This window comes from Curtobacterium sp. MCPF17_003, from assembly GCF_003224385.1.
In the GTDB taxonomy this organism is placed as follows: domain Bacteria; phylum Actinomycetota; class Actinomycetes; order Actinomycetales; family Microbacteriaceae; genus Curtobacterium; species Curtobacterium flaccumfaciens.
Map to the genome: position 1 here is coordinate 57,672 of NZ_QKLC01000006.1, position 111,293 is coordinate 168,964.

General features: G+C 67.0%; 116 protein-coding genes (1 of these 116 only partly in view). 63 read left to right on the top strand and 53 right to left on the bottom strand.

The window, feature by feature from the left end:
- Both nrdR and DEJ30_RS07880 read left to right on the top strand, forming a co-directional pair.
- Positions 1-496, top strand: the 3' portion of a protein-coding gene (gene nrdR, locus DEJ30_RS07875; RefSeq protein WP_110860175.1) for a transcriptional regulator NrdR. The gene continues 5 nt to the left of window position 1, outside the view; only the last 496 of its 501 coding nucleotides appear in the window; its start codon lies off the left edge, out of view; it ends in the stop codon at positions 494-496.
- Positions 493-1,569: a quinone-dependent dihydroorotate dehydrogenase gene (locus DEJ30_RS07880; protein WP_110860177.1), complete on the top strand. Its 1,077-nt coding sequence runs from the start codon at positions 493-495 to the stop codon at positions 1,567-1,569. The genes nrdR and DEJ30_RS07880 overlap by 4 nt, the downstream gene beginning before the upstream one ends.
- 140 nt (positions 1,570-1,709) lie before the next feature.
- On the opposite strand, the gene DEJ30_RS07885 is transcribed toward DEJ30_RS07880, so the two are convergent.
- A complete protein-coding gene (locus tag DEJ30_RS07885) occupies positions 1,710-2,285 on the bottom strand; it encodes a DUF3043 domain-containing protein (RefSeq protein ID WP_110860179.1) in 576 nt (191 codons plus the stop codon).
- A 52-nt stretch (positions 2,286-2,337) separates the two neighbouring features.
- On the opposite strand from DEJ30_RS07885, the gene DEJ30_RS07890 reads away from it, so the two are divergent.
- The 6 genes from DEJ30_RS07890 (at position 2,338) to DEJ30_RS07915 (ending at position 8,976) form a co-directional block, all read left to right on the top strand.
- Complete coding sequence (locus DEJ30_RS07890) at positions 2,338-3,789, top strand: dipeptidase (protein ID WP_110860181.1); 1,452 nt, start codon at positions 2,338-2,340, stop codon at positions 3,787-3,789.
- Between the two features lie 58 nt (positions 3,790-3,847).
- A complete protein-coding gene (locus tag DEJ30_RS07895) occupies positions 3,848-4,216 on the top strand; it encodes an iron-sulfur cluster assembly accessory protein (protein ID WP_110860183.1) in 369 nt (122 codons plus the stop codon).
- A 156-nt stretch (positions 4,217-4,372) separates the two neighbouring features.
- A complete protein-coding gene (coxB, locus tag DEJ30_RS07900) occupies positions 4,373-5,275 on the top strand; it encodes a cytochrome c oxidase subunit II (protein WP_110860185.1) in 903 nt (300 codons plus the stop codon).
- A gap of 11 nt (positions 5,276-5,286) precedes the next feature.
- Entirely contained in the window at positions 5,287-7,023 is a 1,737-nt protein-coding gene (gene ctaD, locus DEJ30_RS07905; RefSeq protein ID WP_250893043.1) for a cytochrome c oxidase subunit I, read from the top strand.
- 4 nt (positions 7,024-7,027) lie between these two features.
- Positions 7,028-7,444 (top strand): cytochrome c oxidase subunit 4, encoded by a 417-nt coding sequence (locus tag DEJ30_RS07910; protein WP_110860187.1) that lies wholly within the window; start codon positions 7,028-7,030, stop codon positions 7,442-7,444.
- 158 nt (positions 7,445-7,602) lie between these two features.
- Positions 7,603-8,976 (top strand): glucose-6-phosphate dehydrogenase, encoded by a 1,374-nt coding sequence (locus DEJ30_RS07915; RefSeq protein ID WP_110860189.1) that lies wholly within the window; start codon positions 7,603-7,605, stop codon positions 8,974-8,976.
- Between the two features lie 210 nt (positions 8,977-9,186).
- Here DEJ30_RS07915 and DEJ30_RS07920 read toward each other — a convergent pair whose 3' ends face one another.
- The gene (locus tag DEJ30_RS07920) at positions 9,187-11,103 is read right to left on the bottom strand and encodes a glycoside hydrolase family 15 protein (RefSeq protein ID WP_110860191.1); all 1,917 of its coding nucleotides are present in this window, start codon (positions 11,101-11,103) and stop codon (positions 9,187-9,189) included.
- 78 nt (positions 11,104-11,181) lie between these two features.
- Positions 11,182-12,246 carry an App1 family protein gene (locus tag DEJ30_RS07925; protein WP_110860193.1) on the bottom strand — a complete coding sequence of 355 codons (1,065 nt, stop codon included), beginning with the start codon at positions 12,244-12,246 and terminating at the stop codon, positions 11,182-11,184.
- Between the two features lie 137 nt (positions 12,247-12,383).
- Here DEJ30_RS07925 and DEJ30_RS07930 point away from each other — a divergent pair, with 137 nt between their 5' ends.
- The 13 genes from DEJ30_RS07930 to DEJ30_RS07990 all read left to right on the top strand — a co-directional run bounded on the left by DEJ30_RS07930 (position 12,384) and on the right by DEJ30_RS07990 (position 28,628).
- Complete coding sequence (locus DEJ30_RS07930; protein WP_110860195.1) at positions 12,384-13,031, top strand: TetR/AcrR family transcriptional regulator; 648 nt, start codon at positions 12,384-12,386, stop codon at positions 13,029-13,031.
- A 228-nt stretch (positions 13,032-13,259) separates the two neighbouring features.
- Positions 13,260-14,186 carry an ABC transporter ATP-binding protein gene (locus DEJ30_RS07935; protein WP_071248155.1) on the top strand — a complete coding sequence of 309 codons (927 nt, stop codon included), beginning with the start codon at positions 13,260-13,262 and terminating at the stop codon, positions 14,184-14,186.
- Entirely contained in the window at positions 14,183-14,899 is a 717-nt protein-coding gene (locus tag DEJ30_RS07940) for an ABC transporter permease (protein WP_027465272.1), read from the top strand. The genes DEJ30_RS07935 and DEJ30_RS07940 overlap by 4 nt, the downstream gene beginning before the upstream one ends.
- Entirely contained in the window at positions 14,896-15,624 is a 729-nt protein-coding gene (locus DEJ30_RS07945) for an ABC transporter permease (RefSeq protein ID WP_027465273.1), read from the top strand. The genes DEJ30_RS07940 and DEJ30_RS07945 overlap by 4 nt, the downstream gene beginning before the upstream one ends.
- Positions 15,621-16,544 (top strand): ABC transporter substrate-binding protein, encoded by a 924-nt coding sequence (locus DEJ30_RS07950; protein ID WP_110860197.1) that lies wholly within the window; start codon positions 15,621-15,623, stop codon positions 16,542-16,544. The genes DEJ30_RS07945 and DEJ30_RS07950 overlap by 4 nt, the downstream gene beginning before the upstream one ends.
- A gap of 273 nt (positions 16,545-16,817) precedes the next feature.
- Complete coding sequence (locus DEJ30_RS07955; protein ID WP_027465275.1) at positions 16,818-18,230, top strand: cytochrome ubiquinol oxidase subunit I; 1,413 nt, start codon at positions 16,818-16,820, stop codon at positions 18,228-18,230.
- A 16-nt stretch (positions 18,231-18,246) separates the two neighbouring features.
- A complete protein-coding gene (cydB, locus tag DEJ30_RS07960; RefSeq protein WP_110860199.1) occupies positions 18,247-19,251 on the top strand; it encodes a cytochrome d ubiquinol oxidase subunit II in 1,005 nt (334 codons plus the stop codon).
- A 10-nt stretch (positions 19,252-19,261) separates the two neighbouring features.
- Positions 19,262-20,938, top strand: coding sequence for a thiol reductant ABC exporter subunit CydD (cydD, locus tag DEJ30_RS07965; protein ID WP_110860201.1), 1,677 nt, complete (start codon positions 19,262-19,264; stop codon positions 20,936-20,938).
- Positions 20,935-22,623: a thiol reductant ABC exporter subunit CydC gene (gene cydC / locus DEJ30_RS07970; RefSeq protein WP_110860203.1), complete on the top strand. Its 1,689-nt coding sequence runs from the start codon at positions 20,935-20,937 to the stop codon at positions 22,621-22,623. The genes cydD and cydC overlap by 4 nt, the downstream gene beginning before the upstream one ends.
- A gap of 50 nt (positions 22,624-22,673) precedes the next feature.
- Complete coding sequence (leuS, locus tag DEJ30_RS07975) at positions 22,674-25,229, top strand: leucine--tRNA ligase (RefSeq protein ID WP_110860205.1); 2,556 nt, start codon at positions 22,674-22,676, stop codon at positions 25,227-25,229.
- 108 nt (positions 25,230-25,337) lie between these two features.
- Positions 25,338-26,132, top strand: coding sequence for a ComEA family DNA-binding protein (locus DEJ30_RS07980; protein WP_110860207.1), 795 nt, complete (start codon positions 25,338-25,340; stop codon positions 26,130-26,132).
- A gap of 9 nt (positions 26,133-26,141) precedes the next feature.
- A complete protein-coding gene (locus DEJ30_RS07985) occupies positions 26,142-26,921 on the top strand; it encodes a hypothetical protein (protein WP_110860209.1) in 780 nt (259 codons plus the stop codon).
- Positions 26,922-27,182: 261 nt separating this feature from the next.
- Entirely contained in the window at positions 27,183-28,628 is a 1,446-nt protein-coding gene (locus tag DEJ30_RS07990) for a hypothetical protein (protein WP_146238521.1), read from the top strand.
- Between the two features lie 99 nt (positions 28,629-28,727).
- On the opposite strand, the gene DEJ30_RS07995 is transcribed toward DEJ30_RS07990, so the two are convergent.
- Genes DEJ30_RS07995 through DEJ30_RS08005 form a run of 3 tightly spaced genes read right to left on the bottom strand, consistent with a single transcriptional unit; the run spans position 28,728 to position 34,608 of the window.
- A complete protein-coding gene (locus tag DEJ30_RS07995; RefSeq protein WP_110860213.1) occupies positions 28,728-29,915 on the bottom strand; it encodes a GIY-YIG nuclease family protein in 1,188 nt (395 codons plus the stop codon).
- Complete coding sequence (locus tag DEJ30_RS08000; RefSeq protein ID WP_110860215.1) at positions 29,912-31,894, bottom strand: DEAD/DEAH box helicase; 1,983 nt, start codon at positions 31,892-31,894, stop codon at positions 29,912-29,914. Before DEJ30_RS08000 ends, DEJ30_RS07995 begins: the two co-directional genes overlap by 4 nt.
- Positions 31,891-34,608: a DNA methyltransferase gene (locus tag DEJ30_RS08005; RefSeq protein ID WP_110860218.1), complete on the bottom strand. Its 2,718-nt coding sequence runs from the start codon at positions 34,606-34,608 to the stop codon at positions 31,891-31,893. The genes DEJ30_RS08000 and DEJ30_RS08005 overlap by 4 nt, the downstream gene beginning before the upstream one ends.
- 259 nt (positions 34,609-34,867) lie before the next feature.
- On the opposite strand from DEJ30_RS08005, the gene DEJ30_RS17780 reads away from it, so the two are divergent.
- Positions 34,868-35,680 (top strand): hypothetical protein, encoded by an 813-nt coding sequence (locus DEJ30_RS17780; RefSeq protein ID WP_146238522.1) that lies wholly within the window; start codon positions 34,868-34,870, stop codon positions 35,678-35,680.
- Positions 35,681-36,140: 460 nt separating this feature from the next.
- On the opposite strand, the gene DEJ30_RS08015 is transcribed toward DEJ30_RS17780, so the two are convergent.
- From DEJ30_RS08015 to DEJ30_RS08025, 3 genes are all read right to left on the bottom strand, one after another.
- Positions 36,141-36,482, bottom strand: coding sequence for a hypothetical protein (locus tag DEJ30_RS08015; RefSeq protein ID WP_110860222.1), 342 nt, complete (start codon positions 36,480-36,482; stop codon positions 36,141-36,143).
- On the bottom strand, positions 36,479-37,627 hold the full coding sequence (locus tag DEJ30_RS08020; protein WP_110860224.1) for an ATP/GTP-binding protein: 1,149 nt from the start codon (positions 37,625-37,627) through the stop codon (positions 36,479-36,481). The genes DEJ30_RS08015 and DEJ30_RS08020 overlap by 4 nt, the downstream gene beginning before the upstream one ends.
- A gap of 90 nt (positions 37,628-37,717) precedes the next feature.
- Entirely contained in the window at positions 37,718-38,281 is a 564-nt protein-coding gene (locus tag DEJ30_RS08025) for a hypothetical protein (RefSeq protein ID WP_110860226.1), read from the bottom strand.
- Positions 38,282-38,786: 505 nt separating this feature from the next.
- Between DEJ30_RS08025 and DEJ30_RS08030 the strand changes: the two genes are divergently transcribed.
- The 4 genes from DEJ30_RS08030 to DEJ30_RS18110 all read left to right on the top strand — a co-directional run bounded on the left by DEJ30_RS08030 (position 38,787) and on the right by DEJ30_RS18110 (position 40,668).
- On the top strand, positions 38,787-39,137 hold the full coding sequence (locus tag DEJ30_RS08030) for a hypothetical protein (RefSeq protein WP_110860228.1): 351 nt from the start codon (positions 38,787-38,789) through the stop codon (positions 39,135-39,137).
- A 19-nt stretch (positions 39,138-39,156) separates the two neighbouring features.
- The gene (locus DEJ30_RS08035) at positions 39,157-39,750 is read left to right on the top strand and encodes a hypothetical protein (RefSeq protein ID WP_110860230.1); all 594 of its coding nucleotides are present in this window, start codon (positions 39,157-39,159) and stop codon (positions 39,748-39,750) included.
- Positions 39,747-39,929 carry a hypothetical protein gene (locus DEJ30_RS08040; protein ID WP_110860232.1) on the top strand — a complete coding sequence of 61 codons (183 nt, stop codon included), beginning with the start codon at positions 39,747-39,749 and terminating at the stop codon, positions 39,927-39,929. Before DEJ30_RS08035 ends, DEJ30_RS08040 begins: the two co-directional genes overlap by 4 nt.
- Before the next feature lie 469 nt (positions 39,930-40,398).
- Positions 40,399-40,668, top strand: a complete 270-nt coding sequence (locus DEJ30_RS18110; protein ID WP_181420047.1) for an HNH endonuclease — start codon at positions 40,399-40,401, stop codon at positions 40,666-40,668.
- 3 nt (positions 40,669-40,671) lie between these two features.
- Here the strand turns inward: DEJ30_RS18110 and DEJ30_RS17785 are convergent, their stop codons facing one another.
- The gene (locus DEJ30_RS17785) at positions 40,672-41,022 is read right to left on the bottom strand and encodes a hypothetical protein (protein WP_146238523.1); all 351 of its coding nucleotides are present in this window, start codon (positions 41,020-41,022) and stop codon (positions 40,672-40,674) included.
- A 193-nt stretch (positions 41,023-41,215) separates the two neighbouring features.
- Positions 41,216-41,707: a uracil-DNA glycosylase gene (locus tag DEJ30_RS08050; RefSeq protein ID WP_110860236.1), complete on the bottom strand. Its 492-nt coding sequence runs from the start codon at positions 41,705-41,707 to the stop codon at positions 41,216-41,218.
- 92 nt (positions 41,708-41,799) lie between these two features.
- Here DEJ30_RS08050 and DEJ30_RS08055 point away from each other — a divergent pair, with 92 nt between their 5' ends.
- Complete coding sequence (locus DEJ30_RS08055) at positions 41,800-42,102, top strand: hypothetical protein (protein WP_110860238.1); 303 nt, start codon at positions 41,800-41,802, stop codon at positions 42,100-42,102.
- Positions 42,103-42,432: 330 nt separating this feature from the next.
- Here DEJ30_RS08055 and DEJ30_RS08065 read toward each other — a convergent pair whose 3' ends face one another.
- A complete protein-coding gene (locus DEJ30_RS08065; protein ID WP_110860242.1) occupies positions 42,433-42,783 on the bottom strand; it encodes an Lsr2 family protein in 351 nt (116 codons plus the stop codon).
- A 693-nt stretch (positions 42,784-43,476) separates the two neighbouring features.
- Here DEJ30_RS08065 and DEJ30_RS18505 point away from each other — a divergent pair.
- Positions 43,477-43,611, top strand: coding sequence for a hypothetical protein (locus tag DEJ30_RS18505; RefSeq protein WP_258369874.1), 135 nt, complete (start codon positions 43,477-43,479; stop codon positions 43,609-43,611).
- A gap of 547 nt (positions 43,612-44,158) precedes the next feature.
- Here the strand turns inward: DEJ30_RS18505 and DEJ30_RS08080 are convergent.
- From DEJ30_RS08080 to DEJ30_RS08095, 4 genes are all read right to left on the bottom strand, one after another.
- Positions 44,159-44,617 carry a hypothetical protein gene (locus DEJ30_RS08080; RefSeq protein ID WP_110860248.1) on the bottom strand — a complete coding sequence of 153 codons (459 nt, stop codon included), beginning with the start codon at positions 44,615-44,617 and terminating at the stop codon, positions 44,159-44,161.
- A gap of 47 nt (positions 44,618-44,664) precedes the next feature.
- Positions 44,665-45,000: a hypothetical protein gene (locus tag DEJ30_RS08085; protein WP_110860250.1), complete on the bottom strand. Its 336-nt coding sequence runs from the start codon at positions 44,998-45,000 to the stop codon at positions 44,665-44,667.
- 81 nt (positions 45,001-45,081) lie between these two features.
- A complete protein-coding gene (locus DEJ30_RS08090; protein WP_110860252.1) occupies positions 45,082-45,414 on the bottom strand; it encodes a hypothetical protein in 333 nt (110 codons plus the stop codon).
- A gap of 119 nt (positions 45,415-45,533) precedes the next feature.
- Positions 45,534-46,241: a hypothetical protein gene (locus DEJ30_RS08095; RefSeq protein ID WP_110860254.1), complete on the bottom strand. Its 708-nt coding sequence runs from the start codon at positions 46,239-46,241 to the stop codon at positions 45,534-45,536.
- A 700-nt stretch (positions 46,242-46,941) separates the two neighbouring features.
- On the opposite strand from DEJ30_RS08095, the gene DEJ30_RS08100 reads away from it, so the two are divergent.
- Positions 46,942-48,093, top strand: a complete 1,152-nt coding sequence (locus DEJ30_RS08100) for a competence protein CoiA family protein (protein WP_110860256.1) — start codon at positions 46,942-46,944, stop codon at positions 48,091-48,093.
- 31 nt (positions 48,094-48,124) lie between these two features.
- On the top strand, positions 48,125-49,522 hold the full coding sequence (locus DEJ30_RS08105; protein ID WP_110860258.1) for a hypothetical protein: 1,398 nt from the start codon (positions 48,125-48,127) through the stop codon (positions 49,520-49,522).
- A 73-nt stretch (positions 49,523-49,595) separates the two neighbouring features.
- Here DEJ30_RS08105 and DEJ30_RS08110 read toward each other — a convergent pair whose 3' ends face one another.
- The 3 genes from DEJ30_RS08110 to DEJ30_RS17790 all read right to left on the bottom strand — a co-directional run bounded on the left by DEJ30_RS08110 (position 49,596) and on the right by DEJ30_RS17790 (position 51,568).
- Positions 49,596-50,105 (bottom strand): hypothetical protein, encoded by a 510-nt coding sequence (locus DEJ30_RS08110; protein ID WP_110860260.1) that lies wholly within the window; start codon positions 50,103-50,105, stop codon positions 49,596-49,598.
- 581 nt (positions 50,106-50,686) lie between these two features.
- A complete protein-coding gene (locus DEJ30_RS08115; RefSeq protein WP_110860262.1) occupies positions 50,687-51,349 on the bottom strand; it encodes a hypothetical protein in 663 nt (220 codons plus the stop codon).
- 30 nt (positions 51,350-51,379) lie between these two features.
- On the bottom strand, positions 51,380-51,568 hold the full coding sequence (locus DEJ30_RS17790; RefSeq protein ID WP_146238524.1) for a hypothetical protein: 189 nt from the start codon (positions 51,566-51,568) through the stop codon (positions 51,380-51,382).
- A gap of 90 nt (positions 51,569-51,658) precedes the next feature.
- Here DEJ30_RS17790 and DEJ30_RS08120 point away from each other — a divergent pair, with 90 nt between their 5' ends.
- A complete protein-coding gene (locus tag DEJ30_RS08120) occupies positions 51,659-52,678 on the top strand; it encodes a hypothetical protein (protein ID WP_110860265.1) in 1,020 nt (339 codons plus the stop codon).
- Between the two features lie 208 nt (positions 52,679-52,886).
- Here the strand turns inward: DEJ30_RS08120 and DEJ30_RS08125 are convergent, their stop codons facing one another.
- The 3 genes from DEJ30_RS08125 to DEJ30_RS08135 are packed head-to-tail and all read right to left on the bottom strand — an operon-like array spanning position 52,887 to position 54,701.
- Entirely contained in the window at positions 52,887-53,480 is a 594-nt protein-coding gene (locus DEJ30_RS08125; protein ID WP_110860267.1) for a ribonuclease HI, read from the bottom strand.
- Positions 53,464-54,045: a hypothetical protein gene (locus tag DEJ30_RS08130; RefSeq protein ID WP_110860269.1), complete on the bottom strand. Its 582-nt coding sequence runs from the start codon at positions 54,043-54,045 to the stop codon at positions 53,464-53,466. The genes DEJ30_RS08125 and DEJ30_RS08130 overlap by 17 nt, the downstream gene beginning before the upstream one ends.
- Positions 54,042-54,701, bottom strand: coding sequence for a hypothetical protein (locus DEJ30_RS08135; RefSeq protein ID WP_110860272.1), 660 nt, complete (start codon positions 54,699-54,701; stop codon positions 54,042-54,044). Before DEJ30_RS08135 ends, DEJ30_RS08130 begins: the two co-directional genes overlap by 4 nt.
- Positions 54,702-55,270: 569 nt before the next feature.
- Between DEJ30_RS08135 and DEJ30_RS08140 the strand changes: the two genes are divergently transcribed.
- Positions 55,271-55,504: an antitoxin VbhA family protein gene (locus DEJ30_RS08140; RefSeq protein WP_110860274.1), complete on the top strand. Its 234-nt coding sequence runs from the start codon at positions 55,271-55,273 to the stop codon at positions 55,502-55,504.
- A 181-nt stretch (positions 55,505-55,685) separates the two neighbouring features.
- On the top strand, positions 55,686-56,294 hold the full coding sequence (locus tag DEJ30_RS18510) for a Fic family protein (protein WP_110860276.1): 609 nt from the start codon (positions 55,686-55,688) through the stop codon (positions 56,292-56,294).
- A 253-nt stretch (positions 56,295-56,547) separates the two neighbouring features.
- Here the strand turns inward: DEJ30_RS18510 and DEJ30_RS08150 are convergent, their stop codons facing one another.
- Entirely contained in the window at positions 56,548-57,411 is an 864-nt protein-coding gene (locus DEJ30_RS08150) for a helix-turn-helix transcriptional regulator (protein WP_110860278.1), read from the bottom strand.
- A 141-nt stretch (positions 57,412-57,552) separates the two neighbouring features.
- Here DEJ30_RS08150 and DEJ30_RS08155 point away from each other — a divergent pair, with 141 nt between their 5' ends.
- The gene (locus DEJ30_RS08155; protein ID WP_110860280.1) at positions 57,553-58,473 is read left to right on the top strand and encodes an SDR family NAD(P)-dependent oxidoreductase; all 921 of its coding nucleotides are present in this window, start codon (positions 57,553-57,555) and stop codon (positions 58,471-58,473) included.
- A gap of 131 nt (positions 58,474-58,604) precedes the next feature.
- Here DEJ30_RS08155 and DEJ30_RS08160 read toward each other — a convergent pair whose 3' ends face one another.
- Positions 58,605-59,447: an SDR family oxidoreductase gene (locus DEJ30_RS08160; RefSeq protein WP_110860282.1), complete on the bottom strand. Its 843-nt coding sequence runs from the start codon at positions 59,445-59,447 to the stop codon at positions 58,605-58,607.
- A 123-nt stretch (positions 59,448-59,570) separates the two neighbouring features.
- On the opposite strand from DEJ30_RS08160, the gene DEJ30_RS08165 reads away from it, so the two are divergent.
- On the top strand, positions 59,571-60,470 hold the full coding sequence (locus DEJ30_RS08165) for a helix-turn-helix domain-containing protein (protein ID WP_110860284.1): 900 nt from the start codon (positions 59,571-59,573) through the stop codon (positions 60,468-60,470).
- 72 nt (positions 60,471-60,542) lie between these two features.
- On the top strand, positions 60,543-61,529 hold the full coding sequence (locus DEJ30_RS08170; protein ID WP_110860286.1) for an aldo/keto reductase: 987 nt from the start codon (positions 60,543-60,545) through the stop codon (positions 61,527-61,529).
- A 578-nt stretch (positions 61,530-62,107) separates the two neighbouring features.
- Here DEJ30_RS08170 and DEJ30_RS08180 read toward each other — a convergent pair.
- From DEJ30_RS08180 to DEJ30_RS08205, 6 genes are read right to left on the bottom strand one after another with little or no spacing between them, the layout of a single operon-like run.
- Entirely contained in the window at positions 62,108-62,956 is an 849-nt protein-coding gene (locus DEJ30_RS08180) for a DJ-1/PfpI family protein (protein ID WP_110860289.1), read from the bottom strand.
- Between the two features lie 41 nt (positions 62,957-62,997).
- The gene (locus DEJ30_RS08185) at positions 62,998-63,777 is read right to left on the bottom strand and encodes an ABC transporter ATP-binding protein (RefSeq protein ID WP_110860291.1); all 780 of its coding nucleotides are present in this window, start codon (positions 63,775-63,777) and stop codon (positions 62,998-63,000) included.
- Positions 63,774-64,841 (bottom strand): iron ABC transporter permease, encoded by a 1,068-nt coding sequence (locus DEJ30_RS08190; RefSeq protein WP_220032936.1) that lies wholly within the window; start codon positions 64,839-64,841, stop codon positions 63,774-63,776. The genes DEJ30_RS08185 and DEJ30_RS08190 overlap by 4 nt, the downstream gene beginning before the upstream one ends.
- Entirely contained in the window at positions 64,838-65,872 is a 1,035-nt protein-coding gene (locus tag DEJ30_RS08195) for an ABC transporter substrate-binding protein (protein WP_110860293.1), read from the bottom strand. The genes DEJ30_RS08190 and DEJ30_RS08195 overlap by 4 nt, the downstream gene beginning before the upstream one ends.
- Positions 65,873-65,926: 54 nt before the next feature.
- Positions 65,927-67,399 carry a PepSY domain-containing protein gene (locus DEJ30_RS08200; RefSeq protein ID WP_110860295.1) on the bottom strand — a complete coding sequence of 491 codons (1,473 nt, stop codon included), beginning with the start codon at positions 67,397-67,399 and terminating at the stop codon, positions 65,927-65,929.
- Positions 67,400-67,414: 15 nt separating this feature from the next.
- Positions 67,415-68,074, bottom strand: a complete 660-nt coding sequence (locus DEJ30_RS08205; RefSeq protein WP_146238525.1) for a DUF5134 domain-containing protein — start codon at positions 68,072-68,074, stop codon at positions 67,415-67,417.
- Between the two features lie 72 nt (positions 68,075-68,146).
- Here DEJ30_RS08205 and DEJ30_RS08210 point away from each other — a divergent pair, with 72 nt between their 5' ends.
- From DEJ30_RS08210 to DEJ30_RS08235, 6 genes are all read left to right on the top strand, one after another.
- On the top strand, positions 68,147-68,524 hold the full coding sequence (locus DEJ30_RS08210) for a BlaI/MecI/CopY family transcriptional regulator (RefSeq protein WP_110860299.1): 378 nt from the start codon (positions 68,147-68,149) through the stop codon (positions 68,522-68,524).
- 16 nt (positions 68,525-68,540) lie between these two features.
- A complete protein-coding gene (locus tag DEJ30_RS08215) occupies positions 68,541-69,353 on the top strand; it encodes a hypothetical protein (protein WP_110860301.1) in 813 nt (270 codons plus the stop codon).
- 41 nt (positions 69,354-69,394) lie between these two features.
- Complete coding sequence (locus tag DEJ30_RS08220; protein ID WP_110860303.1) at positions 69,395-69,604, top strand: heavy-metal-associated domain-containing protein; 210 nt, start codon at positions 69,395-69,397, stop codon at positions 69,602-69,604.
- Positions 69,597-71,702: a cytochrome c oxidase assembly protein gene (locus DEJ30_RS08225; protein WP_181420049.1), complete on the top strand. Its 2,106-nt coding sequence runs from the start codon at positions 69,597-69,599 to the stop codon at positions 71,700-71,702. Before DEJ30_RS08220 ends, DEJ30_RS08225 begins: the two co-directional genes overlap by 8 nt.
- Positions 71,699-73,954, top strand: coding sequence for a cation-translocating P-type ATPase (locus tag DEJ30_RS08230; protein WP_110860307.1), 2,256 nt, complete (start codon positions 71,699-71,701; stop codon positions 73,952-73,954). Before DEJ30_RS08225 ends, DEJ30_RS08230 begins: the two co-directional genes overlap by 4 nt.
- A 235-nt stretch (positions 73,955-74,189) precedes the next feature.
- A complete protein-coding gene (locus DEJ30_RS08235; RefSeq protein WP_110860309.1) occupies positions 74,190-74,660 on the top strand; it encodes a hypothetical protein in 471 nt (156 codons plus the stop codon).
- Between the two features lie 172 nt (positions 74,661-74,832).
- Here the strand turns inward: DEJ30_RS08235 and DEJ30_RS08240 are convergent, their stop codons facing one another.
- Entirely contained in the window at positions 74,833-75,366 is a 534-nt protein-coding gene (locus tag DEJ30_RS08240) for a hypothetical protein (protein ID WP_110860312.1), read from the bottom strand.
- 294 nt (positions 75,367-75,660) lie between these two features.
- On the opposite strand from DEJ30_RS08240, the gene DEJ30_RS08245 reads away from it, so the two are divergent.
- Entirely contained in the window at positions 75,661-76,518 is an 858-nt protein-coding gene (locus DEJ30_RS08245; RefSeq protein ID WP_110860314.1) for a DUF2510 domain-containing protein, read from the top strand.
- A gap of 263 nt (positions 76,519-76,781) precedes the next feature.
- Here the strand turns inward: DEJ30_RS08245 and DEJ30_RS08250 are convergent, their stop codons facing one another.
- Both DEJ30_RS08250 and DEJ30_RS08255 read right to left on the bottom strand, forming a co-directional pair.
- Positions 76,782-77,105, bottom strand: a complete 324-nt coding sequence (locus tag DEJ30_RS08250; protein ID WP_181420050.1) for an SdpI family protein — start codon at positions 77,103-77,105, stop codon at positions 76,782-76,784.
- A gap of 254 nt (positions 77,106-77,359) precedes the next feature.
- Complete coding sequence (locus tag DEJ30_RS08255; RefSeq protein WP_110860318.1) at positions 77,360-78,223, bottom strand: hypothetical protein; 864 nt, start codon at positions 78,221-78,223, stop codon at positions 77,360-77,362.
- A 23-nt stretch (positions 78,224-78,246) separates the two neighbouring features.
- Here DEJ30_RS08255 and DEJ30_RS17795 point away from each other — a divergent pair, with 23 nt between their 5' ends.
- Positions 78,247-79,065 carry a hypothetical protein gene (locus tag DEJ30_RS17795; protein WP_146238526.1) on the top strand — a complete coding sequence of 273 codons (819 nt, stop codon included), beginning with the start codon at positions 78,247-78,249 and terminating at the stop codon, positions 79,063-79,065.
- Between the two features lie 98 nt (positions 79,066-79,163).
- On the opposite strand, the gene DEJ30_RS08260 is transcribed toward DEJ30_RS17795, so the two are convergent.
- Positions 79,164-79,658 carry a GNAT family N-acetyltransferase gene (locus tag DEJ30_RS08260; RefSeq protein WP_110860320.1) on the bottom strand — a complete coding sequence of 165 codons (495 nt, stop codon included), beginning with the start codon at positions 79,656-79,658 and terminating at the stop codon, positions 79,164-79,166.
- Positions 79,659-79,834: 176 nt separating this feature from the next.
- Positions 79,835-80,470 (bottom strand): recombinase family protein, encoded by a 636-nt coding sequence (locus DEJ30_RS08265; RefSeq protein ID WP_258369877.1) that lies wholly within the window; start codon positions 80,468-80,470, stop codon positions 79,835-79,837.
- Between the two features lie 358 nt (positions 80,471-80,828).
- On the opposite strand from DEJ30_RS08265, the gene DEJ30_RS08270 reads away from it, so the two are divergent.
- The 4 genes from DEJ30_RS08270 to DEJ30_RS08285 are packed head-to-tail and all read left to right on the top strand — an operon-like array spanning position 80,829 to position 83,893.
- The gene (locus DEJ30_RS08270) at positions 80,829-81,338 is read left to right on the top strand and encodes a TIR domain-containing protein (protein WP_110860481.1); all 510 of its coding nucleotides are present in this window, start codon (positions 80,829-80,831) and stop codon (positions 81,336-81,338) included.
- A complete protein-coding gene (locus tag DEJ30_RS08275; protein ID WP_110860324.1) occupies positions 81,338-82,192 on the top strand; it encodes a macro domain-containing protein in 855 nt (284 codons plus the stop codon). Before DEJ30_RS08270 ends, DEJ30_RS08275 begins: the two co-directional genes overlap by 1 nt.
- Positions 82,189-82,737 carry an HIT family protein gene (locus DEJ30_RS08280; RefSeq protein WP_110860326.1) on the top strand — a complete coding sequence of 183 codons (549 nt, stop codon included), beginning with the start codon at positions 82,189-82,191 and terminating at the stop codon, positions 82,735-82,737. The genes DEJ30_RS08275 and DEJ30_RS08280 overlap by 4 nt, the downstream gene beginning before the upstream one ends.
- A complete protein-coding gene (locus DEJ30_RS08285; RefSeq protein WP_110860328.1) occupies positions 82,727-83,893 on the top strand; it encodes a DUF4062 domain-containing protein in 1,167 nt (388 codons plus the stop codon). The genes DEJ30_RS08280 and DEJ30_RS08285 overlap by 11 nt, the downstream gene beginning before the upstream one ends.
- Before the next feature lie 98 nt (positions 83,894-83,991).
- Here the strand turns inward: DEJ30_RS08285 and DEJ30_RS08290 are convergent, their stop codons facing one another.
- Positions 83,992-84,336 carry an Lsr2 family protein gene (locus tag DEJ30_RS08290; protein ID WP_110860483.1) on the bottom strand — a complete coding sequence of 115 codons (345 nt, stop codon included), beginning with the start codon at positions 84,334-84,336 and terminating at the stop codon, positions 83,992-83,994.
- A 109-nt stretch (positions 84,337-84,445) separates the two neighbouring features.
- On the opposite strand from DEJ30_RS08290, the gene DEJ30_RS08295 reads away from it, so the two are divergent.
- The 3 genes from DEJ30_RS08295 to DEJ30_RS17800 all read left to right on the top strand — a co-directional run bounded on the left by DEJ30_RS08295 (position 84,446) and on the right by DEJ30_RS17800 (position 89,197).
- Positions 84,446-85,486: a YhcG family protein gene (locus tag DEJ30_RS08295; protein WP_181420051.1), complete on the top strand. Its 1,041-nt coding sequence runs from the start codon at positions 84,446-84,448 to the stop codon at positions 85,484-85,486.
- A 389-nt stretch (positions 85,487-85,875) separates the two neighbouring features.
- Positions 85,876-88,791 carry an RHS repeat domain-containing protein gene (locus DEJ30_RS08300; RefSeq protein ID WP_146238527.1) on the top strand — a complete coding sequence of 972 codons (2,916 nt, stop codon included), beginning with the start codon at positions 85,876-85,878 and terminating at the stop codon, positions 88,789-88,791.
- A 178-nt stretch (positions 88,792-88,969) separates the two neighbouring features.
- Entirely contained in the window at positions 88,970-89,197 is a 228-nt protein-coding gene (locus DEJ30_RS17800; protein WP_146238528.1) for a hypothetical protein, read from the top strand.
- Here the strand turns inward: DEJ30_RS17800 and DEJ30_RS08305 are convergent.
- The 7 genes from DEJ30_RS08305 to DEJ30_RS08335 all read right to left on the bottom strand — a co-directional run bounded on the left by DEJ30_RS08305 (position 89,160) and on the right by DEJ30_RS08335 (position 94,585).
- Positions 89,160-89,399: an aldo/keto reductase gene (locus DEJ30_RS08305; RefSeq protein ID WP_110860332.1), complete on the bottom strand. Its 240-nt coding sequence runs from the start codon at positions 89,397-89,399 to the stop codon at positions 89,160-89,162. The two genes, DEJ30_RS17800 and DEJ30_RS08305, sit on opposite strands and share 38 nt — an antisense overlap.
- Before the next feature lie 105 nt (positions 89,400-89,504).
- A complete protein-coding gene (locus tag DEJ30_RS08310) occupies positions 89,505-90,257 on the bottom strand; it encodes an SDR family oxidoreductase (RefSeq protein ID WP_110860487.1) in 753 nt (250 codons plus the stop codon).
- Positions 90,258-90,268: 11 nt separating this feature from the next.
- Positions 90,269-90,814 (bottom strand): flavodoxin, encoded by a 546-nt coding sequence (locus tag DEJ30_RS08315; protein WP_220032937.1) that lies wholly within the window; start codon positions 90,812-90,814, stop codon positions 90,269-90,271.
- Between the two features lie 230 nt (positions 90,815-91,044).
- Positions 91,045-91,773 carry an SDR family oxidoreductase gene (locus DEJ30_RS08320; protein ID WP_110860334.1) on the bottom strand — a complete coding sequence of 243 codons (729 nt, stop codon included), beginning with the start codon at positions 91,771-91,773 and terminating at the stop codon, positions 91,045-91,047.
- 40 nt (positions 91,774-91,813) lie between these two features.
- Positions 91,814-92,215, bottom strand: coding sequence for a nuclear transport factor 2 family protein (locus DEJ30_RS08325; protein ID WP_220032938.1), 402 nt, complete (start codon positions 92,213-92,215; stop codon positions 91,814-91,816).
- Between the two features lie 82 nt (positions 92,216-92,297).
- Complete coding sequence (locus DEJ30_RS08330) at positions 92,298-93,146, bottom strand: aldo/keto reductase (protein ID WP_110860336.1); 849 nt, start codon at positions 93,144-93,146, stop codon at positions 92,298-92,300.
- A 23-nt stretch (positions 93,147-93,169) separates the two neighbouring features.
- On the bottom strand, positions 93,170-94,585 hold the full coding sequence (locus DEJ30_RS08335; RefSeq protein WP_110860338.1) for an MFS transporter: 1,416 nt from the start codon (positions 94,583-94,585) through the stop codon (positions 93,170-93,172).
- 101 nt (positions 94,586-94,686) lie between these two features.
- Here DEJ30_RS08335 and DEJ30_RS08340 point away from each other — a divergent pair, with 101 nt between their 5' ends.
- The 4 genes from DEJ30_RS08340 (at position 94,687) to DEJ30_RS18120 (ending at position 96,809) form a co-directional block, all read left to right on the top strand.
- The gene (locus DEJ30_RS08340) at positions 94,687-95,571 is read left to right on the top strand and encodes a helix-turn-helix transcriptional regulator (protein WP_110860492.1); all 885 of its coding nucleotides are present in this window, start codon (positions 94,687-94,689) and stop codon (positions 95,569-95,571) included.
- A 98-nt stretch (positions 95,572-95,669) separates the two neighbouring features.
- Positions 95,670-95,975: a cupin domain-containing protein gene (locus DEJ30_RS08345; protein WP_309146761.1), complete on the top strand. Its 306-nt coding sequence runs from the start codon at positions 95,670-95,672 to the stop codon at positions 95,973-95,975.
- Between the two features lie 64 nt (positions 95,976-96,039).
- The gene (locus DEJ30_RS08350) at positions 96,040-96,354 is read left to right on the top strand and encodes a carboxymuconolactone decarboxylase family protein (RefSeq protein ID WP_110860342.1); all 315 of its coding nucleotides are present in this window, start codon (positions 96,040-96,042) and stop codon (positions 96,352-96,354) included.
- A gap of 281 nt (positions 96,355-96,635) precedes the next feature.
- On the top strand, positions 96,636-96,809 hold the full coding sequence (locus DEJ30_RS18120; protein ID WP_181420052.1) for a hypothetical protein: 174 nt from the start codon (positions 96,636-96,638) through the stop codon (positions 96,807-96,809).
- 44 nt (positions 96,810-96,853) lie between these two features.
- Here the strand turns inward: DEJ30_RS18120 and DEJ30_RS08355 are convergent, their stop codons facing one another.
- From DEJ30_RS08355 to DEJ30_RS08365, 3 genes are all read right to left on the bottom strand, one after another.
- Positions 96,854-97,792, bottom strand: coding sequence for an ATP-dependent DNA ligase (locus DEJ30_RS08355; RefSeq protein WP_110860494.1), 939 nt, complete (start codon positions 97,790-97,792; stop codon positions 96,854-96,856).
- A gap of 62 nt (positions 97,793-97,854) precedes the next feature.
- Positions 97,855-98,076, bottom strand: coding sequence for a DUF2188 domain-containing protein (locus DEJ30_RS08360; RefSeq protein WP_110860344.1), 222 nt, complete (start codon positions 98,074-98,076; stop codon positions 97,855-97,857).
- A 239-nt stretch (positions 98,077-98,315) separates the two neighbouring features.
- Positions 98,316-99,215: an NAD(P)-dependent oxidoreductase gene (locus DEJ30_RS08365; protein ID WP_181420053.1), complete on the bottom strand. Its 900-nt coding sequence runs from the start codon at positions 99,213-99,215 to the stop codon at positions 98,316-98,318.
- Positions 99,216-99,404: 189 nt separating this feature from the next.
- Here DEJ30_RS08365 and DEJ30_RS08370 point away from each other — a divergent pair, with 189 nt between their 5' ends.
- Positions 99,405-100,499 carry an acyl-CoA desaturase gene (locus DEJ30_RS08370; protein ID WP_110860348.1) on the top strand — a complete coding sequence of 365 codons (1,095 nt, stop codon included), beginning with the start codon at positions 99,405-99,407 and terminating at the stop codon, positions 100,497-100,499.
- A 454-nt stretch (positions 100,500-100,953) separates the two neighbouring features.
- Positions 100,954-101,520, top strand: a complete 567-nt coding sequence (locus DEJ30_RS08380; protein WP_220032939.1) for a MarR family winged helix-turn-helix transcriptional regulator — start codon at positions 100,954-100,956, stop codon at positions 101,518-101,520.
- Positions 101,521-101,604: 84 nt separating this feature from the next.
- Here the strand turns inward: DEJ30_RS08380 and DEJ30_RS08385 are convergent, their stop codons facing one another.
- On the bottom strand, positions 101,605-101,928 hold the full coding sequence (locus DEJ30_RS08385; RefSeq protein ID WP_110860354.1) for a hypothetical protein: 324 nt from the start codon (positions 101,926-101,928) through the stop codon (positions 101,605-101,607).
- Positions 101,929-102,380: 452 nt separating this feature from the next.
- A complete protein-coding gene (locus DEJ30_RS08395) occupies positions 102,381-103,328 on the bottom strand; it encodes an AraC family transcriptional regulator (protein ID WP_146238529.1) in 948 nt (315 codons plus the stop codon).
- Between the two features lie 188 nt (positions 103,329-103,516).
- Here DEJ30_RS08395 and DEJ30_RS18125 point away from each other — a divergent pair, with 188 nt between their 5' ends.
- A complete protein-coding gene (locus tag DEJ30_RS18125; protein ID WP_181420054.1) occupies positions 103,517-103,672 on the top strand; it encodes a hypothetical protein in 156 nt (51 codons plus the stop codon).
- 59 nt (positions 103,673-103,731) lie between these two features.
- Here the strand turns inward: DEJ30_RS18125 and DEJ30_RS08400 are convergent, their stop codons facing one another.
- Both DEJ30_RS08400 and DEJ30_RS17805 read right to left on the bottom strand, forming a co-directional pair.
- The gene (locus DEJ30_RS08400; protein WP_110860361.1) at positions 103,732-103,920 is read right to left on the bottom strand and encodes a hypothetical protein; all 189 of its coding nucleotides are present in this window, start codon (positions 103,918-103,920) and stop codon (positions 103,732-103,734) included.
- Between the two features lie 170 nt (positions 103,921-104,090).
- Entirely contained in the window at positions 104,091-104,813 is a 723-nt protein-coding gene (locus tag DEJ30_RS17805; protein WP_146238530.1) for an ANTAR domain-containing protein, read from the bottom strand.
- A gap of 654 nt (positions 104,814-105,467) precedes the next feature.
- Here DEJ30_RS17805 and DEJ30_RS08415 point away from each other — a divergent pair.
- Both DEJ30_RS08415 and DEJ30_RS18130 read left to right on the top strand, forming a co-directional pair.
- Positions 105,468-105,680, top strand: coding sequence for a hypothetical protein (locus DEJ30_RS08415; RefSeq protein ID WP_110860368.1), 213 nt, complete (start codon positions 105,468-105,470; stop codon positions 105,678-105,680).
- 606 nt (positions 105,681-106,286) lie between these two features.
- Positions 106,287-106,430 carry a hypothetical protein gene (locus tag DEJ30_RS18130; RefSeq protein WP_181420055.1) on the top strand — a complete coding sequence of 48 codons (144 nt, stop codon included), beginning with the start codon at positions 106,287-106,289 and terminating at the stop codon, positions 106,428-106,430.
- A 7-nt stretch (positions 106,431-106,437) separates the two neighbouring features.
- On the opposite strand, the gene DEJ30_RS08420 is transcribed toward DEJ30_RS18130, so the two are convergent.
- Positions 106,438-107,172 (bottom strand): GAF and ANTAR domain-containing protein, encoded by a 735-nt coding sequence (locus DEJ30_RS08420; protein WP_110860370.1) that lies wholly within the window; start codon positions 107,170-107,172, stop codon positions 106,438-106,440.
- A gap of 318 nt (positions 107,173-107,490) precedes the next feature.
- On the opposite strand from DEJ30_RS08420, the gene DEJ30_RS08425 reads away from it, so the two are divergent.
- From DEJ30_RS08425 to DEJ30_RS08440, 3 genes are all read left to right on the top strand, one after another.
- Positions 107,491-107,901 carry a hypothetical protein gene (locus tag DEJ30_RS08425; RefSeq protein ID WP_110860372.1) on the top strand — a complete coding sequence of 137 codons (411 nt, stop codon included), beginning with the start codon at positions 107,491-107,493 and terminating at the stop codon, positions 107,899-107,901.
- 132 nt (positions 107,902-108,033) lie between these two features.
- A complete protein-coding gene (locus tag DEJ30_RS08430) occupies positions 108,034-108,435 on the top strand; it encodes an NUDIX domain-containing protein (RefSeq protein WP_110860375.1) in 402 nt (133 codons plus the stop codon).
- A 906-nt stretch (positions 108,436-109,341) separates the two neighbouring features.
- Positions 109,342-109,869 carry a hypothetical protein gene (locus DEJ30_RS08440; protein WP_146238531.1) on the top strand — a complete coding sequence of 176 codons (528 nt, stop codon included), beginning with the start codon at positions 109,342-109,344 and terminating at the stop codon, positions 109,867-109,869.
- 121 nt (positions 109,870-109,990) lie between these two features.
- Here DEJ30_RS08440 and DEJ30_RS08445 read toward each other — a convergent pair whose 3' ends face one another.
- Both DEJ30_RS08445 and DEJ30_RS08450 read right to left on the bottom strand, forming a co-directional pair.
- On the bottom strand, positions 109,991-110,530 hold the full coding sequence (locus DEJ30_RS08445) for a GNAT family N-acetyltransferase (RefSeq protein WP_110860381.1): 540 nt from the start codon (positions 110,528-110,530) through the stop codon (positions 109,991-109,993).
- A 66-nt stretch (positions 110,531-110,596) separates the two neighbouring features.
- A complete protein-coding gene (locus tag DEJ30_RS08450) occupies positions 110,597-111,040 on the bottom strand; it encodes a barstar family protein (RefSeq protein WP_110860383.1) in 444 nt (147 codons plus the stop codon).
- Between the last annotated feature and the right edge of the window lie 253 nt (positions 111,041-111,293).

Sequence of the window (111,293 nt, forward strand, 5' to 3'; positions counted from 1 at the left end):
CTGCCCCTTCTGCCGCCACCCGGACTCCCGCGTCGTCGACTCACGGACGAGCGACGACGGAACCTCCATCCGCCGCCGTCGTCAGTGCCCCAACTGCGGTCGACGGTTCTCGACCACCGAGACCGCATCGCTCAACGTGGTGAAGCGCAACGGTGTCACCGAGCCGTTCAGCCGCGACAAGATCGTCTCCGGCGTGCGCAAGGCGTGCCAGGGACGCCCGGTCACCGACGGCGACCTGGCCGTGCTCGCCCAGCGCGTCGAGGAGACCGTACGGTCCTCCGGATCCAGCCAGATCGACGCGAACGACATCGGCCTCGCGATCCTCGCGCCCCTGCGGGAGCTCGACGAGGTCGCCTACCTGCGGTTCGCGAGCGTCTACCAGGCGTTCGACTCGCTCGAGGACTTCGAGGACGCCATCGGCCAGCTCCGCCGCGACCACCACGGGGCATCCGACGCGGCCGCCGGGTCGTCCGCACCGTCCGGCACGCGCGCGTGAGCGGCATCGCCGAACGGATCGTGCGCGGCGGGTACCGCGTCGTGTTCCGCTCCGTGTTCGCGAACATGGACCCGGAGCGCGCCCACCACCTCGCGTTCGCCGTCATCGCGGGGCTGCCCCGCGTGCCGTTCCTGAGCGGCGTCGTCGAGCGGTACTGCCGTCCGGCGGCGGCCGACGGCGTCACCACGATGGGCATCCACTTCCCGTCGCGCTTCGGCCTGGCGGCCGGGTTCGACAAGGACGCCCGCGGCATCGCCGGTCTCGGCCTGCTCGGCTTCGGCCACGTCGAGGTCGGCACCATCACCGCCAAGCCGCAGCCCGGCAACGAGCGCCCGCGCCTGTTCCGGCTGATCGGCGACCGCGCCCTCATCAACCGCATGGGCTTCAACAACCACGGCGCCGCAGCGGCCGCCCGACGCCTCGAGCGCGCCCGCCGCAACCCCGGCCGACCGGTCATCGGCGTGAACATCGGCAAGAGCCGGGTCGTCGCCGTCGAGGACGCCATCGACGACTACCTCGAGTCCACCCGTCGGCTCGCCACGTTCGCGGACTACCTGGCGGTCAACGTCAGCTCGCCGAACACGCCCGGCCTGCGCGGACTGCAGGAACTCGACCAGCTCCGACCGCTGCTGTCCGCGGTGCGTGACGCCGCCGGCCGGACGCCGGTGCTCGTCAAGATCGCACCGGACCTGACCGACGAGCAGATCGACGCGATCGCGGGCCTCGCGGTCGAGCTCGGACTGTCCGGGGTGATCGCGAACAACACGACGATCTCCCGCGACGGCCTGACGGCCGATCCGTCCGACGTCGAGGCGATGGGTGCCGGGGGCCTCTCCGGTGCGCCGGTCGCCGTTCGCTCGCTCGAGGTCCTGCGACGCGTCCGCGCCGCGGTGCCCTCCGACTTCTGCGTCATCGCCGTCGGTGGTGTGACCACCGAGCAGGACGTGCAGGACCGCATCGACGCGGGAGCCACGCTCGTGCAGGGCTACACGGCGTTCCTCTACGAGGGACCGACCTGGGCCGCGCGCATCAACCGGCTGCGCCGCCGGCGGCTGCGTCTCGCCGCGCGGTAGATGCGACCACCTGACGGACTGGAGGCCCGTGGCGACACCGCCACGGGCCTCCAGTCCGTCGTGTGGGTGCGGGAACGACGGAGTGGAAACGACGAAGCGCCGCCCGGCATGCCGGGCGGCGCTTCGTCATGTGCGTGTGGCTAGAGCGTGGGGTACTGCCCACGCCGGACCTGGGGCTTCGGCAGCCGCAGGAAGCGCAGCTGCCACGCCCGCGTGAGGATGTAGAGGAACGTGCCGCGCTGGAACTCGCCGAACTTGGTGGTGAGCTTGCGGCGGAGCGACAGCCACAGCACGACGCAGTCGATGATGAACAGCGCCACGAACGCCCACACCAGCAGGAGTGAGTAGGACGCGATCACGGTCTGCGCGGCCGCGAACCCGACGATCAGGAACAGCACGAGCACGGGCATCATGACCTCGCCGACGTTCCAGCGGGCGTCGATCCAGTCTCGGACGAAGCGTCGCTGCTCACCGCGGTCCTTCGCCGGCAGGTAGCGCTCCTCGCCGTTGGCCATGCCGACCCGGGCACGCTCGCGCTCCGAGTTGAGACGAGCGCGGGCGGCCTTCTTGTCGACCGGCGTGTTGCCGACGAGGGGGCGGCGGTTCGCTGCCTCTCGCTCGCGGCGGGACGGCGTGGGGCGGCCCTTGCCCTGCTCGAGGAGCTCGGCCTCGGTCGGGTTGACGGTCGTGTTGGTCTTGGGGGCTGCCTTCGCCACGGTGCGTTCCTAACGGCGGTGTGCGTGCGGGATCTCCTCTAGATTACCGGGCATGACCGACAGCGAACAGCACAGCCCCGCGACCGACCCCGCGCTCCTCGACGCCCTGCGCGAACACGTGCAGGGGGCACTGCCCACGACGATCGCCGACCTGTCCGCGCTGGTGCGCCTGCCGTCGGTGTCCTGGTCGGCCTTCGACCCGGCGAAGGTGCGCGCGAGTGCCGAGGCCGTCGCGGACCTCGCCCGGTCGACCGGGGTGTTCGGCGCGGACGACGTCAGGATCGTGCGGTCCGCGGTGTCCGGCTCGACGGCCGACGTCGCCGAGGCCGACGCCGAGACCGAACTGGGCCAGCCCGCGGTGCTCGCGGTGCGCCCGGCGCGGAACGGCAAGCCGACGGTGATGCTCTACGCCCACCACGACGTGCAGCCGCAGGGCGACGAGGCCCTGTGGGAGACGCCGCCGTTCGAGCCGACCCTGCGCGGTGACCGCCTGTACGGCCGCGGGGCCTCGGACGACAAGGCGGGCGTGATGACGCACATCGCGTCGCTCCGCGCGGTGCACGCCCAGTTCGGTGACGACCTCGACCTCGGGATCGTGCTGTTCGTCGAGGGCGAGGAGGAGTTCGGCTCGCGCTCGTTCCGCACGTTCCTGCGCGAGCAGAAGGAGCACCTCGCCGCCGACGTCATCGTCGTGGCGGACAGTGACAACTGGTCGACCGAGGTGCCGTCGATCACGGTCTCACTGCGCGGCAACGTCACCTTCAAGCTCACCCTGACCACGCTCGAGCACGCCAGCCACAGCGGCATGTTCGGGGGAGCGGCCCCGGACGCGATGATCCCCATGGTGCAGCTGCTCGCCTCGCTGCACGACGCGGACGGTTCGGTCGCCGTCGACGGGCTGACCTCGTACGAGGCCGACGTGCCGGAGCGCACCGAGGACGAACTCGCCGTCGACGCCGCACTCGTCCCCGGTGTGCGCCCGATCGGCACCGGCGCCGTGCTGTCCCGCATGTGGTTCCAGCCGTCGATCACGGTGACCGGCATGGACGTGCCGAGCGTCGCGAACGCCTCGAACACCCTGCTGCCCACGGTCTCGGCACGGGTCTCGGTCCGCGTCGCCCCCGGCCAGGACGCCAGGCAGGCGTACGCGGCCGTCGAGCGGCACCTGCGCGAGCACGTCCCGTTCGGTGCACGGATGGAGATCACCGAGCCGGACAGCGGCGACGGGTTCCTCGTCGACACCGCTGGCTGGGCCGTCCAGGAGGCCCGCACGGCCATGCGCGAGGGGTGGGGTGCCGAGGCGGTCGAGCAGGGCATCGGCGGATCGATCCCGTTCGTGTCCGACCTCGCCGCGGAGTTCCCGGACGCGCAGATCCTGGTCACCGGCGTCGAGGACCCGGACACCCGTGCCCACAGCCCGAACGAGTCGCAGCACCTCGGTGTCCTGCACCGTGCCATCGCGTCGGAGACGATCCTGCTCGCCAGGCTCGCGACGCGCAGCTGAGGGTGCTTACAATCGACGCCAGGCGCGGTGACCAGCACCGCCCGGAGGGAGACGCGCGATGAGCGACACCATCACCGGAGCACCGGCGACTGAAACGCAGTCGCACGGCGTCCTCCTGAGCGACGCCGCTGCCGGCAAGGTGGCGAGCCTGCTCGAGCAGGAGGGCCGCGACGACCTGCGCCTGCGCCTCGCCGTCCAGCCCGGCGGCTGCTCGGGCCTGATCTACCAGCTGTACTTCGACGAGCGCCTGCTCGACGGCGACGTCACGGCCGAGTTCGACGGGGTCGAGGTCGTCGTCGACAAGATGAGCGTCCCGTACCTCGACGGCGCGACGATCGACTTCGAGGACACGATCCAGAAGCAGGGCTTCACGATCGACAACCCGAACGCGCAGGGCAGCTGCGCCTGTGGTGACAGCTTCCACTGATCATCAGCGATCCGACACGCGAGCGGTACCGAGCTGCGAGTAAGCTAGGAGTGTTCCAATCAAGCTGGGAGCCAGCCATGCGCCGCCTTCGTGCGGCTCGCCGTCGGACTCGACGGGCTGACCTCCTGAAGCTCACGTCTTTTGCGAGAGGTAACAGTGCGTTCGAATCGCCGTATACGTTGGGCGGCCGTCCCGGTGGCCGTCGGTCTGGTCATCGCACTGGCTGGCTGCACGCAGCAGCAGATGAACGGATGGCTCCCCGGCACGGAGGAGACGAAGAACGTCACCAACCACACGAGCCGCATCGTCGGCCTGTGGACCACCAGCTGGGTCGTTCTCCTCGCCGTCGGACTCATCGTCTGGGGCCTCGTCATCTGGGCAGCGATCGTCTACCGCCGCCGGAAGGGCCAGACCGGCCTGCCCGTGCAGATGCGGTACAACATGCCGCTCGAGATCTTCTACACGATCGTGCCGCTGATCCTCGTGCTCGGCTTCTTCGCCTTCACCGCGAAGGACCAGGCCGCGATCGAGAAGCCCTTCGCCGACCCCGACGCCACCGTGCACGTGTACGGCAAGCGCTGGGCGTGGGACTTCAACTACATCAACAAGGACAACCCCGAAGAGAGCGTCTACTACCAGGGCATCCAGGCCCAGGAAGAAGAGAACGCCAACGGGGCGATCGACGAGTCGCAGCTGCCGACCCTCTACCTGCCGAAGGGCAAGAAGGTCGCGATCGAGCTCTCATCGCGTGACGTCGACCACTCCTTCTGGGTCATCGACTTCCTCTACAAGAAGGACATGCTCCCGGGCAAGACCAACTGGGAGTACTTCATCCCGGAGAAGCTCGGCACGTACCAGGGCAAGTGCGCTGAGCTCTGCGGTGAGTACCACTCGCTGATGCTCTTCCAGGTGAAGGTCGTCACCCCGGCGCAGTACCAGGACTACCTCGACACCCTGAAGGACCAGGGCAAGGTCGGTCTGCTCGGTGACGAGTACAACACCAACTCCAACGAACCGAACAACAAGGCGCCGGTCGAGGCGTCCAGCGAGAACAAGTAGGGGCTCGTCAGATGACAACGTCACTCGTCGGCCAACCGACCCAGACCTCGTCGCCGGACTTCCAGGCGTCGAAGGTGGGTCGGAAGGGCAACATCGTCGTCCGGTGGATCACCTCCACCGACCACAAGACCATCGGGTACATGTACCTGATCGCGTCGTTCATCTTCTTCCTGCTCGCAGGTGTGATGGCGCTCGTGATCCGTGCCCAGCTCTTCGAACCCGGCCTGCACGTGGTCGCGACGAAGGAGCAGTACAACCAGCTGTTCACGATGCACGGCACGATCATGCTGCTGATGTTCGCGACGCCGCTGTTCTCCGGCTTCGCGAACGCGATCATGCCGCTGCAGATCGGTGCGCCCGACGTCGCCTTCCCGCGACTCAACGGCTTCGCCTTCTGGCTCTACCTGTTCGGCTCGCTCATCGCGGTCGGCGGCTTCCTCACCCCGCAGGGCGCAGCCTCGTTCGGGTGGTTCGCCTACGCGCCACTGAGTGACACGACGTTCACACCAGGGCTCGGCGGCACACTCTGGGTCTTCGGGCTCGGCATGACCGGCTTCTCGACGATCCTCGGCGCGGTGAACTTCATCACCACGATCATCACGATGCGTGCCCCGGGTCTGACCATGTTCCGCATGTCGATCTTCACGTGGAACACCCTCGTGACGGCGCTCCTCGTCCTGATGGCGTTCCCGGTCCTCGCGACGGCGCTCTTCGGCCTCGGGCTCGACCGCGTGTTCGACGCGCAGATCTTCAACCCGGCCAACGGCGGGGCCCTGCTCTGGCAGCACCTGTTCTGGTTCTTCGGGCACCCCGAGGTCTACATCATCGCGCTGCCGTTCTTCGGCATCGTCTCCGAGGTCTTCCCGGTGTTCAGCCGCAAGCCGATCTTCGGGTACAAGACCCTGGTCTACGCGACGATCTCCATCGCGGCCCTCTCGATCACGGTGTGGGCGCACCACATGTACGTCACCGGTGGCGTCCTGCTCCCGTGGTTCTCGCTCATGACGATGCTGATCGCGGTCCCGACCGGCGTGAAGATCTTCAACTGGGTCGGCACCATGTGGCGCGGTTCGGTCACGTTCGAGACCCCGCTCCTCTGGGCCCTCGGCTTCCTCATCACGTTCACCTTCGGTGGTCTCACCGGCGTGATCCTGGCGTCGCCGCCGCTCGACTTCCACGTGTCCGACTCGTACTTCGTCGTGGCGCACTTCCACTACGTGGTCTTCGGCACCGTCGTGTTCGCGATGTTCTCGGGCTTCTACTTCTGGTGGCCGAAGTGGACCGGCAAGATGCTCAACGAGCGACTCGGCAAGATCCACTTCTGGCTCCTGTTCATCGGGTTCCACACCACGTTCCTCATCCAGCACTGGCTGGGCGTCATCGGCATGCCGCGTCGTTACGCGACCTACCTGCCGAACGACGGTTTCACCTGGATGAACCAGCTGTCGACGATCGGCTCGATGATCCTCGCGATCTCGTTCCTGCCGTTCATCTTCAACGTCTACGTGACCGCCCGGAACGCACCGAAGGTCGCCGTGAACGACCCGTGGGGCTACGGCCGTTCGCTCGAGTGGGCGACCTCCTGCCCGCCGCCGCGCCACAACTTCACGTCGATCCCGCGCATCCGTTCGGAGTCCCCGGCCTTCGACCTGAACCACCCCGAGGCCGGTGTGCCGATCGGTGTCGGTCCCGCGAAGGACGCCCCCGATGCCCCGACCTACGACGCCGCGAAGGGCGAGGTGAAGTAAGGCCATGCGCGCGAACACCAACCTGTTCTGGATCCTCTTCGGGTTCTTCATCCTGGCGGACGCCGCCTACACGATCTGGGCGCTGATCTACTACGGCGAGCCCGAGTGGGTGGGCACCGTGGCGATCGGCCTCACCGGCCTGATGTCGGCGTTCATCGCCTTCTACCTCGGCAAGGTCATGTCGTCCCAGGGCGGGGTCCTGCCCGAGGACCGCCCCGACGCCAACATCGAGGACGGCGACGCCGAGCTTGGGCACTTCAGCCCGTGGTCCTGGTGGCCCATCCTGCTGGCCGCCGCGGTCGGCGTGTGCTTCCTCGGCGTGGCCGCCGGCCTGTGGATCGTCCCGATCGGGCTCGTCCTCGTGGCGATCACCCTGGTCGGTTGGGTCTACGAGTACTACCGCGGCAACTTCGGGCACTGACCCGGCGCTGCAGCGCACCTGACACTTCGGGCGGCACCAGAACGGTGCCGCCCGAAGTGCGTCCAGGAGACGAACTCCGGTCCCGATCCGGAACAAACGGGCCCGCCCGCGACTTGACTGGAGCGGACCTCCCACCACAGCGAAAGGAGTCACCTCAGGTGACCGACAAGCGCACCCTCATCATCTTCGGCGCGACGGGCGACCTCGCCTCCCGCCTGCTCCTGCCGGGCCTCGGCACGTTCCTGCAGAGCGGCCGTGCAGTCCCCGTGCAGCTGATCGGCACGGGCCGCAGCGAGCGCAGCCCCGAGAAGTGGAAGGACATCGTCACGCAGTCCTTCGCGTCGCAGGACGTCAAGGGGCCGGAGGTCGACGCGACCATCGAGTCGACGCAGTTCATCCAGGGCGACCCCACCGACCCGAAGCACCTCGAGGCGCTCCTGGCCGCGGCCGAATCCGAGCCGATCCTGTACTTCGCCCTCCCGCCGCAGATCGCCTCCGACATCTGCGAGGCGCTCGAGCACGTCGAGCTCCCCGAGGGCACGACCCTGGCCTTCGAGAAGCCCTTCGGCACCGACGTCGCCAGCGCCCAAGCCCTCAACGAGACCGTGCTCAAGCTCGTCCCCGAGGACCGCGTGCACCGCACCGACCATTTCCTCGGCCGCACCACCGTGCTGAACATCATCGGTCTGCGCTTCGCGAACCGCCTGTTCGAGCCCATCTGGAACGCCGAGAACATCGAGAAGGTCGACATCTTCTACGACGAGACCCTCGGTCTCGAGAACCGCGCCCAGTACTACGACGAGGCCGGCGCGATGGTCGACATGATCCAGTCGCACCTGCTGCAGATCCTCGGCCTGGTCACGATGGACGCCCCGGCCGCGATCGACGCGGTCGAGTTCCGCTCGTCGCTCGCCCGGGTCCTGCGCTCCACCCGCCTCAAGGGCGACGACGCGAAGATCGCCTCGCGCCGCGCGGTCTACACGGCCGGCACCATCGACGGCAAGGAACTGCCGTCGTACCAGGAAGAGGACGGCGTCGACCCGTCGCGCAAGACGGAGACCCTCGCCGAGATCTCGGTCGAGGTCGACACCGCCCGCTGGGCCGGCGTCCCCTTCACGCTGCGCTCCGGCAAGGCCCTCGGCGCCAGCCGGAAAGAGGTCCTGATCACCTTCAAGCCGGTCACGCGCCTGCCCTCCGGTCTGAGCGGTCGCCCGAAGACCGACACCCTGCGCATCGTCCTGAACCCGGACGAGATCGAGCTGTCGGTGTCGGCCAACGGCGGTGGCAACCCGTTCGAGATGGGACAGGTCACCCTGTCGTCGTCGTTCAGCGACGGCGAGCTCACCCCGTACGGCGAGGTCCTGAACGGCATCTTCCACGACGACCCGCTGCTCTCAATCCGCGGTGACGTGGCCGAGCGCTGCTGGGAGATCGTGGAGCCGGTCGTCGCCGCCTGGAAGGCGGACGAGGTCCCGCTCGAGGAGTACCGCGCCGGTTCGCGCGGCCCGGCGGACTGGGAGTCGTCGTCCTGACGGACGCGTTCCCGACGTCCTGAACGGACGCACGGACGGACGGGAGGCCCGGTGCCAGCTGGCACCGGGCCTCCCGTCCGTCGTGGGGTCGCCTTCAGGGCATCGCAAGACGCCGTCGTGTCATCGAGACGCCGCCGGATCCTGCGGCGTCTCGGCGGCTTCGAGGCGTCGCGCGGAGACGACGGCGTCTTCAGGGCGGAGAGCGGGACGTCAGGCGGGGGAGCCGGCGCGCTCACCCTCGCCGGTCCACGACCGCGTGCCGCCGTCGTGGACGGGCAACCGCGTGCGGTGCCCGACGGTCGCGCCACGTGCGCGCTCGATGGCGTCCGCTGCCGACACGAGCGTCAGGTGCGACAGCACCTGCGGGGTGTTGCCGATGTGGTGCCCGGTGGCGACGTCGATCTCCTCGGAGAGCATGCCGACGTCGTTCGCGTACCCGACGAGCACGTCCATCAGGCGTTCCGCGTCCTCGACCCGGCCCGAGGCGGCGTACTGCTCCACCAACCAGAACGAGCACGCCAGGAACGGGTGCTCGGCGCCGGACAGCCCGTCGAAGCCGGCCGTCGTGCGGTAGCGGAGCACGAGGCCGTCGTCCCCGACGCGCAGGTCCTCCTCGATGGCGCGCACGGTGCCCGTCATCCGGGGGTCGTCGGCGCGGCAGAACCCGACCTGCGGCAGGACGAGCAGGCTCGCGTCGACCTCGTCGGTGTCGTAGTGCTGGCGGAACGAACCGCGCGCGGCGTTCCAGCCGTGCTCCTCGATCTCGGCGCGGACGGTGTCGCGCAGGGTGCGCCAGCGGTCGACGGGGCCCGCGAGGCCGAACTCCTCGACCGCGGCGACCCCGCGGTCGAACGCGGCCCAGATCATCACCCGCGAGTGGGTGAAGCTGCGCCGCGGGCCGCGCATCTCCCAGATGCCGTTGTCCGGCTCCTGCCAGTGCTCCTCGACGTAGCCGAGCAGCGCCCGCTGCAGCGCCCAGGAGTCGGCGTTCTCCTCGACACCGAGCTCGCGGGCGTCGTGCAGTGCCGCGAGCACCTCGCCGAAGACGTCGCCCTGGTACTGCGTCGAGGCCCCGTTGCCGACGCGCACGGGCGTCGACCCGAGGTACCCGGGCAGCTCGGGCAGTTCCCGTTCGGGCAGCTCGCGTTCGCCGGCGATGCCGTACACGATCTGCACGTCGGCGGGGTCACCCGCGATCGCGCGCAGCAGCCAGCCACGCCAGTGCGTGGCCTCGTCGCGGTAGCCGTGGGCGATGAGCGACGCGAGCGCGAGGGAGGCGTCGCGCAGCCACACGTAGCGGTAGTCCCAGTTGCGTTCGCCGCCGGGGTCTTCCGGCAGGCCCGTGGTCGCGGCTGCGACGACGCCACCGGTCTCGCCGTGGGTCATCGCGCGGAGGAACACCAGCGACCGTCGTGCGGCGTCGGCGTACCGACCGGTGGTCTGCGCTGGGGCGGTCCACGCCGTCCACCACTCCACCGTGTGGGCGAGGGCCGCGTCGACGTCGAGCGGCTCCGGAGGTTCGCGATGCGAGGGGTACCACGTGAGCACCGTGTCGAGCACGTCGCCGTCGTGGACCGTCGTGACGGCGGTGTGCCGGTGGTCGTCGGCGCGGAACTGCGGCCCCCGGACGATCACCGAGCCCGGACCGGCCGTCGCGAGCAGCGCCGGTTCGTCGTCGTCTCCGATCTGCCGGATCCACGGCAGGGCCCGCGAGTAGTCGAACCGGATCCGGAGCGTCTGCCGGAGCTCGACGGTGCCGCGGAGCCCACGCACCCGCCGCACGATCGAGGGGCGGTGCGCTCCGACGGGCATGAACTCGGTGACCTCGACCACGCCGTCACGGGTGGTCCAGACGGTCGAGAGCACCAGGGTGTCGCCCTGGTACCGCCACTCGGCGGTGGCGTCACCGTCGACGGGCCGCAGCGTCCAGTGCCCGTGGTCCTCGGTGCCGAGCAGCGAGGCGAAGGTCGACGAGCTGTCGAAGCGCGGCAGGCACGCCCAGTCGATGGTCCCGTCGCGGCCGACCAGGGCAGCGGTGCCGGTGTCGCCGATCAGGGCGTGGTCCTCGATGCGGTTCGGCGGTGTGTGTGGTGCGGCTGGGGGTGGTGCGGCCGGCTCGGTGCTCATGGACCGATCGAACACCCGATGCCCGAGCACTGCGGTCGGCCGAAGGGACTCCGGGCCGAGATCGTGATGAAGGGTCGCTCAGGCCGGGTCGGAGGCGTCGGACTCGATGATGCCGACGCGCGCGAGCTCGCTCCACAGGCCGGCGCCGTCCGGTGCGTACACCCAGGGCGCCGACGAGTCACGGGAGCGTTCCTGCGCCCGCGAGCGACCACCGGCCAGGACCGCTTCGCTCGTGGACAGCTGCCGGATGGCGACGCCCGCGACGTTGTCCGGGTGCTCCCGCGAGAAGTCGCCGTAGAGGGTCTCGTCGTGCTGTCCGTCGTCGCCGACCAAGAGCCAGCGGATGTCCGGGAAGTCCTTGGCGAGCCGCCGCAGGTTCTCATGCTTGTGCAGTTGACCGCTGCGGAAGAACCGGTCGTGGGTGGGACCCCAGTCGGTGAGCAGGAGCGTGCCGGACGGGTACATGTTGCGCGACAGGAAGCGCTGCAGCGTCGGGGCGACGTTCCATGCTCCCGTCGACAGGTAGACCGTCGGGGAACCGGGGTGCTGCGCGAGGATCCGCTCGTACAGCACGGACATGCCCGGCACCGGGCGGCGGGCGTGCTCGGTCAGGACGAACGAGTTCCAGGCGGCGAGCATGGGGCGGGGGAGCGAGGTCACCATGACGGTGTCGTCGATGTCGGACAGCAGCCCGAAGCGGGTGTCCGGGTGCACGACGAACACGTCGGCCTCGACGTCGCGCCCACCGCCTGCCGACAGCCGCACCGTGCGCCAGCCGGGCTCGAGGTCGATCGGGACGATGGTGTCGACGACGCCGCCACGGTCGGTCTTGACCACGTGGGAGACGCCGCCGGCGGTGACGGTGACCTCGGCGTGGTCGACGGCGACGCTCGTGAAGCTCTTCCAGCCGCGGACGCCGGCGTAGGAGACGTCGGAGGCGAGACCGCGGCGCGTCAGCAGCACACGGCAGAGGATGCGCACCCAACCGGGCGCGCCGTAGCCGGTGTACGGGACCACCGTGGGCACCAGTCCGCGACGGCGTGCACGGTGCTCGCGGAACTCCTGGACGGCGTCCTCGATGCGGGCCGCGCGGTGCAGGAGCGGCTCGGCCAACGACGGCTCGTGGGGCGTCGGGTCGGGCATGGCGTCATCATCCCATGGACGGCTGACGAATCCGCGCGCTGGCGGAACTGGTGAGTCGCAGCCACGTTCCAGGCGGGTTCTGCGAAAGTTGTCCCCGTCACACCAACCAACCGCGCTGGAGCGCAAGAGGAGAACACGTGCTCGTCACCGAGGTAACGAACGCTCTGCCGGGGGGATCATCACTGCTCAGGAACGAGCCGGTCCAAGCCCGCAGTTCGGCGCGCCTCGCCGGCCTCCTCGACGCCGCAGCCGCGGTGATCGACGAGATCGGGTTCGAACGGCTCACGACCGCCATGGTCGCCGAGCGCGCGGGGGCGTCGATCGGCACCGTCTACCGGTACTTCCCGGACCGCATCGCCGTGGTCGAGGCACTCGCGATCCGCTGCACCCAGCGGCTCGCCTCCCGCTTCGTCGAGGTGCTCGACGCCAGCGGCGCCGAGACCTGGCAGGACGCCAACGACGCGCTCATCGACATGACCGCCGACATGTACCGCACCGAGCCCGGCTTCCGGGCCATCCGCTTCGGCGACCCGGCGGACACCGGCACGGGCGATGCCGAGGACCGCATGGGCGCGCTCGGCGCGACCGTCGGCCAGATCATGCGGGACCGCTTCGGCCTGCCGGACGACGAGCGCATCGCCCGTGCCTGGGTCGTCCTCGCGGAGTCCGGTCACGCGGTGCTGGCACGGGCGCACCGCGACCGCGAACACCCCGACACGGAGCTGATCGAGGAGTACCGCCGGATGAACCGAGCGCACCTGGAATCGGTGATCGCCGCGTCCTGACCACCCAGTCAGCCAGCGCGACACGCCGGTGACCGATCCGATCCGCCCGCGCCTCCGAACACCGAGGCGCGGGCGTCGTCGTCCCCGCCGATCCCGTCGAGCCCGTCGGCATCCCCGCCGCCCTGCGCACCGCCGCGGGTCCGTCACGGATCGTCACAGCGAACCGATGTCGGCACCCCCGGGTACTCTCATCCGGAGTCGGGCTACCTCCGAACAGAAGGGCACCCCATGATCGAGTTCCGCTCGGTGCGCAAGACCTACCCGGACGGCACGACTGCGGTCGAGCACTTCGATCTGGTCATCCCGTCCCGGACCACCACCGTCTTCGTCGGATCCAGCGGCTGTGGCAAGACCACGCTGCTCCGCATGATCAACCGCATGGTCGACCCCACCTCCGGAACCGTCGAGATCGACGGCTCGGACGTCGCCGGGATCAACCCCGTCGAGCTCCGTCGCCACATCGGGTACGTCATGCAGAACTCCGGACTGCTGCCGCACCGCAAGGTCGTCGACAACATCGCGACCGTCCCGCTGCTGACCGGCGTCTCCAAGGCCGACGCGCGGAAGCGCGCCCTCGAGCTCATGGACACCGTCGGGCTCGACCGTGCCTTCGCCGACCGCTACCCGTCACAGCTCTCCGGCGGCCAGCAGCAGCGCGTCGGTGTGGCCCGCGGGCTGGCCGTCGACCCGAACATCCTGCTCATGGACGAGCCGTTCGGTGCGGTGGACCCCCTGGTGCGGAACGACCTGCAGGACGAGCTCATCCGCCTGCAGCGTGAACTCGGCAAGACCGTCGTGTTCGTGACGCACGACATCGACGAGGCGTTCAAGCTCGGCGACCAGGTCGTCATCCTCAAGAAGGGCGGCGAGATCGCCCAGCAGGGGACGCCGGCCGAGATCCTCGCCGCGCCCGCCGACGACTTCGTTGCCACGTTCATCGGTGCCGGCCGCGGGCGCCGCGCACTCCGTGTCGAGCAGACACCGACGGGTCCGATCGTCGTCGACGGTGAAGGCCGCGCGGCCGGCGTACTGACGGGTCCCGTCGGGGTCGTCGACGCCGCCGAGGCCGTGCCGCAGTCCGACGCTCGAGCAGCAGAGGCCGGAGCGTCGCACGACGCACCGGGTGCTCCGGCGCAGGGTGGGGGCACCCGGTGAAGTGGGTGCTGGCGAACCTCGACACGATCTGGGACAACACCCTCTCCCACCTCGCGATCGCGATCCCGCCGATCATCGTCGCGTTCCTGCTGTCGATCCCGATCGGGTGGCTGGTGGTCCGGCTGCAGCGCCCCGGTGGGTCGCGCTTCGCATCGGGTGTGGGCAGCAGTATCGTGACCCTCGCCGGTCTGCTCTACGCCATCCCGTCGCTCGCCCTGTTCGTCGCGCTGCCGAGCATCATCGGCACCGGCCTGCAGAGCCCGATCAACGTCGTCATCGGCTTGACGCTGTACGGCCTCGCACTGATGGTCCGGTCCACGGTCGACGGGCTGACCTCGGTCGACTCCGAGACCAAGTCCGCCTCGACCGCCATGGGCTACTCACCGGCGCAGCGGTTCTTCCGGGTGGAGCTCCCGCTCGCCGGTCCGGTCCTGCTGGCCGGGCTCCGGGTGGTCTCGGTCTCCACGATCTCGCTGACCACGGTCGGCGCGGTCCTCGGCATCCCGAGCCTCGGTCTCCTGTTCACCGACGGCCTGGGGCGCGGGATCTACGAGGAGATCCTCTCCGGCATCGTGATGGTGCTCGTGCTCGCCTTCGCCCTCGACGGCCTCCTCGTGCTGCTCGGGCGGCTGGTCATGCCGTGGACCCGGACGAACTCGGTGTCACGCCGACAGGCCCGCCGGGTCCTGCAAGCAGCGGAGGTCTCCTCGTGATCATCGGACAGGCCTTCGCGTGGGTGTTCGACCCCGCGAACTACGGCGGCTACAACGGCATCCCCCAGCGCCTCTGGGAGCACGTCTGGATCACCCTGCTCGCGGTGCTCATCGCCGCCGTCATCGCCGTGCCGGTCGGGTACGCGATCGGCCACACGCGCCGTGCTCGTGGCTTCTCGATCGCCGTGTCCGGCGGGGTGCGGGCGCTCCCGACGCTCGGCGTGCTCTCGCTGTTCGGGCTGCTGCTCGGCATCGGGCTGCAGGCTCCCTTGCTCGCCCTCGTCATCCTGGCGATCCCGTCGGTGCTCGCAGGTGCGTACTCCGGCATCGAGTCCGTCGACCCGGGGGTCGTCGACGCCGCGAAGGCCCAGGGCATGACCGGCTGGCAGATCCTGTGGAAGGTCGAGATCCCGCTCGGGCTCCCGCTCCTGATCGGCGGCATCCGTGCCGCTGTGCTGCAGGTCGTCGCAACGGCCACGCTCGCCGCGTACGTCGGGGCCGGTGGCCTCGGCGGGTACTTCTTCCTCGGCCTGAAGACCCAGGACTACGCCGAGATGCTCGGCGCCTCCATCCTCGTGATCGCCCTCGCGATCGCGTTCGAGATCGTGTTCGCCGTGCTGCAGCGGGCGGCGGTGCCGAAGGGCACCGCGGACCCGTCGGCCCGACAGCGTCAGGGGTCGCGTGAGCGAGCCCGCAATCCACTCCCGGAAGGAAATCCCTCGTGATCACAGCACCCAAGATCCGCGCCGGTGTCGCCGCCGCGATGGCGGTGGGCGTCGTCGCCGCCCTCGCCGGCTGCGCGTCGAGCGACCCGCTCGACAGCGGCTCCAGCGATTCGTCCGACTCGAAGACCATCGTCGTCGGATCGCAGCAGTACTACTCGAACGAGATCATCGCCGAGCTCTACGCCCAGGTCCTCGAGAAGGACGGCTTCGACGTGAAGCGCAACTTCAACATCGGGCAGCGTGAGGTCTACATCCCGCAGCTCGAGAAGGGCGCCATCGACGTCATGCCCGAGTACAGCGGCAACCTGCTGCAGTACTTCGACAAGGACTCGGACGCGAAGACCGCCGACCAGATCGACGACGGGCTCGACAAGGCCCTGCCGAAGGGCCTCCGGGTCCTCGACGAGGCCGACGCGACCGACCAGGACAGCTACACCGTCACGAAGAAGTTCTCCGAGGACAACGACGTCACGAGCCTCGCCGACCTGAAGAACGTCGACGAGAAGCTCACCGTGGGGGCCAACTCCGAGAACCAGACGCGGCCGTACGGGCCGAAGGGGCTCAAGTCGGTCTACGGCGTCGACGTCGACTTCAAGGCGATCGAGGACGGTGGTGGCGCCCTGACCGTCAAGGCGCTCAAGGACGACACCGTCCAGCTGGCGGACATCTACACGGCCGACCCGAGCATCAAGGCGAACGGCTTCGTCACGCTGAAGGACCCGGAGAACCTGATCCTGCCGCAGAACGTCGTGCCGGTCGTCTCGAAGAAGGTCGACGAGAAGGCTGCGGACGCGATCGACTCGGTCAACGAGAAGCTCACGACCGAGGCTCTGATCGAGCTCAACACCAAGAGCACGGCCGACAAGGAGAAGGCGTCCACCATCGCCGAGGACTGGCTCAAGGCCGAGGGTCTGCTCTAGCACCTGGCGGAAAGTAAAACGACAGGCGTCGGGTATCTACCCGGCGCCTGTCGTCGTTCACGGAGTGGCCAGCGCGAACATCGGTTCCGCACGGTTGTGCCGTGCAGAGGCTGTGCACGTTTGTGCACAGGGCGGTTCTACAAGTTGTCGAACTGGGGCGCGGCGCGATAGCGTTTGTGGTGTCCCAAGGGCTGTGACACCTGATGTATCCGTTCCACAGGAAGCAACTGACGTGCACGAACAGCGCGCGGCCACCCGTCTCGGAATCGCCGCATGAACGACCTCCTCGATCCGCTCCTCCTGTCGCGGTGGCAGTTCGGTCTGACGACCATCTACCACTTCCTCTTCGTCCCGCTGACGATCGGCATGGCAGCCGTGGTGGCCGTGTTCCAGACCGCCTGGTACCGGACCGGCCGCGCGCACTACCTGCAGCTGACGCGGTTCTTCGGGCGGATCTTCCTGATCAACTTCGCGATGGGTGTCGTGACGGGCATCGTGCAGGAGTTCCAGTTCGGCATGAACTGGTCGAACTACTCGCGCTTCGTCGGTGACGTCTTCGGCGCACCGCTCGCGCTCGAGGGGATCCTGGCGTTCTTCTTCGAGGCGGCGTTCATCGGCATCTGGATCTTCGGCTGGGACCGCCTGCCCAAGGGCCTGCACCTGGCGAGCATCTGGTGCGTCAGCGCCGGCACGATCATGTCCGCGTACTTCATCATCGCCGCGAACGCGTTCATGCAGCACCCGGTCGGCTTCGCGATGAACGAGGCCAAGGGTCGTGCGGAGCTCACCGACATCTGGGCGGTGCTCGGCAACAAGGTCGCCCTGGCCGCGTTCCCGCACACGCTCTTCGCCTGCTTCATGGTCGCCGCGGCGGTCATCATCTCGGTCGCGGCCTACCACCTGGCCCGCAACCAGAACCTCGAGACGATGATGCCGGCGCTCAAGTTCGGCATGTGGACGATGCTCGCGGCCGGCGCGCTGACCGTCCTGACCGGCGACCAGCTCGGACTGACGATGGTCGACACGCAGCCGATGAAGATGGCGGCGGCCGAGGCGCTGTACAACACCGCGACCGGTAAGGACGCCTCGTTCTCGATCTTCACGCTCGGTACCCCCGACGGTGTGCACGAGCTGTTCTCGATCCGGGTGCCGTACCTGCTGTCGTTCCTGTCGACGCACACGTTCAACGGCACGGTCGAGGGCATCAACGACCTGCAGGCGCAGTACACGCAGGTGTACGGCCCCGGCGACTACAAGCCGATCATCTGGGTCACCTACTGGTCGTTCCGCTGGATGATCGCCCTCGGCGTCGGCGCGGTCATGGTCTCGCTGGTCGGGCTGTGGCTGACCCGCAAGGGCCGGTTCCCGACGCAGCGCTGGGTGTGGCGCATCGCCACCTGGACCGTGCCGCTGCCGATGGCCGCGATGATCGTCGGCTGGGTCTTCACCGAGATGGGCCGCCAGCCGTGGCTCGTGTTCGGGCTGCTCCAGACGAAGGACGGTGTGTCGCCGAACGTGACCGGGCTCGAGGTCCTCATCTCGCTGCTGGTCTTCACCCTGATCTACGGCTCGCTGGCCGTCGTCGAGTTCAAGCTCATCAAGAAGGTCGCGCAAGAGGGGCCCGCCGACCCGGACGAGGTCGACGAGGAGACCGGCGAGGTCAAGCACGAAGTGACGGTCTACTAGAAATGGACGCTGCCTGATGGATCTCCCCGTTCTCTGGTTCGCGATCGTCGGCGTCTTCTTCGTCGGCTACTTCGTCCTCGACGGATTCGACTTCGGTGTCGGTATGTCCCTGCCGTTCCTCGGCAAGGACGACACCGACCGTCGGGTCCTGATCAACACCATCGGCCCGGTCTGGGACCTCAACGAGACCTGGGTCATCGTCGCCGGGGCCTGCCTGTTCGCGGCGTTCCCGGAGTGGTACGCCACGATGTTCTCCGGGTTCTACCTGGCGCTGCTGCTCATCCTCGCTGCACTCATCGTCCGAGGGGTGTCATTCGAGTACCGGCACCAGAACAAGCACCTCGAGTGGAAGCGCCGCTTCGACCTGATGATCATCGTCGGCAGTGCCGTGCCGTCGTTCCTGTGGGGCGTCGCGTTCGGCAACGTCGTCCGTGGCATCCCGATGGACGCCGGGCACAACTACACCGGCACGATCTTCGACCTGCTCAACCCGTTCGCGCTGCTGACCGGTGCCGCGACGCTGCTGGTGTTCTTCACCCACGGGGTCGTCTTCGTCGCGCTGAAGACCGAGGGCGAGATCCGCGTCCGCGCCAAGCGGCTGGCGACCCGGGCCGGCATCGTCACGATCGTCGTCGGAGCCGCGTTCCTGGTGTCGATGGCCTTCGTCCGGGCCACCCCGGCCTCGCTGGTGCTCTCCGTGGTCGCCGCCCTCGCCCTGGTCCTCGCGGTGCTCTGCAACGCCTGGGGCAAGGAGGGGCGCGCCTTCACGCTGATGGCGGTCACCATCGCCGCGATCGTGCTCGCGATGTTCACGGCGATCTTCCCCGACGTCATGCCGGCGTCGAACGACGTCGCCAACAGCCTGAACGTGTACAACGCCTCGTCCGGGGCGTACACGCTGACCGTCATGAGCTGGGTCGCGCTGATCTTCGTGCCCCTGGTCTTCGCGTACCAGGCCTGGACCTACTGGGTGTTCCGCAAGCGCGTCTCCCGCGCCCAGGTCACCGCGGCCGCGCACTAGGCGGACGACGATGAAGCCCCTCGACCCCCGACTCCTGCGGTTGTCCCGGACGGCGCGCGGCTTCATCGTCGCTGCCGCCGGCACCGGCGTCCTCCGCACGCTCGCGACCATCGCGATCGCGTGGGGGATCGCCGCGGCCGTCACCCTCGGGGTCGACGCCGTCGGCGACGGTACGGTCCCGGCGGCGTTCGGGCAGGCGCTCGCACTGCTCGGCGGCGCGTTCGTCCTGCGCGCGGTGGCCGCCTGGGCGACCGACGACCTGGCGGCACGCGCTGCTGCGAAGGTGAAGAGCGAGATGCGCACGACGGTGCTCGCCCGCGCCGCCGAGCGTGGTCCGTCGTGGCTGGCCGGCCGGTCGAGCGCCGGCTTCGCCACCACGCTCGGCCCCGGGCTCGACGCACTCGACGCCTACTTCGGCCGGTACCTGCCGCAGCTCGCGCTCACCGCGATCGCGACGCCGATGCTCCTGGTCGCGATCGGCCTGGGCGACCTGACGAGCGGGCTGATCATCCTGTTCGCCCTGCCGGTGATCCCGGTCTTCATGATCCTGATCGGCCTGGCGACGCAGTCCCTGCAGCGGAAGCAGTCGGACGCCCTCGCGAAGCTCGGTGGCGCCTTCACCGAAGCCGTCGAGGGGCTCGCCACGCTCAAGGTCTTCGGCCGTGCGCGCCGCCAGGTCGGTCGCATCGGGGCGGTCACCGACGAGTACCGCCGCGGCACGATCGGCGTGCTCCGGCTGTCGTTCGTGAGCGGCTTCGCGCTCGAGCTCGCCGCGAGCCTGTCCGTCGCACTGGTCGCCGTCTCGATCGGCATCCGCCTGGTCGACGGCTCGCTCGGCCTCGGCGCCGCGATGTTCGTGCTCGTCCTGGCCCCGGAGGCCTTCGCCCCCATCCGCCAGGTCGGCGCCGACTTCCACGCCGCCCAGGACGGCGTCGAGGCCTCGGCCGCGGTGCTCGACGTGCTGGCCCACGACGAGACCGCATCGCCGTCCGCGACCGGCAGCAGCGGCGGCAGCCGGACCGACACGGACACCGCAGCACCCGCCACCGCCCTGGACGTCCGCGGGCTCACCGTCCGCCGACCCGACGTCGTGATCGGACCGTTCGACCTGCACGCCGAGCCCGGCACCGTCGTCGTGCTCGCCGGCCCGAGCGGCTCCGGCAAGTCGAGCATCATCGCGGCGCTCCGCGGTGTCCTGCCGCACGACGGTGCCGTCACCGTGCCCGGCCCGGCCGGTGCCTCCGTCGCCGAGCGCACCACGTGGGCCGACCAGCGGCCGCGTCTCGTCCGCGGGACGATCGCCGAGAACGTCGCGCTCAGCGCGACCCCCGAGGACGCCGACGTGCGCACCGCCCTGGGCGACGCGGGGCTGGGACTCGACCCGGGCCTCCAGGTCGGTGCCGGTGGCAGCGGACTGTCCGGCGGCCAGGCACAGCGTGTCGCCGTCGCCCGCGCGCTGTACCGCGCGCGCCGCGCAGCCACGCCCCTCGTGCTGCTCGACGAGCCGACGTCCGCGCTGGACGCCGAGGCCGAGGCGCGGGTCGTCGCGGCCGCCCGTGGCCTGGCGGCCGACGGCGCGGTCGTCGTGGTCGCCAGCCACCGACCGGCGGTCGTCGCCGCGGCCGACGTCCGCGTGGACGTCCGCGTCGGCGGTTCCGTGACGGTCCGCAGGGGGGTGCGCGCATGAGCCGGGAGGCCCGTGGCCGCTCCGTCCTGCGGCTCGCGATGCCGCACGGGTCCGGTTGGGCGAAGGCGGTCGCCGCCGGGTCGCTCAGCGCGGTCTGTGGCGTCGCGCTCCTCGCCGCGAGCGGCTACCTGATCACCCGTGCCGCCGAGCACCCGCCGATCCTGTACCTGACGCTCGTGATGGTCGGCGTGCGCGCCTTCGCTCTCGGGCGGGCCGTGCTGCGGTACGTCGACCGGCTCGCCGGGCACGATGCGTCCTTCCGGCAACTGGCCGTGGTGCGGACGGAGATGTACCGGCGGCTGGCGTCGATCGCGCCCGCCGGACTCGGGCGGACCGGACGCGGCGACCTCATGACGCGCCTGGTCACCGACACCGATCGGCTGCAGGACCTGCCGATCCGCGTCGTCGGCCCGCTCGTCTCCGCCGGGGTCGTCGCGGTGCTGTCGGTCATCGCCGTGGCGCTCGTGTCGGTGCCGGCGGCGATCGTGCTCCTCCTCGCGCTGGCGGTCGCGGCCCTGGTCGGCACCGTCGTCACCCGGTCGATCGCCGAGCGCTCCGACCGCGAGACCGCCGCAGACCGGGGTCGCGTCGCGGACCTCGTGCTCGACACCGTCCGGACGCTCGACGTCTTCGCCGCCTACGGCACCCTCGACGAGCGGCTCGCGCACATCGCCCGGCTCGACGCCGGCGTCACCCGGGCCGTCCGTCGCCGTGGCTCGGTCGAGTCGCTCGTCGGTGCCCTGGTCGGCCTGGTCGGTGGCGGTGCGGTGATCGGGATCCTCGCCGTCGGTGCCCCCGCCGTGGTGTCCGGTGCGCTCGACGGTCCGCTCTGGGCGCTGGCGGTCTTCGTGCCGCTGGCGCTCTTCGAGGTCGTCGGGACCGTCCCGCTCGCCGTCCTGACGCTCCGCCGCGTGCGTGCCGCGGCGGAACGGGTCGAGCAGGTCGTGCCCGCCGAGGTGCCCGTCGGCATCGTCCCAGAGCCCGACGAGGACGCCGACCCAGCGTCGCTGGTGGTCGAGGGTGCGGTCACACTCGCCGTCCACGACCTGACGATCCGCTGGCCGGGGGCGGCCGAGCCCGCGGTCGACGGGGTCTCGTTCACGCTCGCGCCCGGCGAGGTCGTCGTGCTCCAGGGGCCGAGCGGTGCCGGCAAGTCGACCCTGGTCGACGCGCTCGTCCGGTTCGTGGAGCACGAGGGCTCCTACACGCTCGACGGCGTCGAGGCGAAGGCGATGCACCCGGACGCGGTGCGGGCGCGGGTCGGCCTGATCGAACAGGACCCGTTCGTGTTCGACCAGTCGGTGCGGCAGAACCTGCTCTTCGCCCGCGAGACCGCGACCGACGCCGAACTGCTCGCCGTGCTCGACCGGGTCGGCCTGGGGGACTGGGTCGTCCGACGGGGCGGGCTGGACGCCTCGGTCGGGGAACGCGGCGTGCTCGTGTCCGGCGGCCAGGCGCACCGGCTCGCGCTCGCCCGCGCACTGCTGCACGCGTTCCCGGTGCTGGTGCTCGACGAACCGACCGCCGACGTCGACCCGGACCTCGGTGACGCCGTGCTGCGTGACCTCGTCACCACGGCCCGCGCAGCGGGTCGGACGGTCGTCATCGTGTCGCACGTCCCGGTGGCGCCGGACCTGGTCGACCGCACCCTGCGGATGCGGGACGGACGCCTGCTCGCAGGGTGAGCCGACAGGCGGACGCGGGACGGGCCTCCCGGCTTGTATCGTTGACGACCGTGACCACCGAGCAGCACGCCGAGGACCCGAACGCCTACGACTTCCGTCGTATCCAGGAGAAGTGGCAGCCCCGCTGGGAAGAGCTCGGGCTCTTCACCACCGACCTCGACGACACCCGTCCGCGCAAGTACATCCTCGAGATGTTCCCGTACCCGTCCGGCGACCTGCACATGGGACACGCCGAGAACTGGGCGCTCGGGGACTTCGTCGCGCGCTACTGGCGTCAGCAGGGCTTCAACGTGCTGCACCCGATCGGCTGGGACTCCTTCGGGCTGCCGGCCGAGAACGCGGCGATCAAGCGCGGGGTGGACCCGAAGGACTGGACCTACGCGAACATCGAGCAGCAGAAGGCGTCCTTCAAGCGCTACGCGCCGTCGTTCGACTGGACCACCGAGATCCACACCTCGGACCCCGAGTACTACAAGTGGAACCAGTGGCTCTTCCTGAAGATGTACGAGAAGGGCCTGGCGTACCGCAAGGACAGCTGGGTGAACTGGGACCCGGTGGACCAGACCGTGCTCGCCAACGAGCAGGTCCTGCCCGACGGCACCTCGGACCGCTCCGGCGCCGTCGTCGTGAAGAAGAAGCTCACGCAGTGGTACTTCAAGATCACCGAGTACGCCGACCGGCTGCTCGACGACCTGAACCAGCTCGAGGGGCGGTGGCCGGCGAAGGTCATCGCGCAGCAGCGCAACTGGATCGGCCGCTCGGTCGGTGCCGACGTCGACTTCGTGATCGAGGGCCGCGACGAGCCGGTCACGGTCTTCACCACCCGTCCGGACACGATCCACGGGGCGACGTTCCTGGTCGTCGCGCCGGACTCCGACCTGGCGGCTGAGCTCGTTTCGTCTGCTCCGGACGACGTCCGTGCTGCGTTCGATTCGTACCTGGTCGCCACCCAGAAGACCTCGGAGATCGACCGGCAGAACGCCGATCGCCCGAAGACCGGCGTGCCGCTCGGCCGGTCCGCGATCCACCCGCTCACGGGGGAACGCCTGCCGATCTGGGCCGCCGACTACGTGCTCGCCGACTACGGCCACGGCGCCGTGATGGCCGTGCCGGCGCACGACCAGCGCGACCTCGACTTCGCGCGTGCGTTCGACCTGCCCGTCAAGGTGGTCGTCGACACGAACGCCGCCGTCACCGGGGCGATCCCCGTCATCCCCGAGGGCGCGACGCTCGACGACTTCGACGTGCCGACCCTCGACCCGGTCGCCACCGGCGAAGCGCTGACGGGCCAGGGCCGGATGATCAACTCCGGGCCGCTCGACGGCATGTCGAAGCAGCACGCCATCACCGCGGCGATCGCGCTGCTCGAGGAACGCGGTACCGGCCGTGCCGCCAAGACCTACCGCCTGCGCGACTGGCTCATCTCGCGCCAGCGCTTCTGGGGCACCCCGATCCCGATCATCCACGGTGCCGACGGCACCGAGCACCCGGTGCCCGAGGACCAGCTGCCGATCGTGCTGCCGGACACCGAGGGGCTCGACCTCAAGCCGAAGGGCACGTCCCCGCTCGGTGGCGCGACCGACTGGGTGAACGTCCCGAACCCCGTCGACGGCACCCCGGCGCTCCGCGACACCGACACGATGGACACCTTCGTCGACTCGTCGTGGTACTTCCTGCGGTTCCTGTCGGCGAACGACGACACCCAGGCGTTCGACCCGGCAGCCGCGCGCCGCTGGGCTCCCGTCGACCAGTACATCGGCGGCATCGAGCACGCGATCCTGCACCTGCTGTACGCCCGCTTCGTCACCAAGGTGCTGTTCGACCTCGGGTACCTCGACTTCACCGAGCCGTTCTCGGCGCTGCTCAACCAGGGCATGGTGCTGTCCGGTGGCTCGAAGATGTCGAAGTCGAAGGGCGGCGTCTCGCTCGGCGACGAGCTCGACGCGAACGGCGTCGACGCCATCCGCCTGGTGATGGGCTTCGCCGGCCCGCCCGAGGACGACATCAACTGGGAGGACGTCTCACCGTCCGCCTCGGCTCGGTTCCTGGCGCGGGCGTACCGCCTGGCGCTCGACGTCACGTCCGCACGGGACGCCGTGTGGGCCGACGGCGACCGGGCACTCCGCCAGGTCACGCACCGGTTCCTCGCCGACGCCCCCGGGATGATGGAGTCGTTCAAGTTCAACGTCGTGATCGCGCGACTGATGGACCTGGTCAACGTCACCCGCAAGGCGATCGACAGCGGGCCCGGCGCCGGTGACCCCGCCGTGCGCGAGGCCGTCGAGACCATCGCGCTCGGCCTGAGCGTCTTCGCGCCGTACACCGGCGAGGAGATGTGGGAGAAGCTGGGCTACGAGGCCACCGTCGCCACGTACGGCTGGCGGAAGGCCGACCCGACGCTGCTCGTGCAGGAGACCCTGACGGCCGTCGTGCAGGTCAACGGCAAGGTGCGTGATTCGTTCGAGGTGTCGAAGTCGATCGAGCCGGACGAGCTCGAGCAGCTCGCGCGGTCGTCGGCCAACGTGCAGCGGTACATCGGTGACCGCGAGATCGTGAAGGTGATCGTCCGGGCGCCGAAGCTCGTGAACATCGCCATCAAGGGGTAGCGACCGTCCCTGGCGTCGTCCCTCCACAGCAGGGGCGTTCGCGGCACCCGTCCACGGGTGTGACCTCCGGAGCCCGGCCGATCGGCCGGGCTCCGTAGCGTTCCGCACATGTCGTCCCCGTCGTCTCCCGGACCCTGGTGGTCCCGTCTCGCGTTGTCCCCACGGGCCGCCGTGGTGCTGGCGGCGGTCGTGGTGGTGGTCGCCGTCGTGGTGGTCCTCGTCGGGGCGCTCGTGTCGGGTGGTGGCGAGGGCGCCGGGGGCACGGGTGGCATCGTCGTGCGTGGCGCGCCGACGGCCGGTGCGGGTGGGGCGTCGGGCGCGCCGTCGCCGTCGCCGTCGGCCCCTGCTGGTGCCGGTGCCGGTGTCGGGGCTTCGTCTGCTCCGGGTGTCGGCGCGGACACGGGTGCCGGGCGGGTCGTGGTGCACGTGCTCGGGGCGGTGCGGCGGAGCGGTGTGGTCGAGTTGCCGACATCGAGCCGGGTCGGGGACGCGCTCGAACGTGCCGGTGGCGCCACCGACGACGCCGACCTCGACCGCCTGAACCTGGCCCGGGTGCTGACGGACGGCGAGCGGTTGTACGTGCCGCGCCTCGGGCAACAGGAGGTGCCCGAGGCGCTCGGGCTGATGGCAGACGGTGCTGCCGCCGGGCCGACTGCCGCTGCCGGGGCAGGGGGCAGCGGTGGCACTGCGGGCACCGGGGCCGAGGGGTCCACCGTCGTCGACCTGAACACCGCCGACCAAACCGCGCTCGAGACCCTGCCCGGGATCGGACCCGGGCTGGCCGGGCGGATCATCGCCTGGCGTGACGAGCACGGCCGGTTCACCGCGGTCGAGGACCTGCTCGACGTCAGCGGCATCGGCGACGTGCGGTTCGCCGAGCTCCGCGGTCGCGTGCGGGTCTGAGGGGCGACGGTGCAGCTCGCACCGAGTGCGATCGACCTGCGGGTCGCGGTGCCGGTGGCGGTCGCCTGGATCGCGACCGCCCTGCTCGTCGGCGTGCCCGACGTGGCACCCGTGGTCGGTGGGGCCACAGCGCTCCTGACCGGCGTCAGCGGCAGCGTGCTCCGGTGGCGTCGGGGCGCCGGGGTCGTGCCGGTCGTCGCCGGACTGCTGCTCGTCGCGGGGTCCCTGACGACACTGCTCGCGGTGTCGGTCCTCGTGGGGGAGTCCCGGCGGGCCCCGGAACCGCTGCGTGCGCTCGTCGCCGGTCCGGGGGCGGGGCACGTCGACGTCGAGGCGGTGCTGACCCGCGACCTCTTGCCGGGGGACCGCTCCGTCACCGCGAAGCTGGTGCGCGCGGACGATCTCGACGGGCTCCGGGTGCCGGTCCGGCTCGTCCCCGACCAGCACGGCGACGCACCGGGCGCCGTGCTGGCGGCTGGTGCCCGGGTCACCGTGACCGCCGCCGTGCAGCCGGACGAACCCGGTTCCGCAACCGCGTTCGTGGCGTTCCTGCGCGGGACGCCGTCGTCGGTGCCGCCCGACGGGCTGCTCGGCGCCACCGACACCGCGCGGCAGGCGTTCGTCCGGGCCACGGCCGACCTGCCGCAGCCCGGAGCGGCGCTGCTGCGCGGACTCGCGATCGGGGACCGCTCCGGCCTCGATCCGACGACCGAGGCGGCGATGGAGACCTCGGCGCTGACGCACCTGACGGCGGTGTCCGGTGACACAATACGAAAGGGGGGTGCGTAGTGTTCACCGGGCATCTACGGGCTCACGCGGGCGCGCGCGAGCAAGCGGCGCGCTGGCACGTGACGGGGCTCTCGCTCACAGTCACCGGCTCCCTCCGATCGTCGCCAGTTTGCCAGGCGCCGGTCCTGTCCCTAGCTGCGTGGCAAGCGGGAGTTCCAGCCGCAACTCCGTACAGTCGAGGATTGATCGGGCACGGCCCCGCAGGACGGACAGGTGTCCCTGCGGACGTCACGGAACGCCCGCACAGACTTGGGGGATGCGATGCGGTTCTCGGAACACTTCGGTATCGAGCGTGACGAAGCCGATGACTGGTTCGATCCACACATGACGATCGACACTCGCCTCTTCGTGGACCCGCTGCTGCTGCTAGAAGCCGGCGAAGAATGGGCGGAGGCGCACGCAGAGCTGATCGCTCACTTCGTTCACTGCTACGAGCTTGTCGCCAAAGCTTCGGGACCAAGCTCCGTCTCGGCGCAGGCTGCGCGGCGGCTTCTGACGTTCCCCGAGCCATACGAGGTGGGCCTGGGCTACACCGAATCGGGGACTCGCGGTTCTGGCGCAGGAGACAAGTTCGCGGGTCGAATGGTCGACGGCATCGCTGTCGCGATCGCCGCTGGACTCGTCACTCCTGAGCACATCGAAGAGATCGGTATCCTCAACGAAGGACTGGGTGCAGACCGCATCTCGGACGCTGCCGTCAACGTCTTGAAGGCCCGATTCATCTCCTACACCCAAGCTGTCGCTCGCAGACACGACCTGCCTCTTGTCGGTCACAAGGTCCGACACGCGCGAGTCTCGGTCGAACATGCACGTTGGGTTGACGAGGTCGTCGAGCTCCCGTCCAATCCGGCAACGGGACGTCCGATCATCCTTCTCCCCGAACGAATCCTCGGAGAGATACCGACCTTGAACGCGGAAGACTGGTTCGACTCGCACTTCAACGAGGACATTCGGCTCTCGCTGAACCTTCCCGTTGGACAGGCTGTCTCGAAGTCCAGCATCGTCGAATTCGCGCGCCGTCACCCCGATCGGGTCCGCGACTGGGCGCGGGAACAGACCTCCCGACCGGACCTCAGCGGCTACGATTTCGGCGCTGATCGACTTGGCGTTGTGCAGTGGGACCGCGACCCGGCTGCCTTCGCAGTCGAAAACGCGCTCCCCTTCCGCAGCGTGGCGTCCTCTGAGGAGCTTCTCGATCTCATCGCGGAGGTCATTGAGCGGTTCCGGCACTTCGTCGAGCAGCAACGCGGTTGGTCCTTACTGTGGAACGACGACGGATCCGAGAAGCCCGAGCAAGCCGTGCAACTCAGCTTCCTGGGGATGGCTCAGCAGTACCTCAGACAGTTCGACGTCGAACTCGACCGCGAGGTCGAGCTCGGGCGCGGTCCAGTCGACTTCAAAGCATCCTCCGGCACGACCATTCGTGTCCTCATCGAGATCAAAAAGCTGCACAATGGCAAGTTTTGGAACGGGCTCGAAGACCAACTGATCAGCTACCTGAGGTCGGACGGATCGGGCCATGGTTGGTTCCTGGCTGTGCAGTATCGCAACAACCGGGCAGCGGTCAACCGGCTGCGCGAGCTGCCGAAGCGTGTGAAGGCTGCCGCGCTCGCTCACGGCGCCGCGTTGCGATACGCCTCTGTCGATGCGCGTCGACCCTTATCCGCGTCGAAGATCGACTCCGGTGCCGCTCCTACAAGCCTCTAGCGCTCCCGCGACGGGCGACAAGCGACCTGGCGCACGCCGAAGTCGACCACCAGGCGCTGGCCAGGCGGGACAGGTCATATTCGTAGCGGCATCACCCCTTCAGCAAGCCGGAACGCGCACGAGCTGACGGGAGTTGCGGTCGTAGACGTAATCGACGATCTCGCCCGACATGATCATGGCGACGGCTCGATTGATGACATGGCGGGGTACGACGAACCACTCGGACGGGTCGTAGTCGCGCCCCTTCCGATCGACTTGAGTGAGATCGAGGCGAACGTCGGCGAACACCCGGTGCAGCAGAGCCTCCAATGCCGACGCCTTGACGTTGTACACCCTGTAATCGGCCACGATCCTAACTGGAGCCATCAGGTAGGTGGGCGATGTCGATGCGCCCTTCACGCGCTGCTCGACGCTCGTGGTCGAGAAGCCGATCTTGTGCAAGTCCTCGATGTTCGCGATTAGTGGATCGGCGCTCATCGACTGCAGCACGTAGATGTGCCCGCTCTCGATGTCCGCATCGAGGATGGCGCTGGCGTCGTGCCCCGTGCGGGCGAGCACCTGACCCTGGGCCTCGTACATGCGCGTCTGGAGACTCTTGTCGTACATCGCCGATTCAGTGCCATTCTCGAACACCAGGCGCAGACGCTGCTTTTTGCGCGATTCGCCGCCGATCACCAAATCGACCTTTTCGCCGACCTCGGCGACGAAGCACATGACGCCGTTGAGGACGAAGAACACGCCCTCGCGGATCAGGTCCATGCCCGTGAACGGCTTCAGAGTGAAGGTGCCATCGCGCAGCTCAGCGTGCTTGGCCTTGAACAGCGGCTCGAACTGCTCGAAGTCCTTCGCCTTCACGCGCTGGGCTACGGACTCGGCCGACTCAGGACGCTTGATCACCAGCAAGTCGGACACGTCGAGGATCCCGGAGCCATCGCCCAGCAGCTCGTCGAGGTCATCGCTTTCCAGCAGGTCGTCGATGGAGGCCGGCGCTTCGGCAGCTTCGAGGAGGCCGAACTCATCGAGGTGCTTGACCGCCTCTGCCTTCGCCTCGTCGGCCAGGAACCCGTCCAGGCGCGCGCCGAGCTTGCGCTCGGCGATCTCGCGCGTCTGCGAGCTGGGAAGCCGCTTCTCGGTCCGCCGGAACTCGACGATCTCGAGGAAGGCCCGCTCGAGGCGGTCCGATGAGGTGATCTTCTTCGGCTTCTCGGGAGCGATCAGCAGCTCGTCGTCGAGGATGTCGTCGAGGCTCAGCGGTGCTGATGTCTCACTGGTCTCGTTCTCGCTCATTCGACCACCGTCTCCGTCGCGGCCTTCTCGGCTTCGCGCTGCTGCTTCAGCTTCTGCAGGAACAACAGCGCCGCGGCCATGCGCTTCTCCGCCGGGTCGTCTGACCGCGGATCGGGGCGCCTGCCATGCACCTGCACCCAGGTCTTGATCTTTGGGTACACCGCCAGCGCTTCCTCCTCCGAGAACTCGATCTTCGTCGACGTGATCGTGTCCTGGATCAGTCGGAGCACTGAGGGCGTGACCGATTTCGACAGCACCTCGAAAGCCCGCTGGAACGGGTTCACCGAGTCGATGAGGTTGATGTTCAGCTCGTCGATGTTGACGAACTTCTCGGCCATCTTGATGAAGCGCTTGTCGCCGACCTCGCGGACCTCGCCGTTCTTGATGACCGAGTCCACGACGACCTGCTGGCGTACCTCTTCGATCTGCTCCTCGGTCAGATCCGGGTACTTCTCACGGATAATCTTCGGGATCAGCACCTTGTTCGTCGTCTCGGCGTCGACGGAGCCCGCGGCGGCCCGTGCGAAGGTGTCGTCCTGCAGGATCGTCGCTTTTAGGTCGTTCAGGTCCGTCGCGACGATCTGCTTCACACGGTCGCTCGAGGGCTCCTTAAAGCCCTTAATCTTCAGCTCGCCCTTCTTCGCAGGCTCGTCGTCGTCGGACTTCTTCGTCTTGAAGTTGAAGTTCGGTGCGAGCACCTGCTCCATGAGCAGCGACGCCGTGATCGCCTTCAGCATGTTGTTCACCGACACCTTCACCTCGCCCTGCGATGCGTCCGGCTCGGCGATGAGGTTCGTGAACTGCGCGTGTGACTTGCCGGGGCTGTCTCGGGTCACGCGACCGATGATCTGGATCACCTCGGTGAGGGAAGCCCGGTAGCCGACGGTCAGGGCGTGCTCGGCGAAGGGCCAGTCGAACCCCTCCTTGGCCATGCCGAGGGCGATGATGATGTCTACCCCGTCGCGTTCCTTCGACCCGGTGTGGGACAGGTAGTGCAGTGTGTCGCCGCGCTTCTTCTGATCGGTGTCGTCGACTAGGTCCGCCACCCGTACGATTTCACCGGTGTCCTCGCGGCGCACGCTGATGATGCCTGTGTCGGGATCGGTCGACTCGACGTGACCAATCGCGTCGATGATCCGGCCGACCTCTTCAATCTTGTCCTTCGTGGACTCGCCGGAGTTCACGCTCGGGATGTGAACAATCGTCTTCTTATCCAGGTCGAGCACCTGGTCAATCGCGTCCGTGTACCGGCCCTGGTAGAAGTGGTGCCCGATGCCGAGCGAGTGCAAGAACTCGTACCCGTTGAGCTGGTCGTAATAGTTGAAGGTCACCGGGGTGAACTTCGCTTCATCCTCGGGTGACAGCACCGGCACCGAATCGCCGCGGAAGTACGAACCGGTCATAGCCACGATGTGCACGTCCGAACCGTTCATCACGTCTCGAAGTAACGCACCCAGCCGCGACGTTTCCGTGTCCGCCGACACATGGTGGAACTCGTCGATGGCCAGTACCGTACCGTTGAACGACTCCGGGGCTAGCTTCTCGAAGGCGAAGCGAAGCGTCGCGTGGGTGCACACGAGCACCGCGTCTGGGCCCTCGAGGAAGTCGATAAATGCGTCGACCTTCCCCACCGACGAGCCGGCGTCGCACAGGTTGTGTTCGTCCTTGACCTCCCAGTCAGCCCAAAAGCCGTGCTTCGTGAGAGCAGTCGACTCAAACGAGGCACCGATCGAGCGCTCCGGCACCGCCACGATGACCTTCTTGCGGCCCTGGTTGTAGAGCTTGTCCAGCGCCACGAACATCAATGCGCGGGACTTGCCCGACGCGGGCGGGGCTTTGACCAGCAGGTGCTGCGCGTCGCGCTGCTCGAAGACGCGTTGCTGCATCTCCCGCATCCCTAGCGGGTCAGTGTTCACCGACGCCTTGGTCTGCGCGTACGTCACGTCGACTATGTTCACGGGCTGGTTGATCGTGGTCATTCCGCGGTCCTCCGGGTCTTCTGAGCCGGGGCCTTCGCGGCTTCCTCGGCAGTCATACGCTCGTACAGCGCGAACAGGTCAGACAGGCGCTGTTCGTCCGTCTCGTACCGCTTCTGCGAGTAGATCGAGTCGACCAGTAAATCGATCGCCGCGTGCGCCTCTCGAAGGTCGGGCGGCATCCCTTCCGGATCGTAAAGCTCCGCCAGCGTCTGTTCACAGTGGTACTCGCGCACATCGAGCACGCGAAGCGCCGCGGCCGTGAGCGACTCCTTGAGAGCGGCTGACAGCGGCGGGACGGGGAAGTTGTTGTAGACGATGGTATTCGAGTATTGGTAATTAATTCGCATTCGGCCTGACACGGCGTTTACCCAGGACATATGCATCTGCGACGTCAATATTGCGAATAACCATGGTTCCGCTCTGTAGATCGCGAAGCCCTTGTTGGAGATCACCGTATCAGGATCTAGGTAGCCCATAGGGATGTACTTGCGCAGGCCTGAAGAGATGCTGGGCACCATGATTGACTCAGTCGCTTCATATCTAATCTCACCGAAGCGGTGCGGCAAGGATGCGAGCTTTCGTGTTGCCTCACGCCCACTCTCCTTGCGGTTCTGCCTTACCCGCTCGACACGATCAGCGATCCACGGCACGGCGCATGCGGACTCTACCGCTGAGTCGTCGATCCAAAGCGCGAACCGATCCTCGCCAGCAATAAACTCACTTGCGCCGAGGAAACGCTTGAGATAGGCGGCCGCTTCCGGGTTTTCTTCTAGCAGCCGATCGCGCTCGACATCGCTGAGTACAAGTCCACCGCCGTCGTTGGGCATACTGCCGAACGACATCGCAGGCAATGCCGAAAGCGGATTTCTCCTGGCCGTGACGAACACGTTGGAGCCGTCCGCGAGGTACCCATTTATGTTGGCGGTTGCAATTCGCAGACCTTTGTCATAAATGTACTTAGTGTCATTGCTAGCACGTCGCAGACCAATCACCGCAACTGTGACGTCAGCATTGTTCTTGGCGTTGTTGTCCCATTGAAAACCGGGATAGGCAAAACCTATCTCCAAGTTCATTGCAAAGATCGTTGGGAACATCAGACCAACGTGTTCACCTTGGGTCACTGTTTTGGTCGTAACAAATGCAAGTTGGGCACGCGTTCCTTGGATGTAGTCGGCGCCCTTGATGAACCATAGTGCTATATAATTGAGGTTCCTGGAGTGCGGGCGTTCGCCAAAGACGTAGGCATAGTCTGCCTTCTGTTCGGACGTCTGTCGCTTGGAACCGTAGTACGGCGGATTGCTAATTAGATAGATTTCGGAATCGCCGTCGTTCGAGCATACTTCGTTCCAGTCGACGCGGGCGGCGTTGCCCGCCCGAATCTGACCGGACTCCTTGAGGGGGATCAGCGGAATCGAGACGCCAAATTTGTCGCGGAACTCGCTGTTCATCTGGTGCTTGGCAATCCACAGCGATAGCACTGCAACTTCAGTCGCGAAGTCGTCCAGCTCTATGCCGTAGAAGTTCTCGATACTAATTTTGGATTCGGCCCAGAGTACTTGGTGCATCGGACTAAGGTCGGCGAGTCGTTCGAGAATTGCGTGCTCAAGCTTGCGGAGTTCCTTGTATGCGATGACGAGGAAGTTGCCGGATCCGCAGGCCGGATCGAATACCTTTATCGAGGCAACCCTGTCGAGCAGACGAACGAGACGCCGCTCGCTTTTGTAAGCTGAGTCGAGCTCCGCTTTGAGAGCGTCGAGGAATAGTGGCTCAATTGTTTTCAAGATGTTCGGCACCGACGTGTAGTGCTGCCCCAGGTCGCTACGTTTACCCGGCGTTACGATCGCCTGGAACATCGAGCCGAAGATGTCGGGATTGATGTCGCGCCAGATGAGTGTTCCGGATGCGATCAATTCGTCGCGAGCACGCTTAGTGAAGCGAGGCACCACCTGATCATCCTTCACGGTGAACAGCCGGCCGTTCACGTACGGGAACTCGACGAGGTGGTTCGGTTTGTCCGCGGGATCCGCGGTGTCCAGCGCTGCGAACAGATCGGTCATGAACTCGGCGAGATCTGAGCCGTCGGGCTGCGTCTGAGATCCAACCGCGTTTGTGAACTGATTCTCGCTGAAGATTCCGGTGTCTTCGGCGAAAAAGCAAAACAGCAGCCGGGTGAAGAAGACGTTGAGTGAGTGACGTCCGCGCTCGTCGTCGAAGATCCCTGGGTTCGCGTGCAGCAACTCGTCGAAAAGCTTGCCCATGCGCTCGGCCGCCTTGACGTCGGCGTGAGACTCCGCAACGTACTGTGCTTTTTCCATGCCGGCCCAAGGCAAGAAGAAGGTAAAGTGCTGGTCAATCTCCCGAATCGGGAAGCCAATCGTTTCGTTCGTCTTGATGTCGTGGGCGACGATGTCGATGTAGTCGGTTGCGATGACAAATCGGGTGCTGTAGCGGACGACGGCGGGGGATGTCTTCCTCTCCTCCACGATGTGCAGCGGGTCGCCGTCGGTTTCGCTGAAGTAGACGACGCTCTTTTGTGCTACTTCAGTCTCGGGATCGACGGCCACGTTCAGTGAGCCGTTGCGCAGTCTTGTAACGTTGCCCTGCGGCTTCCCGAAGGCCATTAGCAGATCGAAGATGAACTCCCGGTCGTACGTCTCTCGGCTCGCGAGAGGTGCAACACGCTCCTCGATCGCCTTCAGGCTGAGTCTCGCCATGTCTGTGTCCTAGTCTTGCGCTAGCTGGGAAAAACTGCGTAGCCGGTGGTTCGTGCTGATGGTTCCCCTCGGACGAGGGCTCGCCCGTAGCAAGCAGCCTATTTGACTTGTGTGGCGTCCTGCGATCTGCGAGTGGAGCGCCGTGCGCCTGTGTTCGTAGTAGACGGCACGGCGCCGCGACGACTCGGCAAGTAGCGTTGATGCCGATCCGCTCGCGCTGCGCATCCCGGGACCGGCGCGCGTTGAGATAGGACAAGGGATGGCCAAACCGAAGTTCGTGCAGCGGTTCCCCGCTCACGAGGACCCTGCGCTGAGCGCGCACACTCACCAGACCGGGCCTGGCTCTGGCAGCCTCAACTGGACGTGGGCGATGCGATACGTGTTCAGTGCCCTCGCGGACCCGGAACGCGCCCGTTTTCCAGAGCGGCCCGCCGCTGGCGTCGATCGAACGTCATCGCCGTCGCTCGGGTACTGGACCGCTCTGCAGGGATACATGACCTACGTGCTTGGGTGGCGCCGGCACGTTCTCGGTCTTCAGTGGTGGATGGCTGAGGGTCGCGAGCACGCTGAGCACCCGAGACTTGATCTGCTCCGATCCGTCTGGGATCACGACGGCGCTATCGAGAGCTATCTGGCTTGGTCGATGGCCGCACCTGGAGGGCAAAACCCCACATCGATCTACCCGAAGCAGGATGCTGCCTCGTCAGTGCCGCCTGACTCGCGATGGAGCCGTTGGTTGACGGACAACAAGCACCTATTGCTGAGATCATGGGGGCCATTCGGCCTTCACCTCGAGATGGGTGACCACCTGAAGGAAATTGAGCAAGATCCTGTCGGTGCGTATCGATGGTATGCGGAAGCCGAGGCAGAGTGGGCAGTCCTCGAGGTCGAGTCGTTCGGCACCGCGTTCCGCGTCCTTCGAGAGGGACTGGGGCTGCCTGCTCGTTACCGGCCGACGTGGCGCGTTCGCGTATTTGCTCACGACGTCGGCTACCTCGGTGAGTATCGACGGTCGTGGGAGAGCGGGCTCTGGTTCTCTGGCCCTCATCGGTACAACGCCCGCGGCATCTGAGGGGAAGGACGGCGCTAGGTCCCTGCCGTGCGAGACGATGATGCAGCATCGGCTTCCTTGGCCTAGTCTGCGAAAGTGAACCCCGCCACCTTCTTACGGCATACGTCGGCCAGAGGAACGACTGTTGCTGGCAGCGGTTCCGCGAGGACGCTCTGATGCCTCGGCCGCCGAACGGCTGCACGACACTGATGCGCAACTTGCTGGATCGCCTTCGGGCAGTGCGTCAGCGAAGGCGCGGGAGGCAGGAGCGCAGCAGGCTATCTCACGCGGTCTTCTGGCCGCTTCGGGTTCTTGTCGACACGTTCTGGGCGATCATCGATGCGGTGTTGATGGTTGTCCTGCTGCTAGTAGTCGTCGTGATGGTGCCAATCTGGCTCATCGGATCGTTCCTTAGCTAGCTCGAGAACGACGGTCCTGTGAGAGTGGGCGCCACCTCGATCGCTTCAGCGACTGGGCAGGGTTACTGACTCCTTAAGGTGCCTGGCTGGTCCCAGATCGAGGCGTATTCCGTCTCGACCGCGTGCCAGAGTTCAGCACGCGCGCTGTCGTAGTCGGCAAAGCGAAGGTGATCGGGGGCAAGCACGACGAACTCGTGGGGGATGACCCGGCCGGCGCGGTCCTTCCGCTGCTCCGGATCAGGGAACCGCACCGCGAGCGTCGCGGCCCGCTGGGTAAACGCAAGAGGAGCTCCATCCAAACCGACGAACGCGTCCTCGTACACCTCGAGCGGATTCTCTAGGCCGCCAGTGCGAAGGAACCGGAACCCCCAGGTTCTCCCTCGGGTGGCCCAGATGAGATTCACTTCGGACTCTCGATGAGGACGTCGTTCTCTACAGCACGGTTGAGATCGAGGCGGAAGCCGAGCAGCACGGCGGTGAGGAAGTCGTGGCGGTCTGCTGCCTTGTCGTACGCATCCTGCAGCTTCTCCGTGCCGTGCTCGATGAGCGGGTCGACGACGAACGGCACGAGGGCGGGGAGCAGCTTGAGCTTGCCCGGAAGCTTTCCGGCGAACGCGCTGAGGAACGAGATCGCGGTTCCGGCGTTTTTCATGAGTTCGGTTGCGACCTTCCCGCCGTGGCGGACCGCTTTCGCCCAGCGCAGCTGCCGCGAGAGCGGCAGCATCGCGGCGATCGGCAGCATCAGCGGCACCCCGATCTGCTCGCCGAAGTCGATCCGGCCCGGTTCGAACTTCGCTGAGGAAAGCAGGACGAAGTCCTCACCCAACGAGAACGCCTCCGGCTCCTCAGCGAACGCCGCAAGCTCCTCCCGCAAGAGCGTCATCTCCTGCCCAACCTTCTCCACCAGCAGGTCCCTGAACGCTGTCGCATTCAGCGCCGGCAAGAGGTCCGCCTTCGACAGTCCGAGGATCCAGACCCTGGGGAACCGGACAAGTCGATGCCCAACTGGCAGGAGCTCGTTGCGGACCCTGGACACGTGGGCGATGTAGTTGGTCAGCAGGGCTTTGAGATACCGCTCTTCCTCACCAGTGTTGTCAACGAGTCGTTGCCCGTCCACGAGCAGCACTGCCACATCGGACGTGACCAGCCCTCTGAACGTCTCCGCACGTCGGTCAAGTTCTTCCTCGGTTGACGGTTCTTCCTCAAACCACTCGCCGGGGTAGTCGTGCCACACCAGCCGCAGTTCCTCGGCTGCTGCCTTCTTGCCCTTGGACACAGGGTTGGGGCGCTGCTTGACTGAGAACACGTACTTCGTGGCCGAAAACCGGTTCGTGGCCGGGGTCGCGCCAGAGTTCTTCATGCCGAGGTAGTTTTGATGCAGCCGCAGGCCCTGCGCGGCCGTGTCCGCGGTGATCTTGTACAGACTCTTCTTGATGAAGGCTGGTTCTTGTGCGGCGCCGTAGAACGACGAGAGCAACACGGTCTTCCCGCTGCCGGACTCGCCGAACACCGCGATCTGCTGTTCCCGAGCAACCTTCAATGGCTTCATGCTGCCAACCTAGAGGACCGCGGGAGAGGCTGCCGGTTGCGATCACCTTGGCTCGACTCGTCCAGGTCGTCGCCGGGGTGAAGGCCGGCGTCAGGTCAGTGCACCGGCTACGTCCAGAAGCTTCAGCGTCGCGAGGACTGCGTCATCCCGGTACTGCTTTGACTGCGCGACCGTACGAACCGTCTTGACCACCTCGGTCGCGCCAACCACCGTTATTGGCCCTGCGCCGACCACTTGCGTGGCGCACCACTGTCGAACTTCCGCCTCGTTCGTGCCACCCGCAAACCGGCCGACGTACAGCCGTAGCTCGACCTGGTCGACTGCAAAGCCGAACCGCTCGGCGGCGCCCTGAACCACCGCGTCTCGTACCACGCTGTCATTGATCAGTGCGTACAGCGCGTTGAATCGTTGTTCGGCGGTTTCCCCGCGAACGTGGGACGCGACCACGCCGCGGGACCCGAAGAAGGACTTCACCGTGACCAGCACGAGCCGGTCGGCACGGGCGCCCACGAGATCAACCTCGAAGCCATGGGTCTGCCACTCCTCGTACGCGGCCTTCCGAGTGCGACGTCTGACTGGGAACTTCAGCGCGCTCGAGACCACCAGGCCTTCCGTCTCCATCGCTAGCGCCACGAACTGCTCAAACGCTTCCATGGGGGAGAGGCTAGTGCGCGTCCTGCGCTCGACCCTACGTTACGGCTTGGTCTTCAGAACCTCGTTTGCTAGTCCGAATAGGTCCGGGTAAATGGTAGAGCTCGAGAACCCAAATCGGCGCTCAAGGTGATCCCGGATGGTCTTCTTCGCTTCCGCGGCGATCCGGAGCGTGAACGTAGGATGACTCTCGGAGGATGCTTGCCGAGCTCCGGCGACTCGCATCCCGAGGCCAGGTTCGAGAGGCTGCATCCGGGACAAGTAGTGAGTTCAACGACACGATTGTGTGCGAGCTCGAAGGCGGGCTCGTGGTACCTGACGACGGTGGCGGTCGCGAGGGACTACCGGGTCCGGCGATCTCTGCGAGAATCGCGTCATGACGGATCCTCGGCAGTCGGGTCGGCGCATCGGGTGGCATCTGCACCCGTGGCGCTTGGACACCTACCGCTACTGGACCGGTCAGCGGTGGCTTCAAGACGGAGAGGCTGCGCCTGAGGCTCGCCCGGTCGTGAAGCGGAAGCAGCTGCTGCCATGGGGGAGCGCGATCTTGCTGCCCGTGCTGACCCTCGCCGTACTCGGCGGTATCATCGGCGCGGTCAAGATCGGCACGGCCATCGGGCCGACCGCCAAGTGCACGATGGCGATGGAGCAGGCCGAGCAGCAGGCTTCCGACGCGGACTACAACGCTGACTTCTACGTCGAGCGGAGCCTCGACATGTGCCGGGACGCCGATGACTGGAACAAGGCGTTCGCGAAGCACCCGAGTGTGCTCGGCATGACGCGAGCCACCGGCGAAGAGGACCTCGAGATCGTCTGCGGCGTGTTCCCGGACACGGCGGTCTGCGAGTCCCGTCCGTGACGAGGAGTCAGGGAGTGTCGTGACGTCGCCCGCAGTCGCTGACGGCCACCCGCAGCTCGGCTCCGTGCACAAGAACGGCGACCGTCGCTTCGGGATGACGGGGCTCCTGGCGAGCGTCTACGCGGGTCGCGGGACGCCGCGGGCGTCGAACCTCTACCGCTCGAGCGTGACCGAGCACATGCGCGAGGTGCGCGTCGGCGACGAGCTCCGTGTCAAGTGGGACGGTGCTCACTGGTGGGCATCGTCGGTCGCAGGCACGGTGGGGCGGCTCACCTGGTCGAAGAACCTCCGCGAGGAGACCGCGTACGCACGCGACAGCGCGAGTCCGTTCGACTTCGACGACGGGACGCTGCACGTGCAGAGTGTCACCATCAGCGCTGCCGGCGAGGTCGTCAACTGCGGCGGGTTCGTGGTGCCAGACAACTACGTGCCGTCGGACCGGCCGATGACACCGATGCCTGACCCGGCGGAGCGCGAGCTGACCGTGACGGTGAGCTTGCCGTCGCCGGTGCCGGGGGAGCCCCCAGTGCCGGAAGCGAGCACCGAGACCGGGACGCGACCGGGCTGGCTTCGACGGCTGCTCGGGCGAGAAGGCGAGGGAGAGCAACGATGACGACGTACACACCACGAGAGCTGGCAGCCCAGCTCGGCTACACGAACGAGTCCCGGCCGGGGAAGGTGGTGCGGGACTACCTGCGCTCGATGTACCCAGGGCACGTGGACTACGAGCGCTGGGAGCTCGACGAGGCCCAGGCTGGCGATGTGCGAGCGAACGTGCCTCGCGCGTCGTGATGGAGTCGCACCCGAAACCGTATCCGTGGGTCGTACTACGCGCCGACGGGGCCGCTACGGTCGAGAAAAGTCAGACCACGATCGGAGATTGATGTCTCGCCCTCTTGCAGCGGATCGACCTCTCGCCGCGTTCCGTTGCGGTGGGTGCGGAGTCGCGTATCCAACGCACCTTCGCAACCGGAAGTACTGCTCTGACGAGTGTCGCCTCCTGTACATGGCTGCTCGCACCGGTCGCTGCGACGGATGTGATGGCGCGTTGCCGTTGAGTCATGACGAGCGATTCCTCGCGCATGTCACTGGCGAGTGGGAAGAGATCTCCGCTGGCTTCGCGCGCGATCATGAAGACTGCCGACGGAAAATCATCGACCACTCCGGAAGACCGGTTGGATGCGGGTGCTCGAGGTGCAAGCAAGCTCGAGGAGACGCTCCCCCGCGGCTCCGGCTCGCGCCTCAGGCGCGATCGAGGGACGTGACACCGCAGTTCCAAAGGAACCGTCCGATCGTCCTGGAGCGCGACGGCTGGGTGTGCCAGATCTGCGAGATTCCGATCGACCGTGAGGCGCTACCGTTCGACGATCGTGCACCGGCTGTCGATCACATCGTTCGCGTAACCGAGGGTGGCGGCGACGAACTCGACAACCTTCGTGCGACGCACCGATGGTGCAACCTCAGACGCGAGCACTTCCTCTTCGGCGGGGACACTTTCGTTGCAGAGGCCGCGCGAGCGCGCTTTGCATGAAGATCAGCGAGGACCGCGCAGCGGACTTCGCACGCTGATGTCGCGTCCTCGGATCCAACGACCGGCTTCCTTCCGGGGCCAACGCCACCAGCGGGAGATCTCCCAGCGCTCGTAGGCACCGTTTTGCTTCACCTCGACGCGAGCGGCCGCGGCAAAGGAGCCGTATCGGCGCGGGACGACCCACTCGACGCCGATCCACACCGAAGGCAGCAGGTCGCGAGGAACGCGGAGCTCGAGCGTCTCAGGATCTGAGCGGGCGTCGAGCACCGGGGGTATGCCGGGGATGGCAAAGGCGCCCAGGATGGAGGTGACGCCTTGCACTCCGGCCCACCACGGAGCTTCCCACCAGTTCATGCCGCGACGCTACACAGGATCCGAGACCGCTCGGAGGAGGTCAGCTGTCCGGTTGGTCGACAAACGTCGCGGCCTTGGTCAGCGTCGCGATGAAGTGCTCCTTCGCGCCGGCTTGCGCGAACGACTGACCGGCTGGGTGCACGGTGCGCAGCACTCGGTAGCGATCGCCGATCGCGAGGTCGAGGTAGGTGTCCTAGCCAGCCTGAGCCTTCTGGCCCGACAGGACGATGGCGCGGAGGTCAGGCAGGAGCCCGAGGAGCCCCCGCAGTTCGACGGCGCCCTGAGCGAGGTCCACGGGCGTCGGCTTCACGGACGCGCGTCCGAGGACCCAGGGCACGATGTTCCATGCGAGGACTCCGCGGTGGAGGCCAACCTCGTCGCGCGTGCGCCAGAGGTTCTGCGCCGTCGGGTCGTCGTTGTCGACCGAGATGAACCCGGAGCCGCCCCACTCCGGGACGCTCTTCGGGCCCGGCGCCTCGAGCAGCAGCAGGACCTGCGACCGGACGCCTGTCTCAGCGGGGTCGAAGTGCGGCACGACGATCTCCGGCTGACGCGCACGCCGCCGATCCTCGACGTCGCGAGCCCAAGCCTCGAGAGGGAGGGTGTCCTCGGCGGTGCCAAGCAGCTGACGCCGCTCGGCAACGCGTGCCGGATCGCGGAAGCCGCGAGGAGTGCTGAGGAGCATGGGCCGAGCGTAGCGATTCGGCGAGGCTGGCCATGCCGCTAAGGCGCCAGCGCTAGTCGAACAAACGTTCGATTGAGTGCGATGATGGCCCCATGGGCAAGAACGCGAGGCACGGCACCGACGTCAGCCGTGCCGCGATCAACGAGTTCCTGACCAGGCCTCGGCCGGTCACGCTCACCAAGGACGAGCTCGCGGACGATCCCGTCTGCGAGGTCACGGACGGTGAGCCCGTCGACGTCTGGTTGCGCTTTCCGGAGCAGTCGGTGCAAGAGCGCGCGGTGGTCGTCGCCTACACGGATCGAGCTCGCCAGGTCGAGGTCACCAGGCGCGACGGCTCGTCGTACCGGGTGTGGGTCTGGGCCGGGGCGGTGACCGTCGCCGGTCGGGAGCGCTGACCGGCATGCCGGCGGGGGAGATCTGGAAGCCGCCTCGGTCGGGGACAGCAGAGGAAGTTCTCGTCGGAAGCGACGCCCTCTCCCTCTCAGCGGAGGCAGCCGGCTCCGACTGGCGCAAGCTCGAAGAACCGCTGCCGGTGTGGGTCTGGCTGCAGTTCCGGACGTTCGAGCGCCGTGTGGCCGGCGAGGCCGTCGCCATGACTCAGGACGCCGTCGAGGTCCGGTGGGACTGGCGAGGTCATCCTCAGCGCCCCGTCGTCTGGCGGGCCGCGGTGAAGCACCGAGCGGCGCCGCCTCAACGCTGAGAGGCGCCGCTGGGGCCGCCGGCGATTAGTGCGCGGCGTTGTAGGCGTCGCGGACAGCCTGGGCGATGCGACCGCGGGACGAGACCTCGTGCCCGTTCTTCGACGCCCATTCGCGGATCTTCGCAAGCTCGTCGGGGTCGGTGCGTCCGGGCTTCGTAGCAGTGCCGGCGCCTCTCACCGTGCGGCTGCCGCTGGTCTTCCGAGCGGCTGCGATGAAGTCGGAGATCTTCTCGCGGAATGCGTCGACGTTGTCGTCGGAGAGGTCGATCTCGTACGCCTGGCCGTCGAACCCGAACTGCACGGTGCGACCTTCGCCGTCGTTGATGGTCTCACCGGAGATGTCGTCGATCAGGGTGGTGGTAACGCGTTGTGCCATTTGAGGTCTCTCCTATTCGGCGCGGGATGCGCGCCAACTCTTGCAGATGATGGATGAATCGCGCCACGACGTTCGACGGCGTGGGGCGAAAGTGTTTGCGGCTACGTCAGTTGCGCACTCGGCGCAAGCCGTAGATCCCGACCGCACCATTCGATGGTGTCCAATGCGGCTAGATGTTGATTTTTCGAGAACCTAGGTCTTGGACGAGGGGAGATGAACCGCAGGTACAGCTTCCTCGTGAGATCTCCACGCGCGGGTATGCGCGCACACGCACATGAAGGAGTTTTACTTCGAACGCGGTACGTGCGGCACGTGCGGTCGCTCGCCGACACGGTAGCCGCGTCGTTCGTCACGCTGGTGAGCAAGTGGGCACCGAGATCACCCGCGAAAAGCTCGAATGGTCCGTCCGGCTCGAGAGCGGCCTGGTCATGAGAGTCATGAACGTAATAGACGACCGACTCGATGTGCTTCACGCGCTCGTGACCGCGGGAAGTCGGTGTGCTCGCTGACGCGCATCTGCGTGAGCTGCCACTGCTCGGTCTTCCCGTGTGCGTCGTTCGTGTGGATCATCCCGCCGCCGCGGAGCGTGTACAGGTACCGAAGCGCTCCCCAGCCGGATGCCTGGCTGACGTGCGATGCCACGAGGGTTGCACCCCGACGGTCTCGGCCCCTCACGGCATCGTCAGCCACTTAGTGACGGTGCCCGGCGGCACCCGCGGCGTGCTGCTCACCCACATCTTTCGAGACCGCGACAAGCAGATCTTCGTCCGCTGGGACGGCTTCGGCGACGGCCACGCGATTGCAGCCGTTCTGTCTCCGCACTTCTAGGTGGGCTCTCCCCAGGCGGCCGAGCCGCCGCGACGACCGGCAGCTTCCCGGAATCGGGCGGCAGAAGACCTTCGGGCGGCCGTGCGCAACGCGTCCACGCGCACGGCGTCCTCCACCCCGTCGTCGCCGCGGCCTGGTCGCCGAACTTCACCGGCCGGTGGCCGAGCGCGCACGGTCACACAGATCGTCCGCGAGGAACCGTACGGCCCGTCGCAGCCGCAGCCGCAGACGCCGGAGCGCCCGCTCCGTCCGGGCGAGACGCGGCGTGTCGAGATCATCCGCGAAGAGCCGATGTAGCTTCCGGGCTACTCCAGGCCGGTCGGAGTGGAGTAGATCTCGGGCTCAGGGTGCGGCAGTCCCTTCCTGTTGCGGTGTAGGAATGCTCCCTGCTCGGCATCCGACCGAAGCACCCATCCGCCTCGCGAGTGACTGCCGCACTCGCACCTCCAGTGAAAGTGCTCGAGCTTCGAGGCGTCGTAGCCGCTCTCGGCGCCATTGCCGTCGGTCCGCACCGCGTTCGCGAGTCCGCGGAGGAAGTCCCAGACCATCAGGACACCCGTGGCGTGCTCTTGCCGCCGAGCTCCTCGCGCGCGATGCCCGTCCTGAGGACTTCCTCGTCCCACTGCTCGACGAGCTCCATCACCGTGTTCTGGTGCAGCGGCTCCTTCATCGAGTCGAACTTCGTGTTCTCGTCGACGTGCTCAGCGGCGCCGCTGAACGCGTCGAGATCGAAGTAGTGTGCCCATCGCGTCTCGCGGAGGCTCTCCCAAGCGTCGCTGGCACGCTCCGGCTGCACCGCGGGGTGGCGCTCGATGATCGCGGCCGCCTCGCGGCGGATCCGGGCGGCGAGCACAAGACACGCACCGCACGCCGGCGCGCTCTCGGTTTCTGCTATCGCGGCCGCGTACTGCTCCTCGCTGTCGCCGCGGTGCGACGGGAACGGGCGGCGATCGCAGAGCGACCGTCCGTCAAGCATCCAGATGTGGACGGTCTTGGTCTCGGGCATACTTCCACCGTAGGCGAGACGAGCGACCCTCAAGCCGCAGCATCGCCCTACTGTGCGTCGCAATGCTCCCGGTGACGGAACTCGTCGATGATGCCGGGCAGCTCGCCCGAAGTCGACAGCACGCGGTGCGCTTGCCCCGGGGCCGCCGACGCGATCACCTCGCAGTGCTCGAGGCGCGCGAGGAGCTGATCGGCCACCGTTGGCGCGACCTGCAGGTGTCGGACGAGCGACGCGCGCGTCGCGACCCGCGTCGTCACCACGTGCCGAGCGGCCTCAATGATGAGCGCAGTGTCGACGCTGACGTTCCGCGGCTGGTCGCCGCGCTCGAACTCGATGGCGCGACTCGTCCGCCCCCAGAGGCCGCGCCAGTTGATCTTCCCCACGTGGTTAGCGTACGGAGCACCACCCACGTGTCTCGACTCCGCGTTCGAGCGGCACTCGTTCGGGATCGGGCCCTGTGCCGCTCAGATGCAGCGGGCGCTCGTCACCGTTGCCTCGCCGCCTGCACCGACGCTCGGGGTGTAGGCACCGTTCGAGCTCTTCGTGAAGATGTTGAACGGCACCGTCTGGAAGTGCCCCGAGCGCATCGACTTCAGGCGCTCGCGCCCGGTGAGCTTGACGTCGCCGTACTCGTCCTCCCACTGCCACTCGAAGGCGAAGCCCTTCCTGCACGCAGAGTCATGGCTGACCTCAACGGTCCAGCAGTACGTCTTCGCCGCAGACGAGTCGTTGTCGCAGCCCTCGGTCGGCTTCGTCGCCCATGCGCCGCCGAGGAACTGCTCTGCGTCTGTGCTCATCCCAGCGGGACGTGTGCTGAGCGGCTCGTGCGCCGGCTCCGGAGTAGTCGAGCAGCCTGCGAGGGCGGCTACGCCAAGCGCTGCGAGCAGGACCACGGATGCCTGCCGCGTCCACGGCATCAGCGTCCCCACGAGTTCACGCGCGCAGCGAAGGCTCGAGCCTGTGTCTCGAGCATCGGGGGGAACAGGATGACGACGGTGCCGTCGGTGGTCACGATGGTGAGGTAGCGCTTCGAAGTGTCCTTCGTCGCGCCGGACCCGGCCATGGCGCCGACGACGGCACCCGCTCCTCCAGCGAGGACGCCGCCGACGAGCGCGCCCCCGATCGTGCGGCCGGTCGATGAGCGCTCCGACGATGTGCCGTCGACGGATGCCGTCGCTCCGGCCACCGCCCAGCGCGATGCGCCGTGTACGAGGTTGCGGCCCTCGAAGTAGTAGCCCTGGAAACTGCCCGCCGGCGCGACGAGCCGACGCTGCGGTCGCTCGCGCCGCATCTGTTCCTTCCACTCCTCGCGCCATTGGAGATCTCCGGTCGTGAGGTCGGTGAACGGCACACCTGTCGCCTCCGACAGCGTCGCCGCGAGTTCGTCGCCGCTGCCGTCGGGATTGAATCGGAACGTCAGGCCGTCGGCTTTCGGTTCGGGCGTGAACGACCAGCCCTTCGCGCGGACTCGCAGCTGATTGTCGTCGTATTCGAGCCGCTCGACCCTGGTCAACGGCACTCGGACGCTCCTGGTGAGTTTCGTGGTGCGCACGCCGAAGCTGAAGCGGAACTCGAGGTACTCGTCGGTGAGTGTCGCGGTGCCGTCTCGGCCCTTGATGTCCATGGAGTCATCGTCTCGTTGTGAGGCGAGACCGTCCAGCCCCCGAAGATGGCTCGGTCGTCGCTATATTCGCTCGAGCGCCCCCAGTCATCGTCTGCAGTCGCTGCGCCGACTCGACCCGCGCCTGCGCGCGCCATCGATCGCGACACGGATGACCCCCACCTGGCTATGTCGAAGCGCTTTGGTCAACCACGCCTCGGGGGCAGGAGGTACCGCTCGACGGGCTCGTGGATGACCGCGAGGACCAGGCGTTGCGCGCCGAGCTGCTGCCCCGCCCAGACGAGTGACCAGCCATGACGTCGCGAAGATCCGATCGCTCGCCGGAATCGCGTCCTCGGACCTTTCCGACACCAGCGACTCCTCCGGAGCGTCATGGCGGCGCTCCGCGGCCAGCTCAACGACGGTGGGGACTACAGCTGACGGCGGCGGTTATCCGCCCCATACGATGAGACCCGCGCAGCGGGGATCTTCGTCTTCCAACCCCACGATGGGGACCTGACGATGTCACAGGTTCCGGCTACGGTCAGCTTCTGTGGAGCAGTCCTTTGCCTTCGACCACGCGGCGCTGCTCGCGACGTTCCAGACCGACGGGGACCCCAGATTCCTGTGGGGTCTCGACCGGAGCACCGGGGGCCTGTTCTAACTCGAGGAGAACCAGGCCACCGAGCAGCGCGACCACGTCGTCGCGAACGTCACCTGCCCGGTGCCCGGCTGCGACGCGCAGCTCACGACCGTCCACAGCACCATCAAGCGCGACCACCTGCGCCATCGCTCGTCCTCCGGCGGCCATGGGCCCGAGTCGCTTTTTCACTCGCAGGGGTGCGCCCTGATCGAATCGTGGCTCGTCCGTCGCTACCCGAACTGCCACGTCAAGCGCGAGCAGTACACCAGCTCGGACGGTGAGAGCCGGGCCGACCTGCTCATCACTCATCCGTCAGGTGAGCGCGTTGCGTTCGAGGTGCAGTACTCGCCACTCACCTCCGACGCGTGGTCCGACAGACACGAGCGCTACAGTGCCCGAGGCGTTCGCGATGTGTGGTTCTTCGGCCACACCAGGAAGCAGCTCAAGCTCGACGCCGATCTGAGGTTGAAGTCGAATCCGGCCCTCGATGCTGTGGTCGCCACCGGTGTCCCGCTGCTGTTCATCAATCCCGACATCGCGCAGCTCGCCATCGCTGTTCAACAGCACCATCCGCTGTCGGCCGAGACTGGGGAGCCTCTCCACGAGCACCCGGTCAATGTCCTCGGCCGAGGCACGGGATCGTCGCTCGAAGTTCAGCCGCTCGGTGACTTCTGGATCGGGACCCCGGCCCTCACCTCCGACCGCATCGACTTGCTCATCCGCTCCGAGGCCAGCCTTGCGACCTACAACGAGGAGCAGCAACGGCTCTTCGAGCTCAAGCTGGCCCAGGCAGCCGAGCGCGAGCGCATCGCTCGTGCCGAGCGCGCCGCGGAGGACGAGCGCGCGAAGCGCCGGCGGGTCCTGATGGCCGACGGCATCCGCCGCGCGCTCGACGGTCCTGAGCCCTGGGGAACCGAGCACCCGGCGGTGCGGCTCCTGCACCCCTACCTCAACGGACATCGCGACCGGAACCTCGGCTGGGAGAACTACGTCCCGGAACGGTGGAAGTGCCTGGCGTTCTTCCACCACCTCGCCTCGAACGAGGGCGTTCTGTTCGGGCCGCCGCAGGTCTCCTCGACACTGCGCAAGCACGGTGTTCCCCTCCAGAAGGGCATCTTCAAGGTCATCGCGCTCTGGCTGCACCAGCTCGTCGAGGACGGGTTCCTCTTCGAGGAGCAAGGCGAGGACGGCCACTCGGTCTACAAGCCCACCTACCGCGGCACCTGGTGGTGACCGAACGCTCACCCCTCAGTACGGTGGGCGCGTGAGCTCCGACGCAACAGACCGATCAGCCCTCGTCCGCACCGTGCACGACGCGTGGGACCGACGACTGCGCCTGGTGCACATCACCATCGCGGATGAGGACGGCGACGGCTACCCGTCCTTCGACGTCGACCGGTGGGTGATCGAGGTGCGCGTGCCGCTCACGGATGACGAGGCTGAGGCTGCCCCTGTCGCGCGGGTCACGGCGTTCACCGTGCGCGCGCCCGACGAGGTCGAGGAGATCGTCGAGGCGCTGCAGACCTCCGACGCTCAGGGCGCCTACCTGTCCGTCGTGACGGGCACCGACCCGAACGGCGGGCCGTTCGTCAGCCTCTTCGCCGGCGCCGCCGAAGTCCTCGAACGCGATGACCTCCTGATCATCGATCGCATCGAGGTCGGGCACGGCTTCGAGGATCTGCCGCACCTGGCCCCGGCGATCGTCACCGCCGTGCAGAACGGGCCCGCTGGTCGCACGGCAGCGTTCGTGCTCGCCGACCCCGCGCACTGGAACATCGCGCTGTCCGACGACGACCTCGGCGCAATCAACCTCGCACCGTGGGCCGACACCGGCGTGCTCGTCGGCGTCAACGCGGATCCGCATGAGGCGCACGAGCGTGCCGCCGACCTGATCGCTGCGCGCACCGCCGAGGACGCGCCCTCGCCCGGAACCCGCCACGGCGAGATGTGGGTCAGCGAGATACTCGACCGCGCAGCTGAAGAGCCGGCCCTCGCGGTGCCGTTCGCGCTGCCGCCGGCGCTCCCGGCGCACATCTCGGCTGGCGCGCCGGCCGGCCTCCTCCACGTCGACGCCGACCCAGACACCGGCACGCTCACCATCCAGACCGACGAGGGCGAGTTCGAGGTCGTCGGCCTCCCCGGCAACGCGCCCCAGCTCGTCGGCGCCGCCGTCGGCACCGCGATCCAGACGCAGGCCTGGCTCCGCGCCGTGCACGAGCGCTGGTGGACGTACCAGCCGGCGCTCCACGACCGTGTGCACGAGGTCGACGACCGGTTCCTCGACGGAACGCTCGAGCTCGCGACCGACGACAGCGAGCCGCACCTGCACATGTCGAACCTCGAGGTGCGCCGGTCAGCGTGGCCGCTGCCCGGTGAGCTGACCGTCGAGCCGGTACGCGAGGACGCTGAGCCGCTGGTGCTCGCCGTGCGCCTCGACGAGGACGGGATCCTGGAGAACGTCGGCGCGATCATCGTGCACGAAAACGGGCAGGTCGAGGCGTTCCTACACGACGAGTGGCAACCGTGGCTGCAGGACCATGAGCGCGCTGTGCAGCACCTGCTGAGCCTGGGCGTCGAGGAGTTCATCGTGGGTGTGCTCCACGACGAGCTCGATGCCGGTGTGACCGGCGTGATCCTGACCGGCGACGTCGACGGCCACTGATTCAGACGCACGCCCGAAGACGACGGGGACCCCGCGGTCGCAGGCGGTCGGGGTTCCTCGTTGCGGTCAGGGCTTACTTCGACGGCGACATCGTCTGTAGCCGTTGCGCGTCCACGACTCGGGTGCGAGCGTCCTCGTCGATCGAGACACGAACGACCTCGACGGCGCTGTCACGCAGCGCCTCGGTCAGCCATGCCTTCGGTTGGAGCAGGTACTGCTCGACGTCCTCGTCGATCACGGCGATGACGAGCCGCGCCGAGCCGAGCTTCTGCCCTGCCCAGGCCAGCTTGAACGCGTCGGTCGCGAGCTTTTTCGGCTGACCGCCTCGCAGCACGCCGGTGTGCGCGTACGCCTCCACCAGCACCGTCCGGTCCTTGGAGGCGCCATCGATCTCGACCCGCACGCCGCTCTCGAATGTGATGCGTGCTGGCGCGAGCGGGACGTCGACGTACGCAGCGACCGCCGCGATGATCAGGGCTCGGCATCGCGCTGAGCCAGCGAGTCGGAGGCGTGCGGTGTGGTCATTGTCGAAGCGTAACCGCGACGTGCTCGGCGGTTGACCGTACACGGGTGGCAGGTTCACGCGCTTCGGCTACGTGAAGAACACCAGCGTGCCGACGCCGATCCAGGCGAAAAAGACGCTGACCAGCGCTGCGAGGCTCGCGAAACTGGCCGAAGCTGGCTGCTGGGCTGCGACGTGTCCTGGCTGCGGACGCGAACCGAGCAGGACGCTGCCGCAATGGAGGGCCGGCTTCGCAGTGCGTTCCGACCTCCGTTGAATCGGGTGTAATCCTCCGGTCCATTGAGTATCGACGAGGCCACGCACATTCTCGCTCCGATTATCAAAGCTACCGGCGAACTCGGCGGCTACGGCCACGACCTGGTGAAGGTCCAAACTCCTCGAGAAAGAGCCTCGAGACCACGGCCTCCCCGCCACCGCCTGGCTGCAGCTCCTTAACCAGTACGGCACCGCGGACTTGGCGCTGCAGAGGGTGCAATACGCACAAGCATGGCAGGACACCAACGTCGAAGTCAGCCGGCAAACGTTCGCGCTCCTCATCCCCGCCGTCATGGTCGCGCTCGAAGAACTCGGCATCCACTAACCACTAACGACCAACGCCCCGCCGCCGAACCGGCTGCGGGGCGTCCTGCGTTCCGTGGTCATCAGGCGGTGACGTGCACGTGGGCGTCCAGCGGGGCGGCGAGCACGGCCGCCAGGGTCTCCAACGGGCTCCCGCTGGCGGAGTGATGGCGAACGCCCTTGAGGATCGTCAGCCGACGCGCAACCTCGGTCGGCAGGTACGAGGAGACGGCGTTCCACACATTGACCGTGCTCCCACCGAGGAGGATGATTGTGACCTGCTCGGGGCTGTTCACGAGCCGCAGCTCCTCCTCCAGCGGCTCGACCACGTGCTTGTGCACGTCGACGTCGCCAGCGGCGATGGCTTTCAGCAGCGGCCCAGAGTCGGTCGTCGGGTAGTCCTTGACGATGTCGGTTAGGTACGCGCCTTCCACGAGCCCGCCAGTCAAGGCGTTCCGCAGGCTGCCGTCCCCGCCGTGGCCCTTAGCGTGGAAGTTCTGGAACTTACCTAGCCCCTCCGGGCCCAACTTCCCAGTGTTCCCACCCATGAAGAACACGTCCGACCGCAGACGCTCCCACGGCTTGTTCTCCATGTAGAAGACGCTGAGGTCGCTCGTCGTCTTCCCCCAGATGCCCCAGCTGGAGTAGTTGCTGACGTCGCTCGCTGCATACGCGCGAAACACCTCCTCGGACACGGCTCCGGTCGCCTTCGTCTCAGCCAGGCGTTCGCCCACCGTCTGCGTCATCGCACTTTCCCCTTCTTCGTTGGCTTTCGCTCATCTTGCCGGATCGCTACCGACAAGGGACGACAGCAGGTTCGTCCAGCGCGGCGAGGAGGTGGCTGACGGTTCCACCTCATCCGGGTTCATCATCGGCAAGAACCTCACCGACGGGTCCGCAGGCTCTCCCTCCGCAACTGAGCCCGCTTTCGCTTCGACGCCGATGCGGACGGCTTCGAGGTTCATCGGCGCACCGGATTGCTACCGCACAACCTCACATCTCATGACTACTGGGCGAACGTCGCCGCCGCCTGTGACGCACGGCAGAGCGTCGAGGTGCTGCAGGAGATCGTCGATACCGAAGCAGAAGGCGACTTCATGCTCGCCATTGCCGAGCACCCGAAAGCAACCCCTGAGATGCTCGACAAGGCCGCTCGCCACAACTCGCGTCAGGTCCGCGAAGCTCCGCTCGGCCGCGAGGACCTGTGGATGGAGACGCTGGGGCGAATGAAGCGCCTGGCCGACGAGAACGCTGCCAAGGAAGGGACCCTGCTGCGGGAAGGAGGTGTCAGCCCGAACGCCCGTCACCGCGAACAGGCGATTGGCGTGTACGAGCAGCACGCCGGACGCATCCGGCAACGGCTTGCCGCGGCATCTCGACGCGACTGGCCGTCGGTCGTCGCCTCTACGCTGACTGGAACCACTGAGCGAGGGGCGACGATGCAGCGCAAACACATGCCCGGTCACACGGTCTACCTGTATGAGGCGAACTTCCGGCGCATGCCGGTCCTCATCCTGGAGCCGCGCACCGAGGTCACCGCGAAGGAGCGATACTCCACGTTCGACGCCCGCGGGCAGCAGCTCGAGGTCGGGTACGTCCGAGGTGATGCTCCGAAGACACCTGGGATGCTCGCCATTCAGTGGACGAAGGCGGACTCCGCCGATGAAGCAGCCCGCCGACTCGAAGAGCTCAAAGACCTCGACCAGTCCCTCATCACCGAGAACCTCGGTAACCGCATCCTTCCCGACGGGGCAGTCGCCATCGTCGTCTGGCCGAAGAACATCGTGTCCACCTGGGCGGAACACATCCGGCCGAAGCCCCCCCGGTACACGCCCGAGGAAGAAGCGGAGAGTCGCGCCGCGTCCGAGCGTCGGACCGCTTGGGAGGAGCACATCCGAAAGACAGTCGAAGCCCGGCTCGCAGCCCTTGGCGCCGCCAAGGCGGATGTGGAGGCTTACATCGACGACTGGGCTGAGGACGCCACCCCGACCGTGGACCTCACGGCGACCATTTCCGGGCCGGACCTCCTCCGTCTACTTGACGTGGAACTCCCCGAAGGCTTCGAGCTTGCGTAGCGGCGCATGCTGACAGGCGGGGACCCGAAAAGACCGCAACCGCACATAGCATCACGGGCGGCCCAACCCCCTCCGACCGTGGGAGACAACGAAGAAGACGCCGAAGCAGACCGAGACTCAGGACGCCCTGTGAGCGTTCGCCGGCGTTGTGGCTCCCGTAGGTCCTGAGGCTGCGGGGCGTCCGCTCGGCATCCAGCCCTCGTCCCTGTCACTGCATCCGCAGCCGCAACCCGCACGAGCAGGGCGCGTGGAGCTCAGCTCCATCCTTGAGCGCATCAAGAGCGTGCTTCCAATCTCGCGTCCAGTCGTCAAACGTGGTGTCCTCCCACCGAGCAGCGGTTGCGAGTCGATCGGCTGCGACGTTTCTGCCTGCCGGCTGGTGTCCCTTGCGCCAGTGAACGACGACCGTCTTGTTCACAGTGACGGCAGCGAGGTCCTCGAAGCATTCGCGGTAGAGCTCGGAGTTCCGCATCGGCTTTGCGAGGACGCCGTTGACTTCCGCGAACGGCGGCATGAGTGCCGCCGCTGTTTCACTATCAGTGGTGACGTGCACGGAGGATCCGTCCGGCACCGCCCGGAGCCCTTCGACGATCGCCCAGAGCTCTGCCTCGTTGTTGTCGATGGCGAACCCCATGCCTCTTCCATGGGCGAAGTTGCCGACGTCATCGACCCATGCCCAGGTGTGGCCACCGCGCCAGTGGCTAGCATCCGTCCAGATCGCTCGAGCCGGCACCGCCTTGTTGTGGATCGGGGTGCCGACGCCTTCACGCCGAACGGCGTTGCAATCACCGGTCATGACCATGCAAGCAGACGCGTTGCATCTCGAATCCCTCGATCCCGATCCCGTCCGCGTAGAGAAACGCGTACTCGTAGGCGCGGACAGGGCCGCCGTGTCCCTCTAGCCATTCGAGCTGGCAGTGGGCGTGCTCATCGGTCTTGGACGCGACGGTTGCAACGATCAGGCCCCGCTCGGCACGCCCGGGAAGGCGCTTGCCGAACCGGCGCTCGAACTCGTCCGAGAGCGAGGTACCGCCCGAGTACGCCGCGTACAGGTTGGCGAGGTCTCGCAAACTTGCTGACTTGCCCCAGGAGGCGTAACCGATTGTCTGCTCCATGATCTTTCGGGTCGCCGACTTGAGCTTGAGTTCGATCACCCAGAGCTGGCCGTCAGAGTCGATTGCGACGAGGTCTACGTCCCCGTGGCCGTGCGTCTTGACGTCCCGGCCGAGAATGATCACGTCGCCAAGGGTCTCGGGATGGGCCTCGATGAAGAGGCGCAGGTCTTCCTCCGAGACCGCCTTGTCGCGCCTGTAGCGGTGAAGCTCGCCGTCGTCGTTCATGAACCAGAGGGCAGGGCGCTCGGTCATCGGTACTGTCCTCCCTCGACGATGTCGAGGACGTTCTGGGCGTCGCCGCCGTCCTCGAGCCACGCCGCCGGAGTCTTCATGCCCTCGTCGATCAGGTTTGCCTGCCTGGTGGCGAAGAAGCGACCGATTGAGAATGGCTGCCACCGCTCGAGCAGAGATGGCAACAGCTCGGGGAGGTGCGGCAGCACGTGCCCGACCGGGCGAGTAGTGAACTGCCACGTCGGGAACCGTGGTTCGCCGCCGATTTCGACCATCAGCAGCTCGCCCCGCTCGGCCGCTCCGAGAATGTCTTCTGGGGCTCGGTGCAGGAACTTCGAGGCGGCGTGAAGCGAGACTGTCTCCCAGGCACTCGCAAGCCAACCGCTCAACTCGACGAGCTGCAGGACGCCCTGGGCTAACTTATCTTCAGCCGCAGCCACCTCCTCGGCTGTCATCACGCCAGCCTCGACGAGGCCCCTGCTGTGCTGAGATTGGACCGCTCGCGGAAGGACGGGCGGCATGCTCTCAATCAGCGTCGCGAGGCCGCGCACGAGGTAGTCCCCCTCTGCGCCGAGAGTCCGGAGCGCAAGCAGTAGCTCGCCTTCTGCCGAGGTCGCGGCAACGGCGCTCTCGTGCCGTAGGGTGGGGGTGTACTGAGGGTCATCTGGGGTGGTCATACCTGGGAGGCTAGATAATCGCGACTGCCTACCCGTAACCACCGAATCCGAAGGCGGCCGATTCTGCTCGTTCGCGAGTGGAATTAGATTTCGTTAAAATTCGGTTTTCGGGCGTGTCGAATCGCGCTCCCGACCCACGGCCTGCACGCGGCCTCGGGGGGAGGACCGGAAGAACACCTCCCGCGGCACGTGGGACTGCGCGGGCAAGGCGAAGGACGCCGGGATCCCGACGCTCGTCGTCTGGGGCGCGATGCTCTTCCCGTTCGGGCACCCGGGCATGGCGATGCTGCAGCGCGACGCCGACCGCAAGGGTGTCCAGCTCGGCGCTCAGGGCCAGCGACTCGCGCTCGAGGCGTGGCTGCCGTTCTGAGCCGGACCAGCGCCGGCCTCGATGGGCACGCCCGCGGCATCGAGATTGCCAGCGCGCGTGATGTCCACGCCCCGACGGTGGTGGCTTCGCCACCTTGCCATCCGGAGCGCGCGAGCTCGTGCACCTCCGCCCCCAGCCCCTCACCGACCCTCCAGAACCGGCCCCGCCGGTAGACTCGACCCGACCGAATGGAGTCCCCATGACCGTCAACCAGCCGCGACCCGCAGGTCGCAGCGGCACCCCGCTGCCCGTCAGCGATGCCGAGGTGCAGTGCCGCATGGACTTCGCCGACGCCGCGCTCGGCGCTGCTGGACATGAGGTCACGGACCAGGACACGCGCGCGCTCGCCCGGCTCGTCGCCGCAGGGGAGATCTCCGCGGACGAGGCCATCGCGCGTCGCAACGCGCTTCGTCGCGGCCACCGCACGAAGTAGGCGTGGCGACGCGATTCCGGTCCTGGGATGACTACTTCATCCCGGGCCACCGACGTCCTGCGCAACAAGTTGGGCGAGACCACGGAGACGGGGCTGCGCGAGGAAGAAGAGGCGCACGCCCTCTTCCGGCTCGCGGAACTGGCGGCACGCCCCGATCGACGGTTCGTTCGACTACGACCACATGAAGGCCATCCGCCGGCACATCTTCCAGGACGTGTACGAGTGGGCAGGACAGGAGCGCGTCGGCCCCGTCGGCCGCATGACGAAGGCCGGCCCGGACGTCGTCAAGTACGCACCCGGTGACCCGAACGCCCCGAAGGTCGCCTACGGCTACTACCCGGCGGACGCAATCGCTGACGCGGCGGCGCTGCAGTACCGACGCCTGGCGCGGAAGCAGTTCCTGACCGGGCTCGGCCGCGACGAGTTCGTCACGGAGTACGCCGAGGCGTGGGCCGAGCTCAACGTCGTGCACAGCTTCCGCGAGGGCAACACCCGGACTCAGTTCGTGTTCTTCTCGCAGCTCGCCGAGCACGCCGGCTACCGCCTCGACACCGAGGCGTTCAAGATCGGGGCACCACTCCGGGACGAGTTCGTCTGGGCCCGCTTCTACAGCCAGGCGACGGGGGACTCGTCGCGTCTGGCTGGCGTGCTCGATCGGGCGCTGGTGTCACCGGCTGCTGAGCCGGTCGCGGTGCCGGCGGTCGGCCTTGCCGAGCGTCGCCGGCGGTTCCCCGAGCTGTTCAACGGGGACACGGCGGTGCACGACTCGGACGAGCTCGAGCGGGAGTAGCGTCGGAGCAACGCAGCATCAGCACCAGAAGGGCCGTCGGCATCCGCCGACGGCCCTTCTTTGTTGTCGCCGACTGCTCCGCCTGTCGACGGACTCACTACTTGTCGCCAACTCCGCTCACGAGTCTCGGCGACGGCGCGCGTGTCACTCGATCAGACCGAACATCTTGTCGCCGTTCCGACGGCGCCACGGCGGTCTCGTTAGCCGATCGTTGACCGGGACGTGCTGGGTGGTGTTGCCCGCACCCGGGGCGTCAGGCGGATGTGGTGATGTGCGCGTTCCGGGTCACGCCGACGAAGGCGAGTTTCTCGGCGTCGGAGCTGCCGGCAGCGGCCGAGTAGACGATGATCCGAAGGTCCGATCCCGGGACGGTGACGACGTCGCAGTCGAGCGTCATGGTCCCGACGTCGGGGTGGGCGATGGTCTTGCGGTCAGTGGTGTGACGCCCGACCGACGCGCGCTTCCAGTGAGCATCGAAGGTGCGGCTGGTGGTGCGCAGCTCGCGGACGAGGTGCCGGAGACTCGCGTCGGCGGGGTATGTGGTGACCGCCGTCCGCAGGTCCGCGACGATCGCTGCTTCGAACTGCTCTGAGCCGTTCTCGGAACGCGACGGCCGTAGTGACCGGCGGGCTTCACCGTCGCCGAAGACTGCTCGTGCGAGGTTGCGCTCGGCGACGGGTATCGCGATCGGGTCACCTTGGAGGGCGGACCAGTGCGGGTTCCACGCAAGGAGGTCCCACTCGGCGGAGAACACCGCGAGGGGTTGACCGTCAAGACGTGCGACGAGGCGTTGCACCCCCGGGGGGATGTGGGTGCTGACCTGGTCGTCGGCGGGTGGGAGGAGCCCTGCGACGCGGTACAGGTGGTCGCGTTCGGTGTTCGTCAGGTGCAGCGCCCGAGCCATCGCGCCGATGACCTGCGCTGACGGGTTCCGTGCGCGGCCCTGTTCCAAGCGCACGACGTAGTCGACGGAGAGGCCTGCGAGACTCGCGAGTTCCTCGCGACGGAGTCCGGTCGCACGCCGGCTCGGGGCAACGGTGATCCCAGCGTCTTGAGGTGCGAGCCGGTCGCGCCAGGCTCGGATCAATCCGCCGAGCGTGTCGCTGCTGAAGTCCATGTCCTCATCCTCGCCCCTCGTGCCGCGATCGGTGGTGGTACCACCGGTCCCACCGACGTGCAGGGCACTGGTCCGTCGCCGTGGTGCTCATCAGAATTGACGACGCACCGCCCGGTGCACCGCACACGAAGGACTCCTGACATGACTGCAACCCATACGCTGGTGATGACGGGCGCGAGTCGCGGCATCGGCCGCCTCGCCGCCGAACGCATCCTCGCCGCCGACCCGCACGTCCACCTGGTGGTGATCGCCCGGGGGGACAGTGGCACTGAACTCGCGGCACAGCTCGGACGTGGCGGACGAACAGTGTCGTCCGTGTCCGCGGACCTCGGATCCCTGGTCAGCGTGCGTCGAGCGGCGGCGGAGATCGCAGAGCAGCTGCGCAGTGGGCAGCTGCCGCCATTGACGGGATTCGTGGGCAACGCCGGCATCCAGTACACGAACGCGCTGACAGCGGGCGCAGACGGGCTCGAGGCGACGTTCACCGTGAACGTGCTCGCCAACCACGTCTTCATTCGTGCTCTCACGGAGCACTTCCAGGCAGGTTCGCGGATCACGATCACCGTCAGCGACACGCACTTCGGTGACTTCAAGCACAACATGGGAATGGTGCCCGGGCCGGTCTGGCAGGACCCGTACGCCCTCGCGAAGCCAGGAGCGTTCCCCAAGCCGTCGACCACCGGCGCCGGCCGCACCGCGTACTCCACCAGCAAGCTCGCCGCGATCTACCTCATCCACGAGTACGCCCGCCGACTCCCCGCGGCCGTGGACGTCGTCGGCTACAACCCCGGGTTCGTGCCCGGAACCGGACTCGCGAGGAATGCGGATGCGCTGTCCCGGTTCATGATGGGGCGCATCATGCCGCTCATGGCCGCCACTCCGATGGCTACCAGCCTGGACGATGCCGGCCGGCACCTCGCTGACGTAGTCCTCGGCAAGACGTCGGCTCCGACGGGAGCCTACGTCGACAAGGGAACGGTGGAGCGTTCCTCCATCGAGTCCTACGACCCCGCACGCGAAGCCGACCTCTGGGCGGCAGTTGAAGACCTGACCACTGCTTGACGCGGTCAGCTACTACGACCCGACGGCGGCTTCTCCGCGCAGTTCTGATCGGTGACCACACCCAAGGGGCGTCTCTTTAGACGATCGGCTACCGGACGGTCGTGGGGACGTCCGGTAGCCGATCGAGGGGGTCAGTCGTCGTGAGCGAGTGAGGAGGACAGCTCCTCGTGTGCGGCGACCTGCTGCAGGAGCAGGTTGGCTTTGTCGACACCGGTCTGCACGGCATCGGCGCCCGCGACCCATCGCAGCGGCGGCTCGTCGGAATCGATCAACGAGACCAGGCCAGCAGCGAGCTTGGTGGGATCACCGCCCTGCTTGCCGTTCATGCTCTTCCACGCCTCGATGGTCGTCGCGGTGCGCTCGGCGTAGTCGTCGATGGACAGCTCCGGCCAGATGGTGGAAGCTCCTTCGACGAGTAGCTCGGTCCGGAAGAAGCCAGGCTCGACGATCATGGTCGAGACACCGTACGGCGCGAGGTCGTACCGGATGGACTCCATCCACCCTTCGAGGGCGAACTTCGACGCGCAGTACGCCGCGACGAACTCCTGACCGACGAGGCCGGCGGTCGAGCTGATCGTGACGACCTGCCCGCTGCGCTGACGACGCATGACGGGCAGGACCGCCCGGGTGACGTTGAGCGGGCCGAAGAAGTTCGTTTCCATCTGCTGCCGCATCTGCTCAGGGCTGATCTCCTCGAAGAACCCTGCGTAGAACAGGCCAGCGTTGTTGACCAGCACGTCGATCCGTCCGAAGCGGGAGACCGCGGCGACCGCGGCGGCCCGCGCCGCGTCTTCGTCGGTGATGTCGAGCGACACTGCCAGCAGGTCCTCCCGCTCGCCGAACACCTCGGTGACCTTCGCAGCGTCACGCGCGGTGGCAACGACGCGGTGGCCGGCGGCGAGGGCGGCCCGGGTCAGGTCGATGCCCATCCCGCGTGCTGCGCCGGTGATGAACCAAACGGTGGAGTCAGTCATGGGTGTGCCTTTCGATCGGGAACACCGCAAGTGAACGACGCCGTCACGGCCGGAAACAGACTCCGTCTACACGGTCACTGACAGGGACCCCCTGCGGGCAAGCCGGTGACGTACCGTCGGGGCGTGGACACTCAGGCGGAGATTCGCGATTTCCTTACATCACGGCGGGCCAGGCTCCTGCCGGAGCAGATTGGCCTGCCGGACTTCGGCGGACGCCGCCGAGTTGCTGGGCTGCGCCGTGAGGAAGTGGCCCTCGTCGCCGGGATCAGCACCGAGTACTACACACGCCTCGAACGGGGCAACGCGACCGGCGTCTCTGACAGCGTCCTCGACGGTGTCGCTCGTGCTCTGCTCCTCGACGACGTGGAAGCGACCCACCTGGCCGACCTCGTTCGAGCCGCCAACGCGCCCACCCACCTTCGGCCGCGGCGCTCTGCGCAGCGATCACAACCGGGCAGCGTGAGTGCGGGGGTGCAGCAGATTGTGGACGCCATGACGGGCATGCCGGTGATCGTGCAGAACACCACGCTCGACGTGGTCGCGTCGAACCCGCTGGGGCGTGCGCTCTACCTCGACCTGTTCGGTACTCCGAGCCGGCCGGTGAACTTCGGCCGGTACATCTTCCTCGACCCTCGCTCGCGCGACTTCTACCGCGACTGGCACAGCGTCGCTGAGCAGAGCGTCGCGGTGCTCCGCACTGAGGCGGCCCGTGCCCCGGCGGACCGTGCACTCGCTGCCCTTGTCGGGGAGCTGTCACTGGCAAGCGAGGCATTCCGCACGCTCTGGGCCAGTCACACCGTGCGGGAGCACCGTGCGGGTGAGAAGCTCGTGCACCACCCGATCGTCGGAGACCTCGACCTGACGTTCGAGTCACTGGACGTCAGCTCTCGAAGCGGGCTCGCCCTGATTACCTACATCGCAGTTCCGGGATCGCCCTCCGACGACAGCCTGCAACTCCTTGCGCACTGGGCTGCGACGAAGGACGCCGCGAGCGTGAAGGAACCCCGAACGACCGAACCATGAGTCGCCCGCACCCGCTCGACGACCTGGCAGAACCTTGCCGCTGATCGTCGTGCCCGTCGAAAGGACCCATCCGTGAAGTACACCCGACTCGGCAACTCCGGACTGAAGGTCAGCAGCATCGCGCTCGGCTGCATGAGCTTCGGCGACCCCGCCAGTGGCCACCTGCAGTGGTCCCTCCCCAAGGACGAGGCGCTGCCCTACTTCCGACAGGCCCTCGACCTCGGCATCACCTTCTGGGACACCGCCAACGTCTACTCCTACGGCGACTCTGAGCGCATCGTGGGTGAAGCGATCCGCCAGTTCACCAACCGCGACGAGATCGTCCTCGCAACCAAGGCGCACTTCTCCGACAAGCCCGGCACCGGGCCTGGCCTGCACGTCGCCGGCCTGTCGCGGAAGGCGATCATGCAGCAGATCGACGCGTCCCTGACCCGTCTCGGCACCGACTACGTCGACCTGTACCAGATTCACCGCTTCGACCCGGAGACCCCGATCGAGGAGACGATGGAAGCCCTCCACGACGTCGTCAAGGCCGGCAAGGCCCGCTACATCGGCGCGTCTGCGATGTGGACGTGGCAGTTCGCCAACATGCAGCACGCCGCGGACCTGCACGGTTGGACCCGGTTCGTGTCCATGCAGGACCAGTATTCCCTGCTGTACCGCGAGGAAGAGCGTGAGATGTTCGGCCTCCTCGCCGACCAGGGCGTCGGCAGCATCCCTTACAGCCCCCTCGCCAAGGGCCGTGTCGCGCGCCCCGCCGGTGAGCAGACCAAGCGTTCCTCCGACGACCCGGTTGGTAACAGCTTCTTCGCCGACACGGAGCGTGACCGACCCGTCATCGACGCCGTGCAGCAGATCGCCGAGGCCCGGGACGTGCCGATGGCGCAGATCGCGATGGCTTGGGTCCTCAACAACCCGGTCGTGAGCGCACCCATCATCGGCGCGACGAAGCCGCACCACCTCGACGATGCGGCCGCGGCCGTTGACATAGACCTCACCGCAGACGAGGTCACCGCACTCGAGGAGCACTACCAGGTACGCCCCGCCGGCGGCTTCTAAGCGCCCGCAGCCCCACCAAGACGAAGCGGCCCTGCTGCGCGTACGCGCAGCAGGGCCGCTTCGCGTGTTCCCACGCGTCTCGATAGCCGATCCTTCACCGGGCAGTCTGGAACGCAAGAGCTCTTGTGGTCGTATCAGAGTCGCTTGCCCGCGTGCGTGGGTCTCGACGTCGCGCTCAGCGCCGTAGCGCACCTTCTGGCGTTCCATTCGTTCTGCTACGAAGCCGGCTGCTGTGGCGATCGCGGAGAGTCCGACGTTCCTGACGGCGACGCCGTCCTCGATGACGGCCCAGTTCTTCGCCGAGTCGCTGAACGGTGGGAAGTTGTCAATGTAGGTGACGGCCTGCGCTTCGTCTGACAGGTCCGCTCCGGTGAAGGGTGTGTCCAGGTTAGGGCTCGACCAACGGGCGGCGAGGAGCGCCGGCGCATCGCTGCGTGACCACGGCCGGAGAGAAACGAGCGTGACCCGTTCGCACAGGCCAGCCAGCGACTTATCGAAGCGAGCGCGATGCCCGCGACAGGATCGGACCCGCCCCCTCGTTCGCCGTCATTTCAGGTCTCCGTCCGGGCGCTCTTCGGCTACCGCGATGGCTGAGCTCGGAGTTCTTCTTCGAGTGGGGCGAGGAAGTCGCGGGACAGGGCGGTGAGGTCTGCTCCTGCTCGTTCCGGGGTGCCGGTCTCGAAGGGCGGTTCGGGTGCGTACTCGGCGCCGAGCACGGCGAATCGGGCGAGGGCGTCCCCGCAGAGGTAGGAGACCAGGTGGATGCCGAGGTCCATGCCTGCGGTGACGCCGGCAGCGGTGAGGCGGTTTCCGTCCTCGACGACGCGCTCGTTGACGTCGATGGCGCCGTATCCGGGGAGCAGGTGCCGGACGGACCAGTGTGAGGTTGCGCGGCGTCCGTCGAGGAGCCCTGCCGCTGCCAGGGCGATGGACCCGGAGCAGACGCTCGTGACGTATCGGGCGTCCTCGCTCAGTCGTTGGATGTTCGCGATGGCTCGGGTGTCGCGGAGGAGGATCCCGGTGTCGCCGCCGGGAACGAGGAGCACTGCGAGTGGGGCGTTGACGTCGTTCAGGGTGATGGTGGGGGTGAGGGTGACGCCGCCGCCGCTGGGAACGGGGTCGAGGGTGTCGCTGGTGGTCGCGAGGTGCACGGTAGCTCCGGTACCGGCGAGGAAGTGGAACGGCCCGACCACGTCGAGGAGTTCGAAGCCCGGGTGCAGGACGATCGCAATCGTGGCGTCGGAGGCGAACTGGACGCCCGGCATTGCGGCGAGGGTGTGGTGGGCCGCGATCGACCGGTCGACGGCGTGCTGCTTCGCCGTGTCACCGTCAGCTGCAGTGAAAAGGGTGCTGGCTGCGCTGTCCGGGGTTGGGGTGTGCCCCGGCAGCGCCGAGGTGTCGGTGCTGTGGTCTTCTGGCTCGTGCATGGCTGGTGCTCCTCAGTCGTTCGCTACGTGGGGCGGGACGGTCAGTGGTCGGTGTAGACGAGTTGGAGTCGTCCGGTGAGGGGGTTGACGAGTGTGTCGGCGCGGACGCCGAACACGCGGTCCAGCAGCGCTGGTGTGAGGACGAGCTCCGGGGTTCCTGATGCGATGACGCGGCCGTGCTCGAGCATGACGATCTCGTCGCAGTACGCGGCGGCGAGGTTGAGGTCGTGGAGGGTGACCAGGGTCGTGATCTGCAGGTTCCGGACGAGGGCGAGCAGCTGCAGCTGGTGTCGGATGTCGAGGTGGTTGGTCGGCTCGTCGAGGACGAGGATGCGTGGCTCCTGTGCCAGGGCGCGGGCGAGGTGTACTCGCTGGCGTTCACCGCCGGAGAGGGTGCTGACGTCTCGGTCCGCGAACTCCGTGACGCCGGCGGCCCGCATCGCTTCGTCGACGGCGTCTCGATCGTCGCGGCCGGTCCCGCCGAGGAGCCGGCCGTGGGGGAGCCGTCCCGTGGCAACGCAGTCAGCGACGGTGAGCTCGAGGTCGGCCGGGCTGTCCTGCACGACCGCAGCGGTGACCTGGGCTGCGTCCCGGGCGGAGCTCTCCCACACGTCGCTTCCGGCTGCGGACACGTGCCCTTCGACGGGTCGGAGCATCCGGTACACGGTCCGCAGCAGCGTGGACTTCCCACTGCCATTCGGACCGACGAGGCCGACGACGTTGGAGCGTGCGCGGAGGGTGACCTGGTCGATGATGCGGCGGCCGGCGAGGTTCACGCTGACTCCGTCGACGTGCAGCGCTGCGGGCTCGGGTGCCGTCATCGTTCGATCCGTCCGGAGCGGCGGAGCAGCCAGAGGAAGAAGGGGGCGCCGACGACCGCGGTGAGGAGCCCCACCGGGACTTCGGTGGGGGCGAGGACGAGGCGGGCGCCAATGTCGACGACGACGAGCAGCAGTCCGCCGGCGAGGGCGGAGGCGGGCAGCACCCACCGGTGGTCGGATCCGATGATCATCCGCACCGCGTGCGGGACGACGAGGCCGACGAAGCCGATCGATCCGCTGACGGCGACGACGACGCCGACCAGGAGCGAGGTGATGATGAACAGCACCAGCCGGACCCGGCCGACGTCGACGCCGAGGCTCGCGGCCGTTTCGTCACCGGTGAGGAACGCGTTCAGCACCGGCGCCATCAGCACCAGCAGGCCCGTCGCAGCGACGACGACGACGGTGGGGATGCCGAGGTCGCTCCACGTCGCGGCGGCGAGGCTCCCGGCGAGCCAGGACAGCACCTGCCCGACACCCTGGTTCGTGCCGCTGGAGCGCAGCACGAGGTAACTCGTGATCGAGCTGAGCAGGTAGGACAGGGCGACGCCGGCGAGGACGAGCCGGTTTGGGGTGACCCGGCCGCCTTGCTGAGCGAGGACGAACACGAGCACCGTGGTGATGAACGCTCCGACGAACGCTGCGACCGGCGTCGACACGGCAGCGATCGCGCCGGTGGTGAGCGTGAGGGCGGCGACCGCGGCAACGGATGCTCCCGAGGAGACGCCGAACACGAAGGGGTCCGCGAGGGGGTTCCGGACGACGGCCTGCAGGACGGCGCCCGCGACCGCGAGGGCTGCACCGACGACGAAGCCGAGGAGTGCCCGCGGGAGCCGGAACACCCAGACGATCTGATCCTCGAGGCCGCCGGTGCCCGGTCCGGTCCACGGCAGTAGGTGCGCGCGGATGACATCGAGGACCCGGAGTGGTGCGATGCCGACGCTGCCGACGGCGACGGAGAGCACCACCGCGACGATGGACGCGATCAGGAGCACCACGATCAGCAGCCGCGGGCGACGGGGAGCCCGTCGCCGCGGCTGCTGCTGAGCGGTGGCCTGCGTCACGAGGTGGGGACCGCCAGGTTCAGGCCGGGGTGGATCGCGTTGGCGATCTTCGTCAGCCCGACCATCACCGAGATCGACGAGTCGGTCTCCTGCGTCGGGACTTCACTGATCCGGCCGGCCTTGACCGCGGGCAGGTCGGGGAAGTTCTTCTCCAGGAACGCCTTCTGCGCCGTGAAGTCCTGCCCCGGGAACGTGCCGACGAGGATGACGTCCGCGCCGGAGGCGGCGAAGGCTTCCTTGCTGACGTACACGGAGTCCTTCGCGAACACGTTCTTCCCGCCAGCGGTGCTGATCAGGTCGTCGTAGATCCCGCCCGCGAGAACGATCACCGGACCGGTCCCACCGTTGAAGTACGCCGTCTTGACGGTCTTCTTCCCCTTGACCGCGTCGACGACCTTCTGCTCCTGCGCATCGAGCCGACCGATGACCTGGTCAGCCTTCGCGGAGGCGTCGAAGATCGTGCCGTAGTCGCGGAGGGTCGTCTTCACCGAGTTGATGTTCCATGTCTTCGTCGACTGCGAATCGGTCGACTTGCAGAGGTTCGCTCCGTACACGGTCGCGCCGGTCTGCTCGAGCTGTTCCACGGACGCGTAGCCCTGCTTGGTGTCGAACGCGAACCCGTCGAGGACCTGCCCGGTGACGAAGTCGGGCTGCTCACTCAGCAGCACCTCCTTCGACGGGAACCCCATGCTGCTGCCGATCTCCTTCAACCCCTTCGCCTGCTTCGCGACCGAATCCGGGTACGGGGCGTAGGCACCCTGCACAGCGACGATCCGGTCCCGCAAGCCGAGGGCGAGGAGCGCTTCGGTGTTGGACTGCCACAGGCTCACCACCCGCTTCGGCTCCTTGGTGACGGTGAGCTTCCGACCACAGTTCTCGACCGCCACCGGGTACCCGGAGGACGCCTTCCCGCTCGTGGACGTAGACGCGGTCGGCGTGTTGGTGCTGGTGCCGGCGCAGGCGGTGGCCAGCAGTAGGACCGCGGCAGCGGTTCCGGTGCCGGCAATGAGACGTTGGACGGTCGGGCGCATGCGGCGCTCCTTCAAAGATGGTGATGGTGCCGCCGACAGGTCGCCAGCGGTGAGTTACTTGGTGGGTGCTGCAGGAGCGTGCGGTGTAGCGGTGCGGTTGGTGATGAGGACGTCGATGACGACGAACGCGAGCAGGGTGACGCCGAGCGCGGGCAAGAACGCACCGATGACGATCGCGCCGACAGCGACGAGCCCGGACCCCCACCACGGCGCCCGCGTCAGCGCGCCCGCTGCCGGCGCCTTGCCGACGCGCTTCCCGGTGGGGCGGCGCTTCCACCACATGACGTAGCCGAGGACGACCATCGTGGCGATGCCGAGCGCGGTGACAAACAGCAGGATTTGGTTCGGCAGCCCCCACATCGTGCCCATGTGCGTGTCGATACCCCACCGGGTGAGCTTCGCTGGGATGGAGAAGGTGTCGAAGTTCGTTTCGGACACCACGCTCATGTCCCGCGGATCGATCGCGACGGAGTTCACCGCGGTCGGGTAGGACCGCTTGATCTCCGCCACCGTCCAAGCCTGATCCGCGGTCGCCGGCGGGGTGATCTGCAGCTCGGAGGAGCGGATGTTCGCGTCCTTCGCCGCGGCGAGGACATCGTCGAACAGGGCCGGGGTGACGGTTGCCCGTTCCGCATCGGTCCCTGCTGCGGTGCTGCCGTGGTGGGCGGCGTGCTCGCCGCCGACAGGAGCAGCATCCGCGCCGGCAAGGGTGGTGGTCAGCGCGGGGGTGCCCCAGCTGAGGGCGGATCGGAGCTGGTCGACGTTGCCGCCGCCGTACTGGGACCAGGTGATCCCGGTCGCGGACAGGAACAGCGCCCCGAGGAGCAGCCACACCCCGGTGGAGGCATGCCAGGAGAAGAGCCGCCGGTAGCCGCGGACACCGCGTGCGGGACGGACCATGTCGCGCTTGGCGCGCGTCTTCCGGATCCGGATCACCCACAAGCCAAGACCGGCGAGGGCGACGACGCCGAGCCAGGACGCGGCGGTCTCGGAGTAGAGGCGGCCGATGTCGCCGAGGAACAGGGACCGGTGGAACGTGTCGACCCAGGTGCGGAACGGCAGCGCACCGGAGGTGCCGTAGACGAGCAGGTCGCCGCGGACCTCTGCGGTGCCGGGGTCGATGAAGACCGCACGGTTCTGCGAGTCCATCAGCCCAGCCTCCGAGTACATCACCCGCGTCGTGGCGCCCTGCTCGGGTGCTGGGCGGACGGCGGCGAGGGTGTCCTCGGGGTGGTGCTGGTCCATGTAGGCCTGCGCGGCGTCAATCTGCTCCGCGAGCGGCTTCGCGGCAGCAATCGAGGGTGCGGTGAGCTCGTGCCGGTACATGCCTTGCTCGATCGTCGAGCCGAGCGCATACACGGCGCCGGAGAGCGCGGCGATGAGGATGAACGGGCCGATGAAGAGTCCGGCGTAGAAGTGCAGGCGCAGCAGGAACTGCCCGAACCAGCCCCGCCGCGGCTTCCGTGCGGCTGGCACGGTCGGCGCAGCGGGGGCTGTGGTGGTGGGGCGGTTGTCGGTGGCGGTCATGGCTTTTCTCGGTCCTCAGCTCGTGGGGATGAACGCGAGCGCCATGCCGGCACTCATCAGCAGCAGAAGCACGCCGTCCAGGCGCGCCAGCGGGTGTTGCCGGATCCGCGCCGACGCGAGCAGGCGCACCAGCAGCCAGACGGTCGCGGCGGCGAACAGGGTGACGAGAACCCACGAGATCGGCGTCCACCCCGACCAGGAGACGTGCGCGCCGTGCCCGCTACCGGTCATGTCCATCTCCGGCATCGACATCGCTGCGCCGCCGGCCATGGGCAGCATCATCACGCCCATGACGACCATCGCCGCCATCATCACCACGTGGTACCCGAGCACGAGGAGGCTCGAGCCGCCGGGGCCGTGGTGCTCATGGCCTCCGTACTGGCCGTGGCCGAGCGTCAGCACGATGTAGAACACCGTGGCGAGAGCGAAGACGATGATCTGTAGGACGGGCGGGGCAAGGGTCATACCCCACGACCACGGCATCGCCAGCATCGCGACGCTCATCAGCACGTGGAAGACATCGCTCACCCGGGAGACGCCGCTGCTGCCGGGTCGGAACGCGAAGCCGAGGTATCCGAGCGCCGTCACGGTGAACAACACCGTGAGTAGGACGGACAGCGGCAGGCTGTGTGACACGAAGGGGGAACCTCTCGTCGCAAGGGCGGGCGGCGTCACTCTACAAGTTGTAGAAGTCGATTTCTACTTTATGTAGAATCGGCGCATGGTCGAGAAGATCGGGGAGCGCTCGTGAGTCCGCGCCGAGCGCACGGGTCCCTCGAAGCGAGTGTGCTGCAGCTGCTCTGGGCGCAGGAGGCCGCGCAGACCGGCCGAGAGGTCCGGGATGCTCTCGCCGAGGACGGCGACCCGCTGGCATCGACGACGGTCCTGACCGTCCTTGCTCGGCTGGAGAAGAAAGGCCTCGTCGAGCGGGACTCCACCACGAAGGTGTACCGGGCAACCAGGGCTGACCCGGCTGAGACGGCTGACTCGATGGCGGAAGTGCTCGGCCGCTCCAGCGACCGCACTGCGGTCCTGCAACGCTTCACCGGCGCGCTCGGCGCTGAGGACCTCAACGTGCTCCGGGCCGCGCTCAATACGGCGGGGGTCGACCCCGCACGCGTGTGATGCGAGAATCGGCGGCGTGATCACCGTCCTTGCGCTCGTGGTCCTCGCAGTCGTGGTCACTCTGCTCGCGCCGTTCCTCCTCACCCGCGGCGCCTGGTGGCTGCACCACCCGCAGATCGCGCTCCGCTCCTGGTTGGCGGCATTGATCGTTGCTGCCGGGTCGCTGCTGCTGAGCGTGGGGATCGCCGCGGTCATCGTCGCCTCGAACGCACACCTGCACGGGCTCGGCGCTCCTGCCGCTGGCCTCTTTGCCTGGTGCGGCCTCGGCGTCGCCGGCGGCGTTGCCGCGCTCCTCGTCGCGAACGCGGAACCGATTTCAGCGGCGAAGCACCGCACCGATGTCGCGGTCACGCTCCTGGTCGCCCGCTCCACGGTGCGTGTCGAACGCATCGGTGGACAGGAGGTCGCGTATCTCCGCACGGCGGACCCGATCGCCTGCTCCACCGCCGACGGTCGCGTGCTGATCTCGACCGGCGTCGAGGACGCGATGCCCCGCGGCTGCGTCCGCGCCGTGATCGAGCACGAGCGCGCCCATGTCCGCGGCCGCCATGACCTCATCGCCCGAGTCGCAGCCCTGAACGCAGCGGCGTTTCCGCGGCTCCGGACCGCCCGAGAGTTCCGGCGCACAGTCGCGCTACTGATCGAGCTCGTCGCCGACGACGCAGCAGCCCGTGTCTGCGGCCCGGCAACGGTCTGCAACGCGCTGACGCTGATGGACCACATCGACCCGAACCCGGGTCTCGCGCTTCGCGCTACCCGCTTGGCCGGCGCCCCGGTGAAGACGTGGCCGCACCGCCGTCGGCTCGCCCCGCTCGTTCGCTCCCGCTGACCAAGGCGCGCACTACCTTCTACGTTTTGTAGAATGAGCACATGGAGCGCTTCGAGTACCACGTCGTCGGGATGACCTGCGAGCACTGTGAACGCCGCGTCGTCGGTGAGCTCGAAGCGATCGCCGGTGTCGACTCCGTCACCGCGGACGCTGCGACCGGCCTCGTCGTCGTCACCGCGCAGGCTCAGCCGGATGCTGCCGCGGTCGCGGAAGCCATCGACGAGGCAGGCTACGAGCTCGCCAATGCCTGACACCGCCCCGGCCGCCCTTGACCGGCTGACGGCAGTTGCCGCCGCGGAACGGTCGGGCACAGTGGTGCGCGCGCTGCCATGGGCAGGCGCCATCATCGCGGTCGTCATCGTCGTGGTCGCGGTCGAGCTGCTCGGTTCCTCATCGTACGACCGGCTGAGTCGCGGCTACCCGGGCATGCTCACGTCGATGCTGAGCGCCCTGCTTCGCCTCACCGCCGACGTCACCGGCGGCCTCACCGTCGGTGGCCTCGTCGTCGCCGCGTTCCTCACGCCGCGCCGCTCCCGCACACTCATCGACACCCAGCGTGACCTCCGACTTGTCCGCCCCGCGGCCACTGTCTGGCTGCTCGCCGCGGTGCTGCTGGTCCCCGTCGACGCCGCGGACGCCGGCGGGCAGCCGCTGACGAAGCTCCTCACCCCGGGCGCGATCGGCTACCTGGTGCAAGCCAGCTACCTCCCCGGCGCGTGGATCGTCGTCGCGTGCATCGCGGTGACGATCCTCGTCGCCGCCTACCTTGTCCGCAGCTGGGTCAGCACGCTGCTCCTCACGGGCATCGGCATCATCGGACTCCTCGCACCGGTCCTCGTCACGCAGGTCCTCGTCGGTCCCAATCACGACTTCGGCGGCGACGCCGCCATGTTCGCCGCTCCCGCCCTCGGGATCTGGATCGGTGCCACCGCAGCCCTCACCCGCCGTTGGCAGGCGAACCGACCCGGCATCACCACCATCCGCCGACACCGCATCCTCGCCGTCACCGCGTGGGTCACCTGGACGGCCGGATCGGTCATCATCGCTGCAGTCGAACTCGCCGGCACTCCGCTTTGGGCGGCACCAACCGGGGGTTTCTTCGCCGTGCAGCTCGCCCTTGTCGCCGCGGTTGCCGGACCGATCCTGCTCCGCCGGACCTGGTTCGCCACCCGCACCGCCCCGGCCGTGCTCCTGACGGTGCTCCTCATCGCGGCAGGGATCGGCGTCGTGATGACGCGGATCCCACCGCCGGTGTACTTCGTCCCCACCGACGGGCAGCAGCTCTTCCTCGGTTACCAGGTCAACACCCCACTCACCCCGATCACCCTCTGGACCGCAGGCCGGGCGAACATCCTCTTCCTCGTCATCGCGGTCGTCGGGATCCTCGCCTACGCGGCCGCGGTGATCCGGCTCCGACGTCGCGGTGACCGCTGGTCGAACGGCCGCACCAGCGCGTGGATGCTCGGCTGGGTGTCGGTGATCATCACCACCTCGTCCGGGGTCGGCCCGTACTCGTCGGCGTCGTTCGCCGTGCACATGGGCCTGCACATGAGCCTGAACATGCTCGGCCCGCTCCTGCTCGTCCTCGGCGGCCCTATCACCCTGTTCCTCCGCGCCACCACCGCACACCGCCGCGACACGTTCGCCGGCCCCCACGAGTGGCTCGTCGCGCTGACGCATTCGAAGCTGCTGCGGGTCACGTACAACCCGATGTACGTCCTCGCCGTGTTCGTGGGGTCGTACTACGTGATCTACCTCACCCCGTTCTTCGACTGGGCGATGCGGTACCACTGGGCGCACCAGGCGATGACGCTGCACTACCTCGCCATCGGCTACGTCTTCTACGCCCTCATCATCGGTGTCGACGCCCCACCCCGGCCCCTGCCGCACATCGGCAAGCTCGGCCTGGTCCTTGCCGCGATGCCCTTCCACGCGTTCTTCGGCGTCGTCGTGATGACCAGCACCGACCTCCTCGCCGGCACGTACTTCCAGTACCTCGACGTGCCGTGGATCGGCAGCCTCGCCCACGACCAGTACGTCGCTGGCGGCGTCGCCTGGGCTGCCGGGGAGCTGCCGCTGATCGTCGTCGTCATTGCCCTCGTCACCCAGTGGGCGAAGCAGGACACCCGGCAAGCGAAGCGTATCGACCGGCACGCCGACGGAGGCCTCGACGACGACTACGAGCAGTACAACGCCATGCTCAGCAAGCTCACCACCCGCGACGGCGCAGCCGCAGCCGCGGTACAGCACGATTCGACTGATCCGGCGTCGCCTGCGCGGTCGACCGAGCATGAGGGCGCCGACGACCGGCCGACGCTGACCGTCACAGACCACCGGGAGCAGCCGTGACCACCACCACCCCATCCCGAATCGACCAGCAGGCCGAGCAGCGGCTCGAGCTCGACATCGGTGGGATGACCTGCTCCGCCTGCGCCAACGCGATCGAACGCAAGCTGGGCAAGCTCGACGGTGTCACTGCGTCGGTGAACTTCGCCACCGAGCGTGCCACCGTCGCAGGTCTCGGACCCGACGACGCCGCGACCGCGATCGCACAGGTCGAACGCGCCGGCTACACCGCCGCCGTCCACACCCCAGGCGATGACGCCTGGTCCGCCCGTGCCGCCGAGACCCGCACTACGACCCTCCGCCGGCGGCTCGCCGTCGCGGCACTGCTGACGATCCCGCTGTGCGACATCACGATCATCCTGGCGCTCGTGCCCGCATGGCGGTTCCCCGGCTGGCAGGCACTGTGCGTGCTCCTGGCCGTCCCGATCGTCACCTGGGCAGCCTGGCCGTTCCACAAGGCAACACTCCGCGGGCTGCGGCACCGCAGCACCAGCATGGACACCCTCGTCTCCCTCGGCGCCGTCGTGTCCTTCGGATGGGCGCTCTGGACCCTCCTCGTCGACCCCGCCACCACCCCCGGGTACTGGCTCGGGTTCGGGAAGACCCCTGCCGGAGCGGACTCGATCTACCTCGACGTCGCCGCCGGCATGGTGACCTTCCAGCTCGCTGGTCGGTACTTCGAGAGCCGCAGCCGCCGTCGAGCCGCCGACGTTCTCGAAGCCATCGGTGACCTCGGTGTCACCGAAGCAAGGCTCCTCACCGACGGCGAGGAGCGCACCGTCCCGGTCAGCGCCGTCCGGGTCGGGAACTTCGTCGTCGTTCGCCCCGGTGGCCGCATCCCCGTCGACGGGACCGTCACCGACGGGGCTGCAACGCTCGACGTGTCCGCGATGACCGGCGAGTCCATTCCCGTCGAGGCTGCGGCTGGAACGATCGTCATCGGTGGCACGCTGGTGCAGGGCGGCCGGCTCATCATCCGTGCCGACGCCGTCGGCACCCGCACCCGCCTGGCGCAGATGGCCGCCGTCGCGGACGACGCCCAACGCCGCAAGGCCGCCGTGCAGCGCACCGTCGACCGGGTCACGAGCGTGTTCGTGCCCGTCGTGATCGGCATCGCGATCCTCGTCGCCGCCGGTTGGCTCATCAGCGGTGCCGCCGCCGGCACAGCAATCGCGAACGGCGTCGCCGTCCTCATCATCGCCTGCCCGTGCGCCCTCGGCTTGGCGACCCCGACAGCGCTCATGGTCGGCGTCGGACGCGGCGGGCAGCTCGGCGTCCTCATCAAGGGCCCCGACGCCCTCGAAGCAAGCGGCCGCATCGACACCGTCGTCCTCGACAAGACCGGCACCCTCACCACCGGCCAAATGACCCTCACCGCCATCGACACCTTCACCACCGACGCCGACACCGCCCTCACCCTCGCCGGTGCCCTCGAAGCAGCATCGGAACACCCCATCGGGAAGGCGATCACCAGCGCAGCCAGCATCCAGCTCGGCACGCTGGAGCCGGTCGCCGAATTCACCGCGCACACCGGACTCGGCGCGGCCGGCATCATCGGCGGCCGCCACTGTGTGATCGGCCGCCGCGAGCTCCTCGAGCAATCAGGCGTGGCCGTCGACGATCGTGTGGCTGCGGTTGTCGAGCAGCGCGAAGCGACCGGTGCGACCGTGGTGCTGCTCGCCGTCGACGGAGACGTCGCCGCGGTGCTCACCGTGACGGACACGCTGCGTCCCGGCGCAGCCGAGGCCGTCGCTCAGCTGCGCGCCCTCGGCCTCCGCACCGTCCTGCTCTCCGGAGACTCCGAGACCACGGCCGCCGCTGTCGGTGCGGAGGTCGGCGTCGACGAGGTCATCGCCCGGGTCCTGCCCGACGAAAAGGCCGAACGCATCGCCCAGCTCCAAGCAGCCGGCCACCACGTCGCGATGGTCGGTGATGGCGTCAACGACTCCGCAGCACTGGCAACCGCAACGCTCGGCGTCGCCGTCGTGCAAGGCACCGACATCGCCATGAAGGCCGCCGACGTCATCATCGTCCGTGAAGACCTGCGCGCGGTCGTCGATGCGGTCCAGCTCTCCCGCGCGACCCTTCGGACCATCCGCACCAATCTGTTCTGGGCGTTCGGCTACAACATCGCCGCGATCCCACTTGCTGCCGCCGGGCTCCTCAACCCGCTCATCGCTGCCGCCGCGATGGCGCTGTCCTCAACCCTGGTCGTCTCAAACAGTCTTCGGCTGCGGTCCTACCGGCGGTCGTAGCCCCGTCTTCGGGGAAACCGGTTAGGGAAGTGAGTGCCCGTAAGAGGATCCTCTACCGGCCGCGGCTAGGCCGCTCAGCGCGCAGGGACTGTGACGAGCGCGCCGGGGACGAGAGGGAAGTAGGCCCAGGTCCCGCGCTTCTCACGGTGCAAAATGAAAATGGTCATACGCGAGTCCGCACCGTTCACCCTCAAGGTGGTGAGCATCGATCACGGCCTGCGACGATGGGCGCACCATGAAGAAGCTCATCGCGCCCCTCGCACTCGCCGCAGTACTCGCCCTGACCGGCTGCAGCAACTCCGAGCAGGCCGGACCCGCGCTCGACACAACAGAATCCGCCGTCGCCAAAACCGCCCCGACGCCCACACCAACACCGGCTCCTGACCTCATCGGCGATTGGAAGCAGAACAACACCAAGAGTGACGACGGCTGGACCGCCGCCACCATCACGGGCAACACGATCACCGTGAAGTTCATCACCGACAACGGCGACACCACGTCGTTGTTCTGGGTCGGCACCTTCACGGCACCGAAGGACGCCAAGACGCCTTACACGTGGACGTCAACCCGAGACAAAGCAGCGACCGACAGCGCGCTCCTCGCTTCGACCGACGACACGAAGGACTTCGTGTTCGATAAGGACGAGATCAGCTTCCCTGTCAGCATCGCCGGAACCTCCACGACTGTGCGCATGTCGAAGAACTGACGCTGAGGCATCCCCATTGCCTCTCGAGCCCCCGCAGCCGCTCTGCTGCGGGGGTTCTGCTCTTCGTGGGCTGGGCTCGCGTTGCGACTGAACCTGCAGCAGTCCCGGACGTTCTTAGTCCTCGGCGCGGCGTCTTGCGGCGAGCGGTTGAGAACGAACGCAGTTGCCCCGGCTACGGCCGGGCGCCTGCATGGCGAGCCCGCTCGTTGCGTAGATGATTCCGAGCGTAGGGCACAGTCATAAGGCAGAGGCCGCCAAGAGCCACAAGGAAGAACAGAACTGCCGCGCCAATAGACAGCCAGTCACCCACGTCGGGTTGCCACGCGTAGATCTGATCAAGGCAGTGCACGGCGCCTAGGACCGCTCGGGAGCACTGACCCTGGTACACAAGGTCTTCAATCAGTGCGGACTGCAAGTACGTGGTGCCGAGTACGACGCCTATGACCACGGCGAGAAGTCCGACCACCAGCGGACCGCAGCCGACGGAGTGCTGCTGCACCATTTGAACGGTCCGCTCCTCGACAGACCGCTCGGTCTTCGAGCTCCGTGCCTTCCAGCGTTCGTGCTCCTGACGAAGAGCCGCCGGATTGGCAAGGAGTGCCTCAATCTCGTCGTCTGAGCGGTGGATGTCGAGACGCCGTCGTATCTGTCGGTTGCCGAGCTGCTGTGCAAAGCGACGAAGCTCTTCATCGGACTGGTTATCCATCAAATCAAGTATCCCGCGCGACGCGAAGGGGGCACGATCGTGACGCTCTGGCTTCTTGGTGAAGCCGACGCGGAAGCTGACCTCACCAGTTGCGAGGATGCCCGTAAGCCGGTGGGCTACCGAACGTCGCCTCGATCGCTCGTGGTCGTTCCAGTAGGGGACCGATGACCGGAGAGGGCGTTGCCGTGACCCCGCATGCGTTCAGCATTGCGGCTGCCCGATACCCCGAATCAGGGGTATTGAGCGCCCGTCGTCTCTCTTAGGCTTGCACGGTTCCCTCTGTGAAAGGCTCCTGTGCACGACGACGACGCCCCACCCGCTGCGCCTGCTGGCTGGTACCCCTCGGCGGTCACTAGCCGCGAACGTTACTGGGACGGCTCGGAGTGGATCGCCGAGCGCGCCAGTCGGGAGGACGTCGAGGCGAGCGGCTCCGAGCTGTCTTCCGCGGCAGAAGCAACGGCGGCCGGACCGCGCGAGTACGCAGCCCAAGCGGAGCCGGCCGCGGTGGCATCCCCTGATCCTGGCGCGAAGACAGGGGCGAACAACAACGTTCGCCGTGTCGGCTGGCACGAGCACGGGTGGAAGCGAAACACGTGGCGGTACTGGACCGGCCGCACATGGTTGAACGAGGGTGACCCCGGGTTCGACGCCATCGAGCAGCCCCGGCCGGTGAGGAAGTCCCGTCAGGTCCTTCCCGTGGGCTGGTGGTTCACCATCATCGCCATCCCCACCGTCGCCCTCATCGTGACAATGGTCGCCGTGAGCGTCGACGCTCCCGGCACGGAGACCGCCACTGCCTCCGACCCAGACGACGACACCGCTCTGGTGGAGACCGCTCCGGACCTGCCTGCCGGGTTCCAGGATGCAGGGTCCGGCATCGCGCTGAAGTGGCTCAGCCGAGGCGACGACGGCTTCGAGGGTGGCTGCGAGTACTCGTTCGGCTCCTGTTTCAAGGCGAAGGTCTACGCGTACGACGCCTGCCCGTCAGGCGTCTACGTTGGCGTCAACGGCCTAGACAGTGCAGGCACGGTCGTCGCGTCGTCGAACGACACCCTCTACGCCCTCGGTGAGGGCGAGACGGGTGCGCTCGAGTTCACGTTCACCCGCAGCGGAGTCTCGAAGGCGAAGTTCACCCAGGCGACCTGCCGCTGAACCTGACCGGACCGGCCGATCAGAGGGCGCCGTGTAGCGCGAGCGGCTATCGATGCGCGACTGCTCCCGACTCGCGGCCGACCGTTCACCGATCCATATGCGGACTCGGCCGCTCGGGAAGTGATCGACCATCGACGGCCTGATGGATCAGGCTTAATCCGGTGCAACCGCGCTCTCGCATGCCGATAGTTCTAGGCAGATGCCCCGCATCACGCAACGGGGTCGCTGAGGGCGCGCAACGGGTGTCGAGGAGGCTCAGGTCATCAGCCGTCCCGAGTGATTCGGCGAGCAGCCCGGGACGCGGACAGCGCACCTGCCCCGAGAGCGGCCAGCGTGCAGGCGAGGGAAAGCCCGAGCAGCACGACGTAGAGCGCTGGCGCCAGTTGCGCTGGGATCGACACGACCACGACGATCGCCGCCGCGATCAAGAACGGCCGCATAACTCTCCGCGCGGCAAGATGGCCGGCTCGCCAGGCCTCGTCGCTGTGCATCAGCGACGGCAATCGAATGCCAGCCGCGTGATTCCGACCCATTCCATTCGTCGCGATCGACACAACACCCCAGATCGCCACGTCAACGAGGAGCACGAGCAGAGCGCAGCCGATCGCCCCCAACCACCCTGGACTCGTCATCTCCGCCTCCCTCGGTTGAAACTAGCGAATCACGCGGCGGCGGTCAGCCCCTTCCGCGAGCCCGACGGACGAACCGGACGCTGCCGGCCTGCAGCTAGGGGCCGGTCTGACGCTGACCGACGTCGCGCGGGGATCGTCGGCAAGCGCACGCGCAAGCATTGCGGTTGCACCTGTGAAGGATCGGTTACTGAAACGCGACAGTCGGAGGGTCAGCGCGTCGGTGGAAGTGCATGGGTGACGAGACGGGACACCTCCTGGGCCGCACGGTTCGCAGCCTCTGGGTCGGCAGCGCCGGTGACGACGGTCGCGAGCACGACGGGGGCCGCGTCGCCCGAGGCGCGGTAGGGCACTTCGAGAGTGCTGACCTCCATGAGGCTGCCGGTTTGGCTGGTGTCGCTGACCCCGGCTACTTCCCATGGTGCGTCGGTGCCGGCTGCGGCCGCAGTGGAACCCGTGCTGTTGAGCAGTATGTTTCGCAGGGTGCTCCGCCGTTCAGGGGCAAGCGCTTCGCCGTAGACGGCGTCGTCGAGGAGGGTCGCAAGGCTCCGCGCTGACGGCCTGGCAGACGGGAGATCGAGGAGTGCGTCAGCGCGACGACGGAAGGCGCCGTCGCCGCCGAGCCAGGCCACGAGCGTCTGCTGGGCCTCCGGCGCGCTGGTCTGCAGCGCAGCGCTGACGGTGTCCAGGAGAGTCCTGCCGGCTTCCTGCTCGGCCGTACCTTCGGAGGGCGCCGAAAGCTGATCGTCGGAGGCGTCTGCGAGCACGAGCACAGCTGCGGTGAATCCGCGCACGTTGAGCGACACAGGCTCAGTGGCACGGAAGCCCAGGTGATGGTCGTTCCCGGTGTCGATGGCATCGACCCGTACACGGAGGTTGTGCTTCCGCTCGTAGGCGGCCAGGCGCTCGGAGAACTCTGCGGCAGTGATCGCCTGTGGAGTCCGAGAGGCCGCCGGAGTCGTGTGTGGCGCGGTCGGTTCCGGAGACGCGGAACAGCCCGCGAGGGCCACGCTCGTGGTGACCAGCACCGCCAAGGTGATCGAACGGACGGTGGGGCGGCGGAGCGAGCGGGTCACGGAACAACGATACGGTCACTCAAATGACTGTCTGCACGCGTGGGTCCCTGCATCGCGCGATCAGCCAGGTGCTTGCTGTCGCCGTGTCGGGCCTGATCTTGAGCGGTTGCGCCCAAGCGTCGAACACTGGCGCGGTCACACCGAGCAAGACGCAGGAACCGAGTGCAGCTGCGTCAACTGACGAGGCGCCGGTCCTCACCGCGCCGTCGTCGAGCGCCCGTCCGACGACGACCATGGAAAGCGCGTTGCTTGCGCTGGAGCAGACCGAGCGGGCAACCGTCAGTACCTGTGTGATGAGTGGCGCAACTGGTGCACTCTCGACCTACAAGGGCGAAGCCGAGGTACCCGCGGACGTTCTTCTCGCCGCAGTTCTCCCTGCGATCGCTGCCCGGAACGACCCGAGTGTGACGACGCTACCGGTCGCTCAGGATCGCTCTGGTGTCGACGCACAGATCCGCCGACTTGGTGGCGACAGCAGTGTTGCAGCTGGTCTCGCTGCTCTGAACGACCGCCTGACGACAACGCGCACGACGACCGCTCGGCAGGCCTGCAGCGACATCAACACTGCGCTCCTCGGTGATCTCCTCAATGAGCCGGTGAACAGCACGTACCGAGAAGCGCTCCTCACAGCAGCCAGCCGTGAGACTGCCAGGTCCTTCCGCGCATCGGTGCCGGACGGATCGACCACTGCGGGCACCGTCCTCGTGAACGGATCCGCCGCAGGAGCAGTAGCGGTACTCAGCGGCGTCCACTGGTCAACGGTCATCACGGTCTTCGTCACCGGTGCCGCTGACCCGCTCGCCGTGGTCACCCGCGCGACCCAGATCGCCCTCACCACCTGATCCTGCGTCCTGCAAGCAGGCCGCCGCTCGCTGTCCGATAGCCGGTTGGCTACCGAACGCCGTCTCGGTCGCTCGTGGTCGTTCCGGTAGGGGATCGATCAGCGGACGAGGCGCACGGTCGTCTCGACGGGGCCAAAGCTGGATGTGGCGCCATCAGGTGCGAAGCCGTTCCGTCGATAGAACGCACGAGCGCGCGGGTTGTCGGCGGCGACCCAGAGCGATGCCGGCCGTCCACCGAGCGCGGCGTCTAGAAGCGCCTGACCAGCTCCGCCTCCATGCGCACGCGCGAGCACGTAGAGCATGGTGAGCTCTTCGGGACGGACAGCATCAGGCTCCGCAGTGGCTTGTACTGCAGCGAACCCCAAGATGCCCGTCTGGTCCACCGCGACCGCGGTAAAGAACGCCGCCTGATCGAGGTTCGAACGCCACATCTCGATCCGCCGGTCGACGTCGAACCAGGGGTTGGCATTTGGGTCGTCTACGAAGTGACCGTAGGTCTCTCGCCAGGATGCGGCGTGGACGCGTCCGATGCTCTCCGCATCATCGACGGCTGCAGGCCGAATCACCACGGCGCCCGGCTCGCGTTCTCCCATGTATTGACCGTACCGATCACGGCGGTCTCGGGTTGAGGAACGCGTCCCGCAAGCCGGTCGTCCACCGCTACACGACAGCCGTCGCCCTCGATGGGCTCCCTTGCCACCTGCCGCCTGACCAGGGGTATTGCCGTATGCCTGTCCCGCAAAAATGCCCGGTGAAGGGGCGCCAAACGCTACACGGTTTGGCGCTTGCCCTCGGGGTGCTCAGCAGTGGGCGTCGCGGGGGAGAGTGCGGTGGAGGTAGCGAGCATCCGATAGAGCGTCGTGCGGTCGACGCTGAGCTGACGGGCGACAACGGTCTTCGGGACACCGGTGCTGATGAGTCGGCGTGCTTCGGTGATCTGGTCGTCGGTGAGTTTCCGGGAGCGGCCGCTGTACTTGCCGGCGGCCTTGGCGATACGAATCCCTTCGCGTTGGCGTTCGCGGATGAGGGTGCGTTCGAACTCGGCGAAGGCGCCGAGGAGGTTGAGCATGAGCCGGCCAATCGCGTCGTTGGTGTCGCGGCTGTAGGTCTGCTGCTCTTTGACGAACTCGACGGAAGCGCCCTTGGCGGTGATCTCGTCGACGATATCGCGCAGGTCACCGAGGGAGCGGGCGAGCCGGTCCATCGATGCGACTCGGACGGTGTCGCCGTCGCGGACGTATCCGATGCAGTCGAGCAGCGCAGTTCGGTCGGTGCGGGAGCCGCCAGAGATCTTCTCTTCGAACAGCCGGTCGACGTCGCCTACGGCCTCGAGCTGCCGGTCGAGGTTCTGATCGATTGAGCTCACCCGAACGTAGGCGACGGTCTGCGTCTTGTGTTGCACCACTCCTAGACCCTCGCACACTCCTGTAGCAAAACGGCGGAACAGCACCCTAGAACTACGCGAAACGAACAGCAGCGCACCTGTAGCGCTGGGGCATACCCCAGAACGACGTGTCGACGGAGTTGTCCTGATCGCGGCGATGTCGACGCGCTCGGGCAGCCGGCTTGCGCTACGACCAGGTCCATCACGGGATTGCGACGCAGTGCGCGCATCTGAATGAGCATCTGCCAGCGGCTAGGTCACGAGTCGGCTCAGCCCGGCGGGTAGCGACACATTGACAACCTTTCGAGGTGAGGAGAGTCTGGTCCTGTCGGAAGTGCATGATATGAATTGCTCTCACATCGAGGAACCCGAGGACACCATGAGCTACCGCAACAAGACCTATGTCGCCTTCGCCAGCGAGGACATCCGCTCCTACCGGCTCATGGAAGCGTGGCGCGAGAACAAGAACATCGACTTCAACTTCTACGACGCGCACGACCTGTTCGTCTCGCTCGACTCAAGCCAGCCCGAGACGATCAAGCGCAACCTGCGAGACCGGATGAAGAACGCCAAGCAGGTCGTCCTCCTTGGGAGCGCCGACGCGCGGCGTAAGGGATCGAACGGGACGTCTTTCCTCGCACATGAAGTCAAGGTGATGGCCGAGTTCAACTTGCCGGTCGTGGTGGCCAACCTCGACGGCGACCGACACATCGATCGCAACTTCATCCCGAAGCCTCTGCTCGATGCGGACTACTACACGTTGTCCGTCTCCTTCCAGCCAGCAATCATCAAGTTCGCTTTGGACAACTATGCCTCCGTGTATGCGAAGTCGAGCGAGACAGGCCCCCACTACTACAAAGAGCGCGTCTACACCGATCTCGGGCTCTGATGGAGCCGTTCCTGCGGGACATCCGGACCGGCCGGTTCTGGAAGATCCTCACGACACAGGCGTTCGCGCTGTTCGGCGCGCTTGCGGCTGTCGGCGGCGTCGTCGCACTCTTCAATCCAGACTTCTTCACCAGCAGCGCCTGGACGGGCTGGGTAGGCATCCTCGCAGCACTGGTCTACGGCGTTGCCCGGGCATGGCCACGGCCAATCGCCACCCGATATCAGGCGCCAACGACAAAGATCTCACTCCTGCGAGGCGATCTGTTCGACCAGCACGACGCACACCTCATCATCGGCGCCAGTGACACATTCGACACAGCACCGCCGCACATCGAACCGCGCAGCGTGCAGGGGCAGTTCCTCAACCGCGTCTACGGTGGCGACTTGCCCAAGCTGGACAGTGACATCACCGCCGAGCTGGCGTCCGTCCCCACCGTAGGAAGCATTGCCGGCAAGCAGGGCAAGACCGAGCGATACCAGCTTGGAACCACCGTCACGCTCCGTCAGAACGCTCGCCGCTTCTTCCTCGTGGCGTATACACGGATGGACAACAAGAGCAGCGCCTCGTCAACGACCGATGGTGTCTGGAACAGCCTCAGTGAGCTGTGGAAGATCGTTCGTAGCGAGAGCAACGGAGGAAGGGTCTGTGTGCCGATGATCGGTGGCGGACAATCAAAGCTGTCTTCCGTACTGCCGTCGGCTGACTCGGTCCGGTTCATCGCGCTTTCTTTCATGCTCGCCTCCCGCGCGCAAAAGGTCTGCGACGAGCTGGTCATCGTCGCGCCTGCCAACGAATACGACTCTCTGGACCATCTTGAGATACAGGCTTTTTTGAACTCCCTGAGGCCCTCATGAGCGACTCAGCGCTGCAACTCCCCGAGGCCGACAGCTGCGCGTTCTGCTCCTACCTCGCTGGCACACGTCCGTATGCCATTCTCTGGGCCGAACCTCGGGTCGCCGTCTTGGTCACTCAAGAACAACGTGGCATTGGGCACCTCCTGGTGCTTCCCACGCGACATGTCCCGACGCTGCTCGACCTCGTGGACTCTGAGGCGGAAGACCTCATGCTTGCGGTCCGGGACGCGGCGGTTACGATCGATCGAACATACCAACGCCCCGGCATCGCCGTGTGGCAGAACAACGGGACGGCGGCGCATCAAGCGATCCCACATCTGCACTTTCATGTTGCCGGAACTATGCCGACGGGCGGCACTAATCTTGGCGACGTTGAAGAGCTTGCGCTCGAGAAGACTGCAGCCATCGCAGAGCAGTTGACTCCGAACATCCCCTCTCGAAGCGGACGTCGTGCGGGGGACCCGAAATCAGGTCAGACTGAATCGGCAGCTGTTAAGCAGCACCTCAACGCGAAGGTTCCTCTAGAGTTGGAACATGGAGTCTGAAACCCGCTACCAAGTGTTTGTGAGCTCTACGTTTCTGGACCTGAAGGAGCCACGATCTGCCGTGGTTTCTGCCCTGCTCAATCTTGACGCGTTCCCCGCCGGGATGGAGATGTTTCCAGCAGCTGACGATGACGCGTGGACTTTGATCGAAGATGTGATCCGAGATTCGGATTATTACCTCCTGATAATCGGAGGTAAATACGGTTCCGTTGACCCCGATCTTGAGATCAGCTATACCGAGCGGGAGTTTGATACCGCGGTTTCCCTCGGGAAGCCAGTGATGGCTTTTCTGCATGGAGCGCCGGGTAAATTGCTGGCGGAGCAAGCTGAGGACTCGGATGCGAGGCGCGAAAAGCTCAATCTTTTCCGGAAGAAGGTGGAAAAGACTAAACATGTAAAGTATTGGGCGACGCCCGAGGATCTTGCCGGTAAAGTTGCGTTGAGCTGGAATTCGTTCAGGCGTCGCTATCCGGCGGTTGGCTGGGTTCGCGCTGATCAACTTTCGAGCAAGGAATCGCTCGAAGCCCTCGCCAAAGCGCAATCGGAAATCGAATCGCTGAAGCGCCAACTCAATGAGGTGCGTACTGAGGCGCCCGTCGGCTCCGAGCTCCTTGCACAGGGCACTGGAAAGTTCTCCTTACCGGTGTACGCCAAAGGTAACTGGCGGAAGCAGGGTGGGTATAGCCGCAATATCGGGGTGTGGACGGAGGTCGAACTCACATGGGATCGCGTTTTTGGATACCTGGGTCTCCGTATGATGCAGGAAGCGAGCGAAAAAACGCTCGAGGAGGACCTCGCCGCCGTGGCCCGTATCGATTACATTGCTGACTTACGTGAGATATTCCGGGCGAAAGCAAAAGAATATGCGGAATCGAATGAAGTGTCAAACTATTCTGCAAACCTCTCCGGCGTGGACGTCTCCGATGAGGACTTTCAGACAGTTCTGCTTCAGTTCGATGCTCTCGGCTTGATTCGTCATTCACAGAAGACAAGATCCGTTAAGGATACTTCCAACTACTGGACACTCACGCCGTACGGCCATACCCGTTTGGTGCAATTGCGCGCTCTGAACCGCGACGAAGAGTCCCTGCAGCGTCCTACAGACGAGGAGCCGGCCACAGAGGAAGAAACATCTGTCATGGGGGAAGCGGGCTGAAGTGCTTCGCGTCTGACATAAGAGCGCGGTATCGGCGTGAGCGAAAGCAGCCGGCCAGCCCCGAGGGGTAGCCGGCTGCTTTCGTTGGGGGAGTGGCGTCAGTGCGCGGCGTCGTAGGCGTCGCGGACGGCCTGGTTGATGCGGCCGCGGGAGGAGACCTCGTGGCCGTTCGCGTTTGCCCACTCGCGGATCTTCGCGAGCTCTTCCGCGTTCCCACGCTTCGGCGCGCTCCCGGCAGTACCGCGGCCGGATCGGCCCGCGACCTTGCGGGCGGCGGCGACATAGTCGGAGAACGCTTCGCGGAGGGCGTCGGCGTTGTCGTCGGTGAGATCGATTTCGTAGTGGCCGCCGTCGAAAGAGAAGGACACGGTGCGGCCCTTGCCGTCTTCGATGGTGTCGCCGGTGAGGTCATCGACGAGGTGCGTGGTGACTTTCTGCGCCATGGTGGGGGTCGCCTTTCGCTCGGGGGTCGTGTCCACCCTGGCATAGCTGATCTCGTAGAATGCTGCGTTCGTTCTTCTTCCGATCGGCTAGTCGGGCAGACTGAGCGTGATGTCTGATTCGTCGCCAGCCGTATCCGGGTATACCGCTGCTCTCGCTGAGCTGAAGCAGCAGGTGCGTGCTGCCCGGTTCACGGCGCAGCGGCGCGTGAACACAGAGCTCATCCGTCTCTATTGGGGAATCGGCGCGACCATCCTGCAGCGCCAGGGCGAGGATGGATGGGGGAGCAATGTCATCGGCCGGCTCGCGACGGACCTGCGTGCGGAGTTCCCGGAGATGAAGGGGCTCTCCCGCGCGAACCTGTTCTACGTGCGCCGGTTCGCGGGGGAGTGGCCGGGGGATGCAGTTGTCCAACAGGCTGTTGGACAATTGCCATGGGGGCATATCACCGTGCTCCTCGACCGGCTCGATGACCACGAGCTCCGTGACTGGTACGCCGGCCAGGCGGCCGCGCACGGTTGGTCCCGGAACGTGCTCGATCACCAGATCCGGTCCGAGGCGCACACCCGGCTGCAGGCGGCGCCGACGAACTTCGTCGAGGTGCTCCCGCCGGGGGAGTCGGATCTGGCGCAGCAGCTCACGAAGGACCCGTACGTGCTGGACTTCCTCGCCCTCGACGGGGATGCGAAGGAACGCCACCTCGAGCAGGCGCTCGTCGACCGGATCATCGACACCCTCCGCGAGCTCGGCGAGGGCTTCGCGTTCGTGGGCCGGCAGGTGCACTTCGACGTGGACGGGGACGACTTCTACGTCGACCTGCTGTTCTTCCACGTCGAGCAGCTCCGGTACGTCGTGATCGAACTCAAGACCGGGAAGTTCAAGCCGGAGTACCTCGGACAGCTCGGCTTCTACGTCGCACTCGTCGACGACCAGCTCCGCCGGGCCCAGCACGCTGACACGGTCGGCCTGCTGCTGGTCGCCGACAAGAACGATGCCGTGGTCCGGTACTCCCTCGCGGGGCAGCAGACCCCGATCGGGGTCGCCAGCTACGACCTCCTCCCACCCGCGGTCCGCGCTGCCCTGCCCTCTGAATCCGACCTCGCAGCCGCCCTGACGACGCAGACCGAATCGGATCCCCGAGAAGGCGAATAGGGATCACTCGCCCAGGAAGACGCGGTGGCGGTCGGTTCGCACGGCAGAGCGCCTTCGCGTTCTGATTGCGGAGCTCGAGCGTGTCACCGGGGCGCCGCGCTGTGTCTCACTGAGGGTCCGATTGCCGCATACATCGCCGGACGGGTCTGTTGAGGCACCGAGATCCCCGGATCCTTGCGGGCTCCCAAAAATGGCCGCACGTGTGCGGTAGGCGATCGGCTACCGAGGCAGGGTTGCAAGCGCTTAGGCGACTGCAATGACGGCGAGGCGATCCCTACCCCCGTTTGCGGGGGTGTGGTGGTGAGGGATGCTCCGTAGCGTGCTCCCTGGTTGCACAGCGTCGACATGGGGCCGGCTTAGCTGACAGGCAGCCTCTGAGGGGTTTGCGCGTGTTCGCAACATCGCCGCCCGGTGCGACGCAGAACACTGTCATTGGTGCTGCGTACAACTCGCGGGCGGGCAACGTGGCGAACAGCAACACGATGGACGCGAACCGGTGGCAGTACGCCCTCGCCGGCGCGGGGGACCTCTCGGCGAACGCCGCCGGCGTGGTCTACACCGACGCCGCCGGTACGGCATGGCAGTTCACGTCGACGGGAACAGCGGGCGTGTTCACGAGCCCGGCAGGTCTGCAGCAGACCCTGTCGCGGGTGAACACGTCGGGCACGAGCTACGAGTATCAGCTGAAGGGTTGGACGACGAACCAGGTCGTCCACTTCAACCTCGCCGGGCAGCCGACCTCGGTCGTGGACCGCAACGGGAACCAGATCAGCTTCAACGCCCCCGACGGGTACACCCTCACAACGCTGGTCTCGACTGCGGGTGTGGCGGGTGCGAAGACGGCGAACTCCTCGTACGCGAACAGCACGCAGACGTTCTCGCAGACCAGCGGCTCGAGCACGCGTTCGGTGTCGTGGGCGAAGAACAGCAACGGTGACATCACGACCTACACCGACGCGACGGGCAAGCACACCACGTTCGGGTACACCAATGGGGACCTGACCTCCATCACCGCTCCGAACGGTGCCGTGACCGTCGTCACGTACGACTCGTCCGACCGGGTGACGGCAGTGGAGCAGCGGAACACCACGGCGGGCTCCGCGGGTACCGCGGTGACCCGGTTCTCCTACGCCAGCGCCACGACGACGCAGGTCGCCGACCCGCGGTCTGACCAGTCGCAGTCGGTCGCCGCGGCGGCGCACACGACGTACACGCTCGACGGCAACGACCTCGTCCTGAACGCCGTGGACGCGGCAGGCCGGCAACGGTCTCGGACCTACAACCCCGCGAACAACGGCGTCGCCACCGCAACCGTCGGAACGGGATCCACGCCAACGTCCACGGCGACGTACGGGGCGAACAACAGTCAATCCGTGACGAAGGTCGCCTCGGCCGGCGGCGCATCGCAGTCCCTCGGCTATCAGGCGTCGCCGGCGGCGACGGCATACCTGCCGCAGACTGGCACCGATGACGCCGGCAATGCGGTGCAGCTCGGCTATGACGGCGTCGGGAACCAGACCAGCAGCAGCATCGGGTCCGGGACCACGGCGGCGACTTCGACGCTGACGTACACCGCCGGGCAGGTCGCGACCGCAACCGCACCCGGCAACGGCACGAACAAGACGACGTATAACTACACGAACAAGCAGCTCACCAGCATCACCCCGGTCAGCATCACCCCGACCACCGGATCCGCCGCGCTCGGAGCCCGCGCGTACACGTACGACGCGTTCGGCCGCATCGCGTCCGCATCCGACGGCGCCGGCCGGACCACGTCGTACACGTACGACGGTGACGACCGGGTCCTGACCACGTCATTCTCGGACAACACCCCGACGGTGACGAACACGTACGACACTGCCGGGCGCCTGCTCACCCAGGCCTCCGGGTCCGAGACGGTGACGAACACGTACGACCAGCTCGGGCACCTGCTCACCACGTCCAACACGGCCAGCCCTGCCGCGCTCAGCACGATCACCTACGGCTACGACAAGTCGGGCAACCAGACCTCGTACACGGACCAGGACGGCACCGTCACCTCCGCCTACGACGCGTCCGGGGTCCTCACCGCAACCACGACACCAGCGGCCAACAACACCACCGAGACGATCCACTTCGTCACCGACCCCAACGGTCGCCGCACCGACACCTACGTCGACGCGAACGCCGACAACAGCACCTGGGCCAGCCACACCCACACCGACTACGACGCCAGCGGACGGATCCAGGAGCTGCAGGGCTGGGTCGGCCCGTCATCGACGAACAACCAGCGGATCTACGACCTGTACTACTGCTACAACGCCAGCAGCACCACGCCGAACTGCGGCACCACGACCACGAACGACCGGTCCAAGATCCAGTGGGTGACCGACTACCAGTCCGGGCAGAGCACCGCGTACACGTACGACGGCCGCGGCCGGATCACGAAGACCGTTACCACCGGCAGCGGCACCGCGACTCCCGGAACGTGGGAGTTCGGCTACGACATCCGCGGCAACCGGACGTCGGCGAAGTTCACCACCCCGGGCGGTTCCGTCACGACGAACCAGACGCTGACCTACAACGCAGCGAACCAGATCACCAGCCCCGGATTCTCCTACGACGGCGCCGGAAACCTCACCGCGGTGCCGGAGTACACCTTCACGTACAACGGTGCGGAACAGATGATCTCCGCCGTGCACAACGGGTCCCAGACCACCACGTACACGTACGCCGGCGCTGACCAGAAGTCGTTGCTGTCCCTCTCCACCGCAGGTGGTGCCACCACCACCTATCAGTACGGTCGCACAGACCAGTTCGGCAACCCGACGCTGACCAGCTCCACGCGCAACGGGAACCGGGCGAACATCATCAACGACGCGAAAACTGGCCAAGCCCTTGCCCTGGCCACGCCCTCAGGGGTGCTCGGCCAGTACGCCTACGACGGCTCGGGAAACCCGTTCGGACTCCTGACCGACTCTCCTGCCGCCTTCAGCAAGAACGTCGACCCGTACGGCACCGAAACCGTCACCTACGACGGCGGTGGCGATGGCCTGGCCTCCAACCCGTTCGGATTCAAGGCAGGTATCGATGACACGGCCACCGGCTTAGTCAAATTCGGACAACGGTGGTACGACCCCTACATCGGATCGTGGACGCAGCAGGACACCCTTGACAGCCCCCTCGACCCGTCCAACGGCAACGGTATGCATACGCCGCCGGCGATCCGATCAACGCCTTCGATCCTTCCGGGCTGGGAGCAGCAGAGGTCATCGCCCGAGTCATCAAAGCCGTCGCCGCGGGGAAGAGTGTTTACTCAGCACTGAGCGGCGGCGACATCGCTAGCCTTGCCACGGGCGTAGCCGTAGACGCGCTCTGCAACGCAGCAGTGGCGACTCCGACAGCCGGCCTCGGGCTCGTCGTCTCAGTAGGGTTCTGTGCTCTAGTGAGCGAGGTGATCAGCGAGGCCGTCGGCAATGCGGTAGGCGCTTAGGGAGAGAATTGATGTCCAGATCCGAAGAAGCTGCACGACGAATCCTTCGACTGCAAGCGGCCGTTGGAGTCGTCCTATGCCCGGTCGTCGGAATCGGCCTCATCATCTTCGGCATCGCTCGCGCATCGTCGGGCACCGGTAACCCCGGTTCGATACTTGGCATCACGCTGATCGTCGGCATCGTGCTGATCTTCGGCACCTTCATCTGCTTGCGGCGCTACCGACAACTCGGAAAGTGAGTAGGACCGCCCCCCAATGGAAGACGTTCGCGGTGTCCCAGAAGGTGATGCCGTGATCGAGCGCCTGACGGAAGTACGGCAACGCGTCATCCTGCGGGAGTGTCCACTGTTGGAAGCCGCTGGCGGGGTCGCCGAAGCTCATGCAGCCGAGCGCGATGCGGCTGACCTTCAGTCCGGAGTTACCGAGACGGGTGTACTGCATGGTTGTTGCCTTCCCTGTCTGTGACGGTGGTGGGGTCACCCCGTCGGATTGCGTGCCGCCGCATCGTTCGATGCGAGCTGCGCCGGTGTTCGTGGAGCGGGTCGGTCAGCGGCGGATGTGTGCGAGGTCGTCGCGGATGTGCTGCGGTTCCTGATCGACGGGCATGTTCGGCCGGTCCCCGTAGCCGTCTAGTGCGCCGGCGTCGTCGGGCATCAGCGTTTCGAACACTCCGGTGAGGCTTTTCTGCTCGTCCCCGCGGTCGGCGACGAGCACGAAGGTCTTGTTCACGGCCAGCGGTTCGGTGAGGGCACTGACGAGGACGCGAGCGAGCTCGTGTCGGGCGATGACGCCGTCGGCCGGGGTGCCGGTGAGGTGGTCGTCCGCCTGACGCATCACGATGCGCAGCTGGTCGTCGTCGTTGTAGTCGAACCAGCCGGGGCGCACGACGGTGTACTCGTTGCCGCTGGCGCGGACGAGGCGTTCGCCGCGGCGCTTCCATTCGGAGCTGTCCTGCCGGACGGTGACGCCGAGGGTGGTCATCAGCGCGATCCGGACCGGCCGGCCGCCGAGGGCGGTGAGGACGTTGCGGACCGCGCCGTAGTTGACGGCTTCGCCGTGGCTGTTGTCGCCGTGGGTGAAGATCACGGCGTCGATGTCAGCGACCGCGTCGGCGAGGGTGGACGCGTCGGTGAGGTCACCGATGACGATTTCGGCACCGCGGTCGAGCCCGGCGGCGCGATAGCGGCTGCGGGCGAGCGCTCGGGTGCGATGTCCGGCGCGGACGGAGGCGGCGACGACGTGGCGGGCGACGCTGCCGGTGGCTCCGACGATCAGGACGGTGAGGGACTGGTTGGTCATGGTGCTGCCTTTCATGCCAGGCCGGCAGCTTGCAGCCACCGGTCGACGTCGTTGCCGGTGCCGGCGTCGCGGACGTCTTCACCGCGGACGGCGAGCCCCGCTCCGAGGCGGGCGCCGGTGTTGAGGTCGCGGTAGAAGGATCGGGTGTTGCCGAGGCCGCTGACGGCGTAGGTGACGAACGGGCGAAGGTCCTTCCCGGTCAGGTCGACCGCTTCCGCGAAGGTGGCCATGATCATCGGAGGTTGCACGTTCCAGATGGGGCTGCCGAGCAGCACGGTGTCGTAGTCGGCGAGGTCCGGGAGAGTGTTCGCGATCTCGGGGCGTGCGTCCCGGTTCTGTTCGTCGGCGTTCCGCCGCACGGTGGGGTCGTAGCGGTCGGAGTAAGGGTCGGCCGCTTCGATCCGGAACACGTCACAGTCGATGCGGTCCTGGATGAGGCCAGCGAGGACTTCGGTGTTGCCGGTTTCGAGGGTGCGCCGGCCACCGTTCCAGAAGTTCTCGCCAGGACGGGAGAAGTACGCCAGCAGAACGCGGGTGTTCGCGTCGGTGGGGGTCATGCTGCTCCTCGTGGAGGTCGGCCGGTCGGCAGTGGGGCTTCCCGCGCACGCCGAGAGTGCAGCCACGGCAGCGGCAGCGCTCACCGCGCCGGCGGTGCGGAGGAGCGTGCGGCGATCGAACCGTGCGCGGTCCGTGGAGCGAGTCATCGTGCCTCCCATGCAGGTTCTCGGGGATGGGTGGTCGGCGCCGGGCCGCGCCGTTACGGAACGGGGGACCCGGCGCCGGTGGGTCAGCCCTGCTGGCCGGCGGGGCGGAGGAGGACTTCGTGGATGGCGAGGTGCCGGGGGCGGCTGATGACGAAGCCGATGACCTCAGCGATGTCGCCGGCGGTGACCTCGACCTGGCTGTACGCCTGAGTGACGCCTTCCTTGGTGGCGGCGTGAGTGATGTGGTTCGGCAGCTCCGTCGCGACAGCGCCAGGCTCGATCAGCGTGACGCGGACGTCGGGGAGGAGCTCCTGACGCATCGATTCGGACCAGCCGTTGATGCCCCACTTCGTCGCTGCGTAGACACCGTTGCCAGCGCGGGCGGTGCGGCCAGCGACGGAGGAGATGTTGATCAGGTCCCCGCCGCCGTTCTTCAGCTGCTCGAGGAACACCTCCGTGGTGGTAATCGCACCGAGGAGGTTCACCTCGATCATGTTGCGGTAGTCGGCGCTCTGCTCGGAGGTGAACGGACCGAGGAGCATGATGCCGGCGTTGTTGACGAGGACGTCGACGCGGCCGAGTTCGGTCTGCACGCGCTCCGCGGCGGCGACGATGCTGTCGCGGTCGGTGACGTCGGCCTCGATCGCGATGGCTCCGTTACCGAGCTCGTCGGCGAGAGCGGTGATGCGGTCGATGCGGCGAGCCAGGAGGACGACGGTGTGGCCGCTCGCGGCGAGGACGCGGGCGGTGGCTTCGCCGATACCGGAGGACGCGCCGGTGATGACGGCGACGGGGTTCTGGGTGTCAGTCATGCGTGGTTCCAATCGGGAGATCGGTCCTGGCGTGTCTGCGTCAGGAGGGGGTGTTCGGGGTGAGGAGCCGTGTGAAGGAGAGGTTCACGAGCGTCCACGTGTCGGTATTGACGTCGTCCCGGGTGTAGACCTCGGTGACGACGAACGGGTTGGTGACCTCGTTGCCATCGACGACGGCGGTGAGGGTGATCCGGTTCAGCACGATGGCGGTGTGTCCGAAGATCCGGGCGGAGGCGTCGTGCGTTTCGACGTGCCGGGTTTGGATGTAGCCGGTGCGGATGACGTCGAGCTCTTCTGCCGTGGTGAACGTGGCGCCCATGTGCACGAATCGTGCGTCCGGGTCGAGGAGCTGCTCGAGTGCGTCGGTGTCGCGGTGCTGCATCCACGCCCACTTCTGCTGCGACAGCTCGAGGAGGGCGGTTGTTGTCGTCTCGTCGGTCACGGTGCGGCTTTCTGACGGGAGGGGAGCGGAAGGGTGCGAGGGCGGCGAACCGGGTGGTCCGCCGCCCTCGCGGTGGTGGGTGTCAGCCGAGGCGGCGGGCGGAGAGCCAGCGGACCATGTCGGGGTCGGCGTGGTCGAAGAACTGCGACTCGCCGGTGTGGAGACCCTCGATCTGGCCCATCTCGTCGGCGGTGAGCTCGAAGTCGAACACGTCGATGTTCTGCGCCATCCGGTCCGGGTTCACCGACTTCGGGATCACGACGACCTCGCGCTGCACCATCCAGCGCAGCACGACCTGCGCCACGGACTTGCCGTGCGCCTGACCGATCTTCGTCAGGACGTCGTTGGTGAAGATGCCGTTCTTACCCTCGGCGAAGGGACCCCACGACTCGATCTGGACGCCCTCGCCCTTCATCAGCTCCTGGTAGTCCACGTTCTGACGGAACGGGTGCGTCTCGATCTGGTTCACGGCCGGGACGATGTCGTTGTTGATGATCAGGTCGAGGAGCTGGTCGGGTGCGAAGTTCGACACACCGATCGCGCGGGCCTTGCCGGCCTTGTTCGCCTGCTCCATCGCACGCCACTGGCCGTAGTAGTCGCCGAACGGCTGGTGGATCAGGTACAGGTCGACGTAGTCCAGGCCGAGCTTCTGCAGCGACGCGTCGAGCGCACGGGTGGTGTTCTGCTCGGCGGGGGCGTCCTGGATCCACAGCTTGGTGGTGACGAACAACTCCTCGCGGGCGATACCGGATGCCTTCAGCGCGGCGCCGGCGGCTTCCTCGTTCTCGTAGGCGGCGGCGGTGTCGATGGAGCGGTACCCGGCGGCGAGGGCAGCCTCGACGGCCTCCTGGGTCTTGTCGCCTTCGACCTGGAAGACGCCGAAGCCGAGGATCGGCATCTCGACGCCGTTGTTCAGGGTTACGTTCTGCATGAGGGTGTTCCTTTCGATGATGGTCAGTGCTGGGCCCGGCGGGCAGCCAGGTCCGCGGGAAGGATGAAAATCAGGGCCGTGACGAGCGCGATCGCGATCATGACCGCGCCTCCGGTGTACGCGTCGGCGATGCGGCCGGCGAGGGTTAGGGTTCCGGCGCCGACGGCGGTGAGGACGGCGACGCCGAGGGTGCTGCCGAGCTGGTGGGCGGTGTTGACCAGCCCGGACGCGGCGCCGGCGTCTTCGGCGGGGGCTCCGGCGATGCCAGCTCCGGTGAGGGGACCGAAGCAGAGACCCTGACCGATGCCGAAGAGGGCGAGCGGTCCGGCGAAGCCGACGAGGTAGCTGGTGTCCGCGGTGATCTGGGTGAGCCAGATCAGACCAAGGAGGACGATCGCGATTCCGACGGCGACGAGGATTCCGTTGCCGAAGCGGCGCGTGAAGCGTGGCACGAACAGCGACACGGCGAACTGCAGCAGGCTCATCGGGAGGAACGCGACCCCAGCCTGCAGTGGGCTCCAGTGGTAGACGCCCTGCAGGAACTGCGTAGTGAAGAAGAAGAACGCGATGCCGGTCCCGGCGAAGAGGAGCCGTGCGACGGCGGCACCGGAACGTTCCCGGCTGCGGAACAGCCGCAGCGGCATGATCGGCTGCTGCGCCCGCCACTCGTTCAGCACGAACACGGTGAGGACGACAGCGCCGGCCACGAGCGGGATGAGCGTTCCGGGGACGGCCCACCCGTGGTCGCCGCCGTTCACGATGCCGTACACGAGCGCACCCATCCCGAGGGTGGAGGTGATCGCGCCAGCGACATCGAACCGGCCCCGCACGGTCGCGAGGTTCGGGAGGAAGCGGACCGCGAGGACAATCATGACGATCGCGATCGGCACGTTGATGAAGAACCCGGCCCGCCACGACACCAGGTCCGCCAACGCACCGCCGACGACGAGCCCAAGACTCGCCCCAATCCCGGCAGTGGTGCCGTACGCAGCGACCGCACGGGTCCGCTCACGGCCAGCGGGGAATGTGGCGGTGATCAGCGACAGCGACGACGGGGCGACGATCGCCGCGCCGATGCCCTGGAACGCGCGAGCGGCGATGATCCAGGTCTCCGACTGCGCCGTCCCGACCAGCAGTGAGGCGAGTCCGAACAGGGCGAGGCCGACGATGAACACCCGGCGTCGACCGAGGAGGTCTCCGGCGCGAGCGCCGAGCAGCAGCAGACCGCCGAACACGAGCGTGTACGCGTTCTGCACCAACGACAACGCGGCAGGGGAGAGGTCCATGCTGCGCTGGATCTGCGGCAGTCCGGTGAAGATGATCGAGTTGTCCAGCACGATCATGAAGTAACTGACGAGCACGATGCCCAGCACCGCGGTCGGGTGGGCGCCGCCCGATGCCCGGCCGGTGGTCGGCTGCGTGTCCGTGTTCGTCGTCATGGCTCAAGTTCACTGCCTTTGTGTTCCGTGTGGCAGTGACGGGTTTTCCATGTACTGACAGTCAGTCGTTCGCCGAGCTGCAACGTCGTAGCGTCGTGGGCATGAATAACCAGGCCGAAGTCAGCGAGTTCCTGACGACCCGCCGTGCTCGCCTCTCCCCGGAGCAGGCCGGCATCATCGGCGGCGCACGCCGTCGTGTGCCGGGGCTGCGCCGTGAAGAGGTCGCGATGCTCGCCGGGATGAGCAGTGACTACTACGCCAAGATGGAACGCGGCAACCTCGCCGGTGTCTCCCCGGAAGTCCTCGACGCCCTCGCGATCGCACTCAAGCTCGACGAAGCTGAGACCGATCACCTGCACGATCTCGCACGCGCTGCCGGCCCCGCACCGATGCGCCGGCGTGCCCGCGCCGTTGCCTCGACTGTGCGGCCGAGCCTGCAGCGCTTCCTCGACACCAACACGGGCACCCCAACGTTCATCCAGAACCGGCAGCGGGACCTGGTCGCAGCGAACGCGCTCGGTGAGGCGCTGCTCTCACCGATGCTCGAGGACCCCGCGAACCAGCGCAACAACGCCCGCTTCACGTTCCTCAGCCCCGCGTCACGGCTGTTCTACCCGGACTGGGACGCCGGCGCAGACAGCCTGGTCGCATCAATGCGGGACGCCGCCGGGAAGAACCCCCACGACAAGGACCTCACCGACTTAATCGGTGAGCTCGTCACCCGCAGCGACGCGTTCCGCGCTCGCTGGGCGGCGCACGATGTGCGCTTCCACCGGGCCGGAGCGAAGCGCATCCATCACCCCGAGGTTGGCGACTTGGAGTTCGAGTTCGAAGGGATGGAACTGCCCGGAACACCGGACTGGACCCTCTACGCCTACACATCACCGGCGGGCTCACCGACAGAAGAACGCGTCGCGCTGCTCGGGAGCCTCGCCGCGACCCGTCACACCGCCACCGCTGACGTCACCGACGGAGCCGACTCGTGAACCGCTTACCGGCGGTTCCCACGGCCAAAGGACCCGCGGAACGTTTAACCGGTGACGTGTGGGTGGACGCGGTTGCCGCCCCGCCAGCACCGTCCCGGATGAGCGCAGGCATCGTCCGGTTCGCCCCTGGCGCTCGCACCGCCTGGCATGTGCACGCCCTCGGGCAGACACTGCACGTCACCGACGGTGTCGCGATCATCCGCAATCGATCCGGGGAAACCGTCGTCGCCCACTCGGGTGACACCATCCACACCCCGCCCGGAGAGTGGCACTGGCATGGAGCAACCAGCGATCGATTCATGACGCACCTCGCGCTCTCCGAAGCAGACCCCGAGAGCACCGAACCCAACGTCACGTGGGGCGAGCACGTCACCGACGACGAGTACACCGCAGCACAGAACTGATCAACACCCACCCCCCGAGAAGCAGCGAGTGATCGCCGACGGCGGCGTGACCAGGAGGACCACCATGACCGAGCAGAGCCCCGCCCAGAAGTCCATCGGCGACTTCGCCCCGAAACTCGTCGAACTCACCGACGGCGTCCTCTTCGGCGACGTATGGGAACGACCCGAGCTGTCCAAACGAGACCGCAGTCTCGTCGTCGTGACCAGCCTGATCACCTCGAGCAGCTTCGAGCAGCTCCCCAACCACATGCGTCTGGCACGGCAGAACGGCCTCACCGAAGCAGAGCTCAAGGAGGCGATCATCCATCTTGCCTTCTACGCAGGCTGGCCCAAGGCGATGTCAGCGATCCAGATCGCCAAGACCGTCTTCGCCGAGTAGCTCGGCGCGGCGCCGGTCCAGCGCTACAACAGCCCCCCGACAGGGCTGAGACCGTCTCGGTAACCGATCGGCTCACGGGCGTTCTCGCATGCGCAGACCAAACTTCCGGCAGGGGCGTGCCGAAAAGCCTTCGGACTGCACGACACGTGTCGGGCGGCCTGTTGCCCCACGACCTTCTCTGATCCAGGTCGTGGGGCAACTCTCTAAGTAGCACGCCGAGATCAGCGTCCGCGGGCAACCAACCCCTGGTGAGACGCTCGAGATGACGGTACGGTCAGCGCGTGCACCCGGCCGAACCGCACCACACCGAACCGGAGGAGCTGACTCCGGCCACCGCTTCAGCGTTCGACGGAGCAGTCCCGGGCGTGCTCGTCGCTCCTGGTGGCGAGTTCCTGCCGCAATCAGGCACGCCATCGACCGTGGTGCACGAGCACGAGCAGTCACCGGAGGACTGATCGCTGCTCGGCAGCCTCGCTACCGCACCGCTGAGTTTGCGGGGTTACTGCGCTAATCGATCGAGGAACGCCGGCAGTGTGACCTCGGCAGGGTCCAGTTCTGGCCTGACGCGCAGGAACCGGACTGCGTGGCGGAAGGAGTGCCCGGACCAGGCGACGTCAGCGCTGACTTCGACGACAACGGGTTTGATCAGCGTGAGGTCGATTTGGTCGCGGCTGCTGCTGTTGAAGCGGTCGAGCGCACCCGGTTTCACGTGCTCCGGCCAGGGATGCGGACCCGGCGGTGCCGTAACCATCCTTCCGAGGTCGCGTGCCGCTGTGGGTGCGAGGGGTGAGGATCGGCCGGCGATGCGGAGTTCCCCGTCGATTGGCAGTCCGACGACGACAGCCTCGGGCCGGGTCCGCGGGCCGATGACCGCTGCGCAGATCACGTCGATGGTGTCACGATGCTTGACCTTGACCCACTGCCGCTGACCGCCCTCGTACCGTTGACTGGCGCCCTTGACGACCAGCCCCTCGATGCCGACCGCGGTCAGGTCGTCGAACCATGCTCGCGCCTGGTCAGCGTTGTCCGTGACGGGAGAGAGGTTCAGTGGCGGCACCCAGTCCCGCGCGAGCTCCTCCAAGAGAGCGCGCCGGTCCTTCCATGGCAGCCGCATCGCATCGGTGCGCGCGACGGTCAGGATGTCGAACGCGGCGAACGATGCCGGACGCTCACGCACGACCGCGCCGAGCGCCGCCCCGCGGGACGCAAGCCGGTGCTGGAGTGCGTTGAAGTCGAGTCGGTCGTCGGTCCACACGACGGCTTCCCCGTCGACGAGGAACTCGTCCGGGACCTGCTCGGCCGCCGCGGCCGCGAGGTCCGGGAAAGTCGCGGCGAGGTCCTTGCCTTGCCTGGACCACAGTCGTACCGCGTCGTCGCGGCGGTCGATGACCATGCGGAAGCCGTCCCATTTCGGCTCGTACCGGGCACCACCTGGCATGCCTCGTGGGGGCGGGATCGTCGACACCGCCCGCGCGAGCGCGACGGCCGGCGCGTCCACGGTCAGCCGCGGACGTTGCGCGGGTCGTGCCCGTAGCTGTTGCGCTGCCCGATCCGGCCGTCCTCGTTGCGGATGATGTGCTCAACCTTGTCGGCAATCGCCCGTTCGCGGCCCGCGGCCTCGGCTTCACGCTTCGTGTCGGCCTCGCCGAACACCTCGTTGGTGCCCTCGATCTTGTTGTGCCACGAACCGTCCTGGTGGTACGTCTCTACGTCGCCTCGCATACCGCCACCGTAGGGACGTCCGTCTACCGGTCTCTCAGCGATCGGCCACGTCTCGGTGTGCGATCGCTAACGAGAAGCATGCGGCCCGTTCAGGAACGGGGAACAGATCGAGCGACCAGTCGCCCGTGGACCGTTTTATGCCAGGTGACGAAGACCACCGGCACGAACGTCAGCGCTGCAAGTCCGATTAGCGCTCGACATGATGTTTGAGTCATGTGCAGCGGCACCCGAACCCATGCTCAGCGGCGCAGCTTGCGGCCGGCGCGCTCCTCCAACAGTCGGACACCAAGGAGCTCACCTAGTGCGGGACCGTACTGGTCGAGCGCGGCGTGGTGGTGCCGCGCCGACGCGTTGAGCATCGACGCATTCACGCCGGCCACGTCTTGCAGTCTGCGGATTGTGTCCAGTTCTTCGACGACGCGATCGATGCCGAACGACGGCAGGTAGTCGCCATCGAGCAGCTGGTCCGCGTGCTCGTCGAGGAAGCGGCTCCCGCCCGCGCTCGCCTGCAAGAAACCGTGCAGGGCTTCGACATCCAGCCCGAGTCCCTGTCCGATGAGCAACGCTTCAGCAGCGGCGAGGGCGTTGGCGAACCACAGCCCGTTCGCAAGCAGCTTCACAATCTGACCGTCTTGGACCCGGTGGCCAATACGACGGACACCGCCCGTCGCAGCGAGGACATTTAGGATCGGGACCGCACGATCGACGGCATCGTTCGGTCCGCTGACGAAGAACGTCAGCTCGCTCGCCCTGGCCTCTGCGACGGAGCCGCCCATCGGCGCCGACACCGCCGCAACGCCGTGGCGTTCCGCCCGAGCGGCGAGCTCCCTGCTTGTCACAGGATCGCCGGAGGTCAGATCGATCCACAACGAGCTTGGCCGCAACTTCGAAAGCACGGCAGGCAGCGCCGCCCGAAGCTCCGCCGCTCCAGGCAGCACTGTCACGAGCACGTCAGAAGCGGCAGCAAGTGCCCCGCCGGAGTTGCACCAGCGTGCTGTTGGAACGTCGTCCGCTCGAGCCGGGTCAACGTCAAAGACGTTGACCGCGAACTGTTTGGCCAACACTGTTGCGATCGGACCGCCCATTCGTCCGACCCCCAGCACCCCGATGGTGGGGGAGGCTTCTCCCGAGGACGTCATGCGCGTCACCCTCTCACGGCGCAGCAGCACCGTGCTCTCGCCATGCATGTGTTGCTACGACATACCTCCACCGCGTGGCGGGCAACTTCAGGCAGGCCTCCACTCGGCGAACCTTCCTACTTTCCCACCCACCTGTGGTTACGTGCAGGTACGGCGTGCAGTGGGACGCCGTGGGAGGGACGCAAGACCATGACAGAGACGACGCCGATCGGGTTTACGCGCACCCGTCCCGCCCCTACCGGATCGCACAGCGGCACCTCGAGGTACTCGGGCCTGCTGAAGCAGGTCAAGGCCCGTGGCCTGCTGGAGCGCCGCACCGGCTACTACTGGATGGTGTTCGCCGTGCTGATCGTGACCCTCGGGCTTGCGTGGACGGCGTTCGTGTTCCTCGGCGCGTCGTGGTGGCAGCTCATCGTCGCTGGCGTGCTGGGCGTGCTGTTCACCCAGTTCGCGTTCCTGTCCCATGAGGCAGCCCACCGCCAGGTGTTCGCCTCGAACCGGTGGAACGACCGCACCGCCCAGTACGCCGGGACGTTTCTGGCGGGGGTGAGCTACTCGTGGTGGATGAACAAGCACACCCGGCACCATGGCAACCCGAACACGGTCGGGAAGGACCCGGACGTGTCCTTCGACGCTCTCTCGTTCCGGGAGGAGGACGCAGCGAATCGGCGCGGGTTCCTTCGCGTGCTGGTCCGGGTGCAGGGGTATGCGTTCTTCCCGCTGCTGCTGCTTGAAGGTGCGAACCTGCACTGGCAGTCCGCGAGGGTCCTCGGCAATGTGAAGGAGATCCGGGGACGCCGTATCGAGGCGGCACTGTTCCTGCTCCGCTTCGTCGTCTACCTCGGCGTGGTGTTCTGGTTCCTGCCCGTGGGGATGGCGTTCGCGTTCCTCGGCGTGCAGCTGGCGGTGTTCGGCCTGTACATGGGTGCGTCGTTCGCGCCGAACCACAAGGGCATGCCGATGATCCCCCACGACCAGAAAGTCGACTTCTTCAGCCGGCAAGTGCTGACGTCCCGCAACATCCGCGGCGGCTGGTTCATGGCCCACTTCATGGGCGGACTGAACTACCAAATCGAGCACCACCTGTTCCCGAACATGCCCCGGCCACACCTCGCTGCCGCTCGCCGGATGGTCCGGGACTACTGCGCGGAACACGACGTCCCGTACACGGAGACCACGCTGATCGACTCGTACCGGATCGTCGTGGCGTACCTCAACCGCGTCGGGCTCGCCGCACGGAACCCGTTCGAGTGCCCCCTCGTCGCGGAGCGACGCATCCGATAACGTTGCGCGCCACCGTCGGGGCCCCCTCAGGGATCCTCGTCCAGCCAGTTTGAACGCGTAGCCGCGCCGGGGACGGCTCCGTCGGGCTCATGCGTACGTATGGTTCACCGCGTAAAATGTCCCGGCCGCGAACGTTCACTTGCGTGAATTGTTTACTTCGTGAAACAGTCTTGGCACTCCCTCGGATGGGGGGTGGCCTTGATCAGGGTGGATCGCTGGACGAAAGGGACTTCTCGTGCGTAGCACCTATCAGAGCTTCCCCCAGAGCGGACGCATCACTGGAACCCACCAGCGGTTCGGTCTCACCGACCCCGCGATTGTTAGCGCGTACGTGAACAGTCGTGTCAATGACCCCTCGCTGCTGTCCGGTTCGACCGGGCCGTCCTACGCGGACTTCTTCGCTGAGCCGGCTCAGTAACGCTCGGTTCACCCCGCCCGAAGGGATCACTGACCTGTGCCATTGACCGTTGTCCGCCGCGAACACATGCACCTGTACACGCGAGAGCCGCGTTCGCGGTCGGCGAAGAACGCCACTGATGCGATCCTTCGATTGCAGCACGCGGAGGAGCAGCGGCTCGAGCAGGCGCGTATTGGCAGTGGGCTGTCGAAGAATGAGTTTCAGGCCGTCCGGTACATGTTGCAGGCGCACCGGGATGGTCGGGCGATGGGGCCGAAGGATCTCGCGGTGATGTTGAACGTGTCGAACGCTTCGGTGACGAAGATCGTCGACGGGCTCGTCTCCAAGGGTGACTTCACGCGTGCTCCGCACCCGACCGATCGTCGCGCGCAGGTGCTGGAGCCGACGGTGCAGGCGGCGAAGAAGATCGATGATGCCTACACGAGCTATCACCAGGTGGTCGTCGAGGTGATCGATCATCTGTCGCGTGAGGACAACGATGTGCTCACGCGGTGCCTGGGGCAGATCACCGACGCGCTCGTCGCTGCTGGCACGCCGGAGCCGGCGGATGAATACACGGTCATCGACGAGTCCGACGATCACGCCCCCGATTCGGCCAAGTAGCGGGCTCCGCGCGTCGCTGCCGTTTGGCAGGTGCGAGTGTGCTCGTGCTTCGCGTCTTATCCCGCCGCGAGGTGAGCGGCTGGGTTAGTCCGCGTCGGTGAGGTCTGGCCGGGTGTCGGCGTGGATCGGTTCGTTGTGGCCGAAGGTTTTGGCGGCAGCACGTAGTCGTGCGACGAACTTTCGGTCTTCGACTTCGAGTTCGTCCTCGTCGGCGTCCTCGATGACGATCTCGCTGGACGGGCCGATCAGGATCTTCGTGGTCGTCATCGTTCCGTCTTCTGCGACCGCGGGCACGTCGACGGTGTCGGCACGGTCACCGCCGGCGAGAGCGGCGGCGTACTCGATGACGGCATCGGCGACGTCGTCGCTGGTGAGGATCGTGCTGCTGTCGTAGTGGATGTGCTTCATCAGATGCTCCTTCCACTGACATGAAACCGATCCCAGCTGTATGCGGGTGCAGTGCTCCGCCGCGCAGCCAGCCTGTGGCGGGGCGGCTAAGCGGGGTGGGTGCGGGAGCGCAGCCAGCGGGCGCGGGCTTCGATCTGGCTCCGCGCGGGTTCCAAGGAGCTGTGCGTTCCCGTGACCGCGTTGTCAGCACTGTGGGCGGAGTATTGGTCCGATCGCGTGACGTCGCCGAGGAGGGTGCCGTCCGAGCGGGACGCCGACCAGAGGTCAGCCGTCACTGCGGTCCAGACAATGTCACTCGGCATGGAAAGTGGCAACAGCATGCAGGGCTCCCTGTCGGGGCGAGAACGGTGACCCCGAGATCAGGCATCGGCGTGATGCTCCGCCCGGCGGCTTGACGCGCTACAGTCCGGCCACGACCAGCTGAGTAGCGCTGCACGCCGGACGAATCCGGGTCACCAGCCGCGGGCGACCTGTTTGGTGCGGCGGGGGAGCTCGCCGAACTCGTCCCGGTACGAACCCGCGAACCGTCCGAGGTGCGCGAACCCCGCTCCACGCGCAATCTCCGCGATGGGCAGGTCGGATTCGGATTGCAGCTGCTCTCGCGCCAGGAGGAGTCGAATGCGTCGAAGGTAGGCCAACGGTGTGATGCCGTGATGCCGGCTGAAGGCAGCTTGGAGGCCACGGACGCTCAAGCCAGCAGCATCGGCGATGTCGGCGACGGTGATCTGCTCAGTCGCGTGCTCGAGCAGGAACGTCTCGGCCCGTGCAAACCGGGCACTCGCAGCGGTCTGTGGGCTGGATCGTCCGGCGGGCCAGTGCGGAATCGCCGTCAGCAGGCCGCCGGCAGCGAACCGGGTCAGCTCACGTTCCCGCTCCTCTGACACCTCTTCCGGTCCGGCGAGCACTTCCGCGGCGACCGCGCGGACCATCAACCAAAAGGCTGCCAGTGTCGGCCCCTCGGGAACGTGCCTCGGCTGGAACTCCAACGGTCCTGGCGCCCAATCTCCACGCTCAGCAGCGACCTGCTCGACGGTCGCCCGGTCGATGCGGATGACATCTTTCTGGAACGACTCGAACCGGACCGGTTGCGGCGCGTTCCGGAACAGCACGGGCCGGCCGATCGGGACGCGGTGCCCGTCAACGGTGCCCCGTCCGGACTTCAACCAGACCAGCACCATCGCACTGTCCGGCTCGATCGTGCCCCTGACCACGCCACTGCAGGCCGTCGACTCCAGCGACAACAACCGCGTTCCACGCACCCGCTCCTCGAACGCGAACGTCGCACCGCCCGGGTCCACGTCAACGCCGTGCGTCACATGCGTGCGCGCGATCGCATCCGCAGCGACAGCAGGGTCAGTGGTCTGGGCCACGCGTTGGGTGCGGCGCATCGGTTCGGTCACCCTCTGATGATGCGGCCAACTCGTCTTATCCACAATACGTAGGGCTGACTTCCGAAAACGGATATTCGCCTGTTGGCGCTCCGTGGGCGGCCCTTAGTGGTTCGGGGGATCGATAAGCGCGTTCCTGCCGTGTCGCTACCCTCAAACAGGGGGTACGGGAACCACGGGCAGTCATAGGGAGATCGGCCATGAGCACCTACACCAGCGACGACAACGTCGAAGCGGCACGCATCACCACCTTCAAGCGCGCGCGGAAGCAGTGGCGCCGCGAGGGTGTGGTCAATCTCTCCGGCAACGGCAGTGACTTCTTCCGCGATGATGCTCCGGAGCGTGTCAGCCGCTAGAAGACCGAACGCTTCGACAGGTCCGCCGAAGCGGTCCGCGATACCGGGCCCTCGAGGCATCAGATGAAGTGCTGATGTCGGTGCTCCGCGCCGGAGGGAGTGGTGACGGCGTAGTGCACCGTCAGGGGCTGCTGCCAGTCGCCGTAGTAGTCGCCCCACTCGTATAGGACGCTGTCGGGGATCACATCGGGTTCGGCGGCGAGTGCTCGTTCCGCGAGGGCGATGAGACGCTGCCGGTCGGTGTCCATGGTGTTCCCTCGTTCGCGATGCCTTGAGCGGAAGCGTGAGCAGCTGCCCCTGTGTCCCACTGATTGCAAGCGTTTCAGCACGGGACCCTCAGCCGCCTCCTGAAGTGTGACGGCTTTGTTCATCGGGGCGGCCTGCACGCTCGGTGGGTGCCGCGCGCTCTACGGTGGCCCTAGTGAGTCGGTGACGCCCGCGAGTGGTCAGTTGCTGGCGGGGTGATGAGGCCCCCATCGGCCGCGATCAAGAGTTCACGGTTAAGGATCAGTTCGGCGATGTCCGCGACCGTCTCATTCCGGGCTGCTGCGTGCCCTCGGATCAGGAGGTATGCGTCCGCTGGTGCAAGGCCAACCTGAGCGAGTACAACGCCGGCGGCTTGGTGCACAGCCCGCTCACGCAGTCGCAGCGGCGCACCATCGTCGTGGCGGGTCAGGACGCGGCGCAGTACCCGCCGGCTCACAGCGGCGGCGAGCGTCATCGCAGCTGTCGCATCAGCCGCTGGTACCTGCATTGGGGTTCGCGCGTACACATCGGCTGAGCCGAGGAGGAACGGGCCGAACCGAAGCGGTACAGCGAACAACGCTCCAACACCGTCGTCAGCGGCCGCAGCAAGAAACGCGGGCCACCGATTCGAAGGATGGTGTTGAACGTCGGGTTCGAGGACCGGTGTGTTGTGCTGCAAGGCGTCCCAGCAGGGCCCCTCCTCGAGGTCGAACTGCAGCCGGTCGATTCCGCCGGCACGGCTATCGGTGATCGAGATCGACTCGTTCCCAGCGAAGCCACCGAACGACGCCACGGACGCACCATCACCATGAACGACATCAAGGAACGCGGCGGCGAGATCCGCTTCGGGGAGGGACGCGGCGAGCGGGGTGAGGCTGCTTCGCAGCTCGTTCATGGTGTGCTTCCTGCCGCCAGCTCGCCCGGGGGCCGGGCTCTTGCCCAGCAGCACCCCACGCTGCACCGGTGACGGCCTGAACCTACGTCCGACGCACTCCGTCCGCGCGCCATTGATCCCGAACCCGCACAAGCGCCATGGATGGCGCGGCCCGAGCTCTCGGCTCAGCAACCCGTCGGACCACCGCGCCGCTTGTTCGGTGAGCTGATCGTCCTTCGGGTCAACGATCATGCCGGGTCCCAGACGTTGCTCCGAGACGAGTAGCAGGGACGTCAGGTGGCGTCAGCCCATGGAGCGATAGAGCTTGCGAGAGGGCTACGGCATGTCCGAACGGCAGTGAACACACCGACATCAGCCTGATTCAGCTCGTCCAACGGCAACGGCAACGGCAACGGCAACGGACGGCTGGTCCGCCAGTTTCCCGGTGGACCAGCCTGAGCTCCCGGAAGAGGTGCCCGGGGCGAGGCTATCGGCTTTCGGTGCAGCACATCGGTCTGCGTTGCCGGGGTCGGTGATGCGTCTCCGGCTCGACGGCGGAGCGGTGGGCTCAGCCAGGTCGAGAGGGCAGCTTGTTCGCACATCGTGGGCGCGTACTTTGAGAGATGTCGTCAGCTCGCGGGTCTTCTGCGAAGGCGCCTACAGGAAGCCGCATTCATGGTTCGACCGCAGCGCATCGTCTGGCAGGAGGGGCCCGGTACCGACTGGACAGCCCACGCCGACGGCGTCATCGTCGGCAGCGTCCAGCACCATGATCAGTACGAGCTCCACACGACCGACAACCAGGTCCACGGTTCGCACAGCACCCTCGGCAATGCGCAAGCACAGCTCAGTGCCTGGTACTCCTGGGTCGCCGCGCAGCAGGCCTGACCAGCACGCAAGGCTCTGACGCGAGGCGAGCGTTGCCAATCGCGTGACCCGAACACGGACCGGCAACGCCCGTCCCGCAGCCTGATCCGCCACGGGTTCCCGTACCGTACCCAGGGTCGCGCTGGGCGGGCAGTCAGCAGAGTAGGTCCTGCGCAGACCGGACCAGCCCACCGCACGCTCACATCGCACTCACGCCGCCAGGCCGTCGATGGCGGGAGAACTTCCGGCAACGGAATACGACACCTGTCGACGATGGTTCACAATGAGGCGGGGCGGCTGGTTACCGCCCAAGCGAAAGCGTCCTGAGTCCCTGATCCTCGGACGCACGCGGCTGCCCGCTCACCCCAATAAGAGCGGGCAGCTCCCATCTCGTAGTTGCGGGCGCCCTCGATCATCGGGTGTTCAGACTGACGTGTGCGGTTCACGACGGCTTACGTCCCCAGCGACGACGACCCCAAAGTCGCTGGTGTTGCAGCGCCTGATGCTGTCGAAGGAGTTGCCTGATTCCGCGGTCGCTCCGGGGTCACGTCCGCTTCGCCCCTGGCCCGTTATCCGCGCGACGTGGGACGGGTTGAACCGGGTCGTAGCGCATCGTAGATTCCCGGCATGATCGCTGCCGAGCCGCGCGATCCGCAGGACCGGATCGCCCAGGAGCCGTACTGGCTCGATGACTTCTTCGACGAATTCATCAGGTCGTTGGACCCGTCCAGATCGACCTCGACGACCCCGGGAGATACTGGCCGGCAGTAGGCGCCCCTCAGGCTGTTTCCCTGAGGTCGGCGCCGTGATGGACGACGTCCTCGGCTCTCGCGCGCATGCCGCCGCCGGCTGTGTGCGCTGCTCGACGTAGGACTTGGAAGGCTTCGTCGATCCGGATGCCGCGTCGGTACGCCAAGGCCCCCTTCGCTTGCTCGACGAGTACTCGTGCCTGGATTGCGTCGTCGATCTGCTCCTCGAAGGTGCGCAACCGGCCGGCATCGCGTTGCCGCACGAGCGCGGCGGATGCCGCGTCGGCGAGCAGCTGGATCAGAACCACGTCGCGGTCGTCGTGCCCGTCGGTGTGGTCGGCGAACAGACACAGCGAACCGATGGTCCCATCGCGCAGCCGGATCGGCTCAGCGAAGGTCCCGCGAAGCCCTCTCTCGCGCATCGTCTCAGCGAACGTCGGCCACACGATCTCGTGGGTGGTGACGTCGGGCACGTCGATCGTCTTCCCGGTCCGGAAGCAGTCCAAGCACGATCCCTCGTTCGTGCCGAGCTGCGCCTCTTCCGCATCGCTCGTGCGTTCGCTCGTCGAAGCGATGACGTGCAAGGTCCCGGACGCATCGCCCAGGACGATCCCCGCTTCCGTTGCTGAGGTAAGCTCCACGCACGCCGCGATCACGCGGTCCATGGCGTCGAGGACCTCGAGGTCGGGGTTCAGAACACTGCTCAGGCCTTCGGAGAGGCGCTCGAAGCGGTCCTCACCTCGATGTGCCTCTGACCTGGTCATGGTCGGACTGTACAGCGGGACAGTTCGCGAACCTACCAGCCGTAACGCGTATGCGGGTCGGGGATGAACGGCACGAGCGTCCGCGACGTAGCGTCAGGGCATCGCTCGCGTTGCGTGGGGTGCTGCTGCGTTCCCGTCCGTTCCCCGGTGAGTTGTCGTCAGAGCGCACGTCATGAATGCACCACGATCCAAGCGCTATACGCCTTGCTTGCCCGGAAGGGGGTGGGCTACCAAACGCCGTCTCGGTCGCTCGTGGTCGTTCCGGTAGGGGATCGGTGATCGGACGACTGCGCTCATCCCGGCGCCTAGGCTCTGCCCGTGGAGCAAACGGAGACACCGGTCCTGCGCAACCGGGTGAAGTTGGCATGGGTCCTGCCGACCCTCGCTCTTGTCCTCCTGGCCGCACAGATGCTTGCGTGCGTCCTTACCTACGTCCACACCGCCCCGATTGATGCTGCGTACGACGTCAGCGCTGAGCGTGGCCGCGGCCTCCTCCACGCTCGTCCCGCCGACGTCACAGCAGCCGGGTTGAGTCTCGGCCTCACGTGGATCGCCACGGTCCCTGTGGCGCTGGCCGCGACACTGCTGGCAGCAACGGCCATCGACCGGTTCCGAGCGGAGGGGAAAGTTCGCGTGTACGCGCAGTCGGTGACGCTGGTCGCGCTCGTTGGGTGCATCGCCGGCGTCGTTCTCGCCGTACTTGGCGTCCTCGAGCTCCTGCGGGTCTGATGGCTAGCAGCTCCGGCACGAGCCGCCGTCGTTCGTTCCGAGACGCAGCGTTGCCCGTTTGACGATCGGCTACCGGTGCACCCATTGCCGTGCTGTGACACAAGGTCAGGCGCTTCGTGATGTGCTGTCCGGATGCGCGTCAGATCAGCGGCCGTCGTCGTCCAGGACGAGAGCCTGCTCGTCATCGATCGATTGAAAGACGGTCGGAGATACTGTGTCCTCCCTGGTGGCGGGGTGGAGGAAGGCGAGAGCCTCCGCGAAGCGTGTCAGCGCGAATTGCGTGAGGAGACGGGCCTCGAAGCAACCATCGGTGACCTACTCGACGTTCCAGTAGACAGTGCCGTTCCAGCGGCCTACTTCGCTGCCCAAGTGCGCCCTGGTCCGTTGGTGCTGGGTGGCCCAGAGATCGAACGAGCATCAGAACTGAACCAGTACGAGCCAAGGTGGGTGGAACTGAGTTCGCTCGCGCAGATACCGCTGGTGCCGGAAGCGGCCAGGCAAGCGGTGCAGCTGGTCCTCGCCGCGCACCGGTAGAGGATCGGTCACCGGCACATCCTGCGCGAAGCTCCTCACTCCCTCGGTGATGGTCTGCCTGCGCAGGCCCGGCAGCCTAAAAGGCGTGCGGGATGGGGGCGCGCGAAGCCGCACGGTTCTCCTGAACACCTGATGGTGTTCGTCAACGGGCTTACGCTCACATCGTGACGGGCGCAAGCCGGTCGAGTGAATCGAGGACTTATGGCTGCCGAGAGAGACCCGAAGACTGCTCGCACCTTTTGGTCAGTTGGGCTCGTTCTTGCGTCCGTGATCGGTGTCGCTGCAGTCATCGTGCTCGTCACGAGTCCGGCGATGACTGGTATGTACTTCACCGTCGCAGGCATGATCTGCCTGATCCTGGTTTGCGCGGGCAACTTGCGTCGGCTCCGATAGCACGGACCGTGATTGCCGTGGCTCTTCCGGAGGCACGGGGGGCATCGAGAACCCAGTGATAGCCCTCTCCCACTGTGGGACCTGCTGCGCCTTCGTGCCCGATAGCCAGTGGCTCGACAAACACGACTCGGCCCGCGTGACTATGCCCGGTGAAGGATCGGCTAACGGACACGCTGGTTCTGTTGCGCACGACGCTCCCGTTCCTGCTGGCGAGCAACTCGCGGTCCCAGCGCGATCAGAATCGTTCCTGGAACAGCGGCAGCGAGGGTCGCAGCAAGCAGGGGTAGCCAAGGCGTGAAGTCCGTGACCGCCGCCAGGATCGTCAGAACGATCAGGGCCACCGTCAGCGAGCCAATGACCCGAGCCATCCAGAGCCGGTACCTACGCATCATTGCCCATAGTGCACTGGCTCTCGGTAGAGGATCGGCTATCGAGGTGGCCGGCCCGACCCTGGGGACAGAGTGGCCGATACGCTCCGACCATGAGCTTCAGAACTCCTTGGTCTGTGCGACGGTGAGCATCGAGTCCTTCGACGTTGAACCGGTCGACCATCGCAGGTTGTTTTCGTGGTTGCTCGGTCTAGTGGCTGCTGTCACTGGTGTTCTTGCGATCATCGGGTGGCCATTGCCGTCGGCGCCGGGAAGATACGTGTCGTCCGATGCATGGGAACGCACGACCGCCTTGATCGAAGCGTGGTGGACACACGACGGTTGGCGAATGTCGGGGGCGTCATGGTTCTGGGGCGGAGTCGCGATAGGCGCGACAACTGGCGCGATCGCGCTTTGGGCCGGGAAGGAACGGACATGGCGCAAGACGTGGTTACTGACCGTGCTACCGGGCGGAGTCATCGCAGCGCTGGGCCCGTTGGTGCAGGTCGTGTTGCGGATTCGGTGGTCGAATTACTCACAGAACCACGACGCCCGCTCCACAATCTTCGTGTACGTGATCGGACTGGCGGTGGCGGTGGGCCTTCCATTTCTCCAGGGGTGGGTGATGCGCGGCCGCGAGCAGAGCGACGGCGGCGACGCGTTTCGACGTTGACTCACCGAAAACGCCGGTCCAAGACGAGTCGCCAACCCGAGTCGTGGTTGTCGGATGACCGCCGCAATTCGACTCGTCCGTCCTCCAACTCTCGCCGGTGGTGAGTCCGGTACCCGATCCTTCACCGGGCGGTCTGGAACGCAAGAGCGCTTGTGGTCGTATCTGGGTCGTCTGCAAGACGTGCGTGGGTCTCGACGTCGAAGCGCTCAGCGCCGTAGCGCAGCTTCTGGCGTTCGATGCCTTCCGCCAGGAAGCCGGCTGTTGTGGCGACGCGGCACGAGGCGGGGTTGTTCACCCGATGCCCGAGCTCGAGTCGGAACAACCCCGCATCGAACGCCCATTCAGCGACGGCCTGCAATGCTCGCGATGCGTAGCCGCGGCCGCGAGCTCCTCCGGCCAGCCAGTAGTACGCCCACGCTGTCTGGTGTCGTGGTTCGATCGCGGAGAGTCCAACGTTCCCGACGGCGACGCCGTCCTCGACGACGGCCCAGTTCTTCACCGAGTCACTGAACGGTAGGAAGTTCCCGATGTAGTCGGTGGCCTGCGCTTCGTGTGTGAGATCCGCTCCATTGAACTGCGTGTCCAGGTCGGGGCTTGACCAACGGGCGGAGAGGAGCGCCGGCGCATCGCTACGTGACCACGGTCGGAGAAAGACGGGCATGGCTCATTCTCACAGGCCAGCCAGCGTCTTATCGAGGTGATCGTGATGCCCGCAACAGGATCCTCTTCAGGAAACGATCGTGAGGAGCCGGTTGCCGAACAGAGCTGCGTAGCGTCCTTGCCTCCGCAGAATGTTCTGCACGTGATCGGCGGTCTGTGGAAGTCGTTGAGCGAATCGGTCGAAGCCGGACAGGATGAGGACGAGGCCAGTCTCAGACGCATCCCACCCGTAGTCCGCCTCGGCAACGTCTGACATGCAGTCGTTGAGCGCGTCCAGGTTCATCCCGAAGTGGCTGGGGAACTGGAGGCTCGCCGCGAAGGCGATGTGCATCTGCTTGGCTTCCCTCCAGGCCCCGGCGTCCAGCTCTACGACCCGGTAGCCCTCGCGCCGAAGCCACGTCTCTGCGTCTCGCAACGCAGCATCGGTCGGCAGCCTCCCGACGAATCCATCGCGGGCGATCTCGAAGTCCAGGCTGTTGCCGAGGATGTCATCGGTGGAGAACGCGGGCACGCGCGAACCCTAGTACGTGCAGGTGACTGAGTGTGGCCGCGGCCGATCCTGCAGAAAGTGTCGTCGGTGCCTACCAGCGTCGCTGATGGAGGTTCTGATGGTCGTCCGATAGCCGGTCGTCCGCCGGATCACGGCTGGCGGCGACAACCACGACAACTTGGTCGTGTCCTGCTTGACCTGGGGATTCCCGTATGACTGTCCCGCGAAAATGCCCGGTGAAGGGGCGCTAAACGCAACACCGCTCACGTACCCG

Bases quoted from the DNA above. Each gene is read 5' to 3' on its own strand.
- DEJ30_RS07920 (WP_110860191.1), bottom strand. From the start codon at position 11,103: ATGAGCACCGAGCCGGCCGCACCACCCCCAGCCGCACCACACACACCG.
- DEJ30_RS08335 (WP_110860338.1), bottom strand. From the start codon at position 94,585: ATGACGACGAACACGGACACGCAGCCGACCACCGGCCGGGCATCGGGC.
- DEJ30_RS17785 (WP_146238523.1), bottom strand. From the start codon at position 41,022: ATGAACTGGTGGGAAGCTCCGTGGTGGGCCGGAGTGCAAGGCGTCACC.
- DEJ30_RS18130 (WP_181420055.1), top strand. From the start codon at position 106,287: ATGATCGCTGCCGAGCCGCGCGATCCGCAGGACCGGATCGCCCAGGAG.
- DEJ30_RS17795 (WP_146238526.1), top strand. From the start codon at position 78,247: ATGACTGTCTGCACGCGTGGGTCCCTGCATCGCGCGATCAGCCAGGTG.
- DEJ30_RS08415 (WP_110860368.1), top strand. From the start codon at position 105,468: ATGGTTCGACCGCAGCGCATCGTCTGGCAGGAGGGGCCCGGTACCGAC.
- DEJ30_RS08310 (WP_110860487.1), bottom strand. From the start codon at position 90,257: ATGACCAACCAGTCCCTCACCGTCCTGATCGTCGGAGCCACCGGCAGC.
- DEJ30_RS08420 (WP_110860370.1), bottom strand. From the start codon at position 107,172: ATGACCAGGTCAGAGGCACATCGAGGTGAGGACCGCTTCGAGCGCCTC.
- cydD (WP_110860201.1), top strand. From the start codon at position 19,262: ATGAAGCCCCTCGACCCCCGACTCCTGCGGTTGTCCCGGACGGCGCGC.
- DEJ30_RS08305 (WP_110860332.1), bottom strand. From the start codon at position 89,399: ATGCAGTACACCCGTCTCGGTAACTCCGGACTGAAGGTCAGCCGCATC.
- DEJ30_RS08445 (WP_110860381.1), bottom strand. From the start codon at position 110,530: ATGCCCGTCTTTCTCCGACCGTGGTCACGTAGCGATGCGCCGGCGCTC.
- DEJ30_RS08285 (WP_110860328.1), top strand. From the start codon at position 82,727: ATGGAGTCTGAAACCCGCTACCAAGTGTTTGTGAGCTCTACGTTTCTG.
- DEJ30_RS08240 (WP_110860312.1), bottom strand. From the start codon at position 75,366: ATGGATAACCAGTCCGATGAAGAGCTTCGTCGCTTTGCACAGCAGCTC.
- DEJ30_RS08275 (WP_110860324.1), top strand. From the start codon at position 81,338: ATGGAGCCGTTCCTGCGGGACATCCGGACCGGCCGGTTCTGGAAGATC.
- DEJ30_RS08065 (WP_110860242.1), bottom strand. From the start codon at position 42,783: ATGGCACAACGCGTTACCACCACCCTGATCGACGACATCTCCGGTGAG.
- DEJ30_RS08090 (WP_110860252.1), bottom strand. From the start codon at position 45,414: ATGAGCACAGACGCAGAGCAGTTCCTCGGCGGCGCATGGGCGACGAAG.
- DEJ30_RS08330 (WP_110860336.1), bottom strand. From the start codon at position 93,146: ATGCAGAACGTAACCCTGAACAACGGCGTCGAGATGCCGATCCTCGGC.
- DEJ30_RS08050 (WP_110860236.1), bottom strand. From the start codon at position 41,707: ATGCTCCTCAGCACTCCTCGCGGCTTCCGCGATCCGGCACGCGTTGCC.
- DEJ30_RS08360 (WP_110860344.1), bottom strand. From the start codon at position 98,076: ATGCGAGGCGACGTAGAGACGTACCACCAGGACGGTTCGTGGCACAAC.
- DEJ30_RS17805 (WP_146238530.1), bottom strand. From the start codon at position 104,813: ATGAACGAGCTGCGAAGCAGCCTCACCCCGCTCGCCGCGTCCCTCCCC.
- DEJ30_RS18125 (WP_181420054.1), top strand. From the start codon at position 103,517: ATGAGCACCTACACCAGCGACGACAACGTCGAAGCGGCACGCATCACC.
- ctaD (WP_250893043.1), top strand. From the start codon at position 5,287: ATGACAACGTCACTCGTCGGCCAACCGACCCAGACCTCGTCGCCGGAC.
- DEJ30_RS18510 (WP_110860276.1), top strand. From the start codon at position 55,686: ATGAAGGCCATCCGCCGGCACATCTTCCAGGACGTGTACGAGTGGGCA.
- DEJ30_RS08195 (WP_110860293.1), bottom strand. From the start codon at position 65,872: ATGCGCCCGACCGTCCAACGTCTCATTGCCGGCACCGGAACCGCTGCC.
- DEJ30_RS08295 (WP_181420051.1), top strand. From the start codon at position 84,446: ATGTCTGATTCGTCGCCAGCCGTATCCGGGTATACCGCTGCTCTCGCT.
- DEJ30_RS08430 (WP_110860375.1), top strand. From the start codon at position 108,034: ATGCGCGTCAGATCAGCGGCCGTCGTCGTCCAGGACGAGAGCCTGCTC.
- DEJ30_RS07935 (WP_071248155.1), top strand. From the start codon at position 13,260: ATGATCGAGTTCCGCTCGGTGCGCAAGACCTACCCGGACGGCACGACT.
- DEJ30_RS08365 (WP_181420053.1), bottom strand. From the start codon at position 99,215: ATGACGTCCTCGGGAGAAGCCTCCCCCACCATCGGGGTGCTGGGGGTC.
- DEJ30_RS07925 (WP_110860193.1), bottom strand. From the start codon at position 12,246: ATGCCCGACCCGACGCCCCACGAGCCGTCGTTGGCCGAGCCGCTCCTG.
- cydC (WP_110860203.1), top strand. From the start codon at position 20,935: ATGAGCCGGGAGGCCCGTGGCCGCTCCGTCCTGCGGCTCGCGATGCCG.
- DEJ30_RS08095 (WP_110860254.1), bottom strand. From the start codon at position 46,241: ATGGACATCAAGGGCCGAGACGGCACCGCGACACTCACCGACGAGTAC.
- DEJ30_RS08040 (WP_110860232.1), top strand. From the start codon at position 39,747: ATGACGACGTACACACCACGAGAGCTGGCAGCCCAGCTCGGCTACACG.
- cydB (WP_110860199.1), top strand. From the start codon at position 18,247: ATGGATCTCCCCGTTCTCTGGTTCGCGATCGTCGGCGTCTTCTTCGTC.
- DEJ30_RS08135 (WP_110860272.1), bottom strand. From the start codon at position 54,701: ATGACCACCCCAGATGACCCTCAGTACACCCCCACCCTACGGCACGAG.
- DEJ30_RS08260 (WP_110860320.1), bottom strand. From the start codon at position 79,658: ATGGGAGAACGCGAGCCGGGCGCCGTGGTGATTCGGCCTGCAGCCGTC.
- DEJ30_RS07980 (WP_110860207.1), top strand. From the start codon at position 25,338: ATGTCGTCCCCGTCGTCTCCCGGACCCTGGTGGTCCCGTCTCGCGTTG.
- DEJ30_RS08000 (WP_110860215.1), bottom strand. From the start codon at position 31,894: ATGACCACGATCAACCAGCCCGTGAACATAGTCGACGTGACGTACGCG.
- DEJ30_RS08080 (WP_110860248.1), bottom strand. From the start codon at position 44,617: ATGCCCGAGACCAAGACCGTCCACATCTGGATGCTTGACGGACGGTCG.
- DEJ30_RS07990 (WP_146238521.1), top strand. From the start codon at position 27,183: ATGCGGTTCTCGGAACACTTCGGTATCGAGCGTGACGAAGCCGATGAC.
- DEJ30_RS08270 (WP_110860481.1), top strand. From the start codon at position 80,829: ATGAGCTACCGCAACAAGACCTATGTCGCCTTCGCCAGCGAGGACATC.
- DEJ30_RS08140 (WP_110860274.1), top strand. From the start codon at position 55,271: ATGACCGTCAACCAGCCGCGACCCGCAGGTCGCAGCGGCACCCCGCTG.
- DEJ30_RS08130 (WP_110860269.1), bottom strand. From the start codon at position 54,045: ATGACCGAGCGCCCTGCCCTCTGGTTCATGAACGACGACGGCGAGCTT.
- DEJ30_RS08020 (WP_110860224.1), bottom strand. From the start codon at position 37,627: ATGAAGCCATTGAAGGTTGCTCGGGAACAGCAGATCGCGGTGTTCGGC.
- DEJ30_RS08115 (WP_110860262.1), bottom strand. From the start codon at position 51,349: ATGACGCAGACGGTGGGCGAACGCCTGGCTGAGACGAAGGCGACCGGA.
- DEJ30_RS08340 (WP_110860492.1), top strand. From the start codon at position 94,687: ATGAATAACCAGGCCGAAGTCAGCGAGTTCCTGACGACCCGCCGTGCT.
- DEJ30_RS08180 (WP_110860289.1), bottom strand. From the start codon at position 62,956: ATGCACGAGCCAGAAGACCACAGCACCGACACCTCGGCGCTGCCGGGG.
- DEJ30_RS08185 (WP_110860291.1), bottom strand. From the start codon at position 63,777: ATGACGGCACCCGAGCCCGCAGCGCTGCACGTCGACGGAGTCAGCGTG.
- DEJ30_RS08400 (WP_110860361.1), bottom strand. From the start codon at position 103,920: ATGGACACCGACCGGCAGCGTCTCATCGCCCTCGCGGAACGAGCACTC.
- DEJ30_RS08150 (WP_110860278.1), bottom strand. From the start codon at position 57,411: ATGGACTTCAGCAGCGACACGCTCGGCGGATTGATCCGAGCCTGGCGC.
- DEJ30_RS07890 (WP_110860181.1), top strand. From the start codon at position 2,338: ATGACCGACAGCGAACAGCACAGCCCCGCGACCGACCCCGCGCTCCTC.
- DEJ30_RS08160 (WP_110860282.1), bottom strand. From the start codon at position 59,447: ATGACTGACTCCACCGTTTGGTTCATCACCGGCGCAGCACGCGGGATG.
- DEJ30_RS08155 (WP_110860280.1), top strand. From the start codon at position 57,553: ATGACTGCAACCCATACGCTGGTGATGACGGGCGCGAGTCGCGGCATC.
- DEJ30_RS08355 (WP_110860494.1), bottom strand. From the start codon at position 97,792: ATGCCAGGTGGTGCCCGGTACGAGCCGAAATGGGACGGCTTCCGCATG.
- DEJ30_RS08350 (WP_110860342.1), top strand. From the start codon at position 96,040: ATGACCGAGCAGAGCCCCGCCCAGAAGTCCATCGGCGACTTCGCCCCG.
- DEJ30_RS08200 (WP_110860295.1), bottom strand. From the start codon at position 67,399: ATGACCGCCACCGACAACCGCCCCACCACCACAGCCCCCGCTGCGCCG.
- DEJ30_RS07910 (WP_110860187.1), top strand. From the start codon at position 7,028: ATGCGCGCGAACACCAACCTGTTCTGGATCCTCTTCGGGTTCTTCATC.
- DEJ30_RS07995 (WP_110860213.1), bottom strand. From the start codon at position 29,915: ATGAGCGAGAACGAGACCAGTGAGACATCAGCACCGCTGAGCCTCGAC.
- DEJ30_RS08345 (WP_309146761.1), top strand. From the start codon at position 95,670: ATGAGCGCAGGCATCGTCCGGTTCGCCCCTGGCGCTCGCACCGCCTGG.
- DEJ30_RS17780 (WP_146238522.1), top strand. From the start codon at position 34,868: ATGGCCAAACCGAAGTTCGTGCAGCGGTTCCCCGCTCACGAGGACCCT.
- DEJ30_RS08225 (WP_181420049.1), top strand. From the start codon at position 69,597: ATGCCTGACACCGCCCCGGCCGCCCTTGACCGGCTGACGGCAGTTGCC.
- DEJ30_RS08280 (WP_110860326.1), top strand. From the start codon at position 82,189: ATGAGCGACTCAGCGCTGCAACTCCCCGAGGCCGACAGCTGCGCGTTC.
- DEJ30_RS07955 (WP_027465275.1), top strand. From the start codon at position 16,818: ATGAACGACCTCCTCGATCCGCTCCTCCTGTCGCGGTGGCAGTTCGGT.
- DEJ30_RS08125 (WP_110860267.1), bottom strand. From the start codon at position 53,480: ATGGTCATGACCGGTGATTGCAACGCCGTTCGGCGTGAAGGCGTCGGC.
- DEJ30_RS08220 (WP_110860303.1), top strand. From the start codon at position 69,395: ATGGAGCGCTTCGAGTACCACGTCGTCGGGATGACCTGCGAGCACTGT.
- DEJ30_RS08235 (WP_110860309.1), top strand. From the start codon at position 74,190: ATGAAGAAGCTCATCGCGCCCCTCGCACTCGCCGCAGTACTCGCCCTG.
- DEJ30_RS17790 (WP_146238524.1), bottom strand. From the start codon at position 51,568: ATGAACCTCGAAGCCGTCCGCATCGGCGTCGAAGCGAAAGCGGGCTCA.
- DEJ30_RS08290 (WP_110860483.1), bottom strand. From the start codon at position 84,336: ATGGCGCAGAAAGTCACCACGCACCTCGTCGATGACCTCACCGGCGAC.
- DEJ30_RS08025 (WP_110860226.1), bottom strand. From the start codon at position 38,281: ATGGAAGCGTTTGAGCAGTTCGTGGCGCTAGCGATGGAGACGGAAGGC.
- DEJ30_RS08320 (WP_110860334.1), bottom strand. From the start codon at position 91,773: ATGACTGACACCCAGAACCCCGTCGCCGTCATCACCGGCGCGTCCTCC.
- DEJ30_RS08005 (WP_110860218.1), bottom strand. From the start codon at position 34,608: ATGGCGAGACTCAGCCTGAAGGCGATCGAGGAGCGTGTTGCACCTCTC.
- DEJ30_RS17800 (WP_146238528.1), top strand. From the start codon at position 88,970: ATGTCCAGATCCGAAGAAGCTGCACGACGAATCCTTCGACTGCAAGCG.
- DEJ30_RS07895 (WP_110860183.1), top strand. From the start codon at position 3,848: ATGAGCGACACCATCACCGGAGCACCGGCGACTGAAACGCAGTCGCAC.
- DEJ30_RS08385 (WP_110860354.1), bottom strand. From the start codon at position 101,928: ATGAAGCACATCCACTACGACAGCAGCACGATCCTCACCAGCGACGAC.
- DEJ30_RS08055 (WP_110860238.1), top strand. From the start codon at position 41,800: ATGGGCAAGAACGCGAGGCACGGCACCGACGTCAGCCGTGCCGCGATC.
- DEJ30_RS08315 (WP_220032937.1), bottom strand. From the start codon at position 90,814: ATGACCCCCACCGACGCGAACACCCGCGTTCTGCTGGCGTACTTCTCC.
- DEJ30_RS08370 (WP_110860348.1), top strand. From the start codon at position 99,405: ATGACAGAGACGACGCCGATCGGGTTTACGCGCACCCGTCCCGCCCCT.